The sequence below is a fragment of the Seleniivibrio sp. genome, assembly GCF_021209385.1.
Taxonomy (GTDB): domain Bacteria; phylum Chrysiogenota; class Deferribacteres; order Deferribacterales; family Geovibrionaceae; genus Seleniivibrio.
In genome coordinates this window covers 1-115343 of record NZ_JAJOIL010000035.1, presented here as the reverse complement: position 1 = coordinate 115343, position 115343 = coordinate 1, and the positions used below count along the sequence as shown (strand labels likewise).

Below are 115343 nucleotides of genomic sequence, written 5' to 3'. Positions count from 1 at the left end.
CCCCTTGTTCGCTATGCAAACGTGAACGGCGTTCCGGTTATGGAACAGCTTATCAAAAAATACGGTAGCGAAGCGAAAGCCAACGAAGTTATGACTGCAATGGTTGAGCGTACAAAAGCAGCAGGCGGCGAAGTTGTTGCTCTGCTTAAAAAAGGCTCTGCATTCTATTCACCCGCTTCTTCTGCTATCCAGATGGCAGAAGCTGTTCTGCGCGACCAGAAAAGAGTTCTTGCAGTTTGTGCGAAACTCAGCGGTCAGTACGGCGTTGACGGCTACTATGTGGGCGTTCCGGTTGTTCTTGGCAAAGGCGGCGTAGAGAGAATCATCGAAGTCGACCTTAACGCTGATGAGCAAAAAATGTTCGACGTTTCAGTTAACTCTGTTAAAGGTCTTGTTGAAGATCTTAAGAGACTGGGCTTCCTGAAATAAGCATAAGTCAAATAATTTTGACTTGTAATTAAAAGTAAAAAACATGGCTCGCCCTTTGCAGAAAAGGGTTGCAAAAAAGGTATTTATGAACGTAAATGCTAAAATTCTGAACCGTAATGACTACAGGAGGGTGAGCCATGTATTTGCATGAATTTCAAGCGAAGGGTCTTTTGAGATCCTACGGTGTTCCTGTTCCCGATGGCGGAGTGGCATCGACTGCCAGCGACGCTTTAAGGGTGGCTAAATCGCTTAAAGGCGAAAAATGGGTCATTAAGGCTCAGGTTCATGCCGGAGGCAGAGGCAAGGCGGGCGGCGTTAAGGTTGTCAGCGCATACGGCGACGTATACGACGAGGCGACCCAGATGCTCGGTATGAAACTCGTCACCAAGCAGACGGGGGAAGAGGGCAAGATTGTCCACAGAATACTGGTAGAGAAAGCGACGGATATCCGTCAGGAGATATATCTCAGCTTTCTTGTAGACCGCGACTCAGAGCAGCATATGATCATAGCAAGCTCCGAGGGCGGCGTTGAGATCGAAGAGGTTGCGAAGAGCAACCCTGCGGCGATTGTTAAAGAACATATCAGTCCCGTTCTGGGTCTTTCCCAGTTCACCGGACGCAAGATAGCGAAGAAGATAGGGCTTCCGTCAAACCTTCTGAACAAGTTCGCAGACATCGCAGAGAGACTCTATCAGTGTTTTGTAAACCACGACGCTATGATGCTTGAGATAAACCCTCTGGTTGTCACAGGCGAAAGCGAGATAGTGTGTCTGGATGCCAAAATGACCGTTGACGACAACGCTCTTTTCAGACATCCGAAAATTGAAGAGATGAAGGATTACGGCGAGCTTGAACCGCAGGAGGTCAGGGCGTCCATTTTCGACCTGTCTTATGTGAGTATGGAAGGAAATATCGGATGTATGGTCAACGGCGCGGGTCTTGCGATGGCAACCATGGACATCATAAAGTCTTTTGGCGGTCAGCCTGCGAATTTCCTTGATGTCGGCGGCGGCGCAGACGTCAATAAGGTTCGTGAAGCGTTTAAGATTATCCTCACCGACCCCAAGGTCAAGGTGATATTCGTAAATATATTCGGCGGCATAGTCCGCTGTGACCTCATAGCCGAGGGCGTTCTGAAAGCGTCTGACGAGGTGCCCGGAGACAGGCACATAGTTGTAAGACTGGATGGAACCCATGTGGCGGAAGGCAGAAAAATTCTGGAAGAGGGCGCATCCGCGAAAGGTATCAACATCGTAACGGGCGATACCATGGCTGACGCCGCACAGAAAGCTGTTGAACTTGCAAAATCAGAGCCGCACAAACGCTCTGTCAAGAAGTAAGGAGAGGTCGCATGAGCATACTTGTTAACAACAGAACCAAAGTGGTGGTGCAGGGTCTTTCCGGTTCGCAGGGCAGATTCCACGCGGCCAGAATGAAAGAATACGGAACCAACATTGTTGCGGGCGTTGTGCCGGGCAAGGGCGGAACCGAGGTGGACGGAACTCCGGTTTTCGACACAATGATGGAAGCTGTCAGAAAGACAGGCTGCAACGCTTCGATAGTTTACGTTCCGCCGGCATTCGCTGCCGACTCCGTTATGGAGGCTGTGGACGCTAACCTCGACCTCTGCGTGTGCATCACCGAGGGCATACCTGTTAAGGACATGCTCAAGGTCAAAAGAATGATGAAGACGGGTACATCCCGCACAATGCTTGTGGGTCCCAACTGCCCCGGCGTAATCACCCCCGGTGAATGTAAAATGGGCATCATGCCGGGCGAGATACACGCACCCGGAACAGTGGGAATAATAAGCAAATCGGGAACCCTTACATATGAAGCGGTTAAACAGGTAAGTTCGTTCGGGTTCGGTCAGTCAACGTGCATAGGCATAGGCGGCGACCCCATTATCGGACTTAAATATATAGACCTGCTTGAGATGTTTGAATACGACGCCCAGACCGAGTGTGTCGTGCTTATCGGAGAGATAGGCGGACAGGCGGAGGTTAAGGCGGGCGAGTGGATAAAACAGAATTTTTCCAAACCCGTCGTCAGCTTTATTGCGGGACAGACGGCGCCTAAGGGAAAGAGGATGGGACACGCGGGAGCCATTATTTCAGGCGGCGATGACACAGCCGCAGCGAAGATGGAAGCCCTTGAAAAGTGCGGCGTTCATGTTGTTCACTCACCTGCGGACATCGGCAGAAAGGTTGCCGAGGTTCTGGGGAAATAAAGGATTAAAAACCGTTTCAATTTACGGTTTTAAATAGAATGGGAATGTCTCAAATTCGATAAGGAGAGGTAAATGGCTAAGGCAGAAAAAATTGAAATTTACGTCAATCTCTGCAAAGGCTGCGAGATTTGCGTAGAACTTTGCCCTGTTGACGCCCTTGAAATGAAAGATTTCAAGGCCGCCGTTAAAGATCTCGACAAGTGTATCGCCTGCATGCAGTGCGAGCTTAGATGTCCTGATTTTGCTATCGAAGTTTATAAGAAATAATATTAGGAGGAATTTGTGGCTAAACAAGTAAAGTTCCTTCAGGGGAATGAGGCTGTATGTGAAGGTGCTCTTTATGCGGGCTGCCGTTTTTATGCCGGCTATCCTATCACACCTTCCACTGAAGTCGCAGAGATACTTGCTGCGAGACTGCCCAAACTGGGCGGAAGATTTATCCAAATGGAAGACGAGCTTGCTGCTATGGCGGCTACTCTTGGCGGCTCTATAGCCGGAAAAAAATCACTGACCGCTACATCCGGTCCCGGTATGAGCCTTAAAATGGAGAACCTTGGTTACGGTTACCTGACCGAGATTCCCTGCGTTATTGTTAACGTTATGAGAGGCGGACCCTCTACAGGTCTTCCCACAGGTCCCGGACAGTCTGATGTTATGCAGGCACGCTGGGGTACACACGGAGACCACCCCTGTATAGCTCTGACTCCCTCGACTGTACAGGAACAACTCAACGAAACCGTAAGAGCTTTCAACCTTGCTGAAAAATACCGTATGCCCGTTATCCTTCTTACAGATGAGATCATCGGTCACATGAGAGAAGCAGTTGAGATGCCCGAACCCGGCGATCTTACAGTTATTGACCGCAAGCGTCCTACTTGCGACCCCAAAGACTATCTGCCCTACAAACCCGAAGCTGACGGCGTAGCTCCTATGGCCGATTTCGGTTCAGGCTATCGCTATCACATAACAGGTCTTAACCACCTTCCCGACGGTTTCCCTTCAAACGACGGTAAACTGGCTCAGGCTGACGAAATCCGCCAGCAGAAGAAAGTGGACGACCATTACGACGAGATCGTTGTTGTTGACGAAATGATGTGCGACGATGCGGAAATCCTTATCTTTGCATTCGGTTCTACAGCACGTTCCGCAAAAGAAGCAGTTCAGATGGCAAGAGCGGAAGGCATTAAAGTCGGTCTTTTCAGACCTCTTACAATCTGGCCTTTCCCTGACAAACACCTTCTGAAATACAAAGGTAAAGTTAAAAGAGTTATCGTGCCCGAAATGAACCTCGGACAGACAGCTCTTGAAGTTGAAAGAGTGCTGAAAGGCTCCCCTGAAGTTGAAGGAATATTCCAGATTGACTCAGAACCTATCAACCCCATTACCATCCTCAACAAAATCAAGGGGGGTAAATAATGTCCTACGATTACAGCAAATACCTCAGAAAAGGTAAAATCCCTCATATCTGGTGCCCCGGCTGCGGCTATGGTATCATTATGAAATCTATGATAAGAGCAATCGACAGCATCGGCTGGGAAAAAGATGATGTTGTTATGACATCAGGTATCGGTTGCGCTTCACGTCTTCCCGGTTATGTGGATTTCAACACACTCCACACAACACACGGACGTTCACTTGCTTTCGCAACAGGCGTTAAAGTTGCAAACCCCAAACTCAATGTTATCGCTATGGGCGGTGACGGCGACATGACGGCTATCGGTGGTAACCACTTCATCCACGCTTGCCGTCGTAACATTAACATCACTTGTTTCGTGTTCAACAACTTCATCTATGGTATGACCGGCGGTCAGTATTCGCCCACAACGCCCAAAGGCTCACGTGCGACTACAGCTCCTTTCGGTAACTCCGACAACCAGTTCGATATTGCTCAGCTGGCTATCGGCGCAGGTGCTACATTTGTTGCAAGAACAACAACTTACCACGCTGTTCCTATGGAAAAACTGATGAAACAGGCTTTTGAGCACAAAGGTTTCTCTATTGTTGAGATCATCGCCGGATGCCCCACAGGCTACGGACGTAAAAACAAACTTGCGAGCCCCGCAGGTATGATCGAATGGCAGAAAGAGCACTCTGTGGCAATAGCACAGTGGGAAAAAATGTCTGAAGAAGAAAAAGCAGGCAAATTCCCGATAGGCGTTCTTCATGACGTTGAAAAGCCCGAATACGTTGAAGCATATGATGCTAACGTCGGGCTGAGCTAAGAGGTGATATAATGGCTAGACATCAAATCAGACTCAGCGGTTCAGGCGGTCAGGGTATGATCACGGCAGGTATCATCCTCGCAGCCGGCGCATCCGTTCTTGAGGGTAAAAAAGCTATCCAGTCTCAATCCTACGGACCTGAGGCGCGCGGTGGTGCTTCCAAGGCGGAAGTTATTATCAGTGACGAAGAAATCTACTATCCGAAAGTAATGGCTCCCGATGTTCTGGTTGCCCTTACTCAGGAAGCAGCAGACAAATATTCCAAAGACCTTGTGGACGGCGGTATCCTTATTCTGGACGACCTTATGGTCAAAACCGCGCCCAAAGGCAACTGGAAAGTTTACATGATGCCTATCATCCGCACAGCCGCTGAAAAAGTGGGTAAAGCGATGGTTGCAAACGTGGTAACTCTCGGCGCACTTAACGAAATCTGTGGTTTCGTTAAACCCGAAACCCTTGAAAAAGCGGTTCTTTCCAGAGTTCCCAAAGGCACAGAAGAACTTAATAAAAACGCTATTAACGCCGGTATCGAACTGGCGAAAGCTGCAAAAGCTCTGTAAGCGATTTTTAAAGCCTAAATTTAAAAAGCCCTGTGGTTTTCCGCAGGGCTTTTTTTATGATGAAGCATTTTATTGAGTTCCTATTACATATAAAAGTTAATGTTATTATTTTGTTAAGGCAGATACAGTATTTTGTTTAAAAATCTGTTGGTCAGATATATAATGTTTACATACAAAATATCTTTCAACAGGAAAAGATACTGATAGGAACTGATTGTTATGGCAAAGTATCGGCTGATGTCTTTTAATATGTTGCTCTTGTTTTTCTCCATGTCACTATTTTCTATTGTTGAATACAGCATAATAGCGATCTTCCCTGTATATATATCTGAAAATATGGATTATAGCAGGAGTTATATTGGTCTATTCATAGGTATTTTTTCAGTATCAGCATTGTTTATTAAGTTTTTTATTGGATACATAACGGACAGAATTGGGCGAAAAACAGTTTTTATTTTTGGTTTATTATTATGTATAGCGTGTACAGGTTTATATTATTTTGCCGCAGTTTTCATGCTCCTTTTGTTTGTCAGATTGCTTCATGGCGTTGGTTCCGGAGCGGTTCGGGCAATATATCCTGCACTGACAATAGATATTGTCAACAAGGAAAATGCAGGAAGAGGGTTAGGACTAATTGGCATGACATCCGTTTTTGGCATGTTGTTGGCATCATCATCTGTGTTTTATATAATTGATATAGAATCATATAGAACTCTTTTTGCTCTACTGACAATTACGGGGTTTATTCTCATTATTCCGGTATTATTTATAAAGATTGAACAAACACAGATTCCAAAACGCAAACTGTCTTTAGAATGCTTCATAGAATATAGAGTGCTTTCTCTGGCATTTCTCAGATTTGTAGCAAGTATGTGGCATGGGTTATTTATGTCGTATGCTGTTATCCACGCCAGAAACGAAGGTGTAATGAATGCCGGTGTTGTGATAATGGCATATGCTTTGGGGAATTTTATTATGCGCCCTCTTGCTGGCTATGTTCTGGATAAACGTGACCCGGGCTACATCGCATGGTTATCTTATGTACTTTATATTATAGGGTATTACATATTCGGTAACGCAACAGATTATTTCAGCATGATAAGCGGTGGGTTACTGATAGGATTCGGTGTGGGAGTTGAACACACTATGTTGCCGGTAATGGCATCAAAAATTGTCAGAAAAGAATCTATCGGTCGAGCAAATTCAACGCTTGAGTGTGCATATTCAATGGGTATTGTTGCTGGTGCGGTTTTTTGCGGAAAGATAACGGAATCAATGCCTTTGAATATTCTCTATACTTCCGTCGGTGTTATGAATATTATTCCTTTTATTATGTTTTATATGTTTGTGCTTAAAAGCTACAGAAATCATATTCTGAAATAAACCATATAAGTCTGTGGGGAAATGAGAGCAGACATTTTTAGATATATTTAAATAGCAGATGGTGTGAATTAAGCTGGGTACCTGTTGTCGAAAACAGGTACCCAGCACTGGAATAGACCACAACAGAGTACCTACAGCTCCGTTGTGTAAAATGACAGGAGGACGAGCTTATTTTGATTTCGACCCGAATTTAAAGCTAACGTAAAACCTTAAATCATTAATATCTTTGCCGTCTTTAATGTTGACCATTGCATATCTTGCTCTAATGCTGACACCTTCAAGAGCACCATGAAAAGAATATGTCGCGCTTAAATCTGTTTCAGAGGCATCAGACGAGGCGTTTGCACCGGAATCAGGAGTGTCAAAATTAGCATAAAAAATGTATGAACTGAGTCCTTTTATTCCGATTTTACTAAAATCATAGTTAAGCTTTAAGGCGTATGTGTCTTCCTCTGCTCTTTCAGAGTGATAAAGCTGCAGGATAACAATTTTTTCATCTCCCCAAGGAGCAAGAATGGCATCATCTCCTGTCTTTGCATAATAACCCGTCAGGTTAAATCCTAAAGCTTTTACTCCTGCATTAAGCCCGTATTGATATGTACTGAGATTACCGTTCAGTTCATCACCCTGAGATTTTTGCCATAAAACAGAAGGGGTTGTATAGATTGTAACGTTGTTGAGATTTTTAGATACTGAAGTTTTAAGATAGGTTTGATTAAACACGTCTGTCATAGTGTAATACCAACCCTGAACATTCGATTTAACAATATCAGTGGGAATATTGTATTCGGCACCTAGAATTACCATTGCTTTTTCATCCGGTATTGATGATGCACCGCCTGATTCTGCAGCCACAGCTTGCGACAGAGTAACAAAATCATCATCTGTCCAGCCTGCGGACTCCGTTATGTAATAAGCGGAAAGTTTCATGTTATCAATACTATTGTTTTTGATGGATAACCCTTTATAGGTTCTTGGTAAAAGACGTATATCGTGAGTATTCATGAACGGTGTTTCCAATTCCTGAGCGCCATACTTCAAAGTTGTTTTAAACCAGTCTCCCTGAATATAGAACTCCTGCAGTCTGGCAACATTTTCATGATCTGCGGCAAGCATTCCATATGTTGCTTTATCTCTGTCGCTGTCAATATCATTGGCTGAAGCAAATGCCGCTCCTGCACTGAGTCCATACATCGGTGCAGTGTGATAATACAAAGATGTACCTGCTGCAAAATCTTCTCGATCCTTTTTGTTACTATCTTCAAAATCTCTGCTGAAGAAGTTCGCTCTTAATTCTCCTCTGATAGTTCCTTGTGAAAATGCTTCCTGAAGCGTAGTTGCGGCATTTGCGTCTGAATAATAGGTTAAAAATACCAGACATAAAAAAAGTTTTAATGTTATGAATTTTTGCATCACATTTCTCCCGTTAAGATTAAAAAACCTGTCCGACAGAAATTTTGCTGTCGGACAGGAAACAACTATATAAATCAGCCTTTTGCGGCATACCTGCCAGCAAGTCGACCAAAAGTAGTGGCTCTTCCGACGCTTAAGCCTATAATTGGGAAAGGGTAATCATTTGCTCCTCCGAAAAATCCTCCTGACACATTACCGGCAGCATACAACCCATGTATAATGTGTTGTTCTTTATCGAGAACTTGCATTTTTGTATTGATATTGATCCCGCCAAGGATAGCAGATATGCAACATAATCTCGGTATTCCGTAGAACGGGGCTTTTTTGATAAATGAAAGGTCAACTGCTATTTTTCCGAAATCTTCATCAACACCTTTTTCGACAAGTTCATTGTATCTTGCAACAGTTTTTGAAAATGTTTCTGCCGGCAGATTCAGCTTGTTTGCCAGTTCTTCTATTTTATCCGCTTTAATAATTAACCCTCTGCTAAGAGCTTCGTCAAAAGATTGACGGTCTATTGCACCGGCAACGCGCGGAGGAAATTGTTTAAGGTTTTCCTCCCAGTCAGAGTCGAGAATGTTGTAATAAAGACCGTCAGGGTTTGTTGCATTCAGAGTCTGATTTGCCATCAAATAAAAAGGAATGTCTTCGTTACATAAGCGTTTTCCCTCTTTTTGGACAGCAAGCCACGGCATTCCGCGTCCGGGTGCGTCACTGTCTGCAAAGTCAGGCGTGGAGTGGACATGTGCCATTTTAGTATGGATGCCGTTTTCCATTTCGGCTCCAACCCAGATACCCATTAAATGCCCATCGCCTGTATTGTGGCGTGGTGTATAATAACTTTTGAGACCAACAGCAGCAGGGCAATATTTTTGTAGCATGTCTGGATTGTTGCCGTAATCACCAGTACACAGGATCACACCTTTTTTTGCATTGAATTGTATGTAGTCTCCTGTTATTTCGTGTTTAGCTATTACTCCGGTAATTCTGCCGCTTTTGTCCTGCACTAGTTGTTTGCCCGGAGTGTTGAAGCGGAATTCAACACCCGCTTTGACAGCTTCTTTAGCAACGAGATTTATTGCTACGATCATCCCGCCTTTCCATTTGTGCCCTGTACAGTAAGAATTGAACCAGTATTTTCCTCCACTTTCTCCGGATTCTGTCCCTGCATTAGGAATGAAAATACCTTTGACTCCGTGTTTGGTGGTCATATCATCAATCCAATTGAAAGTTTCCCCACTGTGTTCTGCCCAGAGTTTCAACAGTTCAAATTTCGGTTTGTTCAGGCTCTGATAGTTCAATTCTGTAATTGCATTCATTTTGTTGATTCTTATGTTTTTCTCAATCTGGATTTTTGAATCTATGCAGCCCATAGAAAAACCGTGGCACATTACGACAGGTCCTTTCTGAAGCACTATAACTTTTGCTCCATTTTCCTGTGCTGATTTTGCAGCCATAACGCCTGAGATTCCTCCGCCGACGACGATAACGTCAGCAGTTGCGAATTCCCTGATCATACGTGATGGAATCGGGCTTGGAGGAGTTTCAAAGCCATATTTACCGTTACTTTGTACTAGTGCTGTTTTTGCCTCAACTTCCGGAGCAACACCTGATATCAGACTTGCAGATGCAACTCCCAGTGCTGACATAGCACTTGTTTTCATGAAGCTTCTTCGTGACATATCCGTTGTTTTTTTATTTTTTGAATTCATCATTTCCCTCTTTGTTACAATTAATTTTCAGTTTTGAGCGGTGTATTCCAACGTTTGGGAAGAGTTTTCATCCATTTTTGGACATGGCATTTTGCACACATCAGATTGGATTTTCTGTGCATGCTGTGGCAGGTTGCGCAATGGATGTCGGCAACGTGTTGTGAGTGCGGGCGGACATCAGCACCTGATGGTCCCTGACCTTTATAAACAACTTTATTGTCAACCTCTTTAAGATCGTGACATTTTAGACATAATTCATCGCCTGAACTTTTGAGTTTTAAAACAGAGGTATCGCTTTTGCTGTTTCCTTTTGCAGTATAGTCACTGTGGCAGTCGATGCAGCTGAGCCCGGCATCACCGTGTACTTTTGCAAGATTATTCTCTGATTTTATGGAGTCGTAATAATGTTTAACAGTTTGAGAACTGTTGTCTTTTTCACCTGCGTCAACGTGTCCGCTCAATGAGAATATGACCAAAAACGTTGATAAAATGGCTGTCAGATACTTTGTAAATATCATCATATTTATTTCCTCTTTTAACTAATTTAAAACTGTTCAAAACCTTAAATAGCAACCGGAAACAGAAAATTCCCGGTTTTTTTACTTGTCTTTGCTACAAATAGTTAACCCATTAGAATCTCCTTTAAACCCGTCGGTTCATGTAAATTAGCTAGCTATTAATCGGACTATAAGGTATAAAGAAGCTTTAAGGTCAATGCTCATTTTGAAAAAACTTCATTAAGAATACTTAGTCGTTTGGAGACGGGGATGAGTTTGAAAATTGCTGAAGTTGCAAAGATGTTCAATTGCACCACAGAAGCACTACGGTTTTATGAAAATGAAAAAGTAGTCATACCTGAACGGGATTACAGAAACAGCTACAGGTATTACGAAGCTCAGCATCTTAAACAGCTTGTCAAGTGTGCTTTTTTCAGGTCTTGCGGATTTTCTGTGAAAGAAACTATAGATATTATGAAAAACGGAACTATCCTCGATATTGAAGATAAACTGAAAATGAAAGAGGAAGAACTTCAAAGAGAATCTAAAAGGTTACTTGAGGTTAGCAGAGTTCTTACAGATTATAGATCAAAAATTACTAATATTCCCAAGAAACTTGGTACATTTTCAATTTGCGAAAGCCCTGAAATATCTTATCTTATCAATTCATATGACAGAAAAATAGTATGCAACTCTGAATTAGTACAACTTATTGCCAAATGGCTGCATTATCTGCCTCTTGTTCATTTCTTTATGTTGGTTAAACAGGATGAATTACTTAAAGATTGTGTATGGAAAAGCTATCATGGTTATTCAATTGACTCTAAGTTTATTGATCAAAGCGATTTTGAACAACGCGGACTGACGAAACGTTTGGAAGCCCGAAAATGCCTGTATACTGTCCAGTCGCATGGTTCCACTCAAGAAAGCAGATTGGAATCTGTCAGATTGATAAATAAATATATTAAAGAAAACAATTATACTGTTAATGGTGATATGTTTGGTTGCCAATTGTTCATTGATAAAGAGAGACAACTTCATTCAAATATTAACGCTGGAAGAATTTATTATGAATATTGGATTCCTGTTGAATAAAAGAGACTGAATATTACATTAAAAAATTGATTTTCTCTGGTATTAAAAGCCCCACATGGAAACATGAGGGGCTTTTTTGTCACTGGTTCCCTCCCGTTCGTATATTTCTATAATTATTTATAAGTCTATTTCTATTTGATTGGTTTGGAACATAGGGTAAACTTATAAATATAAAAATATGACATCTATACTAAAAATAGTTACATACAAAAAAGGTATAATGATTGAACAAGGAGGAACTATGAAACTGTCATTCAAAATGAAGGTGCTTGTACCGGTCATTACAGCGGTGGTTGTTGCTTTTATAGCCGCTGACATTTTCATTTATAACGGATTGAAAGGCGATATCAGCTCCATTGCTTCCACAAGTGCAGACAATCTTGCAAACCGATATGGCAACGAACTGAAAGAGGACGTAGGTTCTGCTCTGTCAGTTGCCAGAACACTCTCTGACACTGCTTCCATGCTCTCAGCATCAGGAGCCACTGTTTCCAGAAAAGAGGTTTTGGACATGTTGGAGCGTGTTCTGGAAAAAAATCCGAATTTGTTTGACGTCTGGATAGTCTGGGAACCGAACCAGTATGACGGTAAAGATGCCGAACTTGCAGGCGGAAATGCTGATGGCACAAACGAAAAAGGACAGTTCTGCCCAATGCCTTATCGCGATAAAGGCGGCATAGCGAGGTCTTTTGCGAGTTCAATGTATGATACCGGTTCTGTGAGCGATTGGTATCAGAAACCTTTGAACAGTGGCAAGCCCTATGTAGCAGAGCCAGCCACTTATTCGTTTGACGGGAAAAATATTACTACTGTTACAGTAAGTTACCCTTTCACTGTTAACGGAAAAATCATAGGCGTTGCCGGAGTGGATGTTCTTCTTGACGACGTCAAAAGCATGATAAGCAGCATAAAAGTTTATGATACAGGTTTTGCCTTTCTGGCGACCAATAGCATGACGGTAATATCGCATAAAGATAAAACAAAAGAAGGGCAGAAACTCACCGAACCGGAAGCCGCTGAAGCGGCAGAAAAAGGTCTGCCTGTGAGCGTAGTCAGCAACGACGATTTTATTATCTATTGCCCTGTTAAAATAGACGGTGTTGATTATACATATCTTTTCGGGGTTGAGATACCTTACTCAGAGATATTCGCAGTTCTTGCAATCCTGAAAAACACTATTTTTATTATAGCGGTGATCGCAACGGCAATAATTGTCTTAATAGTGCTGGTGACCGTTAACAAGCTTGTCAGGAGGCTCGGCGGAGAGCCGGACGTTGTTATCGACGTTATGCAGAAGGTTGCAGGCGGCGATTTCACGGCGGATATGCATGTTAAAGCGGACGATTCTTCCAGTCTTGTCCATTCTGTCAAACTGATGACAAATAGCCTTGGCGATATGATAAAAGAGCTTCAGGAGACTGCAGACACCCTTAAAACATCAAGTGCTGATCTGTCATCCGGTGCAGTAGAGCTTTCCGCAGGCATGGCGGAACAGTCAGGCAGTACGGCTGTGATAGCAACTTCCGCAACAGAGATGACAAGCACTACCAATGACATAGCCAAAAATCTCAGTGATATTTCCGAGTTTGCCCGCCTCACATGGGAAAAGGTGCATACGGGCAAGGGTGCTGTGGAAGAATCTCTCACAGGAGTTATGCGTATAAAGGATACGGTTGATGAATCATCCATTCTTGTGACAGGGCTTGGCGAGAAGTCGGACGAGATAAGCAACATTGTCGGCGTGATAAGCGATATCGCAGACCAGACAAACCTGCTGGCACTCAATGCCGCTATTGAAGCAGCGCGTGCCGGTGAAAACGGCAGAGGTTTTGCCGTCGTTGCAGACGAGGTGCGCAAGCTGGCAGAGAGAACGCAGCAGGCAACTACAGAGATATCTTCACTGGTTTCAGGTACCCGCACAGAGGTCAGCAAGGTTACGACCTCCATGGGCGGCGTTACGAGACAGGTCAGCGCCGGAGTTGAATCTTCCGAGAGGATATCCGTTATTCTGAACGAGTTGGAACAGGAGGTTTCAAAGCTTCAGAACATGGTTGGCAACATCTCCTCGGCAACACACGAAATGGCGGCTACCAGCGACCAGATATATAACGATATTAAAAACGTTGCGGTGATTTCCTCTGAAGTAAAAAATACTGCTGACAGTATAGCAGAGAATTCTTCAGGTCTGGCAGAGATTTCCGACAGTCTTAAACGGAGTATGGAGAGGTTTAAAGTAAAATAGTTCTTGACTTATTGGCATATGCCCATATCATATAAATGGTAATTATACACAACGAGGTGGTACCATGAAGATATGTTTTCCTGTTGAACAGGACAAAGGACTTGAAAGTCCGATATACGGACATTTCGGTTCAGCGCCCGGTTTTGTGACATTCGATACTGACACAAAACAGGCTGGTTTTATAAACAACCGCGATGCGGTTCACGAACATGGCGCATGTAACCCAGCCGCTGCTCTTTCCGGCGCGGGTGTGGATGCTGTCGTGGTCGGCGGCATAGGTCAGGGGGCAATGACGAGACTTATGTCTGACGGTGTAAGTGTTTATCAGGCAAGGGACGGCAAAGTTAACGCCGATGTGGAAAATTTCATAAACAACAGGCTGACAAAGCTTGGCGGAAAGGAACAGCTCTGCGGCGGCGGAAGCCATTCCTGCAACCACTAACATTTCCAAACTTCTTGACAAACGACCCCCTTTGGGTAATTTTTAAGCTCAAAGGGGGTTCCTTATGAAAATATGTTTTCCTGTAGATTCTTTTCAGGGTATGAAAAGTGTGATTACTCATCATTTCGGTGCGGCTCCCTGTTTTATCACTTATGAAACGGATACCAAAGAGGCAGGGCTTATCTATGCCCAGGATCTCCAGACGACCGGTTCGTGCAATCCTTCCATAGAGCTTGCCAATCAGGGTGTGGAAGTTGTCATTACCGGCGGCATCGGTCCCGGAGCTTTGCAGAGACTCATGGACAACGGCGTTCATGTCATGCAGGCAAAGACGGGCATTGTTGAAGAAGACCTTGAGAACTATAAGAAAGGATGCCTCACCGTTTACGGTTATGACGAAGGCAACTGCGACTGTAACAGCTGATGTTTAAGCCTGAACTGAAAGATGTCCCCGAAAATCCCGGGGTTTACCTTTATATCGGAAAGAATGACGAAATTCTCTATGTTGGCAAAGCGAAGAACCTGAAAAACAGGGTCTCGTCGTATTTTACCGATATGGAGCATAAACCGCTGAAAACACTGAAAATGCTGGAGGCGGCGAGGGATTTCCGGTTTGTTGTGACAACAAGCGAAGCGGAAGCACTGCTCCTTGAAAATAATTTTATCAAAACCGAAAAGCCGAGATATAACGTCCGGCTTAAGGATTCCAAAAGCTACCCATATATTCGTATCACAGACGGGGACTATCCTAAACTGCTTATCACCCGCGAATCCGGACATGCCGGAGAATATTTCGGTCCTTACACCGATGTTACGGCTCTGCGCGGCATCACTGAGGAAATTCTCAGAGCGTTCCCTCTGCGCACCTGCACCGACACTAAGTTTAAAGAGGGCAGGGTGTGCCTGAAATATCAGATAAAGCAGTGTCTTGGTCCCTGCGAAAATCTCATTAGCCGCAACAGATATTCCGACATGGTTAAAGAGGTTCGCGACTTCTTCAACGGAGACTATGAGAGCATAAAGGAGCGTCTGACGTCCGAGATGATGCGCCTTTCCGACCGCATGGATTTTGAAGAGGCGGCGAAACTGCGCGACAGGATACGCAACATCGAAAGGCTGTTCATAAAGCAGACGGTTGTTCTGGCAGAAGACAGGCGGAGCATTGACGTTTTTGTTCCGCACACTATGGAGAACGTATCCGGCATCACGGTTCTTTTTGTCCGCGGCGGAAAGCTCGTCGGCAGCCGCACGGATATCTTTGAGGATGAGAATCCCGAAGAGGTTCTGGAATCGTATATTTTACAGCTTTATTCATCCGTGGTAAGTTTTCCGGATATGATATCGGTTTTCGGGCTGGAGGACACCGACACGCTTCACGATGCTGTGGAACGAAGCGCCGGACGCAAGGTAGTTCTGCGAAAGCGCGGTTTTGCACAGCTTTACGCTTTGGGGCTTGAGAACGGAAAGATACAGACGGAACTATATCTGAAAAAACTCAGCCGCAGGCGGGATATCAGCCTTCGTCTCAAAGAGATAACCGAATACGAAGGGGAGATCAAGCGAGTTGAATGTGTTGACATATCACACCTTGGCGGGAAAGGTACGGTGGGCGTGTCCGTTGTCACTGTGGACGGAGATTTCGCGCCTCCGCAGTACAGAAAATATAAGATAAAAACGGCGGAGAACGATGACTTCGTTTCCATATATGAGCTGTTCTCACGCAAGTTTGAAAATATTAAAGAGGGCAGCGAACCTCTGGCAGACCTGTATATTGTCGATGGCGGCATAGGTCAGCTTAACAGCGCAGTGAGAGCCATGCAGGAGCAGGGCGTCAGCGCCAATTTCATATCAATTTCCAAAGGTCGCTCTATAAAGTTTATGAAGGACAGGCAGGAGGATTCCATAGAGTCTATCCACCTCCCCGGCAGAAAAAATCCGCTGAACCTGAAAAAGAACAGTCCGGTTCTGCTGTTTGTGCAGAAGATAAGGGACGAGGCGCACCGCTTCGCCATAACTTACAGCCGTAAACTCGCGCTCAAAGACTTCAAAAAATCCCCTCTGCTTGATATAGCCGGAATGGGTGAAAAATCTTTGAAAAAAATACTGGAGGCATATCCGGATATTTATCGTGAAAAAGAACTTGCAGCCGAAGAGCTTGCTTCATTGTGCAAAATACCGCTGAATCTTGCTGAAAAAGTGGTTTCTTTTGTGAAATCCATTTAATATTAACTCCTTAATCATTCTCCTATCTCACATTGTCTCATTACCAATAATTTGAAAATTATAATTATTATGGTAAAATTGTGCAGAGTACTTTAAAGGAGGATTTATGAAGGTTAAAAGGTTATTGCTAACTGCCGCAGCAGCCGCGCTTCTGCTGCCATCATCGGCTTTTGCCGGTCTTTTCGACCTGACTGTCACGTCAGGCGGTGATTCTTATACCGAAAACTTCTCAAAAGTTGAGGATCTTTTCGACAACTTTGATGTTGAGGAGATATCATCTCACTTCACAAGCTTCGATGAAGATACGTCTGGTGCTGATCTTGTGATAGATTTCAGAGGTCTGCCGGCATATCTGACCATCGCGTCCAACTCTAACAAATATATTCTCAGTATACCGTCGGTTGGAGTATACGAAGAATTTGACGGCGCGACAAGGGACGAAAGTTCCGATAAGCTTGAAGACTGGTTCAAAAAGGATGGCGGGGATGCTATCACTAAAATAATGAAAAAACTGGCTTCCGATACGGGAACAGATCCGATTGCCGGTAACCCTTCGTCACTGATGAGCCGTATGTCGGCAATGGATTATGATATGGCTGTGAACCCCGAATCCAGCGTTATCGAGATCAACGGTCAGCAGAATCCGGATCTTAACGCTAACCTTATCTCCGTTTTCGCGAAATACAGCAACTACAAAGTTGACGGCGTTAAAAGCAAGGAATATGCGCTCCCCCTTGCGTATACAATCCGCTTCAACGGTTCTAAGAACACTCTGGCAATCAGGCTTCCTATGTCTCAGGTGACAGTTGAGGATTCAAAAGCTTATAACGTAGGGCTTGGACTTGCCCTTGGCTATCAGGCAACAGATAACTGGCGTATTATTCCCGCTGTCGGTTACGGTGCTGTGGGTTCAATTGACCTCGGGTCTGTCGGTCAGATAGTTTCCGGTTCTCTCACAAGTTCCTATATGTTCCATCCGGGGAAATATCTTCTCAACATGGGAAACATGGCTGGTTATTACAAAACGCTTCCCTTCAAAAGCGGTGATTATGATATCGACCCTGACATCCAGAATACTGTTGTCCGCAACGGTTTCAACTTCATAATACCTTTTGGCGAGGCTAAAACTAAATCTCTCGATCTGTTTGTGACTGACACAAGATACTTCGGTTCCGACCTGTACATTGATCAGTACAACGAGATAGGTTTTTCATACGGTTTCCTGAAAAACACTATTAAGGAAAAAGACGGCAAAACTAAGAGCTATCTGAACAATCTGCGCGCAGGTGTTACTTACATGACTGCTGATAATGCGGATGGATTTACGTTTAACTTCGGCTGGTCGTTCTGATACCATTGCATTATTGCTTATAACACTTCGCATTTTTGCGTTGCCGTATGAAAAAGTTGTTCTTATGTATTTAATATACACTGCGAACAATTGTTCCTCCGCCGCCTTAAACTGCTAGGTTCTAAGCAATAATTGGCTTGACACTTCGCATTTTTGCGCAAAATATGAAAAAGCCCGTCACAACGACGGGCTTTTCCTATTTTATGCGGCGCTTGAGCAGTATCGGATCAGGCAAGGCGTATGAGCAGGTCGCCCGCCTCGATCTTGTCCCCTTCCAATAACAGAATCTCTTCTGCAACGGAGTCGATGGCTGCCGCAATTTTGGTTTCCATCTTCATAGCTTCTGTGATGAGCAGAATATCGCCTTTCTTAACTTTATCGCCTTTTTTCACGTTCATTTTTGTTATCTTTCCTGGCATTGTCGCGCACACGTCCTTCGGGTCTGCTATATCCCCTTTGGCGTTGGATTTAATGACAGCTGCGAGGCTTTCATCTTTCACCATTACAGAGCGCGGCTGACCGTTCAGCTCGAAGTACACTTTTCTGCGTCCCTTTTCGTCCGGTTCGCTGATATTTACATATCTGATAATCAGGGTTTTTCCCTCTTCGATATCGACTTCTATCTCCTCTTCTCTGTGGAGCGGGTAGAAGTAGTCTTTAGTCTCGAAAACCGAAGCGTCACCGTATTCGTTTACGAATGTGACGTAATCTTTGAAAACGGCAGGGTACAGAGCGTTTGATATCTGTTCCTCCGGTGTGAAGCTGCGTCCGAATTTTGCCTTCAGCTCGCTGTGAGCCTTTTCAAAATCATAATCTTCAAGCAGTTCTCCGGGGCGGCAGTCCAGAGGTTTTTCACCTTTAAGCACTATGCGCTGGAGTTCTTTCGGGAACCCGCCGTAGGGTTGTCCCAGCATCCCTTTGAAGAATGAAACGACAGAGTCGGGGAAGTTGAGCGTTTCGCCCTTTGTATAGATGTCGTCAACTGTCAGGTTATTGCGCACGAGAAACAGTGCCAGATCACCCACAACTTTTGACGATGGAGTTACTTTTATGATGTCTCCAAGCTCTTCGTTAACGCTGGTATACATATGGCGAACCTCTTCCCATCTGTCGATGAGTCCCATCGCCTCCACCTGAACTATCAGGTTTGAATACTGCCCGCCGGGTATTTCGTGAATATATACTTCTGCTGTGGAAGCCTTAAGTCCCGATTCAAAGGGGAAGTAATATCTGCGTACGCGGTCGAAATAGTCAGAAACCTGCTGTGTTGTATGCTTATCAAGTGATGACGTCTTGGGCTGACCGTCCAGAGCCGCCATAATGGAGTTCATGTTCGGCTGGCTGGTGAGTCCGCTCATGGCGCTTACAGCCGCGTCGATTATGTCCGCGCCGGCTTCAAATGCCATCAGAGTTGCCGCTTCCGCATTTCCGCTGGTATTGTGGGTGTGGAAATGAACCGGAAGCCCTGTTTCTTCCTTGATTGCTTTGATTAGAGCCTTTGCAGCATAGGGCTTAAGCAGTCCTGCCATATCCTTTATGCCGATTATATCGGTTCCCGCCTCGGAAAGCTCTTTGGCAAGAGATGTGTAATATTTAAGTGAATACTTGGTGCGTTTCGGATCTGTTATATCTCCTGTGTAGCATATTGCCGCTTCCGCTATGCGCCCGTGTTTTTTCACCTCGGCTATGGCGGGTTTCATCTGGTCAACCCAGTTGAAGCAGTCGAATATCCGGAAAATATCCATTCCGTTTTCGCAGGCGAGGCGGATGAATTCTTTAACCACGTTGTCGGGATAGTTTGTGTAGCCCACTGCGTTTGATGCGCGCAGAAGCATCTGGAACAGAATGTTCGGGATACGTTCGCGCAGCTGTGCCAGCCTGTCCCATGGGGATTCTTTCAGAAATCTGTAGGAAACGTCGTATGTCGCGCCGCCCCACATCTCCATTGAGAAAAGTCCGCTCATGTTGTGAGCGTAAACATCCGCTATCTCAAGCATGTCCTTTGTGCGCAGACGTGTGGCCAGAAGAGACTGATGCGCATCGCGGAAGGTGGTGTCTGTGAACAGCGCCTCTTTCGATGTGCGCAGATGCTGTATGATGCCATCGACGCCTTTGCGGTTCAGTATGTCCTTGGTTCCGGTGGGCATCTCTGTGCCGAACGGAACTCTGGGAGGATTTATTGCCGGAAGCACCATGCCTTTGGTCAGCGTGGAACCCGACGGGTTATTCACGATGTTGTTTGCAAGAAATTTCAGGGATTTTGTGGCTCTGTCCATAGGTCTTTTGAATTCAAAAAGCTCTTTTGAACTGTCCACGAAGGTGGTTGATGCCGAACCGTCACGGAAACTGCGGTGGTTAAGCACATTCTGAAGGAACGGAATGTTGGTTTTTACACCTCTGATACGAAACTCACTGAGCGCTCTGACCATTTTCATTACTGACTGGTCGAAAGAGTGGGCGTGGGTGGACACCTTCACCAAGAGGGAGTCATAGTGAGGTGATATTTTGGCGTTTGCAAAACCATTACCGGCATCCAACCGCACGCCGAACCCTGTGGCAACTCTGTATGCTTCTATCTCCCCTGTGTCCGGGAAGAAGTTGTTTTCCGGATCTTCTGTTGTGACACGGCACTGTATGGCATATCCGTTCTTCCGTATGGTGTCCTGTGACGCCATGTCTATGTGTGACGAGCTTAATGGCTCGCCTGAACTTACAAAAATTTGGCTTTGAACAATGTCTATTCCGGTGATGTTTTCTGTTATAGTGTGTTCGACCTGAAGTCTGGGGTTGACCTCAAGGAAATAGAAATCCTGATTTTTATCAACCAGAAACTCTACAGTTGCCGCATTTACAAGTCCTGAACGTTTGCCGATTGCTATGGCGGCTTCATACATTTTGTCCAGTGTCGCCTGCGCCACGTTAACGGAGGGCGCTATCTCGATGAGTTTCTGGTGACGGCGCTGGATGGAGCAGTCGCGCTCGAACAGGTGTACTATGTTGCCGTGTTTGTCGGCAAGCAGCTGAACCTCTATATGTTTAGGCTGTTCAATGTATTTTTCGATTATCACATCGCCGTTGCCGAAAGCTTTCAGAGCTTCGCTTCTGGCGGATTCAAAGTTGTCTTCGACATCCTTACGGTTAAGGGCAACGCGTATGCCGCGTCCGCCGCCGCCTGCCACAGCCTTTATAAGTACGGGGTAGCCGATGGCTTCTGAGGTTTTGACAGCGTCGTTAAGGGTCGGCACAACACCAGCGGAACCTTCTATGACCGGAATTCCGCACTCTTTTGCAAGTATTTTTGCATTCTTTTTGTCACCGAACATATCTATTGTTTCCGGGTTGGGACCCACGAAAATGATGCCTGCGTCTCTGCATTTCTGTGCAAAGACGGCATTTTCCGAAAGGAAACCGTAGCCCGGGTGGATTGCGTCAATTTTTTTATGAATGGCGAGCTGAATCATCTCGTCCATGTTCAGGTACGCGGCAACAGGGTCAAGTCCTTTGCCGATGAGATATGCCTCGTCCGCCTTGTATCTGTGAAGAGAGTATTTATCTTCGTCCGAATACACAGCAACCGTTCTTATACCGAGTTCCGTGCAGGCTCTGAACGTACGGATGGCAATTTCACCTCTGTTGGCAGACATAAGCTTTTTAATTCTCATATTTACTCCCTGTTGTGTACTTCTGCTCGGATAATATAACAGCATATCTAAAATGTCAATAGTCTAAAATCCTATTATAATCAGGGGTTCTATAGTATATATACTGTAAACCGTGTTATATATGCATTTTTTATTTGGTATCAGTATTAAAATATTTTTTTAGATATTAAATTAGATAGAGTTGTTACTATCTATTGAATGTATTTATAATACACTGAAACATGTATTTTATCTCATTTATAATAATAGGTTTTTATATCAATGGCATATAAGTCTATTTATCTTTACAGAACAAACGTTTGGTTATATAGTCAATACTTATATATTGAGGTGTCAGATGAAGAAAATAATGCTGCTGCTTATGATAATGATATCCGTGACATGCTATGCGGAAACTGTTGAAAGCGTGATCGCCGCCCTTGATAAGATAAAGAGCTATTCGGCTGATTTCGTACAGAAGACCGAGCTTGAAGGGTTCGGAGCGGACACATATTCCGGCAAGCTGTATATCAAAAGCAGAAGCAAGGCTCTGTGGGATTATCAGAAACCCTACAGACAGTTCTATCTTTTCGATGCTAAAATGATGCAGTTTTATGACAGCGAAACGAAACAGCTCGTTAAGCAGAAGCTTGACCCCACGTCAAACGCTTTCATGAGACTGATGTATAACCCTGCCGACATGAGAAAGGATTTCACTGCGACTTTTAACGACGCAACCGACAGGCTTACGCTTACGCCTGTTAAAAAGGATTCCGGCATCGGCGCCATCACTTTTACAGTTAAGAACGGAGTCGTCACGGGTATCACAACCAAAGATCAGAACGGCAACAATACGAGCATATTGCTTACCAATATCAAAACAGATCCCGATATCGCGGACAGTATATTTAATCCCGCAGTCCCGAAGGATACGCAAATTTTCAATCAATGATATTAATGATGGTTATAAATCATATAGGAAGGATCTCGTAGCTTACTTCTGATTGTCTTAAGCGGTTCTAGTTCAGATAATCTGTGATGTTTGCTGTGGGTTTGCCGACATGGTAGCCCTGAATATAGTCGATGCCCATGTCTATGACCTTTCTGCGGACGCTTTCGGAATGTACAAACTCGGCGACTGTCTTGATATTGAGCTGATTAGCAAATTTGATTATCGTTTCAACGATTATCTGCGACTGCCTGTCGTGGTCGATGTTCTTTATGAGTGAGCCGTCTATCTTGATGATATCGACGTTCAGTTCGGACAGATAGACGAAGTTTGAATAACCGGAGCCGAAATCGTCAATAGCTACCATTGCGCCCGTTTTTTTCAGGTCTTTTATGAAATCGTTGACTACCGCGAAACTTTCGATACCTTCGGATTCAAGGAGTTCAAATATTACTCTGTTGGCTATTCCGCTGTTTTTCAGCATTTCCAGAATGAATCTGGATGTAGATTCGTCCATGATATCCTCAATGGACAGGTTTATTGTGAACATGAAGTTGTTATGGGAAAAGGTCTCGAACGATTTTGCCATCATACGCTTTGTAATGTGCTGGTATAGTTTGGTTTTCTTGATTATATCAAGAAACTGGAACGGAGTTATCACCTCGTCGTTGTCTATGATACGCACGAGGCACTCAAATTTTTCCACTATACCTGTTTTCGAGTTGGCGATAGGCTGGTAGTAGGGGACAAGGTTATTTTCGTTCAATGCCCGTTTAACGATTTTTGTCCAGCGGATATCTTTTTCATATTCATCCACCATGTCCATACTGGTGTCATATATGACGTATGGTTGTTTTTTCTTTTCGGCAAGGCGCATCGCCATGCCTGCCTTTTCAAATACGTTGCCCTTTTCGGCGGAAACACCGGCTGTTACAGAGATATCTATTTCTATTTCAAGTTCTTCATATTTTACGGCAAATTCAAGGTGATCACTGAGCTTTGACATCAGGGCATCAAGTTCCGACCGTTTCATTTCTGCGTCGGCAAGAAGTGCGTATTCATTGCCGTGGAATTTGTAGCACTCAAAAGTTATGTCGCATTGAAAAGAGTTTATGCGTTCGCCCACATCAATGAGGACAAAATCGCCTATTATGAATCCGTAAGTTTCGTTTATTTTTTTGAATGAGTCTATGTTCAGAAGTATCAGCAGGGGCATTTTTATACTGTTCAGGTCGCTTACCAGCTTGTTGCGGTTGGGCAGACCTGTAAGATGGTCTGTATAAAGCTGATTGGTAAGTTCGATGTTCAGTTCTTCAAGATCCTTGTTGCGGGTCTCGATATCTTTTTTGTATTTAGAGAATATTTTCTGAACGTGTCTTGAGAAATACCATGAGATGCCTGCAGCAAAAATGGCTGAAAACATAAACAGAATGAGAGAGTATTTTGTGTTTCTGTTCAGTTTTTCCTGAACGGCAGTATTTTTTTCTGCAACAATGGTAGAAAGATCGTCAATATTGACTGCGGCGCACATGAGCCATCCCCATTGTTCCATCATCCGGCAGTTTGCTATAACCTGTGCGGTCTGGTTCCAGTCTTTGTATTCCTGCTCATAGAAAACGTATGGATTACTCTCCTGCATGGAACCGGAGATAAGTTCCTTGAAATATTTAACTCCGCTGGAGTCTTTTATATCGGTAAGATTTGTTCCGATAAGCTGAGAGTTGCCGGGTATTGCTATGCCGGTTCCGTCGGTACTCAGCATGATATAATGTCCTTTTCCGTCGAATCGTACGGAATCCACGCGGGCAATGAGCTGTTTTGTTACATTCTCTTTAAGTTCTGCGCGGTTGAATGCTGAGCCGAGATACCAGTCGGTATTCGGTATATTGCGTATGTATGTTGTCTGCTGCAGGAAACGTGTACCTTTTGCCTCAGTGGGCATGGTGTTTTCCATAAATACGCCTTTGTCTTTTGCGGCTGTGATTTCGTCGCGTATGGGGAAAAGTCCGTAAGGCGATTTAAGGTTGAAAAGATTGGTTCCTTTCGGGAAAATAGGATGGTACACAACTGTTCCTTGTTTGTCGATGATGTAGATGTTTCCCGGAGAATTGTCTTTATCGTATTGGATGATGTATTTTTCAAATGCCGTTTTGTATGTGTAATGACTGAAATGTATGTTTTCAGTGAGAAATCTGGCTACGTCAATGGCGTGATCCACTCTGTCTTTAGCCGTTTCAGACATGGCAAGTTTGCTTCGTGAGGAGTAGTAGTCAACCATCCCGAACATTCTGTCCAATTCGTTGTTTAAGATAGTTTTTTTGTTCTCAATGAACGACTTGACGAGCTGGGAACGCTCGGCTTCGTATTCGTTTCTTGTTTGGTTGGCGATAAAAACAATCATGGCAATAGTAATTATGAGGATCACAATTACCATATTCATCAGACTTATACGCCCTATGTTATTCTCATTGAGATATTTGCCGAGCATGTTACTCCCTGATTAATAACGATATTCTCAATGATACCGTATGAAAGGTGTTATAAGCAACTGATATTATTAAACAGGGTAAAAATACGCTTCCTGAATGTCAAAATCTATACGTTCCGCCATGACTTCGATGGGGTCTGCCGCACGGTACATAACCCCTGTGCGCCTGCCCTTAACCAGTTCAGCTTTTTTGATGTACTGATACACGTCACCCTGAATAGATTCCAGTGTTACGGTGCCTTTCAGCATCAGTGTGGGCAGATAGACCGAAAGTCCGAAAGGACCGACGGATGTTATTATTGCCGCGAACGGCTCATCCATGTGTTTCATCAGATACTTGATTTTCTTGAAACGTTCAATGTCCCGTTCGGCATTTTCCGCGCGCTGTTCGTTCTCTGTAGACTTCTGACATGCCGTGTCTATGTCTGTTGCACTGTTGTAATGTGCTGAAAACAGCCTGTTGCATATCAATCTGTGCACCATTAGGTCTGGGTAGCGGCGGATGGGGCTGGTGAAGTGCGTGTATGATTCTGAAGCAAGTCCGAAGTGACCGATATTGTTAGAGTTATACTCCGCTTTCGCCATGGTTCTGACCAGTGCGGGACCGAGAATATCCCCGTAAGGGGATGCGGAAACTATGTCGCTTGCTTTCGCAACTTCTTTCGGCGTAACTTCTTTTATTACTACAGCCAATCCGAAGGATTCGGCGAGTGATGAAAAATCTTTCAGTTTAAGAGGGTCTGGTTTGTCGTGTATGCGGTAAACGGATTTATCGACGTTCTTTTCAAGAAATTCGGAAACAACCTCGTTCGCCTCTATCATGAAATGCTCAATGATACGGTGCGAAAGGTGCCTTTCGGAAGCACGGACAGCCGTCACCTCACCGTTTTTGTCGAGGTCGAACTCAGTTTCGGGGAAGTCGAAATCGAGCATCCCTTCCTTTTTCCTGCGCTTCATGATGAGAAGCGCCAGTCTTTCAGAATCTTTTATAAGCTGAAGAACGTCTTTGTTGTCTTCCGTCTCTTTTCCGTCTATTACACCCTGCACATAAGTATAGGTAAGTCTTTTGTTGCTTTTTATGATGGAGCGGTAAAGATCGGTGCGTTTTCTGTGTCCCTTTTCGTCGTAGGTTATCTTCGCGGTGAGCGTGAGCTTCTCTTCGTTGGGGCGCAGACTGCAAAGGTTGTTGGAGAGCATCTCCGGAAGCATAGGAACTGCGAATTCCGGGAAATAGAAGCTGGTGCCGCGTGCAAACGCCTCTTTGTCCACAGGGGTTTCGGGGTGAACGAAGTGGCTTACGTCTGCTATGTGAACATACAGAACGTATCCGCTGTCGGTAACGTCAACTGATATCGCATCGTCGAAGTCTTTTGCTGTCTCGCCGTCGATGGTGACTGTGGTCAGCTCGCGGAAATCCGTGCGTTTGCCCGGTTCCTTAAGGAGTTTCTGGGCAACGGATTCGACGTATTTTTCAACATCCTGCGGGTATTCACGCACTATGCCGTATCGGTTGAGGACTATCAGGTCTTCAATGCGAGGGTCTGTCAGTTTGCCCAGACGTTTTGTTATCTGTCCTCTGCCCGCTTTTTGTCCGTCGGGGTAAGAGGTGAGTTCCACCATTACCACGTCGTCATTTTCGATACCCTTGGCGGATGCCGCCGACACATATATGTAGGAATTGAATTTTTTGGTCATGGGGACGACACGCAGTATACCTGCGAGGTTTTCCGCCCTGCCGATTATCTGCTGAACGGAGCGTTCGGTTATCTCTATTACCTTGCCTTCGGGTTTGCCCCGGAAAGATTCCAGCGATACCTTTACGCGGTCGCCGTGCAGAGCGCCGCCCATCTTGTTTCTTGGGATGAAAAGATCGCGTCCGCCGCCGTCAACAGTGAGAAATCCGTAGCCGTCGGGGTGCAGATCCACCTTTCCGGAGAGAGTTTTTGTCTCTTCTTTCTCTCTTGTCTGGGGTGCGCTGTATGTACCGTTGCGATTAGCCTTTATGCGGCGTTTACGGGTAAGTTCCTTAAGCTCGGCTTTGAGCAGTTTCGGATCTTCCTGTGTCATTGATAGGAGCTGTTTGAATGTGAGGGGTTTGCCCGCACTTTTTATAGTTTTAAGAATCCTGCTCAAGGTCGTGTTCCCTCACTTTTTTTCTAAAGGTATTCCTGTTTATACCTAAGATTTTTGCGGAAATCGACTTATTATTTCCAGTCTTGTCAAGAACCGCTTTCATGAGAGGGAATTCCACTATTTTCATATATTCTTCATATGCATTGTTGCCGTCTGAAAGTGTTTCGGACTCGATTATGTCCAGCGCCAGTTTGTACAGGTCGTTGGAAGTGCTTTTCGACCCTGCCGCTGGGTTATGTTCAAATATCTTCGTCGGCAGATTCTCCGGCATTATAATGTCGGTTTCGGCATTGACTATCGCGTATTGGATGGTGTTCTCCAGTTCGCGGATATTGCCGGGCCATCTGTATGCAGTAAGTGCTTCAAGCGCCTCTTCGGAGCATGTCAGCACCCTGTCTTTGATGTTTTTGTGTTTGTGCAGAAAGTGGTTTGTAAGGTAAGCCGTATCCTCTTTGCGTTCGTAAAGGGGCGGAAGTTCGATGGATACTACATTCAGTCTGTAGTAAAGGTCTTCGCGGAATTTGCCCTGCGCAACGAGTTCTTCAAGGTTGCGGTTGGACGCGGCTATTATTCTGGTGTCCAGCTTCAGGGTGCGGCTTGAACCGACTTTTGTAACCTCTTTTTCCTGAATGACGCGAAGCAGTTTCGATTGAAGCCCCATGTCCATCTCGGAAATTTCGTCAAGGAATATCGTACCTGTGTGAGCTTCTTCAAACTTACCCTTTTTATCGGTTACGGCACCTGTGAACGAACCTTTTTCGTGACCGAAAAGCTCACTTTCGAGAAGTTCGTTTGGTATCGCCGCCATGTTAATGGGGATGAAGGGTTTGTCAAAACGGGCGGACTGGCGGTGTATCATCCTCGCCACGACCTCTTTTCCCGTTCCGGATTCACCGAGGATAAGCACGTTTATATTCGTCTTGGATATCTTGCCGATAAGCTTGTATATCTCAAGCATCTTTTTGTTTTTGGTTTCAAAGTCATATTCTTTTATGTCTGCTATTGGGTGCTGCTCAATTTTTCCGCAGAGAGCAATGACCTTGTTTTTGAGCTGGTTGAGGTCGAAAGGCTTCGGGAAGAAGTCCTTTGCACCTGATTTGATGGATTCTATGACGTTTGAACCTGTGTCCTGTGCCGTCATGATGATGAAATGGGTATCCTTATATATGGCTGCCCATTTTTCGGTCAGTCTTATACCGTTGTGTTCGCCGAGGAAGATGTCCACAAAACAGATGTCCACACCTTTTGAAAGGTAATTCTCTGCCATATAAGGATCTTCTGTGGTTAAAACATCAATCTTCTCGTCTGTAAGTCCTTCTTTTAAAAGCCATAAGATGTTTGTTTCATCGTCAACGGCAAGTACACGAATTTTTCTCATGGAGAGACTATACACCATGATGAAAAAATAATCAACAAAAGTAATGGTGAATAATCACAAAAATGACTATAAAATGTGCAGCTTTTAGAACAAGGACGAAAAAAAAGCACCCTTTTCAGGGTGCCTTTGAAAATTACAGTTTTTTAAAGTCTTATTTCCATTGGGCAAGTTTTTGTTTTGCCAGTCTCGCGGCATCGGAATCGGGATAGTCCGCGATGAGTTTTTGCAGGGTTGCGATGCTGTTGTCCTTGTCGGAAAGGCTGCCGTAGCTGTATGCCAGTTTAAGCATGGCATCGGGAACCTTGTTGCCGTTGGGATATTCGTCCAGCAGCTCTTTGAATTTCGCCGCCGCACCGTTGTAATCCTTCATTCCGTATCTTATTTCGCCAATCCAGTACATCGCGTTGTCTGAACGCTCATCATTGGGATATTTTTTAAGGAATTCGTTGAATTTCGCTTCACTTTCGGGGTATTTGCCATTTCTGTAAAGCTCATAAGCATATGTATAAAGGCTCAGCTTGTCCTGCATGTTGTCTTCGATGATTATAACATCGGATGGACCCTTGACAGATGCGCTCATAGACGGTTCAGAGTCTGCCGGAGAGGGCAGGGGAGCGTCTTTTGCTGATGTTGTTGTGCCTTTTTCAAGTGCGGTAACACGATCTTTCAGGTCGATGATGTCTGTGTTCATAACGGTCATCTCTTCGCGAAGCTGTGTCAGCGCATCGGAGTTCTTGTTGATGTTTTCGGAATTTATCCTGATGTTTTTGTCAAGATCCTGAATTTTGATCTGCATGTCGCCCATTGTGGACTGGATGCCCAGCATTTCATCCTTGATGTTGTTCATGCTTTTCTGGATAAGCAGTTCGTCGCTTCCGCAAGCTGACAGAGCCAGTCCGGCAAGAATAACTACGGCGGCCTTTTTCATTACTCCTCCTTTTGTTATAACAGGAAAGCGTCCACTTTCTGTATAAGTATGTCTGTGTCGGGTTTTCCTATGAAAAGGTTTGCTCCGACGCCCAGCACCTTTCTTTCGTTCTCCTCGGAAGCCAGAGAGGAGAATACGATAACAGGTATTGTCTTTGTTGCTTCCAGACTTCTGATGGTCTTAACAACGAATGCGCCGTCTGTGACGGGCATCTCAAGATCGGTAATCACCAGATCCGGTGTTTGTTTCATAACCTGATCAAGCAGAAGTTTTCCGTTTTCAAAAGCGAATATGGTGTATCCGGCCTGTTCAAGATGTGTCGAGAGGAAACGTCTTATGACCGATGAGTCCTCTGCAAGATAGACAACCTTTCCCTGTCTCTGTTCAGATTTTGAAAAGTCGATGTTAATGTCTTTAAGGGCGGTGTCAGGGTTAAGCTCCAGCACGATCTTTTCAAAGTCAAGAAGCTGGATAAGGTTTCCGCCTATGTCTATAACACCGAGAACGGTTTCCACAAGACTGAAATCAGTCATTGACGAATAATCTTTGATATCCGCCCATGTTATCCTGTGTATGCGTACAACCTCGTCAACTACAAATCCGTTGTATTCATGGTTGAAGAAGGTGACTATTATCTTTTTGTCTGTGTAGTCGTTTTCGTATTTAAGCCCCAGCCACTGCGCAAGGTCGATGATGGGGATAAGCTTTTGTCTGATGTTTGCAGTGCCGACAACAGAGGGGTGGGCATCGGGAACGCGCACTATCTGGGGAAACCTGATGACCTCCCGAACCTTAGCGACGTTGATGCAGAAATGATGTTCTTTTGTGTCTGTGCGGATTATAAATTCTACAATCTCAAATTCATTGGTACCTGTTTCAAGAAGTATACCGTGATCTAATGCCATATCCGACCTCTCATATTGTACTAGGGTAACACGATTATTCATCCGTTTCAATCTTTTTACTCAGTCTCCGGCGATATGCGTCGTTCTGCTGCGTCAGACGTTGTTCGCTCGCAACGCATACTACATCAGTATGCTTTTGCTCGTCTCGCTCCGTCTTTCTTGCATAACTCGCATCTCGCCGGAGACTTTTTGCTCACAGCCCGCTCGGAATAACTTCCTTGTTCTGCCCGCATCTCGCCGGAGCGATTCCGTTGAACGGTCAAAACTTAAGCACTGTTCTTGCTCTTGCCCTCTTTTGCTCTATGATGTAATATTAAAAAATGCGAAAATTGTTCGGTATATTTCTTATTTCATTGCTGTGTGCCGATGCCTGGGCTGCGGGTATATACCTGCGCAACAGAGGTCATTTCAGCGAGCTTGTCATTCCCGGCATAGCGGACAGGATATTGTCTGTGAGCAAGGGGAGCGATATGCTCGCCGTTGAATCGTCGGCGGTGCTTTCCGGTATGGACGGTTCACGCATCCATGACCCTTTCATCAGATCCATTGCCGTTAACGGTCGGATACTCACCATCTCTCTTTTTCCTGGCAACGACTACACTGTGAACACGTCGGGAAAAGATTTCAAGCTTGTGGTAGCCAAGAAGAAACAGACTGAAACCATAAAAACGGGATACGGCATAGAAAAGCCTGTCGCAACCAAAGATATGATAAGTGTTGAGAATACAGACCTCGACGCGGCTCTTGCCAGAGTGGACGGTCTGATAGCTTCAAAGAACTATACGGAAGCGATGAACCTTGCCGAGAGCATAGTGAAATCTCAGCCTGACGGATATTACAAACAGGAAGCCTACTTCCGTCAGGGTCTCATATATCTCTATACCGGCAAGGACAACTATAACAACTATGTATTTGCATCCCAGCTTTTCGATGATTTCCTGAAACAATATCCGGATTCGTTCCGTAAAAAGGACGCTATGATAAAATCCGCAGAGGCGAAGGAATCCGCACAGCTTTATAACGAAGCTATCTTTGCATATAATAATGTCATCAGAACCCTTCGGGCGCCGGATGTTATAAAAACGGCATACGAACGCATAGCAGACATAAATACCGAAATGGGCAAATTTAAAGAGGCGATAGACGTCCGCAACCAGATAGCAGCGAAGTTCAAGTCTGAGGCGGGACCCCAGAATGCCAAAATAGGCATGCTGCAATCGAGGATGAAAGATTATGACCTCGCATATTCGTCCTTCCTTACGGTTGTAAACAGCGGAACCGATCTGGACAAGCTCGGTCCCGAAGTGCTTTATACCATGGCTGACATATTCGAGAAGAAGTCACAGCCCGACACGGCAAGAGGGCTTTATGAACGGGTATATTCCAAATTTCCCACAAGTTCTCAGGCAGATATGGCGGCATACAGATCGGCGATGCTGCTTAAAAATACAAATCCGCAGGTACTCGACGCGCGCCTCCAATACTGTGCCAAAACATTCGGCAAGAAAAAAGGCGGCATGCTCTGTTCCGTTGCGTTTGCTGAAAGACACCTTACGAAAAGAACGTCTGACCAGTGGTCGGATTTCCTGAAAGGTCCGCTCACTTCGCAGGACATAGACCTCCGCTCGGAGGCGGAATTGCTCATAATCCGTTCTCTGTTCCGCGAGGGTCAATATGATGCGGCTGACAAAAAGGTTGCGGAGTTCATAAAGCGCAACTATACGTCGGATCACCTTCAGGAGATATATAATATCCGTCAGCGCATCCTGCTTACAAAGGCGAAGGATGCATATAAAAAATCAAACTACGCTCAGGCGAAAACAGTAACCGAAGGCATACTGAAAGAGTATCCGGACACTCCTTATAAGAAAGAGGCGCTTGAGATATTGCAGGATATCAGCTTCGGCGGCATAAGGGATATGTTCCTCGCCGGAAAATATAAGGACACCATCGACAGTCTTAATAAATATCTGGCGGATAATCCGGACATTGTAAGTCCCGCCAAATGGCTGGCAATGCTTGAAGACGCGAAATATAACTATACCAGACAGGTTTTCGCCGCCAAAAATTATAACGGAACCATTGCCGTTGCCGGTGAGTACCTTGTGTCTTTCCCTAATGGCAAGCATAAGGACGACGTTCGAAAGATGCTTGAGGCTTCAATAGCCGCCGTGATAACCGACGCTTATAAAAAACAGGCATACATACAGCTTGTCGGTACATATGACAAGAACCAGAACACCATCCTTACAAGCCGCAATGCGGATTTCAGGGACAGGATGAACAGCTATACGGCGTTTGCGCTTTATAAGCTCGGAATGTCCGCAAAAGCGGAAAAGATTCTCGACCGCAACAGGAACGGTAAAAACCCGTATTATATCCTTACCTCTCTGATGCTGGGACGTGCGGTTCCTGATGTTAACCCGAATATATTTACCAGAGGCATGATGGACTATCTTGTTCAGGAGCTTGAAAAAAAGAACCCTGATCTCCTTCTGCATCTGCTCTCTAAATACACCAAGGATCCCGCATATGCCGCACAGGAAACCTATGGCATCAGCAAGGGTGTTTTTGACGATATTAAACGGGAAAAAATGCTGTTCGACCTTTATATGAAAGTGGATTCCGACCCGAAATCGCGCTTTAAAGGTTATGACGAAATATATCTTGATACGGGCATTTCGTTCTTTAAACGGAATAATTTTGACAGCGCCGTAAAGGTTCTGGAACAGTTCAAGCTTGTTCATGCCGCCCGTGATGACAAACGCGCCGAAGGGCTGTATTATCTCGGTAAGGCATATCAGAAGCTCGGCAAGCCCGATCAGAGCAGAAACGCATATATGGAGCTGATGGAGAGCGTGCCGAAATCGGTCTACGCATCCGCGGCAAAATCCGAGCTGGAGGATACTAAGTGGCGGAACTCCCTGAAAAACTAGACAAAACAGGCGAAATGGAGATGCTGGCACAGGCTTTTGCGGCTTTCAGCGAAGCATCAACAAAGCTTGAACAGAAATACTCCATCATAGAAGAGGAAGCTAAAAAACTGCGCGAAGAGGTTGAGGAGAAGAACTCTGAACTTTCAAAACTAAGCGGGCTTCTCGAATCTGTGCTGAATAACTCGAACAGCTGTGTTCTTGCCTCAGACGATTCCGGAACGGTTCTTGTGAAAAATCCTGTGGCTGAGTGTTTCATCTCCGAACTGGGGGAAGAGGCTTTTACTTCTATGCTGAATCTCCATAGAGAACCGGGGGTGTTCGACCATGAAGAGGACGGAAGAACTTTCCGTATATCCGTGGGCAGACTGGAGAATCTGGAACTTAGAGGGTACGTTTATATTATAGACGATGTGAGCCATATCAAACAGCTTGAAGCGGAGCGCCAGAGAGACGAGAAACTCGTTCTTATGGGCGAAATGGCGGCGAACATAGCCCACGAGATACGCAACCCGCTGGGCAGTATAGAGCTTTTTGCGTCACTCCTTGAGCGCGATCTGAGAAACGACGAGTCGGGTACTAAGCTCACGAGGTCTATCGTTAAAGGGGTTCGCACAATAAATTCGATAATATCGAATATTCTGTTGTTCACCAAAGAGATAAAGCTTGAACCTCAGAACAGGTTCGTTGCTGATATCGTCGACGACGTAGTACTGTATCTGCAGCACCTGATGAAAGAAAAAAATATAAAATTCATCAATAAGATAAATGAAGACCATGTTGTCCGCTGCGACACAGAGCTTTGCAAGCAGATAGTGATGAACATTGTCCACAATGCCATCGAAGCCGTTCCCGAAGGCGGACAGATCGTGATAGAATCATTCAGCGAAGACGAAAGGTCGGGCTTCACCGTTACAGATAACGGCAGCGGCATAAGCGAATCTATGCGCAAAAAACTGTTCATTCCGTTCCAGACCACAAAAGCGAAAGGAACGGGGCTTGGACTGGCAATAGTTTATAAGATTCTGAAAGCCCACAGCGGGCAGATATCCGTTGACAGCGACGGAGCGACATATACCAGATTCATTGTTGAATTTCCTGTTTAAAAATAAGGGGTAGGTATGGATCTTTCATCTAAGAGATTACTTATTGTCGATGATGATGATAATATGCGCGAAGCGATGGTCGAGACCGTCCGCCGCATGGGCGTTTCCGTTGACCATGCATGTGACGGGCAGGAGGGCTTTGAAAAAGCTTCTAGAATCCCATATGATCTTGTGATCAGCGACATGCGTATGCCCGTTGTGGACGGCATGGGGATGCTGAATCTCATGATGAGTTCCGGTGTTACATCTCCGGTATGTTTCGTTACCGCTTTCGGAACGGTCAACAACGCTGTGGATGCTCTGAAAATGGGCGCCTTTGACTATATTCTTAAACCGTTTGCGCCGGAGGTTATCGAAGAACTGGTGCGCCGTGTTCTTGAACTTGAGGACGTTGCACCCGCTTCTAAACGCAAGAAGAACACTGCTATTTTCCGCAGTGCTTTCATGGCACAGCTCTTTTCACTTGCCCGTGATGTTGCCGCCAGTGAGGCAACCGTGCTTATCACAGGCGAATCCGGTACCGGTAAAGAGGTGTTCGCCAGATACATACATGAAAATTCAAACAGAAAGAACGGTCCGTTTGTTGCCGTCAACTGCGCGGCACTCCCTGACAACCTCATAGAATCAGAGCTTTTCGGTTACGAAAAGGGAGCCTTTACCGGAGCTGTCAACCGCAAGCCGGGTAAATTTGAGCTTGCGGAGGGCGGTACGATACTCCTTGATGAGTTGGGCGAGATACCTCTTCATTTGCAGGCGAAGCTGCTTCGGGTTCTGCAGGAAAAAGAGATTGAAAGGCTGGGCGGAACTAAACCCGTGCGTATAAACGTACGCATACTTGCCACAACCAACCGCGACCTTAAAAAAGAGGTCGAATCCGGCAATTTCCGTGAAGATTTGTTCTACCGCCTGAACGTGATTTCCATAGAGCTTCCGCCTCTGCGCGACAGAAAGGACGATATTTTTGAACTGGTATCTTTCTTTATTGAAAAGTATTGTCAGATAAACGGAAAAAATATTTGTAAACTGGGAGAGGATGCCAGGAACGCTCTTATGAATTACGACTGGCCTGGTAACGTCCGTGAGCTGGAACACACCATAGAGCGCGCTGTTGTTCTCTGCCGCGACGATATGATAAACGAGAAGAATCTTTTCCTGCACGGAATAACGATAAATCAGTTTCTGCTTGATAAACAGGAAATTTCTGCCGCATCCGGAGATTGCCCCGCAGCGGAACCGGCACCCGCAGTGGAGGAGAAAGCTAACGGTATTCCATTTGGCGGCACCATAGCCGACATGGAGAGGGAGCTTATACTTAATACCCTGAAGCAGACCGACGGCAACAGAACCCGCGCTGCCGAGATGCTCGGGATAACTGTGCGAACTCTGCGGAACAAGCTGAACGAATACCGCGAGATGGGGATAGATATTTCCGGCGACTGATAATAAGTATCTATTATAAAAGGCAAAAATGTTTTGTTGCGACCTTTGTCGCAACCCGTTCGTCAAAATCCATAAAATCTTTAGTAAAATTCCATATTTTCTACATTTTTCTTTAATTCAGGCATGAATATTGCTCTATCTTATGCACGGAGGAAAAAATGGACGGTTTATTCAGCAAAATGGGAATCGACAAACTGGGATACGCGCTGACAACATCTTCTGTCAGAAACGACGTTATCTCGCAAAACATTGCTAATGTTGATACTCCCGGATACAAGGCAAAAGACCTGAAATTTTTTGATGTTATGAACGAGTACCTTGGCGACGGGAAAAAATTACCCCTTACAAGGACGAATGAGAAGCATCTTCCTCCCGCAGATATGGTTATGGATCCTTCTTCTTTCGTTTATGACCAGAATAACCCCTCTGTGCGCAACGACGGAAACGATGTCAACGAGGATTATGAAATGAGCCAGTTGGCAGAAAACAGCGTTCGTTATCAGATGCTTTCGCAGATGACAGCGGGTAAGTTCACCAAGCTGAAAGAGATAATTCAGAGCAGATAGGGTAAGAGGCAGACATGAGCTATTTTGACATAATGGGCGTAGCCGCCACAGGAATGAGCGCACAGCGGATAAGAATTTCCGCTATTTCTTCAAACCTCGCAAACGCGCAGACCACAAAAACTGCCGAAGGCGGACCTTATAAACGCAAGGATGTCATTTTTCAGACGATAATGGAAGGAGAGAACAGCGGCGGAGTTAAGGTTGACAGGGTTGTCGCCGATGAAAAACCGCCCCTTCTTAAATACGAGCCTCAGCATCCTGATGCGAACGAGGAAGGATATGTTGCATATCCCAACATAAACCCCATCGAAGAGATGGTGAATATGCTGGAGGCATCCAGAAGCTATGAAGCGAACACAACTATGCTCAATACGGCGAAACAGCTTGCCATGAGAGCGCTTGAGATAGGCAAAGCTTAACATACGCGTGAAATGTCAGGAAGTTATTTTCTGATTTGATAAAAAGGTTGTAAAACAAGGGCCGAGTATATTATATTATAGGAGCAGGGGTCAGGTATGTCCGAAATAAATAAGTTGAATTTTTTACTGCCCAACAAGCTGGATACAAACACTCCTTCTCAGACTGCAAAATCTGAGAACACAGTGGATTTCTCCGCTCTGCTCAAAGACGCCCTTAAAGACGTTAACGATGCGCAGCTTACTGCCGATGATGCTGTGCAGAAAGTTCTCAGCGGAGAGAGCAAAGACATACATTCAACAATGATCGCCCTGCAAAAGGCCGACGTTTCTCTTAAAATGATGCTTGAAGTGCGTAACAAAATAATGGACGCATATCAGGAGATTCTGAGAACACAGGTCTAGTTTTTTTCGATAGCGTAACTTTAAAATAACAGAACGCTTTTAAGGAAAGTCTTAGGCGCAGCGAAACATAAATTTATGTTGTTTACGACAGAATTTATGTGTAGTGTGAGCGCACCACAGGTTAATCCTGTGTGAAGCGTTGCTTTAAAAGACAGGACGCTATTTTAAAGTAAGCCTAATTTGTGAGGGTGTATGGCTCTTGGGGACATAGTTTCCCAGTTTCAGGAAACTTTTAAAAAACTTACTCTTCTGCAGAAAGCTTCTGTTGTCGCTGCCGTTGCGGCCGTTGTTATTTCTGTTGTCGTTATTGTCTACTGGGCAAACCGCCCCGTCTATAAGATGCTTTTCGCAGGTCTCACACAGGAAGATGCGGCATCCGTTATCGAAAAACTGAAAGCGGAGAGAGTTCCGTATAAGCTTGAAGACAACGGCGGAAAGATCACCGTTCCCGAACAATATGTCTATGAAACAAGGCTCAGTCTCGCAAAAGAGGGCATCCCCACAGGCGGCGGAGCGGGTCTTGAACTCTTTGATAAATCATCATTCGGCATGACCGAGTTCATGCAGAACATAAACTATCAGCGCGCACTTCAGGGTGAACTTGCCCGCACCATCTCTTCAATCAAAGAAGTAGCTGAGGCGAGGGTACACCTTACACTTCCCAAGGACAGACTGTTCATTTCAGACGAAGAGGAGGCGAAGGCCTCCGTTGTTTTGCGTCTGAGAAACGGCGAGAACTTAGGTCGTGAAGAGGTCAAAGCGATAGCTGCACTGGTTTCAGGTGCTGTTAAGGGGCTTAAAAAAGAGAACGTTCAGATAGTTGATACGTCCGGCAGACTTTTAAGCGAATTCCTGACTGACGATGCGGAACCTCTTATGCTGACCCAGACCCAGCTTGAGTATCAGCGCAAGGTTGAAAAAGACCTTGAGAATAAGGTTAATGAGATTCTCGGAAGAACTCTCGGTCAGGGAAGCGCTGTGGCGAAAGTCACGGCGGACATTGACTTTGCCAAACGGGACATTACGAAAGAGGAATATGACCCCAACCCTGTACTGCGTTCACAGCAGTCACTCGAAATAAACAGTACAAACAGTCCCCAGACGCCGGAAGGCGTCCCGGGGGTACAAAGCAACCTCGCCGAACCTGATATTACCCCAACCGGACAAAATCAGGAGTATAATAAGAGTGAGGAGACACAGAACTTTGAGGTTGGCAAGACTGTAACGGTTGAGCAGAAACCTTACGGCACTATAAAGCGTGTTACCGTTGCCGTCGTTGTTGACGACAAGAAAGAGCCGGGCAAAGACGATAAGGGCAACGACATACTTGTTGGCAAACCCAGAACACAGGCTGAGATACAGTCCATCAAAAACCTTGTGTCCATGGCTGTCGGTTTTAACGCCGACCGCAAAGATCAGGTTGAGGTGACGAATATCTCATTTGACACAACGGCGAAAGATCAGGAGAACACCGAGCTCAAACGGGAGAAGACAATGGAACTTGTTACCATGTTGTCTAAATATGCTCTTGCAGTGGTCATTGTGCTTCTTTTCTATTTCCTCGTCATCCGCAGGATACTCAAAAAGATGGACAAACCCGTCACTGTTCACGAAGACGGTTCCATCACATACGGAGAGCTTGGTCGTGACGACGTAGGTCTTGACCTTAATATGAACGAGAGATATCCCAAATCTCTGGAAGAGCTTGAAAAAGAAATTGAAAACGAGCTTAACGAAGGTGCTCCGCTTGATGTTGAGACAGTGAAGTCAAAAGTTATGCTCAAGAAAATAGAAGAATTCGCTACTGAAGACCCTGAGGCAATGGCAAACCTTGTCAAAAGCCTTTTGAAAGGAGATTAACGGTTTATGCTGTCTGAAGACGGACTTAAGCGGGCGGCCGCTATAATGATAGCATTGGGCGAGGAGATAATCGCGCCCGTCATGGCTCATCTTGACGAGGATGAGGTTGCGGAACTTTCAAAAGAGATAGCAACCACAAGGATCGTTGCTCCTGAAAAAATGGACGAGTACATAGAAGATTTCTACAATATGATGCTCGCCAAAAAATTCATCGCCAAAGGCGGTCTTGAGTACGCGAAAAGCGTTCTTGTGAAATCACTGGGACCGGAACGCGCCAGAAAGATCATCGACAGACTTACAAAAATGCTGGAACAGTCTTCGGGCTTTGACTTCCTTGCGAAGATAGACCCGAAACAGCTTGCGAAATTTATACAGACCGAACACCCGCAGACGATAGCGCTTATCCTTGCGCACCTTGACCCTTCGCAGGCGGCTGAGTCTCTGGCACAGCTTCCCGAGGACATGAAGGCGGACATAACTCTTCGTATCTCGAACCTGCAGGATATTTCGCCATCGGTTGTAAAAACCCTTGCAAGGGTTCTTGAGGAAAGATTCGAGTCGCTGTCTTCCTACAATGTTGAAGTGGGCGGTGTTAAGTCCGTTGCCGAAATATTCAACCGTATGGACAGAACCACCAGCAAGAATACTTTGGAAAAACTGGAAAAGGAAAGCCCCGAACTTGTTGCGGCAATCAGAGATATGATGTTCGTTTTCGAGGATATCAAAGCTCTCAACGACGTCGCTCTTCAGGAGATACTGAAAAAGGCCGACAAAAAGGCTCTTACCATGGCGCTCAAAGGCACCGACGAGGAGATGCAGGAGCGTTTCTTCCGCAATATGTCCAAGCGTGCTGTTGAGACCATGAAGGAAGAGATGGAATACATGGGACCTGTCAAGCTGAAAGAGGTGGAAAAAGCTCAGCACGAGATCGTTTCCATCGTACGCGAGCTTGAGGAAGAGGGAATCGTCAGCATCGGCGGAGGCGACGAAGAGCAGTACGTTTAAAAGCGGGTGGGGGTAAAATATGTCTAAAATAATCAAAGACCAGAACCTGAACCCGAAAAAACTGCGCAGTTTCGACTTCACTGTGTATGAAGAGGTTGAACGCGGGCAGAGGGATTATAACTTCGCAAAAGTGGGTGAAATGGAATATACCCCCGGCGAAGTTGAGCTTCATGTCGCCAGTTTCGACGAGGAAGTTGAGCTGCACAGAGCCATAGTTGTTCAGGACGCTGTGGTCCGTTCAAAAAAATTCGTACCGGAATCATTCGATAATCACCCTAAAGAACTGGTAGTTCAGAAAGAACCCGAAGATGTGGTTTCGGAACCTGAACCGGAGCCGGAAAAGCCTTCCATAACAGAAGAAGAACTTGAAGAGATACGCCGCGAAGCATACCAGAGGGGTATGGCGGACGGGCTTGTCCGTGGACAGGCTGACGGAGAACAGAAAGCAAGAAAAGCATATGAGGCGGAACAGACGGACTATCTGGCGAAGCTTCAGGCAACATATAACGAGGTTATAAAAGAAGCGGGTGTTTTTAAAGATGCCGTGGGGCAGCTTGACAATCAGCTTCCTGATATTGTCTCTTCCATGGTAACTGACATTATCGGCGTGGAGAGAAAGATAAACGATCAGCTTGTTGTATCCATCGCGAAAAAGAGTATGGATGCTCTGAAAGAGATGGAGAAGATAATTTTTCTGGTGAATCCGCAAGATGTGGATGCCATGAACTCCGTTTTTCCTGATTATGAAACATTGCCCGACAGAAATGTCGTTAAGGGCAGTCTAAAAGTTCAAACCAACGTAGGCGAGCTTGATTTCGTGATTGAACGGATGCTTGCCGAATTCGTGGAAAGGATACATGAAGAATTTAGCACGCCTGAAGGCAGTTGATCATAAACCCACTGTACAGATAAAGGGCAAGGTTACGAAGATTGTCGGTCTCACAATAGAGGCGGACGGACCGCTGCTCGGCATAGGCACCAGATGCCGTATCGAAGGTCACGGCGGCAGTGAGATACTTGCAGAGATAGTTGGTTTCAAAGATGACAGAATCGTTCTTATGCCATACGGAGAGAGCGAGGGGATAGCCCCAGGCGCACCCGTTACAAACGAATCCTACGGCAACACTGTTAAGGTCAGCGACAATCTGCTCGGCAGAGTTCTGGACGGACTGGGAAACCCCATGGACGGCAAAGGACCCATCCGAGATTTCGAGCTGGTCAACGTTTACAACAGCCCGCCTCAGGCTCTTGACAGAGAGATAATCAAAGACCCGATAGCAACCGGGATAAAAACCATAGACAACCTGATAACCGTCGGAAGAGGTCAGAGGGTCGGCATTTTCGCCGGTTCGGGCGTCGGTAAGTCGGTGACTCTTGGTATGATAGCCAGAAACACCAGCGCAGATGTCAACGTTATCGCACTTATAGGTGAGCGCGGACGTGAAGTGCGCGAATTCATAGAGAGAGATCTGGGCGAAGAGGGCTTGAAACGGAGCGTTGTCGTCGTGGCGACGTCCGATCAGTCAGCGCTTGTACGAAAGCTGGGTGCGTTTGTTGGAACGGCGATTGCGGAGTATTTTCGCAGCAAAGGGCTCAATGTCATGCTTATGATGGACTCGGTCACCCGTTTTGCAATGGCGCAGCGGGAAATAGGGCTTACTGTGGGCGAACCGCCAACAACAAAGGGCTACACCCCTTCTGTTTTCGGACTTCTCCCGAAGCTTCTTGAGCGTGCAGGTACAAAGAAGGGGAAGGGTACCATAACAGGACTTTACACAGTACTGGTTGAGGCGGACGACATGAACGACCCCATAGGTGACACCGTCCGTTCTATCATAGACGGTCACATCGTGCTTTCAAGGGCGCTGGCAGGTAAGAACCATTACCCGGCCATAGACGTTCTCAACAGCGCAAGCAGACTTATGAAAGAGATAGTAACGGAGAAGCAGTACGACAATGCCGGACGCTTCCGCGACCTGCTCGCCACATACAACGAGGCGGAAGACCTTGTAAACATCGGCGCGTATGTCAAAGGCAGCAACCCGAAGATCGACGAATCCATGGCGAAGATAAACGACATGAACGGATTTCTGAAACAGAAGATAGACGAGTCGTTTACCCTTGAAGACAGCGCCGTTATGATAGATAAAATAGTCGGCACGGCATGAAAAAGCAGTTCAGATTGCAGAAGGTGCTGGAATACAGAGAGCGTATTGTCGAGGTTGAAAAGGGCAAGCTTTCCGTGCTTAACACCAGACTGCTGGAGAACCGCAACGCCATAATGGCGACACAGAAAGAGATAGACTTAAAGATTGAGGAGAGCGACACGGCACCCGCCGCCATGATGCTTCTTTTCGACAAATACATAAAAAAACTGAACGATCAGAAAGCTCAGCTTATCAAAACAAGAAAGCAGCTTGAAACCGCAGTGGAGATACAGAAAAAAAAGGTAATGGAATCCATTGAGCGGCACAAAGTTATGGAAAAACTGAAAGAAAAGCATATAGAAGATTTTAAGGCGTACCTTAACAAAGAGGAGATGAAGCTCATAGACGAGCTTGCCGTCTCAAGGAGCGGAAGAGGAAATGACTAAGATACTGACGGCGGTGCTTTTTACGGCGCTGGCATTCACATCCGTACATGCGGAAAATCTGGCTGATCTTCAGGCGATATCGAAACAGCTCGACGCCAGAAAAAAAGATCTGGACAACCGTGAAAAAAATATCAAAACCAGAGAGGAAAGGGTTAAAGCTCTTGAAGACAACCTTATCCAGAAAGAGATAGAGATACGCAAAATGCAGAGTGCCGTTACGGCGCGCCTGAAAGAGATAAAAGTTCAGGAGGACAAAAACCTCGATAAGCTGGCTAAGGACTACAGCTCCGCAAAGGCTAAGAACGCCGCACAGGTCATTGTTAAGATGGATCTGGACAAGGCTGTACAGCTTTTTCAGCGTCTGCCCTCCATGACAGCGGGTAAGATACTCTCCGCTATGGGAACCATAGATGCGGCATTTGCGGCAAAGATATCCGAAAGGCTTACACCGGACAAGGTTCAGGGCGTACAGCAGTAATGTATCCGTTTTTGCATGAAGAGGCGGTGAGGTTCCAGACGCCGTCCGTTGAACCGGACGTAGGTGAATTTCTGGAAACCTTCACCATGGCGCTGAGACCGAAGAGCATACTTGAGATAGGCTGCGGAATAGGTGTTTCAAGTTATTATATGGCGAAAGGATCTGGCGGTGCGAAGATGACCTGCATCGACCGCAACGAAATGCGGCTGGAACAGGCAAGGCGCATCTGCGGGGAATTTCCAGATGCAAATTTCATAAATGCCGACGGAGTGGAATTCATGAGGGACTGCAAAGAGAGTTTCGACATGATATTCATCGACTCCATGAAGAGGCAGTACCCCATAGCTTACTATTATGCAGAAAAACTGCTCAACGACGGCGGATTTATCGTTCTGGATGATATGTTCATGTACGGACACGTTTTTGATGCCGACTGCGAGATACCCAAACGCTACGCCGGGGCGACAACAGCCCTGCGCGAACTCATAGCGCATATAAAGAATACGACAGTTTGCAGCGTGCTCCCACTTACGGGCGGAGTTGTCGTTGCGGCGAAGAGGAAAGGATGAAAAAACCGGAACTGCTTGCTCCGGCAGGAAGTTTTGAAAAGATGCAGGCGGCTGTGCAGTACGGCGCCGACGCGGTTTATTTCGCGGGGAGCGGGTTCGGACTGAGGGCGAGAGCAGGCAACTTTGACCTTGATGAGATGGACAGGGCGTTCAGCTTTCTCCGCGCAAACGGGAAAAAAGGATATGTCACAGTAAACGCCTACCTTAAGAATAACGAATTCGACGGACTGAAAGAATACTTCGGTCAGCTTTCCGAAATAAAGCCTGATTCCGTAATAGTTTCAGACCCAGGAGTTTTCAGATATGCGAAGAAATACGCGCCTAAAGTGCCGATACACATCAGCACACAGGCGAATGTTACGAACCTTTCCGCTGTGGGGTTCTGGCACGAACTAGGAGCGGAGCGGGTGATTCTGGCGCGTGAGCTTTCAGGCGAAGAGATAAAATACATATGCAGGAATACAAAATGCGAAGTGGAGGTTTTCGTCCACGGCGCAATGTGCATATCAATGTCCGGCAGATGTCTCATCAGCAACTATATGACAGGCAGGGATGCAAACGCAGGCGACTGCGCCCAGTCATGCAGGTGGAACTATGCTCTGGTGGAGCAGAACCGAGACGGTCAGTATTATCCTGTTGAAGAGGACGAGCGCGGCACTTATTTCTATAACAGCAAGGATTTATGCCTTATCGACCGGATAGGCGAACTCGCCGATGCCGGCGTTACGAGCCTGAAAATAGAAGGGCGGATGAAGAGCGTCATGTACGTCTCCGTTGTTACAGGTGTGTACAGGCAGGCTATCGACAGAATTGGCGCAGGCGAATATGCCGCAGACAAAAAATGGTTCAATATGCTTTCCAGTGTGAGCCACAGAGAATACACGGAAGCTTTTTACGACGGTGACGCAGACCACAAAACCATGAACTACGGCACGTCCAGCTATATCAGAGGATGCGAATACCTCGGGCAGGTTCTTGAACCTGTTGAGGGCGGTACACTCATCGAGGCGAAAGCGAAATTCGCACCGAACGAGGCTGTCAGCGTGCTGACACCGGATATGGACGAAACTGATATTCTCACAGGTAAGATAACCGAACCGAACGGCAATCCGGTGGAGTTCACAAAACCCGGTATCAGATGCATTCTGAAAGGCATAACCCTGCCCGCCGGAAGTATAATAAGACGTTACGAGAAAGAATAGACTGCCGCGTCAGCCTTCGGCTTCCTCGCAGAGACGTCTTCGCGAGGAGCTTGCGACGAAGCGATCTCATAAATAATAAAGGACAATATGCATTACAGAGAACTGGTTGACCTATTAAATCTATACAGCAAAAAATACTATACGGAAGATAATCCGCTGGTTTCCGATGCGGAATACGACAGGCTTTACAACGAGCTTGTGCGCATGGAAACCGAAGACCCGTCAATAATTAAACCTGATTCACCAACACAGCGCGTCGGCGACAGACCCGTAAGCGAGCTTGAAAGCGTCACCCATGAGGTGAGGATGCTTTCCCTGTCAAACGTTTACAACGAGGACGAACTCAGACACTTTATAAACACCTGCCTTAAAGAGGCGGAGAGGGAGCTTGATTTCGTTGTTGAACCGAAGATAGACGGTCTCGCAGTGGTTTTGAGCTATGAAGACGGAAGACTTGTTCGCGCCGCGACAAGGGGCGACGGCGAGGTTGGCGAGGATGTCACCCACAACGCAAAAACCGTGCTGTCTTTACCTATGTCTATAGAATATAAGGAAAAACTCACCGTAAGGGGTGAGATATACATGCCTGTGAAGGCGTTTGAAAGGTTGAACCGCTCTCAGGCGGAGAAGGGGCTTAAACTCTTTGCCAATCCGCGCAACTGCGCCGCAGGTTCACTGCGCCAGCTCGACAGCAGAATAGCCGCAACCCGCGGGCTGGATATCTTCGTTTACGGCGTGGATATGGGCGGCAGCAAATTTCATCACGACGATCTCGAATTTCTGCGGAATCTGGGCTTTCCCGTGAACCCCCTAATAAAAAGATGCGTCGGTTTTGACGAGGTGTGGGAGCGTGTCGAGCATATCGGCGGTGTCCGCACGTCGCTGGAATACGATATTGACGGCGCTGTCATCAAAGTTGACTCAAAAGAGGCTCAGGATATTCTGGGCGTCACCATTAAAGCCCCGAAATGGGCGACAGCATACAAATACCCTTCGCAGGAGGCGACCACAACGCTTCTGGACGTGGATTTTCAGGTGGGCAGAACGGGGACAATTACCCCCGTTGCGAAACTTGAACCTGTTTTTCTTGCAGGTTCAACAATTTCAAACGCTACACTTCACAATTATGACGAGGTGGAACGTCTCGGACTTCTCATCGGCGACAGGGTCGTAATACGCAAGGGAGGGGATGTTATCCCCAAAGTTGTGATGGCTGTCACGGATGTGCGGAAAGGGGACGAACGCGCAATAGTTTATCCCACTATTTGCCCCGTCTGCTCCACAGAGCTGGTCAAGGATGAAGAGGACGTTTCGGCGAGATGCCCGAATATAGACTGTCCTGCCAGAGTAAAACTTTCCATACTGCATTTCGCATCCAGAAAGGCGATGGACATTCAGGGTTTCGGCGAAGCGTTGGTGGAACTGCTGGCGGATGGCGGACACATTCACGACGTAGCCGATATTTACGAAACAGATCTCGATTTTCTGAAAGAAAGGGACGGTTTTGGCGAGAAATCCGTTGAGAATATCAAGACAGCCATAAACGAATCCAAAAAGAAACCTTTCGACAGGGTGCTTTTCGGAATAGGGCTTAAACACGTCGGCGAGCGCACAGCGCAGGTGCTGGCTGAGCATTTCGGTAATGTGGAGGGGCTTATGTCCGCATCAGTTGAAGAGCTTGTTACCATCAACGACGTAGGCGAAGAGACTGCCAAAGCAATTTTTGACGCGTTTCGCAGTGAAAGAGTGATATCATTGGTGCAAAGGCTGAAAAATGCCGGACTTAATTTTGAATACGAAAAGAAAGAGACCGCATCCGACGTTCTCGGCGGTAAGAAGTTTCTGATAACAGGCACCTTGAGCAGGGGCAGAGACCATTTTGAACAGCTTATCAAGGACAACGGCGGTGCTGTGGCGACTTCTGTTTCAAAAAAACTCGACTACCTTATCGTAGGCGAAAACGCAGGGTCAAAACTGGAAAAGGCACAGACGCTCGGTGTGACGATCCTGACGGAAGAGCAGTTTATGGAGATGTTAAATGTCTGATAAAGTTTATATTATTTCCGACGGTACAGGGCAGAGCGCCGTAAACATCATGAAAGCGGCTCTGCTTCAGTTCAACGAACCTAACATAAAGCTTTCCGTCTATTCCATGGTGCATGATGAAACCCAGCTTCGTTCAATTCTGGAACACGCCAAGATAGACAACTCCATGATAGCCTGCACAATGGTCAGCCGCATAAACAGGGATATTGTGAAACAGTTTTGCGATGAGAACAACATAACACATGTGGATATTCTCGGTCCCCCTCTGGACACTCTGGCGGTGCATCTGAACAAAACTCCTCTTGAGACTCCCGGGGTTCTGCGCAAGGTTGACGAGAAATATTTTAAACGTATTGAGGCTATGGAGTTCTCTCTTACACACGATGACGGAAAGACGCTTAAAGGCATCGCGGAGGCGGATCTGGTTATTCTCGGACTCTCCAGAACTTCCAAAACTCCCACGTCTTTTTATCTTGCCCAGCAGGGGTTTAAGGTCATAAACGTTCCGCTGGTTCCGGAAGTTCCCATCAGCGAAGAGATATTTAAGATAGACCAGAATAGGATAGTTATACTTATGATGGATCCGGAAGTTCTGCAAAAAGTGCGCAGCGCCCGTCTCAGACATTACAGAACAACCAGTAATTACAATAATATAAATAAGATATTTGAAGAAGTGGAGTTCTGTTACGAACTTGTCCGTAAAAACCGCAAGTGGAATATGGTGAACACAACCAATAAATCCATTGAGGAAACTGCAAGAGAAATTATTCATTCGGTCTACGGACGCGACATGGAGCTTTAACTACATTTCTGTCATAAACTTAACACAAAGATGTTAAGTTATTAGCATAGTAATTAATTATATTGTTTAATTAATCTGTAAACTTTGTTGTTGATAAATCCTTTGCGATATAATAATGTTTTCTGACCGTTATTGTGGAGGATTTATGAAAAAAACTTTATTACTTTCGGCGCTGCTGATCACATCGGTATTTACTGCCTTTGCAGGACACGTCGATACATATGGTATCGGTTCAAAGGCGACCTCGATGGGCGGAGCAGTTGTTGCCGGTATCGACGATCCTTTCGCCGTATATTACAACCCTGCGGCAATGTCAAACATCAAACAGCCAATGCTTTCTGTGGGTACTCACCTTGTAGACCCGCACCTCACTATTAAACAATACAGAGTAAACACATCCGGCACTCTCGCAGACGATTCGTTCGGTGCAGACGGCATCAAAGACGAAGCCGACCTGCTTATCGTACCCCACATGGGTTACGTTTACCCTATCAACGACAAACTGACTTTCGGCGTGGCTTTTTACGTTCCCTACGGTCTCGACCTGAAATGGAACGCAGACGAGAACGAAAACCCCGCTGCTTACAACACATACCACTCATGGTATATGAGAGAGGTTGTAACACCTTCTCTGTCTTACAAAGTGAACGATAAACTCTCTATCGGTGCAGGCATCTCCATCGGCAAGGCGAAGGCAGGCAACGAAAGAAAAAGATACGTCCCCGAAAAGATGAAGAACTCAACTTATATGGCGGGCGTTGCACAGGCGAACGGTGTTTCTTCTGCGGATGCACCCGCTGTTGGTGCTGCTCTTGCGGCGGCATATACAGAGCTTGACGGCGCTGACATTGATATGGAATATGAGGACAACTTCAACTGGTCATATAACATCGGTGTTCTTTATAAATTCACAGATAAGCTTACTGGCGGTATAACTTACCGCAGTTATTCAAATATTGACCTTGAAGGGGATGCGGAAGTAACCCCCGAAATGGCATACTGGAAAAACGAGAATCTTGATTCCAATACGGCTGTGGACACTCCCGATTCTATCCAGTTCGGTCTTGAATACAAGGTCACTCCCAAGTTTAAAGTGGAAGCGGACATCGTGCGTACTTTCTGGAGCCGCATCGGTTCTTACACAGTGTATATGGACGACTATCTGCTCCAGTCCGAGCTTGACCCCACACTTATTCCAGGTGCGAACGAAGAGCATTTTGAGAGAAACTGGAAAGACACATGGCAGTACAGGGTAGGTGCAGAGTATCTGCTGAACGACACTGTTGCCCTTAGGGCCGGCTACTATTATGACCCCACTGTGGTTCCCGAGGACACATTCGATGTACTCTGGCCTGACTCTGACAAACACGTCTTCTCCGGCGGCGTTGGTCTTAACTTCGGTCAAGTGACAGTGGATACTGTTGTTCAGTACATCCTTGTAAAAGAGGTTACGATAGATTCCGGTTCCTCTGAAAACCTTGACGACAGCTATTCCAGACCCGGTATGCACGACGCGGATGTTTCCGCAGTTGCAGGCGGACACATCTGGAGTTTCGGTGTAACAGTTTCTTATAAATTTTAATTTAACAGGGCGCAGATTGAAGCTGCGCCCTTTCCTTTTCTCTTTTCTTTGGTAATCAAATCCAGTATCATAATTGCAAAAATGAACAGGGAGACATGTAGCTCTATGCTGTCAAGAAGGGATCTTTTAAGGATATCCTGCATCGCTGCACTTTCCGTTTCGCCTGCCGCGGCTTTCGGCGAGGTTCTGCATAAATTCAATGCCGAACCGGAGGTCAAAGACAGTCTGTTTTTCAGCAGGGATTACTTCCGCAAGATAAAGGATTTCGACCGCAGTTTTCCTGACGATTTCATGGCGTCCGCTGAAGAATTCGCACATATACGCTCCTGCCATGCCAAGATACGCTCTGTTATGAACTATGTCGGCTATGCCAACTTCAACATCATGAACTATGACGAAATGCTCAAAACGATGGGGCGGATATCAAGAATTCAGGGGCTTAACGCCAGAGAACAGAAATATGTTGAGGAGCTTTTTGCCAGAGATGCGGCAGTGTACGGTTTTTTCGGCGAAAAGGTGATGACCTCGCTCACTGACAACATAGACCGCAGCGAGATAGTCAAGATACCCAGAACCGGACATTATATATATAAGGAAGCGGTTTCCACCCACGACAAGATCATGAAGGATATGCGCAGTCTTACGCTGACATCCGGCATACGAGGTATTGTTAAGCAGCTTTATCTGTTTCTTAACAAAGCCGTTCAGACCAGAGGCAACCTTTCAATGGCTTCCCGCTCCCTTGCACCTGTGGGATATTCGTTCCATGGGGTTGGCGATTTCGATGTGGGTATCAGAAACTGGGGTGCGGACAATTTTACCGACCGCTTTGCCACCACAAAAGAATACGCAAGCCTTATACACGGCGGATATATGCGCATCCGCTATGACGAGAAGAACCCCTACGGTGTTCGCTTTGAGCCGTGGCATGTGAAAGTGGTCTGATGTCAGGATTTTACAGAACACTTGAAAGGCATGTGCTGTCGTTTTTTCAACGGCTTACACTCAGCTACAGCTATTATATAAGCAACGAACTGCGCAACCACGCGGCTGCTGCGGCATATTATATGCTTTTGTCACTTATCCCTCTGGTACTGTTCCTGTTTTATATATTTGACACCTTTCTGTCTAAATATCCGAATTTTTCTGAGGAACTGTTCTATCTCCTTTATACTTTCAATGAGAACATATCGCCTAAAATGTTTCGCGATCTTGGCATATCTGGCAGTGCAGGAAGCGCTTTGGGGATATTGGGACTTCTGAACCTTGTGTGGTCGAGCCGCCTGATACTGGTTTCCATCCAGCGGGCGTTCTTTGTGATTTTCCCCTCCGAGAACAAGCGCAATTTCGTTATGGAGAATTTTATTGCGTTTATAATACTGCCCGTTGTGTTTGCTCTGGTGCTTCTGCTTGCAGTCTTTAGTGGTCTGAAAGGGCTTATTATAGAGTATCTTACGTTTTTCAATATGACGGGAACTCTGGTTGTTCAGGGTATTTCCATAGCGTCAAGTGTCGTGGCAGTCATGATGAGTTTTATGCTGGTGTTTGCCAGCTTTAAATATATACCCGTTAAAAAACCGGACAACAAAAGCGCCGCAAAGGGCGCGGTGCTGTTCATTGTGCTTTACGGCGCGGTGAAATTCGCGGCTTTCGGGATGTTCCATCTGTTCAGCGTCAGCACGGCATACGGCATCGTCGGGTCAGTTATAGTAATACTTGTATGGGCATATTTTGTTTTCATGATATACCTCTACTGCGCTCAGTTTGTGTTCGTCTGCTACCGTGCGGATATCCTAATTCTGAATAAGCTTTTTTCCTATGAAAAACCGTCGCCTATGTTCATGCGGATGAACAGCCACCTGCTGTCAAAATTCACCAGAAAGCTGAAAGAGGGCGAAACGCTTTTTCATGAAGGGGATAAAAGTTACGACGTTTATTATATAAAGGAAGGGCGTATGCGCATCATCATCGACGGCAGGCTTGTCGGCACAGTCGGCGAAGGTGAGATATTCGGCGAGATGGCGCATATAACGCAGGAGGCGCGCAGTGCGACTTTGCAGGCGGACCGCGACACTGAACTGCTGGTGCTTTCGCCCTATGAGTTTGACGAAATAATGAAAGACAGCTACGTTCTTTCCCGCCGCGTGATGTCAACTCTTTGCGGACGGCTCAAACAGACCGATGCCGCTTTGAGCAGGCTGAATACGGAAGAATAATCATACATAAATGACCTTCCATAAGCAAAAATTCATTGACAGCGAGGGGTGTTTCACCTATAAACTTTAGTTCACCCTTATAACGTCCTAGAGGTGCGCTTAAAAATGTTTGCTACTTTGAACGACAAGCTCAACGGCGTATTCAAGAAGCTCAAGAAGCAGGTACGCCTTGATGAAAGCAATATACAGGAAGCACTTAAAATGGTGCGGATGGCTCTGCTGGAGGCGGATGTCAACTATAAAGTCGTAAAAAACTTTATAGGAAGCGTTCAGGCGAAGGCTCTGGGCGAAGAGGTTTTAAAGAGCCTCACACCGGATCAGGTCTTCATTAAGATAGTGCATGACGAGCTTGTTGAGATACTCGGCGGAAAGGACTATGATGAGGGCAAGATAAGACTGAACTCACAGCCGCCAACCGTTATCATGATGGCAGGTCTTCAGGGTTCGGGTAAAACTACGTCCGCGGGCAAGCTCGCCGGACTTCTTATGAAGCAGAAAAGAAACGTTCTGCTTGTTGCGGGCGATATTTACCGTCCAGCAGCGATAGACCAGCTTGAAACTCTGGGTAAACAGCTTAACTGCGACGTTTACTCCGACAAACAGAGCAAAGATGCCGTTAAAATTGCGTCAGACGCTCTTGCATATGCAAAAAAGACCGCGAAAGACGTGGTTATTATAGATACCGCCGGACGACTTCACATTGATGAAGAGCTGATGGCGGAACTTGTCCGTACAAAAGAGGCTGTAACCCCCGACGAAATACTCTTCGTTGCGGATGCCATGACAGGTCAGGATGCAGTAAACGTTGCCAAAAGCTTTAACGAAAGCCTTGAAGCGACAGGTATAATCCTTACCAAAATGGACGGTGATGCACGAGGCGGAGCCGCGCTTTCCATTAAGGAAGTGACAGGTAAACCTCTTAAATTCATCGGTACGGGCGAAAAAATGACTGAGTTCGAGGCGTTCTATCCCGACAGGATGGCGTCAAGAATACTCGGCATGGGCGATATCGTCACACTGGTTGAAAGAGCACAGGAATCCATTGAAGACGGCGATGCGGAAGACATGGCCGAAAAGATGGCGAAATACGGTCTCGACTTTGACGACATGCTCAAACAGTTCAAGATGATAAAGAAGATGGGCTCCCTTGAGAGCATCATGCGTATGATACCCGGACTGGGCAACGTTTCCATGGGCGACATGGACGAAAAACAGTTCAAAAAGATCGAGGCTATAATCTTCTCCATGACACGTCATGAGCGTAAGAATGCCAAGATACTCAACTCCGGCAGGAGAAAAAGGATAGCAAAGGGCAGCGGAACCTCCGTTGCCGATGTTAATAGACTGGTCAATCAGCTTAATCAGATGAACAAGATGATGAAGCAGATGAAAAAGAAACTGGGTGGCTCCAATAAGCTGAACCCTGCCATGATGAGAGATTTTCTCAAAATGAGATAACAATAATATAAGTACAAAAGTGAGGTACATTTAAGTGGCTACCAGAATCAGACTTGTAAGACTTGGACGTAAAAAAAGACCCTTCTACAGAATCGTTGTATGTGATGCTCAGGAGAGACGTAACGGTAACTTCATCGAGATCCTCGGCTATTACAACCCTATGCCCGCAGAGGCAGAAGTGAAAATAGACACCGAAAAAGCTCTGGATTGGCTGAGAAAAGGCGCACAGCCCTCTGACACAGTGAAAAACCTGCTGTCTAAACAAGGCGTTATCGCTGAGTACGCAGCATCCAAATAAGCACCGATAATTACGAGGTGAACCATGAAAGAGCTTGTTGAATTCATCGTAAAGTCTCTGGTCGATAAACCCGAGGCTGTGGAGCTTAAAGAGGTTGAAGGCGAAAAGGCCGCCATCCTCGAACTCAGGGTGGATTCCGCCGACCTCGGAAAGGTCATCGGCAAACAGGGACGCACGGCAAAGGCTATCAGAACGATAATCAATGCTTCGGGCGTTAAAAACGGAAAGAAAGTCATTCTGGAAATTCTGGACTGATTTTCCCATTTGCAGAGGAGATAAAGATTCCCTGCGGCGTGGTTCATGAAATTTATAAAGATAGGGAAACTTGTTAACACACACGGACTGGACGGGCTTCTTTTGATGCAGGTCACCACGGAAAGCCCCGAAGTTCTGGAAGAGATGCAGTACATGATGCTTTCAAAAGAGGGCAAAGTGAAAGCGTCTCTCGAAGTTGAGTATATGAAGGACTACAAGGGCATGCTCCTTGTGGGCTTCAAAGGGGTGGAGGATATAGACTCCGCTCTGAAATACAAGGGGATGGACGTTGTTCTCCCCGAAGAGATGCTCCCAGAGCTTGATGACGAAATATATTGGCACGAGCTTGAGGGGTGTACGGTGTTAGACACTGACGGAAATACGGTCGGAACGCTCATCGACTATATGGAGGCTGGAGCCGCTGAGGTTTTCAGAATTCAGGGCGACGGCGAAACCTACCTGATTTCCAATAATAAGGACCACGTTACAGAGATAAACGTGAAAGAGAAAAAACTGGTGATCAACAGAGAGGGCTTAATAAGTGAAAACGTTTAATATCCTTACGATATTTCCGGAGATGTTCACAACGCCCTTCTCGCAGGGTGTTCTGTCTAAGGCTGCGGATTCAGGCTTCTTTGCCATAAACCCCGTTGATATAAGAAGCTATACCACAGACAAACACAGGCTCACCGATGATTATCAGTACGGCGGCGGACAGGGACTTGTTATGAAGCCGGAACCTATCGTTTCCGCTGTCAGAGATCTGAAACAAAAGGATGGCGATACCCACGTCATACTCATGGACCCGAGGGGTAAGAAATTTACCCAGAAGGACGCCGAAAGGCTCCGCGAGTATGATAGCCTCACATTCATCTGCGGACGTTATGAAGGAGTGGATGAACGGGTAGTCGGTCTTTGTGTTGATGAGTCGCTCTCGCTGGGCGATTTTGTTCTGACAGGCGGCGAATTTGCCTCAATGGTTATGATAGATTCCATCGCAAGGCTTCTGCCGGGCGTTCTGGGTGATGAAAACTCGCCTCTGGAGGACTCTCACACCTCCGGAATGTTGGAGTATCCCCATTACACAAGGCCACAGGAGTTTGATGGTCAGTCGGTACCCGAAATCCTTCTATCGGGACACCACGCGGAAATTGAGAAATGGAGAAGACAGAAATCCATCGAAATAACCGCGAAGAACAGACCGGACATGCTCAAAAATGCAGATTTAAGTGCCGAAGATAAAAAATATCTTGACATGATCGCATTAAAAAAGAAAATATACGTCGCCCTTCTGCACTACCCGATGAAGGACAAGGAGAAGACAAACGTTGCAACGTCCATCACCAACATGGATCTGCACGACATCTCCAGAAGCTGCACAACGTATGACGTTAAAAAATACTTCGTTGTGACACCCCTTCAGGCTCAGCGTGAGATAGCTTCAAGAGTTATCGACCACTGGCTTAACGGTTACGGTGCAACTTACAATGTCAACCGCAAGGAGGCTTTTGAAAGGACCCGACTTTCGGAAGGACTTCTTGATGTTATAGCAGAAATCGAAAAGCTCGAAGGAGAGCGTCCGGTGGTTATCGCAACCACAGCGCGCGATTCCAGAGCAAATATCGATTTTGAAGAAACGGCGAGGCTCTCAGAAGAAAAACCGTGCCTGATTATTTTCGGCACAGGCTGGGGCTTCACCGAAGACGTTTTCAAAATGTCGGACAGGGTGCTTAAACCCATAAAGGGGGTCGGACCTTTCAACCACCTTTCGGTCAGAAGCGCCGTGGCCATAATACTTGACAGGATACATAGTTTTTAGGAGGCTCATCCATGAAAAATAAACTTATCGCTTCTGTTGAGGCGATGTTTAAAACTGAAAAAGAAACGCCTGCTTTCCGCGCCGGAGATACAGTAAGAGTTTACTTCCGTATCGTTGAGGGTAACAAAGAGCGTATTCAGGCATACGAAGGTCTTGTTATCAAGATCCACAGAAACAGCACCAACTCAACATTCACCGTCAGAAAGATGGTAGGCGACATAGGCGTTGAAAGAACTTTCCCCTATTGTTCACCCCGTATAGACAAGGTTGAACTCATCAGAACAGGTAAAGTCCGTCAGGCTAGACTGTTCTACATGAGAGACCTGCGCGGTAAAGCTGCGAGAATTAAAGAAAGAAGGAAAGGTCTTTAATTTAAAATCTGCTTGACAGTTTGTCACAGATTAAATAAATTAAAAGGCTCACATTTTTGACGAGGTTTACACATGAAAAGCTATTGGGCAAAACCCGACGAAATAGAAAAAAAATGGTACGTTCTCGACGCTAAAGGCAAAGTTCTTGGACGTATGGCTACTGAGATCGCAATGACTCTTATGGGCAAAAAGAAACCGATCTACACTCCCTCTATAGACACAGGCGACTTTGTTATCGTTATCAACGCTGACAAATTCATCGTCACAGGCGCTAAGATGGACGACAAAATGTACTACAGACACTCCGGTTACCTCGGCGGTCTTAAAGAGAGAACTCTTAAAGAACAACTTGAGAAAAAACCCGAAGATGTCATCCGTCTGGCTGTTAAGAACATGCTCCCCAAAACTAAAATGGGCAGAGCTATGATCAGCAAACTTAAAATCTATACCGGTTCCGAGCATCCTCATGCTGCTCAGAATCCCGAAGTATTCGAGATATAAGGAGACTATTGATGGCTGACTATACATACGGAACAGGCAGAAGAAAAACATCCTGTGCCAGAGTTTTCATCAAACCCGGCAAAGGTGTTGTCACTATCAACGGCAAAGAGCCCGAGGCTTACTTTGAGAGACCTACTCTTACAATGATCAGCCTCCAGCCCCTTTCCACCATCAGCGCTGAGGGCAAGTTCGACCTTTACATCACTGTTAAAGGCGGCGGCAAAAGCGGTCAGGCAGGCGCAGTTCGCCACGGTCTCGCAAGAGCACTTTGCGAATTCGATGCTACTAACCGTCCCGCACTGAAAAAAGAAGGTTTCCTTACCAGAGACTCAAGAGCAGTTGAACGTAAGAAACCCGGTAAACCGAAAGCGAGAAAATCTTCTCAGTTCTCAAAACGTTAAATTCAAGGGTCTGCTTTTGCAGACCCTTTTTTTTATCCTTTATATACATCGCATAACTTCGTTCTTTGCTCGAAAATTCTGCTCATATACGTTCGTGTGCACTTCGGGAATTTTATCACAAGCGCCTCTTTCTGCTCGTATCAAAAGACTAAAGATTGCTCCTATCTTTGGCAAAGATGGGCTGGGGCTGATTTTTACATTTTCTCCCGTCTCTGCGAGGGCTTCAGCCCGAAGCACAGTCTCATCCCTTCAGAATGTTATAACCTTTCCGCTGTTAATGACAAGTTCAGCCAATTCGTTCATTGTGCTTTTTACATCCGGTGAGAAATATGGTTCATTTTTGTGTATACCGCATCTTGCCTGACATGTGCCGCATACTTTGAGAACTAGTCCTTTGCTTATCAGTTCTTTAAGCATGGCTACAAGGTCTGTGTCATAATAGTCAGGTTTAACCGTTTTATCCCTTGCCAAATCAACCGAATCGTTCATCAGAAAAATGCAGACTTTGCACTCTTTCTGTAATAGAGTGTTTGCCAGACGGAGTGCGTTCCATGTTTTATCACTTCCGTCATAAGGGTTTCCGTTAAGAATCATGAGTATGTCCATACTGTTCCTCTAGTTGCATATTTAGCTAAATTGCTAAGTAATTTTACACTGACATATTATATTAGGCAAGGAGATTTATGAGCAATTCAGTCAGATACGCCAAGGTGTTTAAGGCTCTTGGGAATACAACGAGGCTTTCCATTATGCTGAAAGTTTTGAAATCGCCATATGTTTGCAATGCAGACACATCAGCAGAAAATACGGATATTATAAGTCAGGCGACATGCGTAGGTACGATAGCTGCAGAGTTTAATTACAGTTTGCCGACAATATCGAGACATCTGAAAGAACTCAAAGATTCAGGATTGATCAAAATGTATAAGTCAGGCAACCGGATATTTGTTGAACCGGATATGGATACTCTATGCGGAGTCAAAGAATTCATTAATACATTATAGCTGACCGGCTACTATTATGCATACGCAGACGATAAGAACGATGTTTATCAATGTTCTGAAGACTCTGTCAGGAAAAGCCGCTGAAAATCTTTTTCCTATCAAGCCGCCGGAAACAGCACCAATGCCTCCTGCGACACCGGATAGGAGAATATTACTGTTGATGATACCGAAAAAGACGTACCCTGATATTACAGTTACCAGAGATATCAGATTCAAGATATTAGATGCTGCTTTATCATCTGTAGCTGTAGCTGGCGGCAATGGGCTGATGCCGAAAAATCCGGTTACGAAATATGAGGGCAGACTGCCTCTGTTAAGTCTCACGCCAAGTGCCAGATGAGATATGTAGAACAACAGAAGAAGAACGGAATATATGAGTGCATCCGTTACAGAATATAGCCACACGCTCAGGAAAGCGCAGACAAAAACCTTAGCCAGCGATTTTTTGAGCTTTGTAGGATCAGCATTATGTAGGTGTCTCAGAGTGTTGAACATGTTGCTGAAGAACATTGCTATGACTGTAACAGGTGCCATTGTTTCCGCAGGCAGAAAGAGAAAAGACAAGGGCAGAAAGATAAGCGAACCGCTGCCGCCGGACAACACAGCCGTAAACCATGCAAAAACGCCTGTAAGAAATATCAGGAAAATATCCAGTTCCATAGCTTTCAGATATCAGAATAATAACGTATGAACAACGTTAATAATGAAAAGAAGGTTAAGGGTGATCAGAGATCGAATAGTTGCTCATTTCTAATGTTGAGGTATAATATATTTTGGGAGGAGAGAATGAACTCACCAAGTGAAAAGGCGGAAAGGCTTGTTAAACGTTTAAAGCGCAGACCCATTCTGCTCATTGGGCTTTTGGCTCTTACAGCCGTGATGGTGAACGTAGTTCTCTTCGTTTACATTCAGTATATCGCCGAAGTGAATTCGGCAAAGCATTTTATAGAGGCTCAGCGCAAAATAGTGTCATCCGATCTTGAAAAATATCTTGAGGATGACAATTCCTTCGGAATCTTTACACTTATCACCCGTCTGACCGATGCAGTACCCCATCTGGACAACATCGCCGTTTACAATTCTGACGGACTTTACATGGCGGACGGAAAGGTTGACAGAGACAGCCTGACACCGGATGTCAATAACATCGTTTTCCGTATACCTTTAACGGATAAACTCGGCAAGCATATAGGAACTATGGAGTTTTTTATCAGCAGAGTTTCCATCGTTAAAGTGATTGTTACGAACATCAGCAGTCTTATTCTCTTGAATCTGCTGATTATAGTTTCGGCTCTTCTCACCGGACTGTATCTCAGTCAGCGCATGACAAAACCCATCAGTGATTATTCCAAACTGCACGAAGAGAACAGGCAGAAGCACGAGACCCGTATGGAGAACCTTTCGTTCGGACTGGCGCAGGAACTTGCGGAACCGATAGACGAGATAAACCGTATCGTTGACAGCCTTGAGAGGCAGGGACACCGCCATGCGGACATCATGTCCATCCGTAATGAAACTTTTAAGCTCGGGGAGAGAATAGGGGAGTTTGTGGAATACTCTCTTCCCGTTAAAATAACGGCATCAAAAGTGACATTGGCAGAACTCGGCGACTACATCCGCCGTAAAGCATCCAGATACATACAGAAAAACCTTATAACTGCCGTGCATTATGCCGACGATGTAAAAGTGACTGTGGACAGGTCGAAGATAGGCAAGATAGTTACCGTTCTTTTGAGCAATTCCCTTGATGCGGGAGCAAAAAACGCAGTGATAAATCTGAACGTTGTGAAGAAGGGGATCGAACTGATTTACAACGACGACGGAAAGGGTTTCGGCGATGCCGATATGGATAAGATATTTCAGCCGTATTATACGACCAAAGCTGACGGTTCCGGTCTGGGGCTTGCCGTGTGCGCCGCGATAGCGGAGGCAATGTCCGCGGAGATAACGGCATCTGACGGAGAAGAGGGCGGCGCGAGATTCCGCATCGTGATCCCCTGTGAGGTCACCGACTTAGTTTGACCGCGTTTACGATATTCTCAAAATCCTGCTCTGTCAGGCATAGCGGTTTTTTAAACTCTATCCTGTTTTCGTCTATCTTGTAACGGATGCCTCTGTATCTGTCGCGCAGGAGGTTTTCCGCCCGCTCAACAGTGTCCATCCGTTCGGAATCTATAGGCAGTGTAAGCCTTGTCGCCTTGCATGATTCGTCGTGAAAATCTATGCCCAGAGCCTTTACTTTTTCCAGAGTAAAACTTTTTCCAAGTCCAAGATCGCGCAGAGGTGATACCACGCCTGTTTCTGCCAGCGCACGGAAGCCCGGTCTGTTTGCCGGGTCGTCGTCGATGTTCGTGCCGTCGAATATAACGGCTGTTCCTGCGTATTCAGCAATTTTTGCCAGCACCGCTTTCTTACAATGGTAGCATCTGTCAGGAGTGTTTTCGTAGAACACGGCAGGTATTACAGCGGGTGCTGTAATATGCTCGACACCAAGTTTCGCGGCTATCTCCGCCGCTTTTTGTATTTCATATTCAAAGACGTGTCCGCCGATGCATGTGAACGCTTTAACGTTCTTTGCACCCATGTTCTCTGCCGCCAGCATGAGAACCGCCGCACTGTCCGCGCCGCCGCTGAGAGCGACATAAGCCTGTTTGAACCTATTAAAATACGTTTCCAATCAATCCCCCGCCTATAACTACATCGTCTTTGTAAATGCACGCCACCTGTCCCGGTGTCGGTGCAAATTCCGGCGTGTCGAACAGGATGGTTGCCGTGTTCGATGGCTGTATTTCCACCATGCATCCAACCGGTTCCATTCTGTAGCGGATTTTGACCTCTGCGGAAAAAATCCTGTCGTGGTCGGCAGGGTATTCCATGTCGGTGAGCTTCACGCCTCTGCCTGTGACCTCTTCCTTGTCGGAAAGGATAATATCACCCGTTTTGGGGTCTATGGATTTAACGAAAAGCGGTTCGTGATAACCGATTTCCAGTCCGCGTCTCTGTCCGACTGTGTAGTAAATGATTCCTTTATGTTCTTTAAGTCTTTGTCCGTCTTTGATGAACCAGCCTTTTTTGATTGTGGAGGGGTCTATATGTTTTTCAAGATAATCGCCGTAATCGCCGCCCATGAGGAAGCAGATGTCCTGACTCTCCTTTTTCTCCGCAACAGAAAGCCCCAGCTCCGCCGCTTTCGCCTTAACGTCTGCTTTTGCCATTTCGCCCAGAGGGAACTCAACCACGTCTATCTGACACTGGCGGAGCAGTGAAAGATAATACGACTGGTCTTTTGACTGGTCGGCACCTTTCGCGATACGCAGGTTTTCGCCGTACATCACTTTTTTTGCATAGTGACCTGTGGCTATCTTTTCGGAGCAGGTGGATTTCATCTCACGGAACAGATAATTAAGTTTGGCGTTCCTGTTGCACCATGCGCAGGGGTTGGGAGTTTTGCCCAGCTTATAAGTTCTTATGAAATAGGAGATAACATCCTCTTTAAAGAACTGGGTATAGTCCGCCGCATACCACGGCACGCCGAGTTCTTTCGCCGCTTTTTCGCCGTCGGCAAGAGCCTGTTCCTGTCCTTCAAAAAACTTTATGGTGACGCCCTGAACATCGTATCCCTGTTCTTTCATGATGTGGGCTGTGAGGGTGCTGTCAACTCCGCCGCTCATTGCGACCAGAACTTTCGTTTTCAATTGATGCTCCGTTTTTGATGTATGGACTAACATAGTTCAGTAGCGGGCTTTTTTCAACAGCGGATGTTTGACTTATTTCTATTTTATAGTATGTTAATGAAATTGGGAGAGTTTATAATGATTAAAGTGGTTTTCTTTGATTTTGGCGGAGTTATAGCGGACGAGGGCTGGGTTCATGGTTTAACAGACATCGCCAATCACCATGGCTTTTCGCCGGATAAATTTTTTAATGATGCATGTGACGTTCTCTGGAGTACCGGATACATGTACGGACGTGCGGACGAGGCGACGTTCTGGCTTAAACTGGGCGAAAGGTACGAATTCAGAATGTCTGTGGACGAGATGCGCAATGTCATTTTCAGCAGGTTCACCATGCGCCCTAAGGTGCTGGAGCTTATAAAACGTGTTGGAGAGGCTGGATACCGCACGGCGATACTAAGCGATCAGACCAACTGGCTTGAGGAGTTTGACGACAGGTTCGACTTTTTCAAACTGTTCGAGCGGGTTTTTAATTCATATAACCTCGGAACGGGAAAGAAATTTCCGGAAGTTTTTCCGCTGGTATGCAGAGAGATGGGCATAGAGCCGCAGGAGGCTCTTTTCGTTGACGACAACGAAGGGCATATCGGGCGTGCAAAGGACTGCGGACTGAACACAGTGTTATTTACCGACCCCGACAGAGGAGTAGCGGAGATAGAAAAACTGATTAATGTTTAAGGAGGATATGCATGTTTAAACCGGATAAGCAGACTACGGCTTTGGTTGTCATCGACATTCAGGAAAGACTTGTTAAGGCTATGGACGAGGGTGTTCTCAGAAAAATAACCGACAATACCGCAAGGCTCATTAAGGGTGCGAATGTTCTCGGGATCAAAACGCTTGTCACCCAGCAGTACACCAAAGGGCTTGGAGCGACAATACCGGAGCTTGCGGAACATCTGAATTGCGAAGCCATAGAGAAGACCTCTTTCTCATGCTGCGGGGAACTGAGCTTCGTAGACCAGCTTAAAACGGCGGGCATAGATACGGTTGTCCTGTGCGGCATGGAAACCCACGTCTGTGTTTTGCAAACTGCTCTCGATCTGCTTCAGGCAGGTTACAAAGTGCATGTGGCAGCTGATGCCGTATGCTCACGGGCAAAATTCAACTGGAAGACCGCTCTTCGGTATATGGAGCAGGCTGGCGCTGTGATAACCGTTACAGAAACTGTTCTGTTCCAGCTTGTCGGCGGAGCAGGGCGGGACGGATTTAAAGAGATATCAGGGCTTGTAAAATAGATTTTGGGCGGGCAGAGGCACGGAAACCTCTGCCCTTTTTGCGTGCTTAGTTAGGTTGAACTTCCGTTTGTACGGGTTGTTGGGTTGTTTGTTCTGTCTTTGCGGAGTCAGCTTTTGCGTCGGGTTTAACTTCTGTTGTTGTTTCCTGTTTAACTGTTGTGTCGGACTTTTCTGAGTCGTCTGCTGCTAATGCAGAAACGGATGCAAGCATAAGAGCCGCTGCGAACACGAATGTGATAAGTTTTTTCATTGGTCTCTCTCCTTGTTGTTGATTGCTCGCTTCTATAAAGCAGATTGCGTGCCATATTGCTTGTTTCAGGTAAAATGCTTATAAATAAGTTTATTTTGTTTAATGCATATCAAGCTTGCATATACCCGTTTTGTATGGATTTTCATTCACTTTTTCGGGAGTCATTTGTTATCAATCGGTTAAAATGCAGGGATTTTCCTACACCTAAAACAGGATGAAAAAACGTAAATTGCTTTATCTATGTGATGCTTATTTTTTACATGTTGCGTATTGAATGTAGTTAATACAGGTGCTAAACTGCATTTATGAAACTGAACGGAATATTTGCGCGTCTTATAATTACAAATTTCATTCCGCTGGTCTTTCTTTCGATGTTCATGTCGTTTATTTTCTTTAATATACAGAAACTTGACCGCCTGATGAAACAGATTACGCTGGTTGAGATACCTGTTATTGAGAAAACGGACAGACTGAGCGGTATCATTCTGCGTCAGATAGAATTCAGAGAGAAATACATCATATCGGCGGATACTGACTTCCTGCGCCAGTATGAAGAATACACAGATTCTTTCCGCAAAGTGCTTGCGGAGCTCGACGCCGTTGCGGCAGGCGAACGTAAACTGCAGGCACTGGCGAAGCTCAGGACCGCTTATAATGAATATTTCCAGGCGGAGAAGGTGTATATAAGAAACGGCGGCAAAGGATCGTATGTGCCGTCAGTAAACAGTGTTTCTGCGGCGCTTGAAGATCTGAGGGGTGTTGCCGCCTCAAAACGTGAAAAGGCTCTGAAAACGTCAGGCAAGCTTGTTGAACAGGTAAGAACAGAGATATTCGTATTTATTGTAACCGGCGGAGTTCTCATAGTCTGCCTTGCTTATCTGAACACCAGAAGTATCGCGCTCCCCATCAGAAAACTGAGTGAAAATACCCGCAGGGTTGCCCAAGGCAAATACCCTGACCACATCGGCACGGGCGGTCCGTCAGAGATACGCAGGCTTTCGGAGGATTTCGGCACGATGGTGCGCCGGCTGAAAGAGAGCGACGAACTGCGGACAGAGTTTATAGGCAACGTTTCCCATGAACTGCGGACGCCGCTCACATCTATATACGAGGCTTCCTCAATGCTTAAAGAGGATTATTTTATTAACGACAGAGAGAGTTCCGAAAGACTGCTGAACATCATAGAAACCGAAAGCAAACGGATGATAAATTCCGTCAGCAATATATTGGAGATCACGAGGCTGGACATAGAGCAGGATTCATACAACATAGCACCTGTGGACATCGGGCGTGCAGCAGTTTCATCCATAGAGAAAACAGCGCCCATAGCGGCGGGGCGGGGTATTGCGGTGGTTTCGGACATTGCACCCGACCTGATGGTTTATGCGGATGAGGAGAAACTTTCGCTGGTGTTTGTGAATCTGATAGGAAACGCGCTGAAATATTCCGGCGACGGCTCTTTTGTTAAGGTTACGGCTGAGCGCAAAGACTCATTGCTGACCGTTTGCGTTTCCGACAACGGAACGGGGATAGATTCTGAAGAGCTTTCGCTGATATTTGAACGATACAGGCAGGGGAGCAACCGTTCCACTGAGTATAAAGGCACAGGACTGGGGCTTGCCATATGCAGGAAGATAATAGAAAAACACGGAGGCACTATATGGGCGGAAAGTCAGAAGGGCTGCGGAAGCAGATTTTTCTTTACACTGCGCTGTGTCTGACGTTTGTCTGCTGCGGATGCGCCTTCACAGGGACAGGGGACGGCGGCTTCGCGGAGCATTACGGCAAAGGGGAGTGCGGACGGGCATACGACGCTCTTGAAACATTAAAAAGAGCTTTGGACGACCGCGATCTGTTAGGCTATGTCATTCTGTTCTCGGACAAAAACTGCGGCTGTTTTGACGCCGAACTGGCGGCAGCTTATTACGGCAGGATGAAAAGCATCTATCCCGACAGTCAGTATACCGCATATGCCGGACACATCATGAGCCTCTTTGAAAATGGCGTGAACGAAGAAAAAAAAGAACGCCGAACTGATGGACGCTCTTGAGCTGGGACGGAAGAAGCTTCAGGAGACAGAAGCCCAGAATAAAAAACTGGCAGAATCTCTGAAAGCATCGGAAGAGGACAATAAAAAAATTTCTGAAGAAAATAAAGAACTAAACGAGCGTATAAAAGCTCTTAATAAAGAAAACGATAGCATCAGGCATCAGCTTGAGAAGATGAAAGAAGTCGATATGAAAATAGGCGGGAAGATAATTGGCAAATAGCAATCCGAAAGTGCTTATAGTTGACGACGACAGAAGCCTGCTCGAAATATTGCGGATGAGGTTCGGCAGCAGCGGATACACTCCTTTTGCCGCGGACAGCAGTGCCGAAGCGATAGAGCTGGTCAGAAACGATATATTCGACGCAGCCGTCTTTGACATGCGCATCGACGGAAGAACAGGACTGGAACTTATGCGCGAAATAAGAAATCTGGACTGGGGGCTGCCTGTTATTTTTCTCACCGCATACGGAACTATCGGCGACGCTGTTCAGGCTATGCAGGAGGGCGCGTTCAGCTATCTGACCAAGCCTTTCAATCATAAGGAACTGATGGTTAAGGTAGATAACGCCATAAGCCAGAACGCATCATCCCGAAGACTGCTCAGGGCGGGAGCGGGTGAAAACCATTCTGTAATGGCGGAAACCATCATCGGTGTTTCGGAAAAGACGAAAACCCTTCGCGAGCGTATTGCAATTGCCGCCGAGAGTGACGCAAGCGTATTTATATATGGCGAAAGCGGCACAGGAAAGGAACTTACCGCAAGGATGCTGCATGAATCCGGCAGCAGAAAAAATGCTCCTTTCGTGGCTGTCAACTCGTCAGCTATTCCCGAAACACTCATCGAAAGTGAGCTTTTCGGGTATGAAAAGGGTGCTTTTACCGGTGCCGACAGGAAAAAGAAAGGTTTTTTTGAACAGGCGCAGAACGGAACGATCTTCCTTGACGAGATATCCGAGATGCCTTTTGCCATGCAGACGAAACTTCTGCGGGTTCTTGAAAACAGAGAGATCTCGCCGCTCGGCAGCGAAAGAACGGTCAAACTTGATTTCAGACTGGTTTCGGCATCGAATAAGGATCTTCTGGCACTGATAGACAAAAAAGAGTTTCGCGCCGACCTGTTTTACAGGATACATGTGGTTCAGATAGAGCTTCCACCACTGCGAGACCGCAAAGAGGATATTCCTCTGCTCAGCGGACATTTCATAAAGAAATATGCCGGGCGGTATGGACGCGCCGTGCGCTCACTTTCGCAGGATGCTCTTGAAAAGCTTATGGATTATGACTGGGCGGGGAACATACGCGAGCTTGAAAACGTTATCGAGTGTGCGGTGGTGCTTGCACCGAAAGATATCATAAAGGCGGACATGATACGGTTTGCGCAGAATCCTGATAAACATGCACAGGTATACAGGGAAGCGAAAAAACAGTTTGAGGAAGTTTTTCTGCGTCAGCTCATGGGAAAAACAAAGGGAAATATCAGCAAGGCATCAAAACTTTCAGACATATACAGAGCCGATCTTTACGACCTTCTCAAAAAACATTCTATCAATCCTGCCGATTTCAGATAAAAAAAGCGGAGCTTTCGCTCCGCTTCAGACTGATGACAAAGTTGAAAAAGACGAGATCGCTTCGTCGCTAGGCTTCTCGCGAAGACGTAAGCTACTGTCATTGCGAGGAAGCCTCAGGCTGACGCGGCAATCTCATTGATTTTAACCAGTTTATCAATAACCTGAACGGAGCTTTCGCTCCGCTTTTTTTGTTATTTCTGCCAACCAGTGGGGTTGTTTTTGTAGTATTCTTTCATTTTTTCGGGGTCGGGAGTCATGGTGTCCTTTCCGGGTGTCCAGCCTGCGGGGCAAACTTCACCGTGTTTGCGTACGAACTGGAGAGCGTCAAGGTTTCTGAGAATCTCAGTAACGTTTCTGCCTATGCCGAGGTCGTGGATCAGTTCAAACTGAACGTTGCCTTCGGGGTCGATGATGAAAGTTGCACGCAGAGCCATGCCGCCTTCAAGAAGAACGCCGTAGTCTGTTGCAATTGATTTTGTAAAGTCAGCAACAAGGGGATATGCGATATCGCCGAGACCGCCCTCTGTTCTGGGAGTGTTTACCCATGCAAGGTGGCTGAACTTGCTGTCGGTGGAAACGCCGATAACCTGTGCATCTCTTTTTGCAAATTCTGCGTTTGCATCGGAAAGTGCAGTGATCTCAGTGGGGCATACGAATGTGAAGTCCATGGGATAGAAGAAAAGAACTACCCATTTGCCTTTGTAGTCTTCAAGGCTTACATTTTTGAATTCTTTGTTGAGAACTGCTGCTTCAGAAAAAGCGGGTGCTTGTTTTGTTACAAGGCTCATTGTGATTTCCTCCGTTAATTTTAAGTTAGTGATAATTTTTATTAACAGTATTCTTTTTTTTCGGAGTTGTCAATATAAAAATGAGATTAAAATTGTCTCTTTAATGTCAGATAATTATAGTTCTTTCTGATATGTCGTGATTTCCTCTTCATCGAAGAAGAACATGAATCTGTTTAAAGACGAACGTTTTATAAGTTTGCCATCGGGCAGCAGCCGATAAACGGACTGTACGTTTATGTTCATTGAATCGCTTCTTCCCCTCTCAAAGACCCAGTTTTTCAGAACGATGGAATCGCCCGCACGGGTGAGTGAACAGCTTCCGATATTATTGATATCTACGCAGGAATAACTGCCGTCGGTTTTTTGCATGAATCTGTAGGTGGTTGTTGTCTGCGCTCCGGCGTCGTCAACAGTGGTTTCCTGCATGAAGATTGCGCCGTTTTCAGAGTAAGCTTTAAGTGTTGATTTGAACGTGTATTTTGCATTGCCGAAGATATCCAGACGCATACCGTCTCCATTGTATACGCCGCTGAAAACCTTTTCAGGGGTTGCATATGCGCCCGGCTGCATCGTCCCTTCCGCTGTCAGTGCGGTGACACAGCCAGTGAGCAGAGACATCATTGCTATCAATATAATAATATACTTCATGAGGTGATTATATTACTGACGCGGCGGATGTCAAAAGGAAATTAAAAGATAATAGGCTTCTGTCTTGAGTTCCTGACCTCTTCGAGGTGGCTGTCCCAGACAAGCTTGCTGATTACATTTTCGTTGCGCAGGGAAAGTTTATGGAATTTAACGCCTGCGATGCTGTCAGTAACCCACATTACGACACCTTCAAGGGGCTGGAGTTCATGCTTTGAACTCATGAAATATACGTCCTCACAGGTGAGGCATACCTGTTTTGTGAGGCAGTTTTTTGTGCGCATCTCGATGATGTCGCCGACCTTCAATATATTTTTCTGACCGAAACAGATTCCGCCCGCACTGATATCCAGTGATTTTGTGCGGAAACAGATATTTGCTGTTTCAGATTCGAGAGCATTGGGTCTTCTTACGTTTGTAACGCAAAAATCTATAGTGACACTGACCCTCATATGCTCGCGTCTGTTAACTACTTTTTCTGGTAGGAATGTCATGTTATCTCCTCTACCATTATCATCGTCATTTCTGATGATAAATCAAGGGAAAAATAACTTGAAATTGTTATTATATATGAAGCTTTTTTACATAATCTTCAAGTATCTGTTTATGGTCAAATGCTATATTCGCTGGGAGTTCCGTAAGCTTAAAAAACACTGCATTTTTTGCATCGTCACCCGCTTTCGGTGTCTGTGTTGAATCGGTGTAATACACAGCGGTTGCGGTGTGTCCTCTCTTATCCCTTTTCGGATCGGAATAGATTCCGAGCAGCTCAATTTTGTCTGCTTTAATTCCTGTTTCCTCAAAAAGTTCGCGGACGGCAGCGTCTTCAACCTTTTCGCCGTAATCTACGAATCCGCCTGGGATTGCCCAGCCGAAAGGCTCATTTTTCCGCTCGATAAGCAGAACTGAATCGCCGTTTCGCACTATTACGTCAGCAGTAAGCTTTGGGGTATAAAGGTAGTGTCCGCCGTATTTGAACTGAACGCTTCTGAACACGGTTTCGCAGTAAGGTGCTGAAAGCCCGTGTTTTTCAAGTGTTCTGATGACGGGACCGAGTATGCCGTCTATCTCAGGATTTTTAAGCCTTTCTATGTCCTGCAGCATGCTGGTTTTGTATTTTTCAAGCTGATCGCTGTATTCTATCTTTCTGCGCCATTCCTGTTCGGTTATGGTGACGCCTTCAAGCTTTGCCGCCGCGACCGTCTCTTTCACCATCTTTTCGATAAGCTCGAAAATCAGCGGATTTCTCATCATAGGACCGCATGTGCTTTCAAGGAGTGCCGAAAGTGGGTTGTAAGCCACGTTCCAGACAAGTTTGCTCCAGAGAGTATGCTTTATGTCAGGAGATATGTTCGAGAATATTTCACTCCTGTCAAATATCTCTTTTATTGGCTTTTCAAAACGTTTCGCACCTTCCGACCATGCGCCGAAGACACATTCGCCTGTACTTGTGTGGTTAACAGTTCCCGCAGGTTCAATCCATAAACCGACGAAAAGGCTTGCTCCGACAGTTCTATCTGCTCCGAAATGTTCTGCCAGAATGTTGGGGTTTTCCACGCCGTTCTGGAAAGACACGATACATCCGTCATCCGCCAGATTGTCCTTGAGCTGCCGACAGGTCTCTTCAGTATCCTGTGATTTGACGCAGAGGATTATCATGCCGTATCTGCCGTTTGCTTTTGCCACTGCTTTCACAGGAATCACAGGTTCTCCGTGTTTCCAGCTTTTCATTTTCAGAACGCCCGTTTCCTGCATGGCTTTCAGGTGTTTGCCTCTAGCCATCAGTTCAACGTCGTAGCCTGCCTTTGACATCAGTCCGCCGTAAAAGCTGCCGATGGCTCCGGCTCCCGCAATGAGTATCCTTTTATTTGTGAACAATTTGAAACTCCGTAGATTAAAATGAGACCACAGCGCCGCAGAAATTTCTTCCTGCGGCGCTGAAAGTCGTTCGTTTATTTAAATACTATTTCGGCTTCCGAAAGTTTTGCTTTCAGGTTTTTCCGCCTGCCGAGTTTGCTGTTAAGCAGAAGTTCGCTCAGCGGATCTTCTATGAGCGACTGGAGCATCCTTCTTATGGGTCTTGCGCCGTATGTGAAATCATAGTCCGCGCTTAAGATATGCTCTTTAACTTCGTCGTCTATCTCGATGGACTTGCCAATGTCTGCAAGACGTCTGTTAAGCTCGTTAACCTGAAGGTCGATGATTCTGAACAGTTCCTGTTTGCCCAGCGGTTTGAACACGATCACATTGTCCACCCTGTTGATGAATTCAGGCGGAAACTGATCTTTCAGTTCGCGGTTTGCGTTTGAGCTGAAAGCGCCGTAGTCTATTGTGTTCAACCTTTCGGCAGTTTCAAAGCCCATTGATTTTTTATTGAGGCTCAGTTTTGTGCCGAGGTTGGACGTCATTATCACTATTGTATTCTTGAAGTTGACCTTATGTCCGAGGCTGTCGGATATATGTCCGTCGTCAAGTATTTGCAGAAGCACGTTGAGAACTTCAGGGTGCGCTTTTTCAATCTCGTCGAAAAGAACGACGCTGTATGGTTTTCTGCGTACCAGCTCCGTAAGTTTTCCGCCCTCTTCATACCCGACGTATCCGGGGGGCGCACCTATCAGCTTTGAAGCGTTGAACCGCTCCATATATTCGCTCATATCTATGCGGACAAGGGCTGATTCGGAACCGAACACGATTTCCGCCAGTTTCTTCGCAACCTCTGTTTTGCCGACTCCCGTGGGACCCATAAATATGAATGAGCCAAGGGGTCTGTTGGGGTTTGAAAGCCCTGCGAAGCTGCGTTTCACTGCTTTTGCCAGTGCGTTTACTGCCTCGTCCTGTCCTACAACATGTTTCTTTATCTCTGTGTCGATGTTGGATATCCGCGCCAGATCGTCCTGCTGGAGTTTCTGAACAGGGATGCCGGTCATATGTGCCACAACTTCGCTGACATGCTCCACATGAAGCGTTGGCCAGTTGTCGTCAAGCTCTTTTGTCCAGCTTTTTTCCATCTCTGCGGCTTTTTTGGAGAAACGTTCAACATCCTTTGAAAATCTCTGGATATCGTCGTAATCCGAAGCCTTGAGCTTTTCGTCGCGGGTGGTTCTCGCCTCGTTCAGCTTTGCTTTCAGCTTAAGCAGTGCCTCCGGCACCTGACGCACGGCGAGTTTCAGTCTTGAGCAGGCTTCGTCCAGAACGTCTATGCTCTTGTCCGGCTGGAACTTGTCCGTAATGTATCTGTCGGTGAGCCTTGCTATCTCTTCCAGAACCTCGTGGCTGATGAGAACCTTGTGGAAGTCCTCGTAATATCTCTTGATACCGGCGAGAATCTCAACCGTAGCGATAACTGATGGCTGTTCCACGGGTATTGTCTGGAATCTTCTGTTGAGTGCGCCGTCCTTTTCAAAGTTCTTGCGGAACTCGTTCAGGGTTGTTGCGCCGATACACTGGAAAACACCCCTTGCAAGGGCGGGTTTAAGCATGTTCGATGCGTCGATGGAACCCTCTGCGGCTCCTGCGCCCACCATGGTGTGTATCTCGTCAATGAAGATTATTATATTTCCGTCAACCTCTATCTCTTTGATGAGGTTTTTCATTCTCTCTTCAAACTGACCGCGGTACTTCGTACCTGCAACAACGTTGCCAAGCTCAAGAGAGATGAGTCTCTTGTTGCGCAGAAAGTCGGGTATGTCGTCGGAGACCATGCGCAGTGCAAGCCCTTCGACTATGGCTGTTTTACCAACGCCCGGTTCGCCGATGATAACGGCGTTGTTCTTGATGCGTCTTCCGAGAATCTGGATAAGTCTTTCAATCTCTTTTCCGCGTCCGATGACGGGGTCAAGTTTCCCCTCCCTCGCCTGTGCGGTCATGTCTCTGCCGAACTCGTCTATGGTGGGGGTTGCCGCCTGTCCCTGCTTTTTGCTGTAGGTGCGGATAAGTCCCGCTATCTCGTCGCGCAGGGGGAGCAGTTCAAAGCCCAGCTTTGAAAGGAGCATGGAAGCTTTTCCCTTCTTCTCTTTCAGAAGACCAAGAAGGATATGCTCTGTGTTGACATATTTTGTGTTAAGAATCTTCGCTTCGTCCACTGCATAGTCCAAGACATTCTTGCCGGCTGGGCTGAAAGGGAGGCTGCCTTTTATCATAAGGTTGTGTCCCTTTTCGCTGACGCTTTTCACATCGTTCATCAGCATTGTGACGTCTATGCCCCTTTTGGTGAATATTTCGGCTGCTATGCCGGAACGTTCGCGCAGAAGTCCCATAAGGATATGCTCTGTGTCGATTGACGACTGCATAAGCCTTTCGGAAGCTTCTCTTGCAAACAGGATCACGCGTCTGGCTCTGTCGGTAAATAATTCAAACATATAAGTATCCCTTAATAAGATAAATCTATTATATTGCCTGCGGGTATGGTTTATCAAGGACAATCTCAATAAACTTGAATATATAACCCGACAGAAATACTCGCAATAAGAATTGAGTTGACACAAGAGTGCGTAATCATAATAATATTTTAAGTAGCTCATATAAGGAGTGTTTTATGAATCAAAAAAACCTTTTCGCAGTTACGCTTATCGCGGCGGACAGACCCGGGATAGTCGCGGCGGTGTCTAAGATATTCTACGAAAACAGCTTTAACATAGAGGATTCCAGCTCCACTCTTTTACAGGGGTTTTTCTCTGCAATATTTATCGTCAGCAAGGAAGGAGTTGATGCGGACAGCGTTAAAAAGATATTCGCTCCCCTTGAAAAGACCATGAACATTGACTTTAATGTGCAGGCGATGAGCGAGGCAGGAGTGAAACCTATCGGAGAACATTTCATCATCTCCGTTTACGGTTCCGACAAACCCGGAATCGTTAACAAGGTTGCCGAATACCTCGCAAACAGAGAAATAAACATCCTCGACCTCCAGACGAAGGTCGCCGGATCGGAAAAAAGTCCCATATATCTTATGGTGCTTGAGGTTATCATCGATCCCAAAATGATGGGTACAGGCTGGGAAGACGACCTGAAAAAAATATCCAGAGATATGGGTACCGACGTAAATATCAGACAGATAGAAACATACGAGTTTTAATATATGGCAGTCAGAGAAGTATTGAAATATCCCGATCCCCGCTTGAAGGAGATCGCGGAAGATGTCGTTGAGATAAACGATTATATAAAACAGGTCATCACAGACCTTTCAGACACTATGGAGGCAGCCGGACACTCCACAGGCATAGCAGCAACGCAGATAGGCGAGAACGTGCGCATAGTTGTTGCGGACGCTTCAAAGAACTCAAAGTGCGAGGTTAACCACGGCAGACTTGTTCTTATAAATCCGGAGGTTATCCAGTGGGAGGGCATGATACAGTTCCGCGAAGGCTGTATGAGCGTGCCGGATTACACCGGAAACGTTAACCGCGCGAAGAAGATACTTCTGCGCTATCAGGATGAGAATCTTGAACAGAAGGTTATCGAGGCTGAGGATTTCGAGGCGGTTCTTTTACAGCACGAGACAGACCACCTTGACGGTACGCTGTTCCTCGACAGGGTCATATCAAAACGTACCGACCTTTTCCGCAGAAAGAAATTCAAGTAGGTCATTCAGCGCTCAGTTCATAAGCCACCTGTTGTTTTGCCTGCGGCTGAATGCCTTTCTGCCCGCCGTTCACAGCGAACAGCACCAGAAACCCGAAGAATATCACAGCGGTTATGTGTATCGCATATCTGTCCATTTCTTCCTCCTATGGGTCTAATATAAAACAGCCAAGCGACAACTGCTGTCGTTAAGTTGGGAAAAAATTATATGTTCCTGCTGGGAATGAAATGACGAAGCAGTCTAAATTCAATAGCGTCATTTTTTGTCGTCATGGTATACTTTCTCATGAATAAACTTTATGTCGCACTGAACCTCATCAGACTTCTGAACGAAAACCGCACAGTGACCTCAACTCTTGTGGCGGATGATATGGGTATCAGTCTGCGCACGGCACAGCGCTACCTTCTGGAAATGAGCCATCTGCCTGGCGTCTGCTACGACGATGCCCGCCACTGCTGGTATATGACGGAAAAATACGGGCTTTCCGAAAGCTATCTGAAACAGGATGAACTTGCCGTTCTTTCGGGGCTTTTCGATTATGCAGAGAACATTCTGAACAACGATTTCTCACCCATCCTGCGGAAGATAAAGAAGAAGGTTATCTCTGCGTCGAACAGGGAGAGAGTCGTTCGTTTTCTGAAACAGGATTCAATAGAGTTTGATAAGATAGCCGACATCTTCGCCGAGATTGAAATTTTTATCATGAACCGTCAGGAGATCTCTTTTCTGTACAGCAAAAACGGCAAAAGCTATATCATTCAGCCGTACAGGATAATTTACGGAGACGGGTTCTGGTATCTGGCGGGCGGAAAGGGCGGAGAACTGCGCAAATTCAGCCTCGACCTTATGACAGATATTAAACCAACCGGAAAACTTTACGACGAAGTACCGGATGGTCTGGACAGCGCCATTGACGAGGCGAAAAGCATATTTTTTGATTCAGGACAAAAGGTTACTGTCGAGTGCATAATGAAACAGCCAATGTCCGATTATCTGCGGCGCAAACGTTTCTTCCCGAATCAGCAGATACTTGAAGAGAACGACGATATGAGCCTCCGGTTCAGTTTTAAGGTGGGTTCTGCGCTTGAATGTACGAAACTGTGCCTCGACTGGCTCCCTCATATCAAAATATTGTCACCTGATTCAATGCGGAATTATCTCGTCGGAGTTTTAAAGGAATCACTCGATTCTTACCATGCTTAATACTGTAATTTTGTAAATTGATCAACTTTCAATATTGCTGAAACCCGCTTCCAGTCAGTAAAATTTATCTTAAACACTTTAATTTCTCAAAACAATCATAATAAAAAATAAAAAATATTAAGATTTTTTCTCTGTTTATTCAATAAGCCATTGTTCAATATCCAACTATGGTTTTATAAGATAAAATTTACCCTATTATCAGCTTGTTAGTTAAACAGTATATTCAAGAATATACTGTTTATTAATTATTAAAAAGCGTTATTATCAAACGGTTGTTATGAGATTTAAAGAGTCTTTTAATCTTGACGTGTGTATTATGAGTGGTACTCTTTGGGCATGTATTTCATGTTAATTTTGTTAACGGAGGTTTTTTAATGGACGCAATAGCTCTGTCAAGACTCCAGTTTGCACTTACGGCAGGTTTTCACTGGATTTTTGTCCCGCTCACTCTGGGACTGATAATCCTTACTGCTTTTATGGAAACAATGTATGTGCGAACCGGAAATCAGCTTTATCTCAGAATGACAAAATTCTGGGGAAAATTGTTTCTCATCAACTTCGCAATAGGAGTTGTGACCGGTATAACCATGGAATTTCAGTTCGGAATGAACTGGGCGGAATACTCGAAATATGTGGGCGACATATTCGGGGCGCCATTGGCGATTGAGGCGACGGTGGCATTTTTCCTTGAGTCCACTTTCCTTGGAATCTGGATTTTCGGATGGAAAAAGATAAGCAAAAAAGCCCACCTCTTTGCCGTATGGATGGTGGCTCTCGGTTCAAACCTTTCCGCACTCTGGATTCTCATTGCAAATGCCTGGATGCAGCATCCAGTGGGGTATGTTCTTAATAACGGCAGAGCCGAAATGGTTGATTTCGGTGCGCTCATCTTCTCATCTTCTGCATGGGTGAAATTCTTCCATTCAATTTCTTCCGGCTGGGTAGTGGCTGCGTTTTTTGTAATGGGTGTCTCCGCGTACCACATACTCAGGAAGAATGAAGTTGAATTCTTTAAAAAGAGCCTTAAGTTCGGAGCAGTGTTCGGACTTGCGGCAACAATTTTTCTTGCTGTTCTGGGCGACAGCAGCGGTATTGATGTTGCGAAACACCAGCCTTCAAAATTCGCAGCGATGGAATCACTCTGGGAAACCCAGAATGGTGCGCCTTCATATCTGTTTGCTGTCCCGGACAGCTCAAATGAGAAGAACTCCCTGGAGTTCATCCCTGTTCCGAAAATGGCAAGCTTCCTTGCGTTTCACGATGTCAACGCAGAGGTTAAAGGTCTGAAAGAGTTCTCTCCCGACCTCAGACCTCCGGTGGGTCTGACATTTTTCAGTTTCCGTTTTATGATCTATCTTGGCGTAATTTTCATAGTTTTGTCCTGCATGGCTCTTTACTACTCAAATAAGGACACTATTGAGAACAAAACACTGCTTTTGAAAATACTGCTTTATTCCATCCCGCTGCCGTATATTGCCGGACAGCTCGGCTGGATAGTTGCAGAGGTTGGCAGACAGCCATGGATAGTATACGGGCTTATGAAGACTTCTGATGCAGTGTCTGTAAACCTTACACCCGGTCACGTTATCCTTTCCCTTGTGGGATTCGTGGGCTTCTACACACTGCTTGGCGTAATAGATATTTTCCTGCTTGTGAAATATTCTAAAAAAGGACCCGAAAGGGCATAGGGAGGCGAAAATGGGACTTGAAACATTACAAATTATCTGGTTCGCCCTCTGGGGACTGCTCTGGGCAGTATATTTTATGCTGGACGGTTTTGACTTCGGCGCGGGTTATTTAATGCCGTTTCTTGCGAAATCCGATACGGATAAACGCATTATAATAAACACACTGGGACCCGTGTGGGATGGCAACGAGGTCTGGCTTATCACTGCTGGCGGCGCGACGTTTGCGGCGTTCCCCACAACATACGCTTATATGTTCAGCTGGCTTTATCTGCCCCTTTTGGCAATTCTTTTTTGTCTGATATTCAGAGGAGTCGCTTTTGAGTTCAGAGGCAAAAAGGATTCTTACGGCTGGCAGAACGGATGGGATAAAGTGATTGCAGTGAGCAGTTTCCTTGCAGCGTTTCTGTTTGGTGTGGCTTTCGGCAACATTTTCAGAGGCATTCCAATCAATATGGTTGACGGACAGTTCGTTTATGAAGGGAATTTTTTCCTTCTGCTGAACCCATATGCAATTCTGACAGGAATCCTCTTTGTTCTTGTTTTTGCTTATCACGGTGCGCTGTGGCTTAACTGCAAAACGGAAGGGGAGCTTTCAGTGCGTGCGGCTAAAATGGCAAAAAAACTGTTCATCCCGCTTGTTGTTGTTGCGGTTCTCTTCCTTGCGATGACTTATTTCTCAACGCATCTATATGATAACTTCTTTAAAATGCCTGCGTTTTTTGCTGTCATTGTTCTTTGCGTCATTGCTCTGCTGGTTTCCGGTCTGTTCAAAGGGGTAAAGGCGTTTGCGCTTTCCTGTCTTGTGATAGTGCTGACAGTTTTTACAGGTATCATAGGGCTTTTCCCAAGTCTGATACCTTCAAGCATATCACCGGAGTTTTCCCTTACAGCTTTCAACACTTCTTCCAGCCTCTACACACTTAAAATCATGACAATCGTTGTTGCCATGTTTGTGCCAGTAGTGCTGGTATATCAGATATGGTCGTATTATATCTTCAGACACCCCGTTAAACCTGAGGATATAGCCGACCCTGACGTTGAGACCTACTGATTTGGATTGGGGGAGGCTTTGCCTCCCCCTAAAATTTTATCGGTTGACTAATCTGACGTGGCGGTACTAGTATAACCTATGACGGTTATTTTGCTGCTTATTGTCGGTTTTGTTACGGGTATCATAGGGGCGCTTCTGGGTATCGGCGGCGGTTCCATCATCGTTCCCATTCTGGTTCTTTTCTTCAACGTACCCATGCATTACGCTGTTGCGGCAGGGCTTATGACCATTGTCTCAACCAGTACTTCCGTTGTTCCTGTCAACATTATGAAGGGGTTCGTAAACCTTCGTTTCAGCATATTTCTTGAGACTCTCACAGTGCTTGCGGCTTTTGTCGGCGGGCTTATCGGCAACCATACGCCGGAACATCTGCTTGAGATCAGCTTCGGTGTTATACTGTTTCTGATTGCTCTGCTCTATGTCCGCGAGAGTTTTAAAAAATCCGATGCAATAACATACGAAACATCATACACCAACCGCTTTTCCGACTCTTATTACGATACGGAGAGGGGCGAAAATATAAAATATACTCCTGTGAAACTTCCCGTTGTTGCGCTTGTTTCTTCTTTTGCCGGATTTGCATCAGGATCGTTGGGTATCGGCGGCGGAGTTATCAAGGTTCCTGTCATGAACCTTGTTTCCAGACTTCCCATAAAGGTGTCCATCGCCACCAGCAACTACATGATAGGGCTGACAGCGGCTGCCGGAAGCATACCTTATCTCATATACGGCAAATCATCCCCCGTTACATCAATTACGATGGTTCTGGGGGTTATCTTCGGTTCAAGACTGGGTGCGTCCAAATTCCAGAAGGTAACTGATAAAAGGCTCAGAATAATGTTCGCGGCTGTGCTTGCGATAATCGCGGTTCAGATGTTTTATAAGGGGATACAATGACGGACGAAGTTCTTAAACGACGTATAGCAAAGATATATTCGTTTACCACCAGATCCAGCATTATTCTTGCGTCCGCTGTGATAATTCTCTCGCTGGTAACGAAATACATCTTTAAAACCGACCTCCCGCTTGATCATTACACGGCGCTGTTTACAGTGTTCTTTCTTATAGCAACCCCGTTCACAGGTATTCTGATTGCTTTTCTGTTCTACCTCAGCGAAAAAAACAGAGCCATGACCTTCTATTCAATTGCCATCATCTTTGTTCTCGTTATCAGCGTAATCCTTAAAATATCCTGATATCAACGGGTTTCAGATAAGTCGAAAAAAAATGTTGTGAAATTACTAACTAGTAATATATTCACTCTCATAGGAGATAAAAATGAGAACGAAACACACATACGGAGCAAAAGTAGACAGGGCAATGCGCACATGGGTAGACATTGCCAGAGCTTTTACAGCCGTACGCGCAAAAGAGAATTCTTTCATAGAGTCAAAGGGGCTTACCATACAGCAGTTTGGAGTTCTGGAAGCGCTTTATCATATGGGAGAACTTACCGTTGGCGAATTGACCAAGCTGGTTCTCAGCACTCCGGGGAATATGACAGTGGTGCTTAGAAACCTTAAACAGAAAGGGCTTATAGATACAAAACACCCTGAGACCGACAGGCGCGTGACCGTTGCGGCGATAACAGATGCGGGCAGCGCAGTCATATCGAACATATTTCCCGTTCATGCGAAGAACATGGAAGGGTATTTCGACTGCCTGACGGAAGATGAGCAGGAAACGCTTTCCGTTATCTTAAGGAAACTCAGGAAGGCGAACAGAAGAGGAGATTGATATGTCAATGAAGATACATCGTGCAAAAGACAGAGGAGTTGCTGACCACGGCTGGTTGAAATCCGCTTTCAGCTATAGCTTTGCTGAATATTTTGATCCTTCCAGAATGGGATTCGGTGTCCTGCGGGTGGTAAATGACGATATCATAGCACCGTCAACAGGTTTCCCCATGCACCCGCATAATAATATGGAGATAGTAACCATTGTTACGGAAGGTTCAGTGGCGCATAAAGATACGATGGGCAACGGAACAGTTATAAAAGCGGGTGAAGTGCAGAGAATGAGCGCCGGAAAAGGGCTTATGCATTCGGAATATAATCCTTCTGCCACGGAAACTCTGAAACTTTTTCAGATATGGATACGCACGCGCGACAAGGGTATCGAACCGGAGTATGACCAGAGAGAGTTTGAACTCGGAAAAAACAGGCTTGTGACATTGGTTTCAGGCGATGCGGCGGATGGAGGGCTTGTGTTCCGTCAGGACGCATGGATACACAGAGGCGTGTTCAGTAAAGGTCAGGATTTTGAATATGAACTGCGTAAAAAAGGCAACGGCGTGTTTCTGATGCCTGTGGAAGGTGTTATCGCCGTAGCGGGTGAAACTCTGAACAGGCGGGACGAGGCAACTTTTACTGCTTATGACACTGTTAAGTTTAAGGCGGAGACGGATGCCGATGTACTTCTGATGGAGGTACCGGATAAATAATCTCAGACGGCTCTTTCGAGCCGTCTTTTTTCTATATATCCATGGCTGCAGGCGGCAGAAACTGTCTGGCATATTTTACATGTATGCCGGATTCCATCAACAGGTGGTAAAGGTTTTCGTCGATATGACCGTCGCGTACCATATATCCCATTATCTCAATTGCGCGGCTCAGTGTTCCGGGACCTTTATATGGTCTGTCCTCCGCAGTGAGCGCCTCGAAAATATCCGCGATTGCGATTATCCTTGCTTTCATGGGGATTTCGTCTCCCTTCATGTGATACGGATATCCGGTTCCGTTGAGCTTTTCGTGGTGCAGCCCTGCTATGTTTATGACATCGGACATATTTTCAGGAAATTTTATTTCACGCAGCATCATGACGGTTTTAACGACGTGATCCTCGATAATCTGTCTTTCTGCGGCTGTAAGGGTGCCTCTGGCTATGGAGAGTTTTTCAATTTCGTCGGCGTTTAGCAGCGGAATACTGCTTCTGTCGGCAAGTTTCACCTGAATACTGCCCAAATCCGACAGCCAGGCTTTTATGCTTGCGTCAAGATATTCGCCGCCTTTGTTGAGGCTTTCCAGCGTTTTCATATGTAATTCTGCTTTTTCAAGCCGCTCGGAAAGCTCCTTAGTGTCTTTCAGTTCACCCTTCTGCTGCCTGTATTCTTCCAGAATAAGGTTAAGTTTATACAGTTCCATTTTCAGCCTGATAATATCTATGCCGTTTATGATGCCTTCCAGTTTAAGAGATTTGTCCATCACCCATTCGGGGGTGCTGATCTTTCCGCAGTCGTGCAGAAGTGCCGCGACCCTAAGTTCGTTTATTTCGTCTTCCGTGACGTTGAAATCGGCAAAAATACCTTTCTGCATTTCGTTTGCAGCGCATAAAAGCTCACTGGCTATCCATGGGACGCGTTTACAGTGTCCCGCCGTGTATGGTGATTTTGCGTCGATGGCAGTAGCGATGGCGTTGAGGAACGAGTCGAAAAGCATCTTTTGCTCATCAAACATTATAGCGTTGTGCAGGGCTGTTGCAGCTGCGGGGCTGATGGTTTCCATCCTCTTTTTGTCGGACGACAAATAGAAATCGCCCTCCGGTGCGGCTGTCAGCATATACCCCATATAGGATGTGCCGTCTGTGAGCGGAACAACCATAACGGATTTGTAATAATAGTTTTTTCCACCGGCAGATATAAACAGTCCGAAGTCGTTGACAATCTGCACCTTTTCCATGTTGGCAAAGATCATACATGTGCCGGATTCTATAAAGGAACTGAATATTCTGTCGGAATCATCTCCTCTGCCGGCAAGAAGGCTGTATGTCCTGGAGTTCTTGTCAAATCCAAGGACTGCACCGACTTTTCCGCCCTCGTATGAAAGCCCTGTTTCGTCAAGAAGGACGGAGCCTATACCGGACGGTTTCAGTTCGCGGTTAAGCCTGTCTGCCGTGCGCTGGAGCATGGCAAGCTCTCTGTATGCGGAAAGGGTCTCAGTGGAGACAGCTCTTCGCGCGTGCTCGCTTTCAATCATTGAGCTGAGCGAACAGGCGAGTGCATCTGCCATATTTTCGCACAAAGATTCACTTTCTCTTCCGGAATAAACAAAGAGAGTGCCCAGACGGTCTCTGTTTATTTCTAAAGAGCGCATGACCGAAAATTCCCTTTCGGGGTTATCCGGATACTGACAAAGCACGCTGCTGCCTGAACTTATGCGAAACCCCAGAACGTTTCCCGTCGCCTTGGAAAAGGCGCAGAGCATGGATTTTGCCTGCTGAGAGCGCAGAAGTTTCTTCAGCAGGTTAAAGTTATCAGGCGAGCCCAAGGAGTTTTCCCGCGAGTTCAAGTACCTCGTCAGGGTCGAACGGTTTGGTCATAAAGTAGTCGGCGCCGTTGCCGACACCCTTTTCCCTATCTGTTTCCTGACCCTTGGCAGTGAGCATTATTATCAGCGTTTGCTGAAGCTCGCTGTTGGATTTTACAGCTTTACAGACTTCGTATCCGTTCATTTCGGGCATCATAACATCGAGAAAAACAAGATCCGGGCGTACGGAGGCGATCATGTTCAGTCCGTTTCTCCCGTCAGACGCCTGATGAATTTCAACCTCTATATTGTGGAGAAATTCAATGTCTTCAAGCGTTTGCTCAAGGAGTGAGCGGATGTGAACTTCATCGTCCACAATCAGAATACGTTTCATTTTCTAAACCTCACTGTTTGTGCGGCAGGATGAGCAGTTGAATACTTTCGTAAGTGCTTATCCTTTGCAGGTCAACGTAGTCCATCATATCGGCGGGAATCACCACCAGACCCTTATAACCGTTCTCCAGTTTTGCTGTGAGATCGTGCGGCTGGCACATCTCGGCATTTTTAGGAGAGATGGACGGAATTTCGACACTGCGTTCGCAGTCCTGCCTGCAAATAATCAGGCAGGCATGGCAATCTTTCAGTTTTTCTTTATTTATCAGCATAAAAACGCTGTCAATCAGTCTCTGTTCGTTTAACGGTTTATCAAAAACAACGTCCCCGTTGGCGGCAAAGCTGTCGTTGAATGCGGAAAGAACCACAATCGGGATATCTTTGAGCTTTTCGTCCTGTTTCATATAGTCAATTGCGGTTTTGCCGTCCATAACAGGCATCGCGATGTCCATTGTTATAAGGTCGGGATCGAACTTTTTCGCCATATCAATTGCGGTTTTTCCGTTGTCGGCGGTTGCCACACGGAAGCCGTATGATGTGAAGAACTGTGTCAGAAGCGAGCGTATCGCCATTTCATCGTCAACCACGAGAATCAGCTTGCCGTCGGCGTTTTCCGTGGTTTCAGCCATTCCGGTTTCCTGCACCATTGCGGGCAGGGTAAAGCTGAACGTGCTGCCCTGATTAAGGGCGGAACGTGCCCATATCTTTCCGCCGAAGCGGGTTATTATTTCATGTGAAATTGAAAGTCCGAGTCCTGTTCCTGTCGGCTTTTCCTCAAGGGTGTCGCCGTGGCAGACCTGACGAAACTTATCGAACACCGCTTCTGCTTCCTCCTGGGGGAAACCGCAACCTGTGTCTGTTACGTCCACCTGAACGAATCCGCTTCCGGTTTCAAAAGCGTGGACTGTTACGCTGCCCTTTTTGGTAAATTTCGATGCGTTGTTCAGCAGGTTGACTGTAACCTGCACAAAGCGGTCATAGTCACCGAAAACATAAGGCAGTGCTTCCGGTATGTCCGTAATAAGCTCTATCTCCGGTTTGTCATCAAACTGTCCCTTGGCGGCGTTGACAGCATGGCGGAGCATTTCGGACATATTTACCGCTTCCTCGCGCCAATGTGTTTTCTGTGATTCTATCTTTGAGAGGTCGAGAACGTCGTTTATCAGTCTTGTAAGCCTTTCGGTTTCGCTGAGAATTATGGACAGGTTTTCCTTTATTTTCTCTGATTTTGCCGCAAGTGCTGGGTTTTCTCCGGTGAGAGGAACGAAGTACCTCTCAAAGTCTTTGCCGATGAGTTTAGAGAACCCGCGTATGGAAGTCAGCGGTGTTCTTAACTCGTGGGAGACTGACGAAAGGAAATCGGATTTCAGTTTGTCCAGCTTCTGCAGCCTTTCGTTCGCTTCCGATATTTCTTTGTAAGCTCTCTGAAGCTCATTTTCTGCGTGCTTCAGTGTGGATATATCCATTGCCACCGACAGACAGCCGACGATATTTCCGTTCTCTTTTATGGGGGTTATGGCAAAGCTGACCGGGAATCGGCTGCCGTTTCTGCGGCAGAACACTCCTTCGTTTATCTGAGAGGATATCTGCGAAATGACCTCAGCGTGTTTTTCTCTGTCGGACATGAGCGTTTCGGTATTCGCCATGAGAGTTACGCAGTTGTTCAGCAGATCCTTGTTGTCGAAAATATCGAAAAAACTCATCTGGCGGGCTTCTTTTTCGGTATAGCCAAGCATAAACTCGGCACCGCGGTTAAATAGAATGATCTGTCCGTCAAGGTCTGTGGCGATGATGGATATCTGCATTGCGGCATCCATCACAGCTTTCAGAAAACCGCTTGCAGACTCGAATTTCTGCATGAGCGATTCCGCTTTTTCAAACTGTTCTATTACCAGTCTGGTGGTAATCTCCGCCGCCTCGTGTGAAACACGAACCTCAGAGCGCAGCAGGCTGTTTTCAGACATAAGTTTTTCGACTATTCTGCCGTCTATCATACTGTTTCTGATACTCTCCATATCCTGATATTCCATAAATGGCCGTCCCGGCTGATCTTTTCGTCAACCTGTTTTAGCATATGAATATCTTTTTCCCGCTGTCCAGCCTGTGTACGGCACAGACAAGGCAGGGGTCGAACGACCGTATAATGTGTCCTATCTCAATAGGATTATCGGTATCCGCAACTCTTATTCCCTCAAGCGCCTTTTCCCACGCTCCCGGCATACCCGCGTCGTCCCGCGGCGAACCGTTCCATGCTGTGGGGGTTATTATCTGATATTTCATAATTGTTTTGTCTTCAACAATTATCCAGTGACCCAAAGCGCCCCGTGCGGCATCGGTAAGCCCCATGCCACGTCCGTTTTTTATCTCACCGTAGGGGATGTAAAACTGCGAACTGCCTAGCAGTTTTGCCATTTCATCTATCCATGCCAAAGCTTTCGGGAAGAGTTTTGCCGGACGTGCCAGTCTTGCCATCTGCCTTGTGAGAGCTGATGAACCTTCGGTTTTTATCAGTTCTGTAAAGAGCGGGATGCCGTTTATTACCATCTGTGCCAGAGGTCCGGTTTCAACAGGTTTGTCGTTATACCTTGGCGCTTTGACCCATGAGTATTTTTTGCCGTCCTCTCCGCTCGCTTCCGGTTCCGTCATACCGTCGAAAGGATGTTTTGCCCCTTCATATCCGTTGAACCATGAGTGGGATATTGCCTCGGCAATGTAGCTCTGGTCGAACTCCGTGACGTTCGTTCCCTCTGCATATCCGCTGCGTATAAGCTTCTCGCGTCCATGGCGGGGACTGACATCAGAGTCGGAGGGTATGTCGAAAGCTCCGTATGAAAGGAAATTTCCGTAGCTGTTGCCGATAGTATCAAGACCGATGCTTCTGCCGAACCTGATTAAAAATCCCATATCGCTTTCGCTGTGCTCCTGCGATGATGAGAGCCATTCGTCAAGCTCCTGTTTGGTGCTTATATTATTGAAGCGTTCGACGCTGCATCCGAGTATCTGTTCCTCGTATGACTTCATGCATCTGACTATAAGGTGTCTGCATTGTACTATATCGTGGATTGTCGGGATGTTTGTTACGCCGCCCGGCACCATGAAAGAGGTGTGGGGCCACTGACCGCCTAGTATGGCGATTATCTCAACGATTGTTGCAGTGTTTTTAACGGCGGAAACGCATCTTGCACCGCGAAGGGGTGAGTATCGTTTCACAGCTTCAATATAGAGCGGGTTTGATGAATAAGCCTGATTAACAAAATCCGGCATGAACATCAGCACGGACTGGCGTATATCGCTCTGGATCATCTCCATCATACCTGTGATGTTCTTTATGCGCAGTGCGTTGTCGGGTGGTGTGGTTTTGCAGAGGTTGTCCAGTGCTGCTGATGCCGCCGCAAGGTGTGACAGACTGCATATCCCGCATATCCGCGGGGTTATGACAAGTCCGTCCAGAGCACCGCGTCCTCTCATTATCTTTTCAAAGCCTCTGTACAGGGTGCCGACACTGCGGGCTTGCGTAACTGTATCATTTTCAAAATCTATCTGCAAAGTGAGGTCGCCCTCGACTCTGTTGACGGGGAAACTGCAAGATATCTTTGCCATGGCAGACTCCTATATTCTTGTCTGACGTTTTTTGAGTCTTAAAGGTGCCGCCGCAGCCGCCATGCCTTTGTAAGCCATGTACTGTGCGCGGCTGATGCCGTTTGGCAGTGCTATCGGGATACCTTCGATATTTTTTGTGTCAAAGAAGGGGTATTCCTGAGGAAAGTCCGGATTGTTGCATCCGAAGCAGGGTACGCCGACTCTGGGTTTGGAAGAGCGTTTGCTCCAGAGAAGTTTATTGCATGAACCGCCTGTAAGCGGACCGTGACAGCCGAGGTGGAAAAACAGACAGCCCTTCTCACCGAAATCGTTCTCCTCAACGCGGTATTCGTGATATTCGTTTCGGGTGCAGCCCTGATGCACCATCATGCCGTACCATGCCAGCGGGCGGTTGTATTCGTCCAGTTCAATTTCTATGCCGCTGTTGAGCATCGCGAGTATGCTGGTGAATATTTCAGGGTGGCAGGGGCAGCCGGGCAGGTTGATGACCGGCAGACCGCCTCCGGAAACGTAGTCCGCACCGAGCAGACCGCCTTTTTCCTTGCGGGTGAACTGTATGCCTGTCGCCTGCGTTTCCGATCCGACGCCTATTCCGCCGAAAGACGCGCAGGTGCCGAGAGCTATTATATACTGTGCCCTCTTAGACAGGGCGACTAGAATATTCTTTTTCGGAACGCCGAATTTGAGATCGAACATACCCGTGCTGGCGGGTCCTTTCAGAATGTTGCCCTCAACCACCAGAATGTCCAGTGGGATTGTACCGTCCTGAAGGGATTCCAGCAGTTCGTGCTGTTCCTTATGCGACTTAATTGATAGGGAAGGGTGATAAAGAGGGTTGATTTCCAGATCAACGAAAATGTCAACCAGATTGGGCTTATCCAGGTTAAGCAGAGATACACTGTCGCCATCACAGCCGCCGCAATGCAGCCAGTAGACGTTTTTCATAGGTTTCTCCAATAAGAAAATAAACGAATAACAATATGCAGGTAAAAGAGCATATTTCATAAAGGATATCAAATATCGATATAAGGTGTCAATTATTCTTGCGTTAATACTCAGTTATTATTTGTGCTGTGTATCTCGTTTATAAATATGGAAAATATGTATTAATTCCGTACATATGTCATTTTAACTACCCGAAAGGGTAGGGTTATTTTTGACCTAAGCTCATTCGGGATCTTTGTATCGCTCTTTTATAAGCTTTATTTTTTCATAGGCGCTTAAAAGAGCGTCAACTGTTTTCGGGTCGAACATTTTTCCGCGGTTATCGTTTATGAATTTCAGAACGTCTTCCTCCTGCCAGGCTTCTTTATAGACGCGTTTGCTGCCGAGGGCGTCGTAAACGTCAGCGAGACAGACTATGCGAGCTGCCGGATGTATATTCTCTCCTTCTATGCCCCTTGGGTATCCGCTGCCGTCCCAGTATTCGTGGTGGTCGCGGGCTATCACCGCACTTGTCTGCAAAAGAGGGCGTGAGGAGTTTTTCAGCATGTTGTATCCTATCTCCGTGTGGGTGCGCATTATGCTCATTTCGTCGTGGGTGAGCCTGTCGGGTTTCAGAAGAATCGAATCCGAGATGCCTATCTTGCCTATGTCGTGCATAGGAGACGCCATCTTGAAAAGTTGGGCGTCCTCTTCTGAAAAACCCATTTCAAGTGCTATCGTAAAGGTGTATTCCGATACACGTTTGACGTGGTATGCCGTCTCTTTGGAGCGGCTCTCCACAACCTCTCCGAGGTGGTGGATGATGTCGATCTGGGTTTCCTGTATCTCTTTGTTGAGTATTACGTTATCAAAGGCTATGCCGGCGTTGTGGTTGAAAATTGTGAGCAGGTTCTCAATCTCCGGACCGAGATCTTTTGAGCAGTCTTCGATGAACAGCAGGTGTATCTTATCCTTCATGGTCGGAAAATAGCCGACGTAATGACTGTCTATAAATCCGCTTTTCTCTTTTGTAACAGCCTGTTTCAGGTAAGGCACTATTTCTGTAGGTATAGGGGTGCAGGTATCTACGGTTGCTCCCAGGCATTGGGTGAACCTTCCTGTGGCAGCGATAATGCGGAAATCGCTGTCTCCGGTGCGCGCGGCTGTGAAACCTGAAGTGCTGACATAATATGAATTTTCAAGTCCCAGAATAGACACAACCTGCGTAAGTACGCCCTGCGCGAGCTGTTCAACATTCTGGCGCTGGAAAAGGTTCGCTGTGGAGTTGATTATCTGTTTCAGACCCTCGCTGTTTCGGTTTATTATGCGCAGGTCGCGGTATGACCTGAGTGCTGAGAACATTGTTGTATAAAGCTGCTGGCTGGTGAGTTCCGCTTTGTTCTTGTAATCGTTGATGTCATATTCGGCTATAACCTTTTTTTCGGGTGCTTCGCCTGGCTGTCCTGTGCGCAGTATTATTCTGCTGAACCTGTTGCCCATTTCGCCCCGTATTATCTTCGCAAGATTAAGTCCCGCTATGTTGCTTTCCATCACCACGTCAAGGAGGATAACCGCGAAATCCTTGACCTGATTCATTATGTCTATGGCTTCTTTTGCGGAATACGCGCTGTAGAATTTAAGTTTTTTATCCTCGAAAACAAAATCGTCCAAAACCATCTTAGTTGTTGTATGGATGTCCGGTTCGTCATCAACGATAAGTACTTTCCAGAATTCTTCCGCGTGGCTTGTCATCGGGCTGTCAAAATCGTCTTCCGGTGCAAAAATAATGTTCTCGCCGCTGTCAGTCATTGCGTTCTCCCTTCACAGGCACGGTTATTTTGAATGTGGTTCCCTGCCCTGGTTTGCTCTGTATACTTATGGTTCCGTTCAGCTTTCTGCTGATCAGGTTATAAACTATGTTCATACCCAGACCAGACCCGCCTGCGTTCCGTTTTGTTGTGTAGAATGGTTCGTATATACGGGCAAGCTGTTCTTCGTTCATGCCGACCCCGTTGTCCGAATAGGTCAGTATCAGGTTTGTGCCTTCCATTTCCCCTTTGATTTCAATTATCCCGTTCTCAATTTCGTCAAATCCGTGCATGAGGCTGTTGATTATCAGATTGGAGAATATCTGCATCAGAGCGCCTGGGTATGATTCTATTATAAGATCTTCAGGTACATCAAGGTAGACATTATGTCCGCTATTTTTAAGTTTTGGACTTAAACTTTGCAAAATATCGTTCAGATAGTTTTTAACACTGAATTTTCTGGGGAGTTCGCTGGACTGATCCACTGCCACCTGTTTAAAACTGCGGACGAGGCTTCCCGCCCTGAGCAGGTTGGTGGAAATGTTGTGGAGAGACTGTTCCGCCGTTTCAAAAAATTTGTCCAGATCGCTCTTTTTCATCTGACCGGAGTTATATGCCATTATCAGTGCTTTCAGTTTGTCTTCAAGATACGTTGCTGTTGTTACGCCTATACCCACCGGAGTATTTATCTCGTGGGCAACTCCTGCCACCAGATTTCCCAACGATGCCATTTTTTCCGCCTCTATAAGCTGGTTCTGGGTGCGTTTCAGATTTTCCAGCGATTCTTGAAGGTCTTTCGTTCGTGCGGAAACCCTGTCTTCCAACTTGCTGTTAAGGTTTTCCAGTTCTTTTTCACGCATAAGAAGCGCTTCGTTCGTGTGAACGCCGGACATTATGGTGTAGCCTGAGAGGATGAGGATAAAGAAGAAAATTGAGATTGTATAAAAAATTAGCTTTGCAACCTGAGATGCCGCCTCACGTTTTATGTCGTCTATGTATATTCCCGTGCCGACGATCCATTGCCATTCAGGAAATGCTTTTACGTATGATATTTTCGGTATTATTGTGCCGGAATCGTCCTTCCATTGCCACATATAATCAACGAATCCTTCTCCGTCGGTTTTGACCGCATGAACCATTTCGTTGAAAACATGCTTCCCTTTCGGATCGGCAAAATCATCCAGCATCTTTCCGTCCAGATCTGTCCGGTAAGGGTGCATGACCATGCGCGGTTCGTAATTGGTTATCCAGAAATAATCCTTTCTTTCCGGTCCGAACTTCATAGCGCCGATTATTGCCGCCGCCTGTTTTTTCGCTTCTTTTTCAGTTATCTTACCCTGCTGAGAGAGCTTATACTGGTAGGATATGACATCAATAGCAGTCTGCGTCAGATCGTATATCTGGGATTTTTTTTGCTCAAGAAGACGTTTTTCGACGTCTGGAATGTGGATTCCGAAGATTATGAAAACAAACAGGGCTACTGAGATTCCTATAGGGAGTACGACTTTGACCCAGACGGGAATATTTGTTTTCATAATTGTCACCGCAACAGAATAAATAAAAGCGCATATGTCGATATGAGACAATGTGTTATTTTAGCACAGAAAAACAAAAATGAAAGTTAAAATATGTAAAGAAGCCCCCGATTTCATCAGGGGCTTTGATTGACTTAGCTTCTGTAATCGGCGTTGATAGCAATGTACTCCCTGCTAAGGTCGCAAGTGAATACCTGTGCAGTTCCAGAACCGCAGTTTAAATCCAGCGTTATACTTATTTCCGGCTGCTTCATTATTGCAGCTGCTTTAGGTTCCATCTTTTCGTCTATGATGAGCCCACCTTTTGCATAGAGCAGGTCTTCAAAGTAAAGGTCGGTCGTGCTTTCGTCAGCTTTAACGCCGCTTGCACCCACGCATGCCATCAGCCTGCCCCAGTTTGGGTCTTCGCCGTGGAACATGGTCTTAACAAGGGGAGAGTTGGCTATAAGGAACGCGCATTTTTTCGCATCCTCGTCGTTGTCTGCTCCTTTTACGTTAACGGTGATGAACTTGGTTGCGCCCTCGCCGTCTTTAACTATCATTTTGGCAAGCTCAAGGCACACCTGTGTCACAGCCTCTTTAAACTCGTCCATATCGGGGATTATGCCGCTCATGCCGTTCGCCATAAGAATTACTGTGTCGTTGGTACTCATATCGTTGTCTACTGTTATTGAGTTGAATGAGCCTTTAACGGCGTCGGAAAGCGCTGTCTGGAGATTTTTTTCATTAACCAGAGCATCTGTCGTGATATAGCAGAGCATGGTCGCCATGTTGGGGGCTATCATACCTGCGCCCTTTGCCGCACCCGCTACAACGTACGCGCCGTTTGCTGTTTCAACAAGAACGCCCGCCTGTTTCGGGAAGGTGTCCGTTGTCATGATGGCTTCCGCGAAGATATCGGAATTCCCGTCGTCCAGCTCGTCAACCAGAGCATCAATATGCTGAGCCATCCTTTCGACGGGAAGCTGAACGCCTATGGTGCCTGTGGAACCAGTCAGAACCTTTGCCGCGTCGATACCGAGACTTTCGGCGACGGCTTCGGCAAGGTTTTCGCAGTTCACGATACCCTGAGGACCTGTACATGCGTTTGCGTTTCCGCTGTTGACAAGAATTGCCTGAAAATCTTTTGATTTTTCCATGGCTTTAATGGCGTGTCTGAGGGGAGCTGCCTTGAATGTGTTCGCCGTGAACACAGCCGCTGTTTTGCACGGAACTTCTGAATAGAGGAGACAGAGGTCGTTTTTGTCTTTGCCCTTGCCTTTGACGTCCGCGTTGACCGCACTTGCGAGGAATCCGAGGGGTGCGCACACTCCCGCTTTGTTTATCTTCTGTATCATTGTAAATCTCCTGATTTTTTTTGAATAGATTGCCGCACCCGCTCTGCGGGTTCGCAATGACAGTGCCGTCTCTGCGAGGGTTTCAACCCGAAGCAGTCTGTGTTATTTTAAAGTATACCTGCCGTCTCGTCCAGACCGCACATGACATTGAGATTCTGTACGGCGGCGCCGCTTGAACCCTTTATCAGATTGTCTATACAGGACACTATTATCAGTTTTCCGTCCTTAAGGAAAAGAGAGATGTCGATGAAGTTTGTATCCACGACATCTTTGATGGACGGAACGTGTCCGTTGTCATAAATGCGCACGAAACGTCGGTCTTTGTAGAAAGCCTTCATGCAGGAGGCAAGCTCCGCAAGGCTTTTGTCGGTTTTTGCATAGATGGTGGTTTCTATCCCTTTGTTGACGGGGAGCAGGTGCGCCGTAAAGGTTACGTCCGCTTTGTTGCCTGTCCGCTCAAGGATATGGTTCATTTCGGGATTGTGTCTGTGCCCGAAGATGTTATATGGTCTGAAATCCTCGTTCACTTCGCTGAAAGAGAGTGACAGGTCTGCCTTTCTCCCTGCGCCCGTAACGCCGGATTTTGAATCTGCAATTATGTATGAAGCGTCTATCAGTCCCTTTTTGACAAGGGGGAACAGCGGCATGATCACAGTTGTTGGGTAGCATCCGGGGTTTGCCGCCATATTTGTTTTAGCAAGCTCTTCACCGAATATCTCAGGTATGCCGTAGACCGCCTTTTCAAGCAGTTCGGGGAAGAGGTGTTTTGTTTTGTAAACTTTCTCGTATAACTGTGCGTCTTTGATTCTGAAATCCGCGGACAGATCCACGACTTTCAATCCTTTTCCGTGGAAAAAATCCGCCGCCTGCTGTGCCGCCGCGTGGGGCAGGCAGAGAAATACCGCTTCGGATTCTGCGGCTACCTTTTCATAGTTCCGTCCGATGATAACCGTGTCGCACAGGTTCTTAAAGTAGGGGTAGACCTCGCTGAAAGCTTTGCCTTCATAGGTCTCGCTCACAAGTTGTCCGATAACAAAGCGCGGGTGTCTTACCAGAATTTTGATGAGTTCATATCCGGTGTAGCCCGTTGCTCCGATGACGGAAACTATCATTGCGCCCTCCATGTAAGGTTGATGGGGTACAAGATAGTGCAAAACGCTCTGAAAATCAAAGCAAATCTATGTCAGTAAATGTCAGTTTTTAAATATCTCAGAAAGATATTCAGTGAAGCGCTTCCATGATTTTTCATCGGCGTCTTTTCTGTATGACGGTGCGCCGAAAACAGTGAACGCGTGGGGTGCGCCGCTGTATGTGTGCATTTCATGCTTAATGCCTGCCTTTTCCAGTGCTTTTGCGAGTTCGGCGAATGATTCAATGCTGACAGCAGTGTCGGCAGTTCCATGGAAAATGACGACTTCTCCTTTTATCGTATTCCAGCTTTGTCCGAAAGGTTTGTCCAGCCCGCCGTGGAATGAGATGAATGATTTGAGCGGTGCGCCTGATCTGGCGTATTCAAGAGTTACATTGCCGCCGAAGCAGTAGCCTATCATAACAGCGGTTTCAACATTAGCGCCCAGCTCTTTTGCTGCTTCATAGCCTGCTGTGAGTAGTCTACGCATTTTTGTTCTGTCTGCGTAAAGGTCTCCGGTGAGTCGCTTTTTATCTTCAACAGCTTCAGGGCGCACACCCTTGCCGAACATATCAATGGCAAAGGCTGAATAGCCCAGTTTGTTCAGCATCGCCGCGCGCTGCATCTCGTATTCGTCCAGACCGTTCCAGTCGTGGATGATGAACACCAGCGGTGCGGTTTTAGATGCGGGTGCGTAATAGCCTTCGTATTCTTTTCCGTCTGATTTGTAGGTAACTGATTCGCCGGCGTATACCGTTCCTGCAACGAACAGGGAACAAATAAAAGATAGAAGAGTCTTCATATCGGCTCCTTTTAGCGGTATTTCAACTAAAATCAGCGGATGTTGGCAATTTGGCAATAGATTTCTGTCAGCAGCATTCCGATTCGCATTTTTCAAGGGCGTGGATGGCTTCTTCGTCTTCAACGTTGTCAAAGAGTTCGCCTATCATGGATGCGCAGGAGCAGACCAGATAAAGCAGTTCCTCTTTCGGGTCTTTCTGCGGATCGCGCAGGTAATACCCTTCGGGGATACGACCGACGAAGCGTTCCCAGTATACGTTGCCGTTCTGCGGGTCTTTCAGCAGACGCAGAAGGTGGTCAACGACCTGACACGCGTTTTCAAAGCAGTTTATGTTCTTAAAGCTCACATAGCTTTCATCAACTTTTATCTCTTTTTTGCAATCGCACATTTTCCGACACCTTATGATATTTTCTGCTGTTATACATAAATACACATATTATTTTAATGGTATTGTATGTATAATTACTGACATTTTACGAAAAAAGGTGATTTATGACCGAGGTGTCGGGCGTAACATTTCAGTATGTCGTGAAAGCTCTTGAGGCGAACACCGGCATACCTGCCGACGAGATGCTGGAGCATCTGGGACTTGACGGGTCGGTGTTTCAAAGCGGAAAGACCGACAGCGGCTTTCTTACCTCCGTTTTCCGCTATTGCATGGAAAAGACCGAAAATCCGCATCTGGCGCTGGATATCGGGCAGTCAATGCCTTATCAGTCGCTTGGACTTCTGGGTTATCTGCTTCTGAACACGGCAAACCTCAAGCAGATGATCGAGAAGTTCAGCAGGTATCAGCAGCTCGTCAGCAGACTGCTGAAATTTCATATTTCTGATGACGGCAAATATTATAAGTTTGCCGTATATATTAATGAGAACAGAAATATTCCCGTTCCCGCACATCATGCGGAGGTGCATCTCAGCGCAATTCTGAACGTTCTGTCCCAGATTCTGGGAAGGCAGGTTCTTCCTGCATATACCTATTTTTCACAGAAGAGGATGAAAGACTGCAAAAGACACCATGAGCTTTTCGGTGAGCATATCTTTTTTGAGAAGAGCGAAAACGCTCTTTTCTTTAAAAAAGACGAGTTGAATATCCCTGTCAGCAATGCCAACAGAACCATGCTGGAATATTTTGAGGCACAGGCGAACGCCATTTTGCAGGAGATGGGGAACAGCTCATGGTTCAGCCGCGTTGAGAAGGAGATTCTTAAGAATATCGGCGACAAGTCGGTAAGCATAGATTTTGTTGCGGACAGGCTGAACGTCAGTGTGCGGACATTGCAGAACTATCTGAAAGCGGAGAACAGGAGCTTTTCGGAGGCTCTGGCGAAGGTGCGCCGCAGTCTCGCGGAGCATTATATTCTTAACACAAAGCTGAACGATGCGGATATCTCCGCCATGCTGGGTTATTCAGAGGTCAGCGCCTTTTACAGGGCATATAAGAAGTGGAATCTCGCCACACCGAAAAGTTTCAGGAGAGAAAGAAATTATTAAGGGGCGGAGTTTCCGCCCCTGACAAATAATAGAAATCAGTATCAGTTAGTTACTGACTTGAGGCAATAAGTGGAGGTATCGAGAGCCGGCAGCACTTTGCCCGGCAGATTTTCAAAATATTGCACAAGCGGGATGTAGTAGAGTATGGACGTATCTTCATAAACGGAAGGGTCGGCATCACGGACTCTTTTGAAGGAAAGGTAGTTGTCTTTCCCCAGTGCAGTGAACGAGTTGGTTGCTACCGTGTACACGGTGTTTGCAGAAATAGTTGACCATGTTCCGCTTGTTCTGTCCTGAACCTCAACATTAGTTATAACATTTCCTTCGGCTCCGCTGAGATTTACGTCATATCTAAGCCCTGATGCATAAGGGAAAGCTCCTGATGAGCCGGAGTGGAGCGAGTAATACGCGGCTTCGTTGAGCACCTGAACGATATCAGACCCTTTCATGTTTATCATTGCCACAGTATTGGAGAACGGGAGAACTGCTATGATATCTCCCATTGTTATTGTCCCCTGATTGATGGTTGTGCGGACGCCGCCTGCGTTCTGTATTGCAATATCGATGGCGGGGTTCGTCTGCTTGAATGCATTGGTAACTATCTGGGCTGCATAGCTTCCTGTGGGTGTCGAACCCGCCGTGAACGCAGTCGGGATTCTGTCATACCCAAGCGTGGTTGTGACTGTTCCCACCACCTGTGACATGGCGGTTGTTATCTGGTCTCTGTAAGGTTTCAGAATGTTTTCTATGGCAGTGTTTACCTCTTTGGTTCTTAAAAGGCTTGTCTTGTTTATAGCTGTGATAAGCGAGTTTTTCACACTTTCTGAAACATCGACAAATGTTCCTGAACCGTCTTTCTGCTGGTATGGACCGCCGACAGGTATGACGAGTTTTCCTTTAGCCATTTGCGCGATGCCGTCAGCGGAAAAATCTACGTTCAGTATCCCCACCGCTCTTGCATAGCACCATGCTGTGACAACATGAACAGGGTTGCCGTCGGGAGCAGTGACTGTGGTCGGGTAAGAACCCAGATCTTCATCTTTAATTCCGTCATGTGTATATCCTTCAAAAGGTCCTGTCTGGTTGTCGTATGTTTGCGTTAATCCCACCTCTGCAAGTTGCGCAGGATTGCCGAGCAGGTCGTGGGTGTCGCCGCCGACTATAACGTCTATCCCTGATACGTTTTTCGCCAGAAGCAGGTCGTTATAATATCCAAGGTGGCTGACAAGGATTATCTTATTGATTCCCTGAGCGGTAAGTTCGGCAACGTATTTTTTCGCGGTAGCGATTTCGTCTGAAAATTCGACGTCATCGGATACCATTGACGAATTTTTAGTCTTTTCGACTTTGAGAATACCGAGAAGGGCTATCTTCTGCCCGTCTATTTCCTTGATTACATAAGGTTTTATCTTGTCCTTAACTCTGTAGAGAGGACTTGCAGGTTTGGGAGTTATGTTTGAAGAGAGGATTGGGAAGTTAGCTATCTCAATAAGTTTTGCAAGCCCTTCGTCCCCCTCGTCAAATTCGTGGTTGCCAAGAGTGTAGCCGTCGAGAGCAAGCTCATTAAACACTTTGAAGTCGGGTTCGCCTTTGAACATTGAGAAATACAGGGTTCCGTTCAGCTCGCCGCTGTTCACAACGATACTGTTCGATGTTCTTTCTTCCTGTATTACCTCTGCCAGCCTTGCAAAGCCGCCCATTTGAACGCGTGTGACCACACCGTCTATGGTGAGATCATATGCTGCACTGTCCAGATATGAGTGGTGGTCGTTTGTGTGAATCAGTTTAACACTTACAGCCGAGTTTTTCGGCGTATTGTCCTGTGATTCGTCGTTATTGTCGTCGTTGCCGCATGAAGACAGTGCTGCGGCTATACAGACAACCAGTGCGAAATGCAAAAGCATTTTTGTCCACTTTTTTAAATACATTTTTGAGATACCCCCTTTTAAATTAGTAAGCGTACTTTATAGTGTATTTTTCATGGATATATTATGCATAAGTCAGGGAAATGAGATTTAATTGAAGTTAATATCACTTAATTGGATATATGATTGTATGCAGAGAGGAATATGTGCCTGTCTGAGTGAATTTTTTAAATAGGGTAAGTTAACGGTTGAGGTGTGCTTCTTTATTTAGTATCATCGGCACAAATATATTTCGGGAGATGACGATGAATATCTTCGAGGAATCCAAAAAGTTTATTCCCGGCGGCGTAAACAGCCCCGTGCGCGCATACGGCTCCGTAGGCGGCGATCCTGTCATAGTTAAGAGCGCGAAAGGCTCCAAAATCTACAGTGAAGACGGCAAAGAATACATAGATTACATCGGTTCGTGGGGTCCCATGGTAACAGGTCATGCCGACGACGATATCATAAATGCGGTCAAACACGCCGCAGAACTTGGAACCAGCTTCGGCGCGCCCACAAAGGCGGAACTAGACATCGCAAAACTCATATGCGAAATGGTCCCTTCTGTCGAGATGGTTCGTCTGGTGAGCTCCGGCACGGAAGCGCTCATGAGCGCCATCCGCCTCGCACGCGCATACACCAAACGCGACAAGATAATCAAATTTGAAGGCTGCTATCACGGTCACTCCGACAGCCTTCTCGTGAAATCCGGTAGCGGACTTCTGACATTCAACGAACCCTCAAGCCCAGGCGTCCCGGAAGATTTCGCTAAACATACTCTCATAGCTCAATACAACGATATCGAATCCGTTAAAAAACTTATATCCGAGAACAAAGGGCAGATAGCATGTCTTCTCGTTGAACCTGTTGCGGGCAACATGGGACTTGTGCTTCCCAAAGACGGTTTCCTCGCAGACCTGCGCAAGGCTTGCGACAGCGACGGAATCCTTCTGCTTCTGGATGAGGTCATCACAGGTTTCCGCGTTGCGAAGGGCGGCGCTCAGGAATATTACGGAGTGATGCCCGATATCACCACAATGGGTAAGATAATCGGCGGCGGTCTTCCCGTGGGCGCATTCGGTGCCAGACGCGAACTGATGGAGATGATGTCCCCCGTAGGTCCCGTTTATCAGGCGGGAACACTCTCCGGTAACCCTCTTGCAACAGCTGCGGGCATAACCATGCTTAAAAAGCTTTCACAGCCCGATTTCTATAAAAATCTGAAAGCTAAGTCTGACATCCTTTACGATGCAATGACTGACAACTGCAAAAAGCTCGGTCTGAACTACGCGTTCAACCGAGTGGAATCCCTCGCGTGCCTGTTCTTTACAGAGGGGCGCGTAGAAAGCTTTCAGGATGCCATGAAATCAGACACTAAAAAATATGCAAAATTCTTCCACGAGATGCTGAACAGAGGGGTAAACCTCGCTCCCAGCCAGTTCGAGGCTATGTTCGTATCCGCGGCTCACACGGAAGAGGATCTGGAAAAAACTGCGAAAGCACATTACGAAAGCCTTAAGGCTCTGTAATAACATATGACTAAAAAAAGAGAAGTTGACCAGTTTGTAAAAAGAATGGCAAACGCCAGCTCGGTGGGAACATCGCTGGCGTTCTCCGTTATCATAGGCGGCGCCATGGGCTGGTGGCTGGACAAAACGTTCGGTACAAAGCCATGGCTTTTCCTGCTTTTTCTTATCTGCGGGATAATTGCCGGATTTAAAAACATGGTTTACTTTTTAAAGAAAACTGACCTGCTAGATGATGAAGATAGAAAATAAAATATTAATTCTATCGTTGATTTTTTGTGGAATATTGTATACAGTATCCACGTTTATATTTGAACCTGCGTTTTGTAATGGCATTTTGGCAGGTTTTGCGCTTGGCGCAGTGAACTTCCGCTATCTTTCAAAGGGTGTGCGGAGGGTTACGGAAGAGGGCAGAGCCGGTCTGATGATTCTCTGGGGAATGTTCAGACTTCTGGTCTCAGGTGTTTTTGCATGGTACTGCATTGTACCGCTTAAATTAAACGTTACAGGTATGCTGGTCGGGCTTACTATCCTGCCCGTGTGTGTGCCGATTGTTGCGATATATAACAACTTAAAGGGGAAGAATGATGGAACACCCGCTTAATGTATCCATGCTCTTCGGCATGGAATTTTCCCATACCTACTGGCACGTAGTCATGACATTTATTGTTGTGCTTCTCTGCCTTGCGCTTGGCGCTTTTGCGCTCCGCGCCAGAGCCGAGGTTCCCGGCAGAGGTCAGAACACCGTTGAACTGCTGGTCAAAGCAGTATACGGTATGTGCGACGATGTTATGGGACATCACGGAAGACCCTACATTCCCGTTATCTTCGGTATCGGTCTTTATGTAGCTTTTTCAAACGTGCTGGGTATCATACCCGGTTTCCTTGCTCCCACGTCAAACCTTAACTCCACAGCTGCACCCGCACTGGTTGTTTTTGTTCTGTACCAATACATTGGTATTAAGACGCATGGTTCTCACTATATCAAGCATTTCCTCGGACCGGTTTCATGGCTTGCACCTCTGATGCTTATCATTGAGCTTATCGGACACCTCGCAAGACCCCTTTCACTGTCTATGAGGCTTTTTGGTAACATCTTCGGTGAAGATCTTGTTATTATCATCCTTTTTATGCTTGTACCTTTCCTTGTTCCGCTGCCCATGTTTTTCCTTGGGCTTTTCACATCGCTGCTTCAGGCGTATGTGTTTATGATGCTTTCTATGATCTATATCAGTGGTGCACTTGAAGAAGCACACTAAGAGATATAACTAATACGGAGGACAAAATGTCTAAACTTGTAAGAATCGTTCTTTCTGTTGCTGCTCTTTTCGCAGTTGCAGGCGTAGCTTCCGCTGCTGAAGCAGGTGCTGTTGCAGATGCTTCATGGGCAAAATACATCGGTGCAGGTCTTGCTATCGGTGTTGCGGCTCTTGGTACCGGTATCGGTCAGGGTAACGCTATCAAAGGTGCTGTTGAAGGTATCTCCAGAAACCCCAGCGCAGCTGGTAAAATCTCTACAACAATGATCATCGGTCTTGCACTGATCGAATCACTTGCTATCTATGCACTTGTTGTAGCTCTTATCCTTCTTTTCGTTGCTTAATATCAAAAATAATGACGGGGCGGACATTTAACGGGTGTCCGCCCTTTCGGTTTTTTTATCTAGGGGGTTGCCATGTGGCAAAAGCTGAAAGAGTTTAGCAGGAAAGATCCTCTCATCTTTACCTTAATATTGGCGGTTATTATAGTGGTCGGCGGCTACGGCTCATTGCAGATGATGCATGCTACAAGCAAGCCTGAGTTCTGTAAAACCTGCCACCCGAAAGAGGCTGTTGAGGTTAGAGGCGAGTATTATTCCTACAGAATGGGTGTCCACAGCGAGGCCGGCGTCGGCTGTCTCGACTGTCACGGGGCTCCCGGCATTAAGGGCTATTTCGATGCTCACGTTGTTGCCGGTATGAGAAGCCTTTATCACGAGATTTTTACATCAGAAGAACAGGTTGTTAAAGACCTGACAGAGATGGCTACTGATCCCAAAGTTGCTGCACACATTGCATCTTCGGAATCCTGTATATTCTGCCACTCTGACGATTTCAACAGAAAACTGAGACGCGACAGAGTCATTAAGGTTCTTGGCGAGTTCAGACCTATCGACGAAGTTGTGAATCCTGAATATCGCGAGAAATTCGGAAGACCCGACATTATGAAAGAAGGTCCCATCGGTGTTAATCCCGATCACCTTAAACACTATCAGGCAGGCGTAAACTGTCTTGACTGCCACCTTGGCATTGGCCACGCAGGCGTTAAAAACCATAAACCTAAAATGGAAACCTGCTTCAAATGTCACGACGATAACAGAAACGTTGCAAAAGTTCCCGCAAACGACAACTGCGCTCAGTGTCACACTATGCAGAAGGGCGTTCAGCAGGGTACATATGCAAAAACCGTTAAAGGTGACAAATGGTACATGGCAGACCTTAACTGTTCAGACTGCCATACCGACGCATACACACTGCCTACACCTGAAACTTGCGCAGGATGCCACGATGCCAGCTACAGCGACATCATGAAAGAGACTCAGACTGCCTACAAACAGAAACTGGCTCAGGCAAAATCAACACGCGACAAATATGCTGCGCAGACAAAAGGTATGCCCGCGGGCAAACTGGCTATCTACAACGAAATGAAAAACATCCTCCGTATTCTGGAAAACGACGGATCTAAAGGCGTTCACAATCCCGAATACTTCGATATGATGTTTGACAAAGTTGCAGAACTTGCAACTGCCATCGACACATGGACCGCTCCTGCTGCAAAAGCAGAGGAACATGTTGAGCAGAAAAGACACGAGGAACCAAAAGCGGAAGCAAAACCCGCCGGTCCCGTGAACACTGCCGAAGATATGGCAATGCTTGAAGGTTCTGAAACCATAAATCTTGCAGAGCGTCACGTTCCTGCACCCACAAAACCGGCAGTTATCTTTGATCACAAAGGTCACGCTGAAAGGGTTGCATGTGCAGATTGCCACTCAGAACCCGGCGTTCTTAAGTTTGAAGTGAAAGAAGTTAAAGGTACCAAAAACGTCTTCCACGATGAACTTTGCATCAAGTGTCACAAAGAGAAGAAAGCAAAAACTTCCTGTAACACTTGCCATAAGAAATAATCAGCAAGGGGCGGCTTAAAACCGCCCCTTTTTTTGGCGCTTTTATACTTCACATAACTGCGTCATCTTCGCCTCGGAACTGCTCACATACTTATGTGTATGCTCGCAGCCCGCTCGGCTCAGTTTCCTTGTTCTGTTCGTATCAAAACACCAAATCAGAGATATCCGCCGCCTTGAACTGCTTGGTTCTAAAAATCAATTGAAAGAATGCTCAGTTTCATTCTCAGTCTGCTTGTTTCTGCGAGTGCAGCGAAACAGTCTCATTTTTCACGTCACTCTGGTTTTTAATCTTCTGTGATATGTATCTGAATATCATTTTGATTTTTTTCTTGAATTCTGATTTTTTACAAGCTACTATATAGACCGATTGCTATAATAACTGGAGAAGGAATGACGAAACCTGATACACGCCTGAAAATACTTAACACTGCTGCAGAACTGTTCCGCACTAAGGGGTACTACGCTGTAGGGCTTAATGAAATAATTAAGGCTAGCGGAGCTCCAAAAGGCAGTTTGTACTATTATTTCCCCAACGGCAAAGAACAGCTTGCCTCTGAGGCTGTCAGGCTTGTGGGTCAAAGAGTGAGACATGAAGTTGAGGATCAGCTCAACAAGATAGACGACGCTGCCGCTTCACTGCAACACCTATTAAAAAATATAGCTGAGGACTTTAATACCAGAAAAAGCAACTACTTTTCGGTAGCTCTCCTCGCTCTTGAAACCGTGGATAATAACGGAGATTTGAAAACTGCATGCAGAGAAGTTTTTGATGAGTGGGCAGAAATGTACAGGCTGAAACTTATCCGAAGCGGATTTTGTGATGAAAATGCCAATAGAATAAGCATCATGCTTCAGACTTTAATGGAGGGGATGTTTACCTTTGCAATAACCAAAAATGATCCTTCCGTCTTTTTATTATTTGCTGAAGTTATTCCCAAATTACTGGAATCCTAATTTTTTTAATAACAAATTATATAGACCGATATATATAATATGAGGTTTAAATGAAACAGAATTTACAGAACAAAGATATATCCGAGGGCAATTTTGCAATGATGTCCGTTCTTCTGATTTCTGCTTTTTTCGCAGTATTGAATGAAACTTACCTGAACGTAGCCCTTACCAAGTTTATGGAAATCTTTAATGTGACCATGTCGCAGGTGCAATGGCTTACAACCGGTTTTATGCTGGTAATGGCGATTGTCATACCGACAACGGCGTTTATAATGGAAAGGTTTTCTATCCGGCGGATTTATATAACAACTCTTTTGCTGATCATTTCAGGAACGCTTATCGGAGGTTTTTCGGTCTCTTTTGGGATGTTATTTGCCGGGAGGCTAATACAGGCTGCAGGTACATGTGTTCTTATGACTTTAATGACAAATACAATACTTATCATTACTCCTCACAGCAGAAGGGGTGCTGCAATGGGGCTTGTCGGTCTGGTAGTTTTATTTGCACCTGCCGTTGCACCGGCTTTTGCTGGAGTGGTGCTGAAAATGTTTGACTGGAGGTGGTTGTTTTATATTCTGGCATTTCCTTTGACGGTGACCCTGCTTTTAGGGCTGAAGTATATAAAAAACATTACTGAAACGCATCCTGTAAAAATTGATTTACTGTCAGTTATCCTTTCATCAGTAGGTTTGGGAGGAATCCTTTATGTGATAAGCGAATTGGAGAATTCAGGATCAGATATAAAGCTTGCTGTCGTATTCTTAATCGGGATATCATCAATTATATTTTTCGTATTGAGGCAGTTCAGACTGGAAAGACCGCTGCTCGATCTTCGTGTTTTTAAAAAGCCGATGTACTGCATAGGCGTTTCAATTCTGACAATGTGTATGATGATAATTTTTGCATTCACTCTTCTGTCGCCAATTTTCATGCAGGGTGCGATGAATCTTTCATTTTACGCTATAGGGCTGGCGATGCTTCCAGGCGGGATAATGAACGGTTTTGCATCGCCTGTGGCAGGTAAAATATTTGACAGAACAGGACCCAAAATACCTGTTGTTACAGGTTTGATTATAATGGCTGCCGTTACTCTTTTCCTGACATCTTTTGACAAAAACACGTCTGTAGAAACATTTATAACAGCACACTGCGTGCTTATGCTTGCAGTTGCTTTGGTTGCAACATCTATTCAGACATTAACTCTCAACCAGCTGGATAAAAACGAATATGCTCACGGCACAGCGATACTAATGACTTTCCAGCAGCTTGGAGGCGGCTTGGGAACAGCCGTTTTTGTGGGGATCATGTCATTTGGGAAAAATATGGCACTTGATAAAAATGCAGACAGCGTATCTGCAATCACGTCAGGATTCCACCTTGCATTTATTTCAGCATTCATTCTGATTATCTTTGCTTTAGTTTTGTCATTGTTTATAAGGAGACGCTGACGCAATTTTGTATTCCTGCTTTTATTGTTTAAGTAGCTTTTCCATGCGCGATTTATTATAACTATAGAACATTAATTACACAGGGGAGAACCTATGAGCGCTCAGGAAAAGAACGTAAAAAAGATACTCATCCGCAGTCTGGCATCAATCGTAATAGTCTTTGTTGCCGCATGGAGCTTCAGCCTCCTTTACGAAGGCAATAAACTACGTTTGCTTGACAAGTTCGACAAACAGGCTGAAGAGAACAGTTCTCTCAAACCGTTCCATAAACTCCACTTTCAGGCAAAACTGGATTGCAGTGCCTGCCACGAGGGCGGTGTTAAAGAGAATCAGCCCATTGCGAAGTCAAAAGAGGGTGATTGCTTTATATGCCATGAAAAAATGAAAGAAAAAGTAAAAGTTCCTGATAATACTGACTGCAAAGCCTGCCATACAAAACCCGTAACATGGTAACAGGAGGCAAATATGATAGACGCCAGAGGGATGGCATGTCCCCAGCCCGTTCTGCTGATGAAAGCCGAACTTGATAAAACAACAGAGGGCGTTGTGTCCATAACTGTGGATAACAAAGGCTCATGCATAAACGTGAAAAACTTCTGCGAAGCGAACGGATGCACAGTGTCTGTTAAAGAACTTGCGGACGGCTGTTTTCAGATAGATGCTGCGAAAGGTTACGACTGCGCCATTGTTGAAAAACAGCCTGAAAGCGCTGCCAACGTCGTTGTGTTCGTCACAGGCGAATGTGTCGGAAACGAAGAGCCGGAACTCGGCAAAATGCTCATGAAAGGTTTCATCGGAAATCTGAAACATGTAAGTCCTTTGCCCAAAACGGTTATATTTGTTAACAACAGTGTGCGCATGGTAACTCTTAACCTTGAAGTGGCAGAAACTGTTAAAGAGCTTGAGGCTCTTGGTGTGGAAGTCCTTGCGTGCGGTGCCTGTCTTAACTATTTTAATCTGGTGGACGAGCTTAAGGTCGGCAAAGTATCAGATGCTCTGACGGTTGCAAACAAGCTTTTCGGCGCAGATAAAGTAATAAGACTGTAAAAGGTGCAAGGCACATGGATGTGCCTCACGGAATTATGATTTTGTGATTTATTAAAAAATCATAATAGAGTGTAAGCATTGTGCAGGCTTTTCAGCTAGCTTTGTGCAGAAACATTTTGCAATCCTAATGCAAAATGTTTTGCCTGTGCTGTGCGTTGCGAAAACATTTGCCTGATAATGCAAATGTTTCTGTTCCTGACTTGTCGTAAAAAATAACAGGAAGTTATTTTTGAGGTGACAATTGTTCCCACTTTCGGATTCGTTCAAAACAGGGATATACCCGATTGTAACATGGGTAATCATACTGATAAACGTGGTTGTCTTCTGGATGATGTACATGGGGCAGAATCCGCACCCTGATCAGTTCATCATGGAATACGGACTCATAGCCCGCAATCTGTTCATGCCTGACGAGGTTTTACCCCTGTCAGAGAAGATAACCCCCCGTCATAGCTCATATGTTCATGCATGGCGGGTTTATGCATATTCTGGGAAACATGTATTTCCTGTTCATCTTCGGCGACAATGTTGAAGAGAGGATTGGGCATGTCGGGTTTGCGATAATGTATTTTGTTTTCGGTCTCTGTGCGGCTGCTGCACAGGTGCTTTCAGATGTTAGCTCTCAGATGCCTATGGTGGGCGCAAGCGGCGCTCTGGCGGGCGTCATGGGAGCTTATATGATATATTTCCCGCAGTCTCAGGTGCGAACGCTGTTCCTTCTGCCTTTTTTCATCCGCATAGTGGAGATTCCGGCATTGATATACATGCTTTTCTGGCTTGCCATGCAGTTCATGGGTGTGCTTGGGAGCGGTTCCGGCGTTGCTTTTCTGGCGCATATAGGCGGATTTGCGTCTGGAGTTGTTTTTGCGTTGATACACAGAGGCTTGAGCGGTACGCCGCATAGAAGATATTACAGAATATGATATGGGACTGCGCGGCAGTCTGATTATTAGGAGGGGACGATGTGTCTTGGATTTCCCGGTAAGATAATTAAAATGGATGAATATTCCGCAGTTGTGGATATAGCAGGAACAAAACGCGAGGTTTCCACCATGATGCTGCCAGATGAAGTAGTTATCGGCGACTGGGTCATGGTTCACGCAGGGATGGCGCTTGCGAAGATGGATGAGGAAGAGGCTATAAAAACCCTTGAGGCGCTTTCAGACCTTGCGGACGAAATGGACAGGATGGAAACGGATGAAGCTCGTTGAGGGATTCAGAGACAAGGAGCTTTGCGCTGCTCTCATAAAACAGATAAATAAGGAAGCTACGGGCAGTTACAGATTCATGGAAGTTTGCGGAAGTCACACCGTGGCGATAGCCCGCTTCGGTATACGCAGTGTTCTGCCGAAAAACATAGAGCTGGTTTCAGGACCCGGATGTCCCGTCTGTGTTACACCCCAGTGCGAGATAGACGGTATATTCAAGCTGGTTGAAAAGGGCGCTGTAATTACAACGTTCGGAGACATGATGAAGGTGCCTGGCAGCAAAGGTCAGAATCTGCAGGAACTTAAAAGCGCGGGAGCTGACATCCGCATAGTGTTTTCGCCGCTGGACGCCATAAAGATTGCAAAAGATACGGGCAAAGAGACGGTCTTCATAGGTATCGGTTTCGAGACCACAGCACCTGCCGTTGCATCGGTTGCGCTGGTTGCGAAACAGCAGGGAGTGAAAAACGTATCTGTCACTCCTTATAATAAGACGATGCCCGAAGTGCTGGACATTCTTCTCAACGACGAGAATCTGAACATTCATGGTTTCGTATGTCCCGGACACGTTACTATCGTGACGGGAACAGCTCTTTATGAACCGATGGTTGCTCATAATATGGCGGCTGTTATAACAGGGTTCGAGCCGGTGGACGTGCTTTCCTCAATCCTTGAGATGGTTCGTCAGGTCAATACGGGCAAATTTGAAATAAAAAACATGTACGGTCGGGTTGTCTCTGATAAAGGAAACGAAAAGGCTCAGAGCATCCTGAAAACCGTATATCAGAAACAGGGGTGCTGGTGGCGCGGCATCGGCTGGATAGATGACAGCGGTCTGGCTTTCAGACCGGAATACAAAGAATATGACGCATTTGAGAAGTTCGACGTCAGTCTTGAAGGGGAGAAGGAAACCCCCGGATGCAGATGTGGTGAAGTTCTGAAAGGCTACATAAAGGCGAGCGACTGCCCGCTTTTCGGCACAGCCTGCACACCCGACAGCCCAGTGGGACCCTGTATGGTCTCTTCTGAGGGTGCGTGTGCAGCGGTTTATAAATACGGAGAGTAAAAAAAATATTACACGGAAATATCATAGGGCTTAAGCCCCAACAGATAAAAAGGCTCGAAAATCTTTACGGACGCAAAGCAGGCTCGCGCGAGGTTATCCAACCGGAGCTTGCGAAAGCGCTTTGTTCCATATCCATGGAGATAAACAGGCAGGTCGGCGTTCTTGCCGACAGAAAGGGCGCAGTGGAATTTGTCATAGTAGGCGATTCCCGCGGACTGTTTATTCCGTCGCTGTCGCGCTTCCGTCTCGTTCCCGGTAACCTGCGGGGGATAAGGCTTCTGCACACTCACCTTTACAGGGAGAATATCACGGAGGACGATATAACCGACCTTGCGCTTCTGCGTCTGGACAGTGTTACCGCAGTGTATTTTGACCCGCAGGGTAACCCCAACGGTCTGAAAACAGCGCACCTTCTGCCGCCTGATGCTGAGAGCATGTATGCATATCTGCCCGACACAGACGTTTACAGGCAGAAGACCGACTATGAGCATTTCATATCGGAACTGGACAGCGAGATCGCATCCAAAACAAAGAAACTGCACAAGGTGCAGGACAAGCCGTATGCTCTTCTTGTGGGCTGTTACAAGTCAAAAAGTTTCGGCGATGACAACATGGCGGAGCTTAAAGAGCTTGCCAGAAGCGCAGAGATGGAGATAACCGACACTGTTATTCAGGTGAAAGACCAGATACACCCTAAATATGTCATAGGTTCAGGCAAACTGAAAGATATCGTAATAAAGGCTATGCAGACAGGTGCGGAGTTTCTTGTGTTCGACAACCCGCTGACACCTGCGCAGTCCCGCTCAATTGCGAATTTCACCGACATGAAGATCATCGACCGTCCGCAACTGATTCTGGATATATTCGCGAAGCGCGCGAAGACGGGCGAGGGTAAGATAAGGGTTGAGCTGGCACAGATGAAATACCTTCTGCCGAGGCTTACCGCTAAGGATGATGCCCTTTCAAGGCTCACCGGAGGAATCGGCGGACGCGGACCGGGAAACACCAAGCTTGAGATAGATAAAAGACGCGTAAACGAGAGGATAGCTTTTCTTTCAGGGAAGCTGAAACAGATAGAGAAGAACCGCGAGACCATGCGTTCCCGCAGAAACCGCAACGAACTGCCGGTGGTGTCTATAATCGGCTACACCAACGCGGGCAAATCCACACTTCTGAACAGCCTTACCCAGAGCGAAGTGTATGCGGACAATCTTATGTTCGCGACGCTCGACACCAGCTCCAAAAGGATACGCTTTCCGGAGGAGAAGGACGTCATTATAACCGACACGGTAGGTTTCATACGGGATTTGCCGGAGAACCTTAAAGGAGCTTTCAAATCCACCCTTGAGGAACTTGCAGAGGCTGATCTGCTTGTGCATGTGCTGGATATCGCATCCGAAGGATTCAATGCCCGTGCAAGATCCGTTGAACTTATCCTTGCGGAGCTTGGTCTTTCAGACAGGGACAAGATTCTGGTGCTGAACAAGATTGACATGCTCGAGGATTTCGAGCGGGAATATCTTGCAACAGGTATAGTCCCCGACGGCGAACAGCCGGAAAAATATTCACGAATTTTCGATGTTGAAAATATGATTCAACGTTATAATAAAGTATGTCTCGTGAGCGCTACGGACAGAAGAACCTTCCGCGAGCTGCTTGAGACCATACGGCTGTCCCTCTTTTCCGGCGGTAAAGAGGTGGATATTGATATCGAAGGCTATTTCGGGCTGAGGGCATATGACGGAGACATTGACACCATCTGAGATTATTCAGTTCCGTGCTGAATGTTACAGAAACCTTGACGGAAGAGGCGTTTTCAGTCTCTATTCCGAGCGGAGCGACCTTTGCCGGTTTTTCAGCGAAGACTCGTTTTCCGATCATTTTTCTAAACAGACCGCAGGATGTACTCATGCGGGTGTGAAGATAGTTGCCGAGCATACAAAAGGAGGTCTCGCTGAAGTGAAGTATATAGAATACATTCACGAAGGCGTAAGCCTTGTTTCATATTATTCCAAAACGGCTCTGGTTACGGAAGACGGTCAGTGGAAGATCCTGCGCGAATCCAGAGAAGTGCGGAAAAACGCCATAACCGCTTGATAAAAAAAATTTACTTTTATGTCAAATAGTGCTTGAAAAATTGACGGGAATATTTTATAAGTAATCCCTGCTTACACGGAGGAGTGTCCGAGTCTGGTTTAAGGAGGCGGTCTTGAAAACCGTTGAGCGTGTGAGCGCTCCGTGGGTTCGAATCCTACCTCCTCCGTTTTATATTTTCTCTTGGGAGTGGTGGCCGAGCTAGGCCGAAGGCGCTCGCCTGCTAAGCGAGTATACGGCTTTTAAACCGTATCGAGGGTTCGAATCCCTCCCACTCCGTATCGACTTCTATAATAAGAGGATGTCATGAAAAAAATAATCACAATGTTTATCGCTTCTGTGTTTGCTTTCTCCTGTTCTCAGGGTGTTGTTGACAAAGACAAAGCCAAAGAACAGCAGGCTCCCGCAGCTGAATCTGCTCAACCCGCCGATCCTCATGCCGGCAATATGAATGCAGATCCCCACGCCGGAATGGATGCTCCGAAAGAGAGAAAGGTCAATGTCCCCAAGGAAGTGGCTGACAAATACAAAAGCCTTATCCTTGAAGTGAAAAACACTGCGGACAACTCAACTGTTCAGGCTGACGTCCTTATCGGTCAGAAGGCCGAAGTTCAGGGAACTCCTTTTACTGTTGAAGTTGAATACTATATGCCCGATTTCGTTATCGAGGCTGACGGTACTATCACAACAAGAAGCGCGGAAGAGAAAAACCCTGTTGCGAAAATTAAAGTTTACAAGATGGGCGAAGCTTTCTTTGACGGATGGCTTTTCAAAAACCACCCCACAGAGCACGGGAACTTTAACGACCCGAGCTACAGCATTACCATCGTAAAATCACAGACTAAGTAAATAGTAAGCGGCTCATTTGAGCCGCTTTTTTTTGCCGTTTTTTGCCGTTTATAACCATCGCATTTCTTCGTTGTCATCCAAAAAATGTTTATCACGTACCTTTATGTACGCTCAAAACATTTTTTCTCTGACGCCTTGAACTGCTCGATTCTTAACAGCAATTTAAGAACCTAATCTTTGTCTCTGCGAGCCGATGCAATCGGCGCGGCAGTCCGAGCGGTTTAGATCGCGTCGGGCGTTGCCCTCGCGAAGACGGAGGAAATTTCAGGATGAAACCGGCAGAACAAAAAGCGCCGGATATCAGATTATTTCACACAGACAGGCGAGTGTTTCGCCATCGAAGATCGAAACTATGCGGCTTTTTTCTTCATCGGCAATCTTGACTTCGACAGATTTTGTTTCAGGTTTTATCTCGTGGTTATAGAAAAGTCCAACTGTTTTTCCTGTGAAATCCATATCTCCGGATGCAAGGCTCAGTATTTCGCCGTAACGAATATTGTTCATGTGGGCGTTGATATCGAAGTCCGCAGGACGCAGCTGCACATGTATAGATCTGTCGTAGCTGTCCGCACCTTTTCTGTCCCAGCCGTCGATGATACTGCACATGTTGCACACGTTTTCGCTCTGATAGTCTTCATACATCTGCTGGGTGACACGAACAGGACGTTTCTTTTCAATGTCGATGTAAAGCCATATGCCGGAGCCTCTTACGCATACTTCGCCGTCCGCCTTTATCTCATAGTTCCTGAACCCTTTGAATCTGTCCAGCCCACGCGACCATGTGCGCACTGTAAGTTCTTTTGAGAATTCAGGGAAGAAATCGGCGTGTATCATCAGCCTGTTCAGTATCCATATGTTGCCTTTGCCCATATAGCTGTCAGCAGAGAATCCCACACTTGCGGAATGTGCCACTGCCGCCTCCTGAAAAATCTTCAGAATGGCGTCGAAACGGAGCCTTTTGTCTGCTCCGTAATCTGATATGTCTTTTATTCTGGTGTAATCGTAAAACATTTGTAATGTTAACCCCTAAATTCGTCAAAGGTCAATCTTTTACTATGCAAATGAATTTAATAAAAGATATAATAAGTGCTAGTGTGTATTTATTTTCTTTTAGATAAATAAAGGCGGTTGCTATGAACGATGGTAAGTTTTTCCAAGCTAAAGTTATAAGTAATGCGTACTCCTTGGAACTTCAGAATGCAATTAAAGAAGCTTGTTTGTTTTGCATGGAATCTATTTCTGTTGACGGAGAACATAGTGCACAGCCTTTAATGTTATTAGGTAAAATTCAAAGCGGAAAGACAAGGGCATTTACTGGTTTGATGGCACTCGCTTTTGATAACAAATTTGATATGGTCATAATCCTGACTAAAAATAGTTCCGCTTTAGTAAAGCAAACTTACAAAAGAATGAGACAAGAGTTTAAACAAGAGATTTCTGGTAATGAAGTTGAGGTCTTTGACATTATGAAAGTCCTAGACCAAGGGTTAACTGAATATGAGTTAGATAAAAAGTTGGTATTAGTTGCCAAAAAGCAACATAAAAATTTAGACAGAATAAGTAAATTTATTACCAATTATACACTTAATTTGAAGAAAAATTGTCTCATTATAGATGATGAAGCAGATACAACGGGAATTGGATTCTGTAAAATTAAAGATACAGAGGATGAATTTGATTTAAGGAAGGTTGCTTCAAAGGTCAACGATTTGCGAGGAACATTAAATGGATGTGCTTTTGTTCAAGTTACAGCTACTCCTTATGCCTTGTATTTACAGCCTGATTTTGATCCTGCAATAATCAAGCCTATAAAACCAATTAAAACAGTTTTGATTCCATCTGGAATTGGATATATTGGTGGGGATTATTATTTTATTGAATCTCAGAAAGAAGACCACCCTGCTAGATTAATTTTTCAACCAGTTTCAGAAGATGAAAACGAACTTGTTTCTAATCAGAAGAGGAAAAATAAGAAATCAAAAATAATGATAGACGAACATTCAAAATAGAAGAAATTCTTAGTTTTGATAGTAAACTAGAGGTTTTTAAAAAAGGACTTATGAATTTTGTTGTTGGAGGCTGTGTCCTTCGGCATGTTAATAATAATACGCATTATTCTTATGTTATACACACTGCGACGCAAAAAACATCACATATCAGTTTGGAAAATGTTACGCGGGAATTTTTTAGTCAGATTAAAAATCTAATAAATTCCAATATGTCAAAAATAGATGAAATGCTTCAGTATTCATATGAAGATATTAAGAAATCCTATTCTGAGTATAATTTCAATATGCCGTCATTCGAAGATATAAAAAAATCTTTTATTCATGCAATAACTAAAGATTATATAAGTGTTACTACTGTCAATAGTGATAAAGATATTGATACTATTCTTGATGAAGATTCAGGTGAATTGAAGCTTAGGTCGCCATTTTCGGTTTTTGTTGGTGGGCAAGTATTGGATAGAGGGGTGACAATTCCAAGAATGATTGGGTTTTACTATGGGAGAAACCCTAAAACCATGCAACAAGATACTGTAATGCAACACTCAAGGATGTTTGGCTATAGAAGTGAAGAATTACTTTCTGTAACACGCTTTTATACGACAAGGCATATTTTTGAAAATATGACCCGCATTACGGAAATAGATAAGGCGTTGAGAGATGATATTGAGAATAAAACATTTGGAGATGGGATTTACTTTATACGTAAACATATTGGTAGTCGGGTGAACGAATTAGGGGAACAAGTTAAAAATAATATTGTCCCATGTTCACCATTAAAAATTGCACTTTCTAGCACTGTTATAATTAAATCACATAGTCGCATTTTGCCAATCGGCTTTAACACTATAGCCAAATCATATGCTAGTAAAATTAGTAAAGAAATTAAAAAATTACTGGAAAAACTGGGAGGTGATAGAAAGTCAGAAGAAATCGAAATTTCACCGGATGCTATTGAAATTGTGATTGATAAAGTATTTTCAATGATAGAAGGAGATGATGAGTCGTCAAGATTTATTACTAAAGAACATTTTATGTCAACAATCCAGTATCTTGCAAAAGAGTCTGGTAAACTAATTCTATATACTCGTAGAAATGGTACATTATCAAAATATAAAAATAATGGCATAGTATATCAAGATGCACCTGATACTGGTTATGAGTTGCAGAAGCTTAGGGCAATAGCAGTTAATAACCCAGTCCTGATGCTAATACATCAAGATGGTTCAGCAGACGGTTGGAATGGAAGTGAATTTTGGTGGCCAGTACTCATTGCTCAAAAAAATGTTCAAACGACTATGTTTGCGTTGTCTGAAACCTCTGGAAAGCTTGTATAGTTTAAATAAGTTTGCTAATGTGCATTTCGTAGCGCAAAACTTAGTCGTTGTAATCTATTTATTGACGGAGGATTCTATGGAAGTTACAATTCAGAAGTTTGAAAATATTAAAACAGCGAGTGTGCGCCACGTAGGTGCATATGATCAGTGTACACCAGCATGGATGACACTGATGATGCATCCTTCCGTGATGCCACTTGTTACAGATAAATCCACGTTCATCGGCATTAGTTATGACGACCCCTCAAAAACAGAAGAGTGCCGTTATGATGCCTGCATAACCTGCCCTGAAGATTTTCAGGCATCTGCCCCGATTGCGGTCACTGTTATCGAAGGCGGAGACTATGCCGTTTACAGACACATCGGAAGCTATTACGGTCTGAAAGAGGTCTATAAACAGCTTTTTGAAGAATGGCTCCCAGCAAGCGGCAGAGCTTACAGAAAAGAACAGCCTACAATACAGATATACAGAAACCTGCCCATCAATACGCCGGAGGAGCAGCTTATTACTGACGTTTGCGTTCCGCTTGTATAAAAGATAAAGGCGGTCAACTGACCGCCTTCTTTTTATGATATGTCTGTTAAAGAACAGATCTTTCCGTCTCTGAACTTGTAGATTGATTTTCCGCTGAGCCTTATCTCGTCCCCCTGTTTCAGCCCGTTAGGAAGGTTATCCGCTATCCTGCCGTAATAATCAATCTCGACGACATAGCTGTCGTTTTCTATCTTTATACTCTTTATGGTTTGCTGTCTTTCGCTGAAAATGTTCAGAGAAATACCTGCGATCTGCTCAAGTTCCGCTATGTTCGTTGTTTTAACGTCTGTTTCACCGTTCATTATGTTTTCAAAACACACGTCGTCCGTCATGAGTCCGAGCATTCCGTCAAGATTGAACTCATTGTAGTGCTTAACATATTCTCTTATTATCTTTTCATTTTCCATTTTATCCTCTATTTCGCAATCATACCCAGAATGTAGGGCACTGCATATTCTGTAGTCAGAATCCTTTCGCCTATGGAAAACTGCCGGAATCCTTGTTTTCCAAACGTATCCAGTTCTTTCTGTATGAACCCGCCTTCGCAGCCCACAGCGAGACAGAGCGGTTTTTCAAATTCTTTTATCTCATTACCTGACGGGTGGGCTATGTATCTGTTTTCAGTCATTCCGGCAAGACCATTTTCTATGAATCCCATAAAATATCTGTGGAATGTAACCTTTGGAGGCATTGTGTCCTTTGACTGCTGCAAAGCCTCAAAGACGTATTCATCAGTGCGTTCAAGGTACGGACTTTCCCAATAGCTTTTGTCAACCCGCCATGAGTTTATTATGTGAATGTCCTTAACTCCTGCGCAGACCAGACCGAAGAAGATGCGCCTGAACACCTTCGGGCGGGGCAGAGCGAGAACAATGCTGACAGGCATGCGGGCAGGTTGCTCCTGATTACATTCAAACCGCAGAACGGCGCTCTCTGTCCGCATTTCCGTTATCACTGCCGTGCCGAGCTTTCCGCCGAGTATGCCGACCTTAAGGCTGTCTCCGACACCAAGTTTCAGAACCCGCCTGATATGCTCAAACCTTTCGCCCGTGATATGTGCTGTGTTGCCGTTTGTTTCTTCGGGTCTTATGAGGATTATGTTCATGAAAAGACTATAGAAAAGATGCGGAGGAAAGTAAAGGGGCGGTCATCAGACCGCCCCTTGAAAACATGTTGGGTGTGTGTACTATTCAGCTTCCGGTTCAGCCTGAACACAGCCGCACTTTCTGAATTTTATAAAGAAAGCGGCGGTGGAGGCGGCGGAAACGAGTATACCTATGTAAGTTGAAACCTGCATGTCAAGCCCGAAGCCGATGGGCTGGTTCGCAAGATATGTAGTAACGACCACTGTCATGAATATCGCGGGGATAGTGGCTATCCAGTGTATTTTTCCGTTCTGGATGAGGTAAGCGGCGGCTGCCCACAGAACCACTGTGGCAAGTGTCTGGTTTGCCCAGCCGAAGTATCTTATAGTGGACCTATTGTCAAGACATCAGTTTACTATTTCTTAGTAAATATTATGCCGCCATCTTCATCTGATTCATGTGCACTTCCATAGGTCTCTTATATCCCAAAGCTGAATGCAGCCTTCTGT

Annotated in this window: 114 protein-coding genes, 2 tRNA genes and 1 pseudogene (1 of these 117 running past the window's edge); 81 read left to right on the top strand and 36 right to left on the bottom strand. The window is 45.9% G+C overall.

Annotated features, from left to right (window positions below):
- From mdh to LRY47_RS11845, 8 genes are all read left to right on the top strand, one after another.
- Positions 1-429 carry the final stretch of a malate dehydrogenase gene (gene mdh / locus LRY47_RS11880; protein ID WP_295225701.1) on the top strand. 552 nt of this gene lie to the left of the window's left edge, so only the last 429 of its 981 coding nucleotides appear in the window; its start codon lies off the left edge, out of view; it ends in the stop codon at positions 427-429.
- Positions 430-566: 137 nt separating this feature from the next.
- Positions 567-1769 carry an ADP-forming succinate--CoA ligase subunit beta gene (gene sucC, locus LRY47_RS11875; RefSeq protein WP_295225699.1) on the top strand — a complete coding sequence of 401 codons (1203 nt, stop codon included), beginning with the start codon at positions 567-569 and terminating at the stop codon, positions 1767-1769.
- 11 nt (positions 1770-1780) lie between these two features.
- Positions 1781-2659, top strand: coding sequence for a succinate--CoA ligase subunit alpha (sucD, locus tag LRY47_RS11870; protein WP_295225697.1), 879 nt, complete (start codon positions 1781-1783; stop codon positions 2657-2659).
- A 72-nt stretch (positions 2660-2731) separates the two neighbouring features.
- Complete coding sequence (locus LRY47_RS11865; protein ID WP_132874186.1) at positions 2732-2926, top strand: 4Fe-4S binding protein; 195 nt, start codon at positions 2732-2734, stop codon at positions 2924-2926.
- Between the two features lie 15 nt (positions 2927-2941).
- Positions 2942-4075: a 2-oxoacid:acceptor oxidoreductase subunit alpha gene (locus tag LRY47_RS11860; RefSeq protein ID WP_295225694.1), complete on the top strand. Its 1134-nt coding sequence runs from the start codon at positions 2942-2944 to the stop codon at positions 4073-4075.
- Positions 4075-4881, top strand: a complete 807-nt coding sequence (locus LRY47_RS11855) for a 2-oxoacid:ferredoxin oxidoreductase subunit beta (protein ID WP_295225692.1) — start codon at positions 4075-4077, stop codon at positions 4879-4881. Before LRY47_RS11860 ends, LRY47_RS11855 begins: the two co-directional genes overlap by 1 nt.
- Positions 4882-4892: 11 nt before the next feature.
- Positions 4893-5441, top strand: coding sequence for a 2-oxoacid:acceptor oxidoreductase family protein (locus LRY47_RS11850; protein WP_295225690.1), 549 nt, complete (start codon positions 4893-4895; stop codon positions 5439-5441).
- A 219-nt stretch (positions 5442-5660) separates the two neighbouring features.
- Complete coding sequence (locus tag LRY47_RS11845) at positions 5661-6824, top strand: MFS transporter (RefSeq protein ID WP_295225688.1); 1164 nt, start codon at positions 5661-5663, stop codon at positions 6822-6824.
- A 168-nt stretch (positions 6825-6992) separates the two neighbouring features.
- Here the strand turns inward: LRY47_RS11845 and LRY47_RS11840 are convergent, their stop codons facing one another.
- The 3 genes from LRY47_RS11840 to LRY47_RS11830 all read right to left on the bottom strand — a co-directional run bounded on the left by LRY47_RS11840 (position 6993) and on the right by LRY47_RS11830 (position 10470).
- A complete protein-coding gene (locus LRY47_RS11840) occupies positions 6993-8237 on the bottom strand; it encodes an OprD family outer membrane porin (RefSeq protein WP_295225687.1) in 1245 nt (414 codons plus the stop codon).
- Between the two features lie 74 nt (positions 8238-8311).
- Positions 8312-9949 (bottom strand): FAD-dependent oxidoreductase, encoded by a 1638-nt coding sequence (locus tag LRY47_RS11835; protein WP_295225685.1) that lies wholly within the window; start codon positions 9947-9949, stop codon positions 8312-8314.
- 20 nt (positions 9950-9969) lie between these two features.
- On the bottom strand, positions 9970-10470 hold the full coding sequence (locus LRY47_RS11830; protein ID WP_295225684.1) for a cytochrome c3 family protein: 501 nt from the start codon (positions 10468-10470) through the stop codon (positions 9970-9972).
- A 252-nt stretch (positions 10471-10722) separates the two neighbouring features.
- On the opposite strand from LRY47_RS11830, the gene LRY47_RS11825 reads away from it, so the two are divergent.
- The 6 genes from LRY47_RS11825 to LRY47_RS11800 all read left to right on the top strand — a co-directional run bounded on the left by LRY47_RS11825 (position 10723) and on the right by LRY47_RS11800 (position 17799).
- On the top strand, positions 10723-11541 hold the full coding sequence (locus LRY47_RS11825; protein WP_295225682.1) for a MerR family transcriptional regulator: 819 nt from the start codon (positions 10723-10725) through the stop codon (positions 11539-11541).
- Positions 11542-11782: 241 nt separating this feature from the next.
- Positions 11783-13783 (top strand): methyl-accepting chemotaxis protein, encoded by a 2001-nt coding sequence (locus LRY47_RS11820; protein WP_295225680.1) that lies wholly within the window; start codon positions 11783-11785, stop codon positions 13781-13783.
- Between the two features lie 64 nt (positions 13784-13847).
- Positions 13848-14225 (top strand): NifB/NifX family molybdenum-iron cluster-binding protein, encoded by a 378-nt coding sequence (locus LRY47_RS11815; protein WP_295225678.1) that lies wholly within the window; start codon positions 13848-13850, stop codon positions 14223-14225.
- Positions 14226-14289: 64 nt separating this feature from the next.
- Positions 14290-14649: a NifB/NifX family molybdenum-iron cluster-binding protein gene (locus LRY47_RS11810; protein WP_295225677.1), complete on the top strand. Its 360-nt coding sequence runs from the start codon at positions 14290-14292 to the stop codon at positions 14647-14649.
- Positions 14649-16448 (top strand): excinuclease ABC subunit UvrC, encoded by a 1800-nt coding sequence (gene uvrC, locus LRY47_RS11805; protein WP_295225676.1) that lies wholly within the window; start codon positions 14649-14651, stop codon positions 16446-16448. The genes LRY47_RS11810 and uvrC overlap by 1 nt, the downstream gene beginning before the upstream one ends.
- 106 nt (positions 16449-16554) lie before the next feature.
- Positions 16555-17799, top strand: a complete 1245-nt coding sequence (locus LRY47_RS11800; RefSeq protein ID WP_295225675.1) for a hypothetical protein — start codon at positions 16555-16557, stop codon at positions 17797-17799.
- Positions 17800-18026: 227 nt separating this feature from the next.
- Here the strand turns inward: LRY47_RS11800 and LRY47_RS11795 are convergent, their stop codons facing one another.
- Positions 18027-21461, bottom strand: coding sequence for a pyruvate carboxylase (locus LRY47_RS11795; RefSeq protein WP_295225673.1), 3435 nt, complete (start codon positions 21459-21461; stop codon positions 18027-18029).
- Positions 21462-21798: 337 nt separating this feature from the next.
- Here LRY47_RS11795 and lolA point away from each other — a divergent pair, with 337 nt between their 5' ends.
- Positions 21799-22392 carry an outer membrane lipoprotein chaperone LolA gene (gene lolA, locus LRY47_RS11790; protein WP_295225671.1) on the top strand — a complete coding sequence of 198 codons (594 nt, stop codon included), beginning with the start codon at positions 21799-21801 and terminating at the stop codon, positions 22390-22392.
- A 67-nt stretch (positions 22393-22459) separates the two neighbouring features.
- Here lolA and LRY47_RS11785 read toward each other — a convergent pair whose 3' ends face one another.
- The 5 genes from LRY47_RS11785 to LRY47_RS11765 all read right to left on the bottom strand — a co-directional run bounded on the left by LRY47_RS11785 (position 22460) and on the right by LRY47_RS11765 (position 30221).
- Positions 22460-24823, bottom strand: coding sequence for an EAL domain-containing protein (locus tag LRY47_RS11785; protein ID WP_295225669.1), 2364 nt, complete (start codon positions 24821-24823; stop codon positions 22460-22462).
- A 123-nt stretch (positions 24824-24946) separates the two neighbouring features.
- Complete coding sequence (gene rnr / locus LRY47_RS11780) at positions 24947-26944, bottom strand: ribonuclease R (RefSeq protein ID WP_295225667.1); 1998 nt, start codon at positions 26942-26944, stop codon at positions 24947-24949.
- Positions 26945-26993: 49 nt separating this feature from the next.
- On the bottom strand, positions 26994-28388 hold the full coding sequence (locus tag LRY47_RS11775; RefSeq protein ID WP_295225665.1) for a sigma-54 dependent transcriptional regulator: 1395 nt from the start codon (positions 28386-28388) through the stop codon (positions 26994-26996).
- Between the two features lie 151 nt (positions 28389-28539).
- Entirely contained in the window at positions 28540-29316 is a 777-nt protein-coding gene (ybgF, locus tag LRY47_RS11770; RefSeq protein WP_295225663.1) for a tol-pal system protein YbgF, read from the bottom strand.
- Positions 29317-29330: 14 nt separating this feature from the next.
- Positions 29331-30221, bottom strand: a complete 891-nt coding sequence (locus tag LRY47_RS11765) for a chemotaxis protein (RefSeq protein WP_295225661.1) — start codon at positions 30219-30221, stop codon at positions 29331-29333.
- A gap of 320 nt (positions 30222-30541) precedes the next feature.
- Here LRY47_RS11765 and LRY47_RS11760 point away from each other — a divergent pair, with 320 nt between their 5' ends.
- The 27 genes from LRY47_RS11760 to rpsI all read left to right on the top strand — a co-directional run bounded on the left by LRY47_RS11760 (position 30542) and on the right by rpsI (position 56543).
- Complete coding sequence (locus tag LRY47_RS11760; protein WP_295225659.1) at positions 30542-33157, top strand: tetratricopeptide repeat protein; 2616 nt, start codon at positions 30542-30544, stop codon at positions 33155-33157.
- Entirely contained in the window at positions 33133-34260 is a 1128-nt protein-coding gene (locus LRY47_RS11755; protein ID WP_295225657.1) for an ATP-binding protein, read from the top strand. Before LRY47_RS11760 ends, LRY47_RS11755 begins: the two co-directional genes overlap by 25 nt.
- Before the next feature lie 15 nt (positions 34261-34275).
- The gene (locus LRY47_RS11750) at positions 34276-35700 is read left to right on the top strand and encodes a sigma-54 dependent transcriptional regulator (protein WP_295225655.1); all 1425 of its coding nucleotides are present in this window, start codon (positions 34276-34278) and stop codon (positions 35698-35700) included.
- A 158-nt stretch (positions 35701-35858) separates the two neighbouring features.
- On the top strand, positions 35859-36266 hold the full coding sequence (flgB, locus tag LRY47_RS11745; RefSeq protein ID WP_295225653.1) for a flagellar basal body rod protein FlgB: 408 nt from the start codon (positions 35859-35861) through the stop codon (positions 36264-36266).
- A gap of 14 nt (positions 36267-36280) precedes the next feature.
- Positions 36281-36685, top strand: coding sequence for a flagellar basal body rod protein FlgC (gene flgC, locus LRY47_RS11740; RefSeq protein WP_295225651.1), 405 nt, complete (start codon positions 36281-36283; stop codon positions 36683-36685).
- Between the two features lie 96 nt (positions 36686-36781).
- Positions 36782-37087 carry a flagellar hook-basal body complex protein FliE gene (gene fliE / locus LRY47_RS11735; protein WP_295225649.1) on the top strand — a complete coding sequence of 102 codons (306 nt, stop codon included), beginning with the start codon at positions 36782-36784 and terminating at the stop codon, positions 37085-37087.
- A 192-nt stretch (positions 37088-37279) separates the two neighbouring features.
- On the top strand, positions 37280-38947 hold the full coding sequence (fliF, locus tag LRY47_RS11730; RefSeq protein WP_295225647.1) for a flagellar basal-body MS-ring/collar protein FliF: 1668 nt from the start codon (positions 37280-37282) through the stop codon (positions 38945-38947).
- A 6-nt stretch (positions 38948-38953) separates the two neighbouring features.
- The gene (fliG, locus tag LRY47_RS11725) at positions 38954-39952 is read left to right on the top strand and encodes a flagellar motor switch protein FliG (RefSeq protein WP_295225645.1); all 999 of its coding nucleotides are present in this window, start codon (positions 38954-38956) and stop codon (positions 39950-39952) included.
- Positions 39953-39971: 19 nt separating this feature from the next.
- Positions 39972-40841 carry a FliH/SctL family protein gene (locus LRY47_RS11720; RefSeq protein WP_295225643.1) on the top strand — a complete coding sequence of 290 codons (870 nt, stop codon included), beginning with the start codon at positions 39972-39974 and terminating at the stop codon, positions 40839-40841.
- On the top strand, positions 40810-42120 hold the full coding sequence (gene fliI / locus LRY47_RS11715; protein ID WP_295225641.1) for a flagellar protein export ATPase FliI: 1311 nt from the start codon (positions 40810-40812) through the stop codon (positions 42118-42120). Before LRY47_RS11720 ends, fliI begins: the two co-directional genes overlap by 32 nt.
- A complete protein-coding gene (locus LRY47_RS11710; RefSeq protein ID WP_295225639.1) occupies positions 42117-42545 on the top strand; it encodes a flagellar export protein FliJ in 429 nt (142 codons plus the stop codon). The genes fliI and LRY47_RS11710 overlap by 4 nt, the downstream gene beginning before the upstream one ends.
- Positions 42538-43023, top strand: coding sequence for a hypothetical protein (locus LRY47_RS11705; RefSeq protein WP_295225637.1), 486 nt, complete (start codon positions 42538-42540; stop codon positions 43021-43023). Before LRY47_RS11710 ends, LRY47_RS11705 begins: the two co-directional genes overlap by 8 nt.
- Positions 43023-43592: a methyltransferase domain-containing protein gene (locus LRY47_RS11700; RefSeq protein WP_295225635.1), complete on the top strand. Its 570-nt coding sequence runs from the start codon at positions 43023-43025 to the stop codon at positions 43590-43592. Before LRY47_RS11705 ends, LRY47_RS11700 begins: the two co-directional genes overlap by 1 nt.
- Positions 43589-44794, top strand: coding sequence for a U32 family peptidase (locus LRY47_RS11695; RefSeq protein WP_295225633.1), 1206 nt, complete (start codon positions 43589-43591; stop codon positions 44792-44794). The genes LRY47_RS11700 and LRY47_RS11695 overlap by 4 nt, the downstream gene beginning before the upstream one ends.
- An 87-nt stretch (positions 44795-44881) precedes the next feature.
- Entirely contained in the window at positions 44882-46840 is a 1959-nt protein-coding gene (gene ligA / locus LRY47_RS11690) for an NAD-dependent DNA ligase LigA (protein ID WP_295225631.1), read from the top strand.
- Positions 46833-47642, top strand: coding sequence for a pyruvate, water dikinase regulatory protein (locus LRY47_RS11685; protein ID WP_295225629.1), 810 nt, complete (start codon positions 46833-46835; stop codon positions 47640-47642). Before ligA ends, LRY47_RS11685 begins: the two co-directional genes overlap by 8 nt.
- Before the next feature lie 145 nt (positions 47643-47787).
- Positions 47788-49224, top strand: coding sequence for an OmpP1/FadL family transporter (locus LRY47_RS11680; RefSeq protein WP_295225627.1), 1437 nt, complete (start codon positions 47788-47790; stop codon positions 49222-49224).
- 105 nt (positions 49225-49329) lie between these two features.
- Positions 49330-50169 (top strand): M15 family metallopeptidase, encoded by an 840-nt coding sequence (locus LRY47_RS11675; protein WP_295225626.1) that lies wholly within the window; start codon positions 49330-49332, stop codon positions 50167-50169.
- Complete coding sequence (locus LRY47_RS11670; protein WP_295225624.1) at positions 50169-51440, top strand: YhjD/YihY/BrkB family envelope integrity protein; 1272 nt, start codon at positions 50169-50171, stop codon at positions 51438-51440. Before LRY47_RS11675 ends, LRY47_RS11670 begins: the two co-directional genes overlap by 1 nt.
- A 105-nt stretch (positions 51441-51545) precedes the next feature.
- Positions 51546-52898, top strand: a complete 1353-nt coding sequence (ffh, locus tag LRY47_RS11665) for a signal recognition particle protein (protein ID WP_295225622.1) — start codon at positions 51546-51548, stop codon at positions 52896-52898.
- Between the two features lie 34 nt (positions 52899-52932).
- A complete protein-coding gene (gene rpsP / locus LRY47_RS11660) occupies positions 52933-53196 on the top strand; it encodes a 30S ribosomal protein S16 (protein WP_295225620.1) in 264 nt (87 codons plus the stop codon).
- A 24-nt stretch (positions 53197-53220) separates the two neighbouring features.
- A complete protein-coding gene (locus LRY47_RS11655; RefSeq protein WP_295225618.1) occupies positions 53221-53451 on the top strand; it encodes a KH domain-containing protein in 231 nt (76 codons plus the stop codon).
- A 45-nt stretch (positions 53452-53496) separates the two neighbouring features.
- On the top strand, positions 53497-54006 hold the full coding sequence (gene rimM / locus LRY47_RS11650; protein ID WP_295225616.1) for a ribosome maturation factor RimM: 510 nt from the start codon (positions 53497-53499) through the stop codon (positions 54004-54006).
- A complete protein-coding gene (gene trmD, locus LRY47_RS11645; protein WP_295225614.1) occupies positions 53993-55270 on the top strand; it encodes a tRNA (guanosine(37)-N1)-methyltransferase TrmD in 1278 nt (425 codons plus the stop codon). Before rimM ends, trmD begins: the two co-directional genes overlap by 14 nt.
- An 11-nt stretch (positions 55271-55281) precedes the next feature.
- On the top strand, positions 55282-55641 hold the full coding sequence (gene rplS / locus LRY47_RS11640; RefSeq protein WP_295225612.1) for a 50S ribosomal protein L19: 360 nt from the start codon (positions 55282-55284) through the stop codon (positions 55639-55641).
- Positions 55642-55713: 72 nt separating this feature from the next.
- Complete coding sequence (gene rplM / locus LRY47_RS11635; RefSeq protein ID WP_295225610.1) at positions 55714-56142, top strand: 50S ribosomal protein L13; 429 nt, start codon at positions 55714-55716, stop codon at positions 56140-56142.
- Between the two features lie 11 nt (positions 56143-56153).
- Positions 56154-56543, top strand: a complete 390-nt coding sequence (gene rpsI, locus LRY47_RS11630; RefSeq protein ID WP_295225608.1) for a 30S ribosomal protein S9 — start codon at positions 56154-56156, stop codon at positions 56541-56543.
- 249 nt (positions 56544-56792) lie between these two features.
- On the opposite strand, the gene LRY47_RS11625 is transcribed toward rpsI, so the two are convergent.
- Positions 56793-57149, bottom strand: a complete 357-nt coding sequence (locus LRY47_RS11625; protein ID WP_295225606.1) for a DsrE family protein — start codon at positions 57147-57149, stop codon at positions 56793-56795.
- Positions 57150-57226: 77 nt separating this feature from the next.
- Between LRY47_RS11625 and LRY47_RS11620 the strand changes: the two genes are divergently transcribed.
- The gene (locus LRY47_RS11620; protein WP_295225603.1) at positions 57227-57547 is read left to right on the top strand and encodes a metalloregulator ArsR/SmtB family transcription factor; all 321 of its coding nucleotides are present in this window, start codon (positions 57227-57229) and stop codon (positions 57545-57547) included.
- Here LRY47_RS11620 and LRY47_RS11615 read toward each other — a convergent pair.
- The gene (locus tag LRY47_RS11615) at positions 57542-58207 is read right to left on the bottom strand and encodes a sulfite exporter TauE/SafE family protein (protein WP_295225600.1); all 666 of its coding nucleotides are present in this window, start codon (positions 58205-58207) and stop codon (positions 57542-57544) included. The two genes, LRY47_RS11620 and LRY47_RS11615, sit on opposite strands and share 6 nt — an antisense overlap.
- A 126-nt stretch (positions 58208-58333) precedes the next feature.
- Between LRY47_RS11615 and LRY47_RS11610 the strand changes: the two genes are divergently transcribed.
- The gene (locus tag LRY47_RS11610) at positions 58334-59569 is read left to right on the top strand and encodes a HAMP domain-containing sensor histidine kinase (RefSeq protein ID WP_295225598.1); all 1236 of its coding nucleotides are present in this window, start codon (positions 58334-58336) and stop codon (positions 59567-59569) included.
- Here the strand turns inward: LRY47_RS11610 and LRY47_RS11605 are convergent.
- Positions 59553-60224 carry an asparagine synthase-related protein gene (locus LRY47_RS11605; protein ID WP_295225596.1) on the bottom strand — a complete coding sequence of 224 codons (672 nt, stop codon included), beginning with the start codon at positions 60222-60224 and terminating at the stop codon, positions 59553-59555. The two genes, LRY47_RS11610 and LRY47_RS11605, sit on opposite strands and share 17 nt — an antisense overlap.
- On the bottom strand, positions 60208-61242 hold the full coding sequence (gene mnmA / locus LRY47_RS11600; RefSeq protein ID WP_295225593.1) for a tRNA 2-thiouridine(34) synthase MnmA: 1035 nt from the start codon (positions 61240-61242) through the stop codon (positions 60208-60210). Before mnmA ends, LRY47_RS11605 begins: the two co-directional genes overlap by 17 nt.
- Positions 61243-61359: 117 nt before the next feature.
- Here mnmA and LRY47_RS11595 point away from each other — a divergent pair, with 117 nt between their 5' ends.
- Positions 61360-61959 (top strand): HAD family phosphatase, encoded by a 600-nt coding sequence (locus tag LRY47_RS11595; protein WP_295225590.1) that lies wholly within the window; start codon positions 61360-61362, stop codon positions 61957-61959.
- 11 nt (positions 61960-61970) lie between these two features.
- Positions 61971-62519: a hydrolase gene (locus LRY47_RS11590; RefSeq protein ID WP_295225588.1), complete on the top strand. Its 549-nt coding sequence runs from the start codon at positions 61971-61973 to the stop codon at positions 62517-62519.
- A 46-nt stretch (positions 62520-62565) separates the two neighbouring features.
- Here the strand turns inward: LRY47_RS11590 and LRY47_RS11585 are convergent, their stop codons facing one another.
- Complete coding sequence (locus tag LRY47_RS11585; protein WP_295225585.1) at positions 62566-62769, bottom strand: hypothetical protein; 204 nt, start codon at positions 62767-62769, stop codon at positions 62566-62568.
- Between the two features lie 305 nt (positions 62770-63074).
- Here LRY47_RS11585 and LRY47_RS11580 point away from each other — a divergent pair, with 305 nt between their 5' ends.
- From LRY47_RS11580 to LRY47_RS11565, 4 genes are read left to right on the top strand one after another with little or no spacing between them, the layout of a single operon-like run.
- Complete coding sequence (locus LRY47_RS11580; protein WP_295225584.1) at positions 63075-64490, top strand: ATP-binding protein; 1416 nt, start codon at positions 63075-63077, stop codon at positions 64488-64490.
- A complete protein-coding gene (locus LRY47_RS11575) occupies positions 64430-64819 on the top strand; it encodes a hypothetical protein (protein WP_295225582.1) in 390 nt (129 codons plus the stop codon). Before LRY47_RS11580 ends, LRY47_RS11575 begins: the two co-directional genes overlap by 61 nt.
- A complete protein-coding gene (locus LRY47_RS11570; RefSeq protein ID WP_295225579.1) occupies positions 64806-65039 on the top strand; it encodes a hypothetical protein in 234 nt (77 codons plus the stop codon). Before LRY47_RS11575 ends, LRY47_RS11570 begins: the two co-directional genes overlap by 14 nt.
- On the top strand, positions 65029-66387 hold the full coding sequence (locus LRY47_RS11565; protein WP_295225577.1) for a sigma-54 dependent transcriptional regulator: 1359 nt from the start codon (positions 65029-65031) through the stop codon (positions 66385-66387). The genes LRY47_RS11570 and LRY47_RS11565 overlap by 11 nt, the downstream gene beginning before the upstream one ends.
- A gap of 191 nt (positions 66388-66578) precedes the next feature.
- Here LRY47_RS11565 and LRY47_RS11560 read toward each other — a convergent pair whose 3' ends face one another.
- From LRY47_RS11560 to LRY47_RS11540, 5 genes are all read right to left on the bottom strand, one after another.
- Positions 66579-67175, bottom strand: a complete 597-nt coding sequence (locus tag LRY47_RS11560) for a peroxiredoxin (protein ID WP_295225574.1) — start codon at positions 67173-67175, stop codon at positions 66579-66581.
- 114 nt (positions 67176-67289) lie between these two features.
- Positions 67290-67823, bottom strand: a complete 534-nt coding sequence (locus LRY47_RS11555; protein ID WP_295225572.1) for a DUF3833 family protein — start codon at positions 67821-67823, stop codon at positions 67290-67292.
- Positions 67824-67864: 41 nt separating this feature from the next.
- On the bottom strand, positions 67865-68314 hold the full coding sequence (locus tag LRY47_RS11550) for a PilZ domain-containing protein (protein WP_295225569.1): 450 nt from the start codon (positions 68312-68314) through the stop codon (positions 67865-67867).
- Positions 68315-68384: 70 nt separating this feature from the next.
- Entirely contained in the window at positions 68385-69698 is a 1314-nt protein-coding gene (locus LRY47_RS11545; protein ID WP_295225567.1) for a 2-dehydropantoate 2-reductase, read from the bottom strand.
- Positions 69699-69772: 74 nt separating this feature from the next.
- The gene (locus tag LRY47_RS11540; RefSeq protein ID WP_295225565.1) at positions 69773-72178 is read right to left on the bottom strand and encodes an ATP-dependent Clp protease ATP-binding subunit; all 2406 of its coding nucleotides are present in this window, start codon (positions 72176-72178) and stop codon (positions 69773-69775) included.
- A gap of 176 nt (positions 72179-72354) precedes the next feature.
- Between LRY47_RS11540 and LRY47_RS11535 the strand changes: the two genes are divergently transcribed.
- Both LRY47_RS11535 and def read left to right on the top strand, forming a co-directional pair.
- Positions 72355-72894 (top strand): ACT domain-containing protein, encoded by a 540-nt coding sequence (locus LRY47_RS11535; RefSeq protein ID WP_295225563.1) that lies wholly within the window; start codon positions 72355-72357, stop codon positions 72892-72894.
- 3 nt (positions 72895-72897) lie between these two features.
- Positions 72898-73401 carry a peptide deformylase gene (gene def, locus LRY47_RS11530; protein ID WP_295225561.1) on the top strand — a complete coding sequence of 168 codons (504 nt, stop codon included), beginning with the start codon at positions 72898-72900 and terminating at the stop codon, positions 73399-73401.
- A gap of 1 nt (position 73402) precedes the next feature.
- Here the strand turns inward: def and LRY47_RS11525 are convergent, their stop codons facing one another.
- Positions 73403-73537 carry a hypothetical protein gene (locus LRY47_RS11525; protein ID WP_295225559.1) on the bottom strand — a complete coding sequence of 45 codons (135 nt, stop codon included), beginning with the start codon at positions 73535-73537 and terminating at the stop codon, positions 73403-73405.
- 149 nt (positions 73538-73686) lie between these two features.
- On the opposite strand from LRY47_RS11525, the gene LRY47_RS11520 reads away from it, so the two are divergent.
- The 7 genes from LRY47_RS11520 (at position 73687) to LRY47_RS11490 (ending at position 79786) form a co-directional block, all read left to right on the top strand.
- Positions 73687-74604: a WYL domain-containing protein gene (locus tag LRY47_RS11520; RefSeq protein ID WP_295225556.1), complete on the top strand. Its 918-nt coding sequence runs from the start codon at positions 73687-73689 to the stop codon at positions 74602-74604.
- A 374-nt stretch (positions 74605-74978) separates the two neighbouring features.
- A complete protein-coding gene (locus LRY47_RS11515; protein ID WP_295225553.1) occupies positions 74979-76292 on the top strand; it encodes a cytochrome ubiquinol oxidase subunit I in 1314 nt (437 codons plus the stop codon).
- A 10-nt stretch (positions 76293-76302) separates the two neighbouring features.
- Positions 76303-77343 (top strand): cytochrome d ubiquinol oxidase subunit II, encoded by a 1041-nt coding sequence (gene cydB / locus LRY47_RS11510; RefSeq protein ID WP_295225551.1) that lies wholly within the window; start codon positions 76303-76305, stop codon positions 77341-77343.
- A 78-nt stretch (positions 77344-77421) separates the two neighbouring features.
- Positions 77422-78240 carry a sulfite exporter TauE/SafE family protein gene (locus LRY47_RS11505; protein WP_295225549.1) on the top strand — a complete coding sequence of 273 codons (819 nt, stop codon included), beginning with the start codon at positions 77422-77424 and terminating at the stop codon, positions 78238-78240.
- Positions 78237-78539: a hypothetical protein gene (locus tag LRY47_RS11500; RefSeq protein WP_295225548.1), complete on the top strand. Its 303-nt coding sequence runs from the start codon at positions 78237-78239 to the stop codon at positions 78537-78539. Before LRY47_RS11505 ends, LRY47_RS11500 begins: the two co-directional genes overlap by 4 nt.
- An 82-nt stretch (positions 78540-78621) precedes the next feature.
- Complete coding sequence (locus tag LRY47_RS11495) at positions 78622-79080, top strand: MarR family winged helix-turn-helix transcriptional regulator (RefSeq protein ID WP_295225546.1); 459 nt, start codon at positions 78622-78624, stop codon at positions 79078-79080.
- Between the two features lies 1 nt (position 79081).
- A complete protein-coding gene (locus LRY47_RS11490; RefSeq protein ID WP_295225543.1) occupies positions 79082-79786 on the top strand; it encodes a pirin family protein in 705 nt (234 codons plus the stop codon).
- Between the two features lie 31 nt (positions 79787-79817).
- Here LRY47_RS11490 and LRY47_RS11485 read toward each other — a convergent pair whose 3' ends face one another.
- The 11 genes from LRY47_RS11485 to cowN all read right to left on the bottom strand — a co-directional run bounded on the left by LRY47_RS11485 (position 79818) and on the right by cowN (position 93503).
- Positions 79818-81608 (bottom strand): HD domain-containing phosphohydrolase, encoded by a 1791-nt coding sequence (locus LRY47_RS11485; RefSeq protein ID WP_295225540.1) that lies wholly within the window; start codon positions 81606-81608, stop codon positions 79818-79820.
- The gene (locus LRY47_RS11480; protein ID WP_295225538.1) at positions 81595-81981 is read right to left on the bottom strand and encodes a response regulator; all 387 of its coding nucleotides are present in this window, start codon (positions 81979-81981) and stop codon (positions 81595-81597) included. Before LRY47_RS11480 ends, LRY47_RS11485 begins: the two co-directional genes overlap by 14 nt.
- Before the next feature lie 10 nt (positions 81982-81991).
- Positions 81992-84010 (bottom strand): ATP-binding protein, encoded by a 2019-nt coding sequence (locus LRY47_RS11475; protein WP_295225536.1) that lies wholly within the window; start codon positions 84008-84010, stop codon positions 81992-81994.
- 37 nt (positions 84011-84047) lie between these two features.
- Positions 84048-85580 (bottom strand): nickel-dependent hydrogenase large subunit, encoded by a 1533-nt coding sequence (locus LRY47_RS11470; protein WP_295225534.1) that lies wholly within the window; start codon positions 85578-85580, stop codon positions 84048-84050.
- 9 nt (positions 85581-85589) lie between these two features.
- Positions 85590-86525 carry a hypothetical protein gene (locus tag LRY47_RS11465; protein ID WP_295225532.1) on the bottom strand — a complete coding sequence of 312 codons (936 nt, stop codon included), beginning with the start codon at positions 86523-86525 and terminating at the stop codon, positions 85590-85592.
- A gap of 222 nt (positions 86526-86747) precedes the next feature.
- Entirely contained in the window at positions 86748-88313 is a 1566-nt protein-coding gene (locus LRY47_RS11460; RefSeq protein ID WP_295225530.1) for a response regulator, read from the bottom strand.
- Positions 88306-89847, bottom strand: coding sequence for a cache domain-containing protein (locus LRY47_RS11455; protein WP_295225528.1), 1542 nt, complete (start codon positions 89845-89847; stop codon positions 88306-88308). Before LRY47_RS11455 ends, LRY47_RS11460 begins: the two co-directional genes overlap by 8 nt.
- A gap of 134 nt (positions 89848-89981) precedes the next feature.
- Positions 89982-91184, bottom strand: coding sequence for a bifunctional glutamate N-acetyltransferase/amino-acid acetyltransferase ArgJ (gene argJ / locus LRY47_RS11450; protein WP_295225525.1), 1203 nt, complete (start codon positions 91182-91184; stop codon positions 89982-89984).
- A 107-nt stretch (positions 91185-91291) separates the two neighbouring features.
- Positions 91292-92296, bottom strand: a complete 1005-nt coding sequence (gene argC, locus LRY47_RS11445) for an N-acetyl-gamma-glutamyl-phosphate reductase (RefSeq protein ID WP_295225523.1) — start codon at positions 92294-92296, stop codon at positions 91292-91294.
- An 81-nt stretch (positions 92297-92377) separates the two neighbouring features.
- Positions 92378-93115, bottom strand: a complete 738-nt coding sequence (locus LRY47_RS11440) for a dienelactone hydrolase family protein (protein WP_295225520.1) — start codon at positions 93113-93115, stop codon at positions 92378-92380.
- Positions 93116-93182: 67 nt separating this feature from the next.
- The gene (gene cowN, locus LRY47_RS11435) at positions 93183-93503 is read right to left on the bottom strand and encodes a N(2)-fixation sustaining protein CowN (RefSeq protein ID WP_295225517.1); all 321 of its coding nucleotides are present in this window, start codon (positions 93501-93503) and stop codon (positions 93183-93185) included.
- A gap of 104 nt (positions 93504-93607) precedes the next feature.
- On the opposite strand from cowN, the gene LRY47_RS11430 reads away from it, so the two are divergent.
- A complete protein-coding gene (locus LRY47_RS11430) occupies positions 93608-94609 on the top strand; it encodes an AraC family transcriptional regulator (RefSeq protein ID WP_295225515.1) in 1002 nt (333 codons plus the stop codon).
- A 41-nt stretch (positions 94610-94650) separates the two neighbouring features.
- Here LRY47_RS11430 and LRY47_RS11425 read toward each other — a convergent pair whose 3' ends face one another.
- Positions 94651-96513, bottom strand: a complete 1863-nt coding sequence (locus LRY47_RS11425) for a 5'-nucleotidase C-terminal domain-containing protein (protein WP_295225513.1) — start codon at positions 96511-96513, stop codon at positions 94651-94653.
- A gap of 260 nt (positions 96514-96773) precedes the next feature.
- Here LRY47_RS11425 and hemL point away from each other — a divergent pair, with 260 nt between their 5' ends.
- The 18 genes from hemL (at position 96774) to LRY47_RS11335 (ending at position 109871) form a co-directional block, all read left to right on the top strand.
- The gene (hemL, locus tag LRY47_RS11420; protein WP_366043703.1) at positions 96774-98045 is read left to right on the top strand and encodes a glutamate-1-semialdehyde 2,1-aminomutase; all 1272 of its coding nucleotides are present in this window, start codon (positions 96774-96776) and stop codon (positions 98043-98045) included.
- Between the two features lie 6 nt (positions 98046-98051).
- The gene (locus LRY47_RS11415) at positions 98052-98294 is read left to right on the top strand and encodes an AtpZ/AtpI family protein (protein ID WP_295225507.1); all 243 of its coding nucleotides are present in this window, start codon (positions 98052-98054) and stop codon (positions 98292-98294) included.
- Entirely contained in the window at positions 98275-98646 is a 372-nt protein-coding gene (locus LRY47_RS11410; protein WP_366043701.1) for an ATP synthase subunit I, read from the top strand. The genes LRY47_RS11415 and LRY47_RS11410 overlap by 20 nt, the downstream gene beginning before the upstream one ends.
- On the top strand, positions 98630-99301 hold the full coding sequence (gene atpB / locus LRY47_RS11405; RefSeq protein WP_295225502.1) for a F0F1 ATP synthase subunit A: 672 nt from the start codon (positions 98630-98632) through the stop codon (positions 99299-99301). The genes LRY47_RS11410 and atpB overlap by 17 nt, the downstream gene beginning before the upstream one ends.
- A 26-nt stretch (positions 99302-99327) precedes the next feature.
- Complete coding sequence (gene atpE / locus LRY47_RS11400) at positions 99328-99645, top strand: ATP synthase F0 subunit C (RefSeq protein WP_295225500.1); 318 nt, start codon at positions 99328-99330, stop codon at positions 99643-99645.
- A gap of 72 nt (positions 99646-99717) precedes the next feature.
- On the top strand, positions 99718-101205 hold the full coding sequence (locus LRY47_RS11395; RefSeq protein ID WP_295225499.1) for a cytochrome c3 family protein: 1488 nt from the start codon (positions 99718-99720) through the stop codon (positions 101203-101205).
- Between the two features lie 390 nt (positions 101206-101595).
- Positions 101596-102159: a TetR/AcrR family transcriptional regulator gene (locus LRY47_RS11390; protein ID WP_295225497.1), complete on the top strand. Its 564-nt coding sequence runs from the start codon at positions 101596-101598 to the stop codon at positions 102157-102159.
- A 50-nt stretch (positions 102160-102209) separates the two neighbouring features.
- Positions 102210-103607: a DHA2 family efflux MFS transporter permease subunit gene (locus LRY47_RS11385; RefSeq protein WP_295225495.1), complete on the top strand. Its 1398-nt coding sequence runs from the start codon at positions 102210-102212 to the stop codon at positions 103605-103607.
- Positions 103608-103700: 93 nt separating this feature from the next.
- A complete protein-coding gene (locus LRY47_RS11380) occupies positions 103701-104060 on the top strand; it encodes a cytochrome c3 family protein (RefSeq protein ID WP_295225493.1) in 360 nt (119 codons plus the stop codon).
- Between the two features lie 12 nt (positions 104061-104072).
- The gene (gene yedF, locus LRY47_RS11375) at positions 104073-104654 is read left to right on the top strand and encodes a sulfurtransferase-like selenium metabolism protein YedF (RefSeq protein WP_295225490.1); all 582 of its coding nucleotides are present in this window, start codon (positions 104073-104075) and stop codon (positions 104652-104654) included.
- 479 nt (positions 104655-105133) lie between these two features.
- Positions 105134-105577, top strand: a complete 444-nt coding sequence (locus LRY47_RS11370) for a rhomboid family intramembrane serine protease (RefSeq protein WP_295225487.1) — start codon at positions 105134-105136, stop codon at positions 105575-105577.
- Between the two features lie 39 nt (positions 105578-105616).
- Positions 105617-105865 carry a HypC/HybG/HupF family hydrogenase formation chaperone gene (locus LRY47_RS11365; protein ID WP_295225485.1) on the top strand — a complete coding sequence of 83 codons (249 nt, stop codon included), beginning with the start codon at positions 105617-105619 and terminating at the stop codon, positions 105863-105865.
- Entirely contained in the window at positions 105852-106928 is a 1077-nt protein-coding gene (hypD, locus tag LRY47_RS11360) for a hydrogenase formation protein HypD (RefSeq protein ID WP_295225483.1), read from the top strand. Before LRY47_RS11365 ends, hypD begins: the two co-directional genes overlap by 14 nt.
- A gap of 134 nt (positions 106929-107062) precedes the next feature.
- On the top strand, positions 107063-108691 hold the full coding sequence (gene hflX / locus LRY47_RS11355) for a GTPase HflX (RefSeq protein ID WP_295225481.1): 1629 nt from the start codon (positions 107063-107065) through the stop codon (positions 108689-108691).
- Entirely contained in the window at positions 108666-109025 is a 360-nt protein-coding gene (locus LRY47_RS11350; RefSeq protein ID WP_295225479.1) for a hypothetical protein, read from the top strand. Before hflX ends, LRY47_RS11350 begins: the two co-directional genes overlap by 26 nt.
- A 77-nt stretch (positions 109026-109102) precedes the next feature.
- A tRNA-Ser gene (locus LRY47_RS11345) sits at positions 109103-109191 on the top strand.
- A gap of 17 nt (positions 109192-109208) precedes the next feature.
- Positions 109209-109301: transfer RNA gene (locus tag LRY47_RS11340), tRNA-Ser, on the top strand.
- A gap of 27 nt (positions 109302-109328) precedes the next feature.
- Positions 109329-109871, top strand: coding sequence for a hypothetical protein (locus LRY47_RS11335; protein WP_295225477.1), 543 nt, complete (start codon positions 109329-109331; stop codon positions 109869-109871).
- Between the two features lie 300 nt (positions 109872-110171).
- Here LRY47_RS11335 and LRY47_RS11330 read toward each other — a convergent pair whose 3' ends face one another.
- Positions 110172-110882, bottom strand: coding sequence for an acyl-ACP thioesterase domain-containing protein (locus LRY47_RS11330; protein WP_295225475.1), 711 nt, complete (start codon positions 110880-110882; stop codon positions 110172-110174).
- A gap of 122 nt (positions 110883-111004) precedes the next feature.
- Between LRY47_RS11330 and LRY47_RS11325 the strand changes: the two genes are divergently transcribed.
- The 3 genes from LRY47_RS11325 to LRY47_RS11315 all read left to right on the top strand — a co-directional run bounded on the left by LRY47_RS11325 (position 111005) and on the right by LRY47_RS11315 (position 113749).
- On the top strand, positions 111005-111880 hold the full coding sequence (locus LRY47_RS11325; protein WP_295225473.1) for a DEAD/DEAH box helicase family protein: 876 nt from the start codon (positions 111005-111007) through the stop codon (positions 111878-111880).
- Positions 111881-111930: 50 nt separating this feature from the next.
- Complete coding sequence (locus tag LRY47_RS11320) at positions 111931-113214, top strand: Z1 domain-containing protein (RefSeq protein WP_295225472.1); 1284 nt, start codon at positions 111931-111933, stop codon at positions 113212-113214.
- Between the two features lie 76 nt (positions 113215-113290).
- A complete protein-coding gene (locus LRY47_RS11315) occupies positions 113291-113749 on the top strand; it encodes a GyrI-like domain-containing protein (protein ID WP_295225470.1) in 459 nt (152 codons plus the stop codon).
- Positions 113750-113781: 32 nt separating this feature from the next.
- Here LRY47_RS11315 and LRY47_RS11310 read toward each other — a convergent pair whose 3' ends face one another.
- The 3 genes and pseudogenes from LRY47_RS11310 to LRY47_RS11300 all read right to left on the bottom strand — a co-directional run.
- A complete protein-coding gene (locus LRY47_RS11310) occupies positions 113782-114156 on the bottom strand; it encodes a nuclear transport factor 2 family protein (protein ID WP_295225468.1) in 375 nt (124 codons plus the stop codon).
- An 8-nt stretch (positions 114157-114164) separates the two neighbouring features.
- A complete protein-coding gene (locus LRY47_RS11305) occupies positions 114165-114854 on the bottom strand; it encodes an RsmE family RNA methyltransferase (RefSeq protein ID WP_295225466.1) in 690 nt (229 codons plus the stop codon).
- A gap of 81 nt (positions 114855-114935) precedes the next feature.
- A pseudogene (locus tag LRY47_RS11300) lies at positions 114936-115217 on the bottom strand (carbon starvation CstA 5TM domain-containing protein); the annotation flags it as partial.
- Positions 115218-115343 lie beyond the last annotated feature (126 nt).

Bases quoted from the DNA above. Each gene is read 5' to 3' on its own strand.
- sucC (WP_295225699.1), top strand. From the start codon at position 567: ATGTATTTGCATGAATTTCAAGCGAAGGGTCTTTTGAGATCCTACGGT.
- sucD (WP_295225697.1), top strand. From the start codon at position 1,781: ATGAGCATACTTGTTAACAACAGAACCAAAGTGGTGGTGCAGGGTCTT.
- LRY47_RS11865 (WP_132874186.1), top strand. From the start codon at position 2,732: ATGGCTAAGGCAGAAAAAATTGAAATTTACGTCAATCTCTGCAAAGGC.
- LRY47_RS11855 (WP_295225692.1), top strand. From the start codon at position 4,075: ATGTCCTACGATTACAGCAAATACCTCAGAAAAGGTAAAATCCCTCAT.
- LRY47_RS11850 (WP_295225690.1), top strand. From the start codon at position 4,893: ATGGCTAGACATCAAATCAGACTCAGCGGTTCAGGCGGTCAGGGTATG.
- LRY47_RS11845 (WP_295225688.1), top strand. From the start codon at position 5,661: ATGGCAAAGTATCGGCTGATGTCTTTTAATATGTTGCTCTTGTTTTTC.
- LRY47_RS11840 (WP_295225687.1), bottom strand. From the start codon at position 8,237: ATGCAAAAATTCATAACATTAAAACTTTTTTTATGTCTGGTATTTTTA.
- LRY47_RS11835 (WP_295225685.1), bottom strand. From the start codon at position 9,949: ATGAATTCAAAAAATAAAAAAACAACGGATATGTCACGAAGAAGCTTC.
- LRY47_RS11830 (WP_295225684.1), bottom strand. From the start codon at position 10,470: ATGATGATATTTACAAAGTATCTGACAGCCATTTTATCAACGTTTTTG.
- LRY47_RS11820 (WP_295225680.1), top strand. From the start codon at position 11,783: ATGAAACTGTCATTCAAAATGAAGGTGCTTGTACCGGTCATTACAGCG.
- LRY47_RS11815 (WP_295225678.1), top strand. From the start codon at position 13,848: ATGAAGATATGTTTTCCTGTTGAACAGGACAAAGGACTTGAAAGTCCG.
- LRY47_RS11810 (WP_295225677.1), top strand. From the start codon at position 14,290: ATGAAAATATGTTTTCCTGTAGATTCTTTTCAGGGTATGAAAAGTGTG.
- uvrC (WP_295225676.1), top strand. From the start codon at position 14,649: ATGTTTAAGCCTGAACTGAAAGATGTCCCCGAAAATCCCGGGGTTTAC.
- LRY47_RS11800 (WP_295225675.1), top strand. From the start codon at position 16,555: ATGAAGGTTAAAAGGTTATTGCTAACTGCCGCAGCAGCCGCGCTTCTG.
- LRY47_RS11795 (WP_295225673.1), bottom strand. From the start codon at position 21,461: ATGAGAATTAAAAAGCTTATGTCTGCCAACAGAGGTGAAATTGCCATC.
- lolA (WP_295225671.1), top strand. From the start codon at position 21,799: ATGAAGAAAATAATGCTGCTGCTTATGATAATGATATCCGTGACATGC.
- LRY47_RS11785 (WP_295225669.1), bottom strand. From the start codon at position 24,823: ATGGTAATTGTGATCCTCATAATTACTATTGCCATGATTGTTTTTATC.
- rnr (WP_295225667.1), bottom strand. From the start codon at position 26,944: ATGACACAGGAAGATCCGAAACTGCTCAAAGCCGAGCTTAAGGAACTT.
- LRY47_RS11775 (WP_295225665.1), bottom strand. From the start codon at position 28,388: ATGAGAAAAATTCGTGTACTTGCCGTTGACGATGAAACAAACATCTTA.
- ybgF (WP_295225663.1), bottom strand. From the start codon at position 29,316: ATGAAAAAGGCCGCCGTAGTTATTCTTGCCGGACTGGCTCTGTCAGCT.
- LRY47_RS11765 (WP_295225661.1), bottom strand. From the start codon at position 30,221: ATGGCATTAGATCACGGTATACTTCTTGAAACAGGTACCAATGAATTT.
- LRY47_RS11760 (WP_295225659.1), top strand. From the start codon at position 30,542: ATGCGAAAATTGTTCGGTATATTTCTTATTTCATTGCTGTGTGCCGAT.
- LRY47_RS11750 (WP_295225655.1), top strand. From the start codon at position 34,276: ATGGATCTTTCATCTAAGAGATTACTTATTGTCGATGATGATGATAAT.
- flgB (WP_295225653.1), top strand. From the start codon at position 35,859: ATGGACGGTTTATTCAGCAAAATGGGAATCGACAAACTGGGATACGCG.
- flgC (WP_295225651.1), top strand. From the start codon at position 36,281: ATGAGCTATTTTGACATAATGGGCGTAGCCGCCACAGGAATGAGCGCA.
- fliE (WP_295225649.1), top strand. From the start codon at position 36,782: ATGTCCGAAATAAATAAGTTGAATTTTTTACTGCCCAACAAGCTGGAT.
- fliF (WP_295225647.1), top strand. From the start codon at position 37,280: ATGGCTCTTGGGGACATAGTTTCCCAGTTTCAGGAAACTTTTAAAAAA.
- fliG (WP_295225645.1), top strand. From the start codon at position 38,954: ATGCTGTCTGAAGACGGACTTAAGCGGGCGGCCGCTATAATGATAGCA.
- LRY47_RS11720 (WP_295225643.1), top strand. From the start codon at position 39,972: ATGTCTAAAATAATCAAAGACCAGAACCTGAACCCGAAAAAACTGCGC.
- fliI (WP_295225641.1), top strand. From the start codon at position 40,810: ATGAAGAATTTAGCACGCCTGAAGGCAGTTGATCATAAACCCACTGTA.
- LRY47_RS11710 (WP_295225639.1), top strand. From the start codon at position 42,117: ATGAAAAAGCAGTTCAGATTGCAGAAGGTGCTGGAATACAGAGAGCGT.
- LRY47_RS11705 (WP_295225637.1), top strand. From the start codon at position 42,538: ATGACTAAGATACTGACGGCGGTGCTTTTTACGGCGCTGGCATTCACA.
- LRY47_RS11700 (WP_295225635.1), top strand. From the start codon at position 43,023: ATGTATCCGTTTTTGCATGAAGAGGCGGTGAGGTTCCAGACGCCGTCC.
- LRY47_RS11695 (WP_295225633.1), top strand. From the start codon at position 43,589: ATGAAAAAACCGGAACTGCTTGCTCCGGCAGGAAGTTTTGAAAAGATG.
- ligA (WP_295225631.1), top strand. From the start codon at position 44,882: ATGCATTACAGAGAACTGGTTGACCTATTAAATCTATACAGCAAAAAA.
- LRY47_RS11685 (WP_295225629.1), top strand. From the start codon at position 46,833: ATGTCTGATAAAGTTTATATTATTTCCGACGGTACAGGGCAGAGCGCC.
- LRY47_RS11680 (WP_295225627.1), top strand. From the start codon at position 47,788: ATGAAAAAAACTTTATTACTTTCGGCGCTGCTGATCACATCGGTATTT.
- LRY47_RS11675 (WP_295225626.1), top strand. From the start codon at position 49,330: ATGCTGTCAAGAAGGGATCTTTTAAGGATATCCTGCATCGCTGCACTT.
- LRY47_RS11670 (WP_295225624.1), top strand. From the start codon at position 50,169: ATGTCAGGATTTTACAGAACACTTGAAAGGCATGTGCTGTCGTTTTTT.
- ffh (WP_295225622.1), top strand. From the start codon at position 51,546: ATGTTTGCTACTTTGAACGACAAGCTCAACGGCGTATTCAAGAAGCTC.
- LRY47_RS11655 (WP_295225618.1), top strand. From the start codon at position 53,221: ATGAAAGAGCTTGTTGAATTCATCGTAAAGTCTCTGGTCGATAAACCC.
- rimM (WP_295225616.1), top strand. From the start codon at position 53,497: ATGAAATTTATAAAGATAGGGAAACTTGTTAACACACACGGACTGGAC.
- rplS (WP_295225612.1), top strand. From the start codon at position 55,282: ATGAAAAATAAACTTATCGCTTCTGTTGAGGCGATGTTTAAAACTGAA.
- rplM (WP_295225610.1), top strand. From the start codon at position 55,714: ATGAAAAGCTATTGGGCAAAACCCGACGAAATAGAAAAAAAATGGTAC.
- rpsI (WP_295225608.1), top strand. From the start codon at position 56,154: ATGGCTGACTATACATACGGAACAGGCAGAAGAAAAACATCCTGTGCC.
- LRY47_RS11625 (WP_295225606.1), bottom strand. From the start codon at position 57,149: ATGGACATACTCATGATTCTTAACGGAAACCCTTATGACGGAAGTGAT.
- LRY47_RS11620 (WP_295225603.1), top strand. From the start codon at position 57,227: ATGAGCAATTCAGTCAGATACGCCAAGGTGTTTAAGGCTCTTGGGAAT.
- LRY47_RS11615 (WP_295225600.1), bottom strand. From the start codon at position 58,207: ATGGAACTGGATATTTTCCTGATATTTCTTACAGGCGTTTTTGCATGG.
- LRY47_RS11610 (WP_295225598.1), top strand. From the start codon at position 58,334: ATGAACTCACCAAGTGAAAAGGCGGAAAGGCTTGTTAAACGTTTAAAG.
- LRY47_RS11595 (WP_295225590.1), top strand. From the start codon at position 61,360: ATGATTAAAGTGGTTTTCTTTGATTTTGGCGGAGTTATAGCGGACGAG.
- LRY47_RS11590 (WP_295225588.1), top strand. From the start codon at position 61,971: ATGTTTAAACCGGATAAGCAGACTACGGCTTTGGTTGTCATCGACATT.
- LRY47_RS11585 (WP_295225585.1), bottom strand. From the start codon at position 62,769: ATGAAAAAACTTATCACATTCGTGTTCGCAGCGGCTCTTATGCTTGCA.
- LRY47_RS11580 (WP_295225584.1), top strand. From the start codon at position 63,075: ATGAAACTGAACGGAATATTTGCGCGTCTTATAATTACAAATTTCATT.
- LRY47_RS11575 (WP_295225582.1), top strand. From the start codon at position 64,430: ATGGGCGGAAAGTCAGAAGGGCTGCGGAAGCAGATTTTTCTTTACACT.
- LRY47_RS11570 (WP_295225579.1), top strand. From the start codon at position 64,806: ATGGACGCTCTTGAGCTGGGACGGAAGAAGCTTCAGGAGACAGAAGCC.
- LRY47_RS11560 (WP_295225574.1), bottom strand. From the start codon at position 67,175: ATGAGCCTTGTAACAAAACAAGCACCCGCTTTTTCTGAAGCAGCAGTT.
- LRY47_RS11555 (WP_295225572.1), bottom strand. From the start codon at position 67,823: ATGAAGTATATTATTATATTGATAGCAATGATGTCTCTGCTCACTGGC.
- LRY47_RS11550 (WP_295225569.1), bottom strand. From the start codon at position 68,314: ATGACATTCCTACCAGAAAAAGTAGTTAACAGACGCGAGCATATGAGG.
- LRY47_RS11540 (WP_295225565.1), bottom strand. From the start codon at position 72,178: ATGTTTGAATTATTTACCGACAGAGCCAGACGCGTGATCCTGTTTGCA.
- LRY47_RS11535 (WP_295225563.1), top strand. From the start codon at position 72,355: ATGAATCAAAAAAACCTTTTCGCAGTTACGCTTATCGCGGCGGACAGA.
- def (WP_295225561.1), top strand. From the start codon at position 72,898: ATGGCAGTCAGAGAAGTATTGAAATATCCCGATCCCCGCTTGAAGGAG.
- LRY47_RS11525 (WP_295225559.1), bottom strand. From the start codon at position 73,537: ATGGACAGATATGCGATACACATAACCGCTGTGATATTCTTCGGGTTT.
- LRY47_RS11520 (WP_295225556.1), top strand. From the start codon at position 73,687: ATGAATAAACTTTATGTCGCACTGAACCTCATCAGACTTCTGAACGAA.
- LRY47_RS11515 (WP_295225553.1), top strand. From the start codon at position 74,979: ATGGACGCAATAGCTCTGTCAAGACTCCAGTTTGCACTTACGGCAGGT.
- cydB (WP_295225551.1), top strand. From the start codon at position 76,303: ATGGGACTTGAAACATTACAAATTATCTGGTTCGCCCTCTGGGGACTG.
- LRY47_RS11505 (WP_295225549.1), top strand. From the start codon at position 77,422: ATGACGGTTATTTTGCTGCTTATTGTCGGTTTTGTTACGGGTATCATA.
- LRY47_RS11500 (WP_295225548.1), top strand. From the start codon at position 78,237: ATGACGGACGAAGTTCTTAAACGACGTATAGCAAAGATATATTCGTTT.
- LRY47_RS11495 (WP_295225546.1), top strand. From the start codon at position 78,622: ATGAGAACGAAACACACATACGGAGCAAAAGTAGACAGGGCAATGCGC.
- LRY47_RS11490 (WP_295225543.1), top strand. From the start codon at position 79,082: ATGTCAATGAAGATACATCGTGCAAAAGACAGAGGAGTTGCTGACCAC.
- LRY47_RS11480 (WP_295225538.1), bottom strand. From the start codon at position 81,981: ATGAAACGTATTCTGATTGTGGACGATGAAGTTCACATCCGCTCACTC.
- LRY47_RS11475 (WP_295225536.1), bottom strand. From the start codon at position 84,010: ATGGAATATCAGGATATGGAGAGTATCAGAAACAGTATGATAGACGGC.
- LRY47_RS11470 (WP_295225534.1), bottom strand. From the start codon at position 85,580: ATGGCAAAGATATCTTGCAGTTTCCCCGTCAACAGAGTCGAGGGCGAC.
- LRY47_RS11465 (WP_295225532.1), bottom strand. From the start codon at position 86,525: ATGAAAAACGTCTACTGGCTGCATTGCGGCGGCTGTGATGGCGACAGT.
- LRY47_RS11460 (WP_295225530.1), bottom strand. From the start codon at position 88,313: ATGACTGACAGCGGCGAGAACATTATTTTTGCACCGGAAGACGATTTT.
- LRY47_RS11455 (WP_295225528.1), bottom strand. From the start codon at position 89,847: ATGAAAACAAATATTCCCGTCTGGGTCAAAGTCGTACTCCCTATAGGA.
- argJ (WP_295225525.1), bottom strand. From the start codon at position 91,184: ATGATACAGAAGATAAACAAAGCGGGAGTGTGCGCACCCCTCGGATTC.
- argC (WP_295225523.1), bottom strand. From the start codon at position 92,296: ATGATAGTTTCCGTCATCGGAGCAACGGGCTACACCGGATATGAACTC.
- LRY47_RS11440 (WP_295225520.1), bottom strand. From the start codon at position 93,115: ATGAAGACTCTTCTATCTTTTATTTGTTCCCTGTTCGTTGCAGGAACG.
- cowN (WP_295225517.1), bottom strand. From the start codon at position 93,503: ATGTGCGATTGCAAAAAAGAGATAAAAGTTGATGAAAGCTATGTGAGC.
- LRY47_RS11430 (WP_295225515.1), top strand. From the start codon at position 93,608: ATGACCGAGGTGTCGGGCGTAACATTTCAGTATGTCGTGAAAGCTCTT.
- LRY47_RS11425 (WP_295225513.1), bottom strand. From the start codon at position 96,513: ATGCTTTTGCATTTCGCACTGGTTGTCTGTATAGCCGCAGCACTGTCT.
- hemL (WP_366043703.1), top strand. From the start codon at position 96,774: ATGACGATGAATATCTTCGAGGAATCCAAAAAGTTTATTCCCGGCGGC.
- LRY47_RS11415 (WP_295225507.1), top strand. From the start codon at position 98,052: ATGACTAAAAAAAGAGAAGTTGACCAGTTTGTAAAAAGAATGGCAAAC.
- LRY47_RS11410 (WP_366043701.1), top strand. From the start codon at position 98,275: ATGATGAAGATAGAAAATAAAATATTAATTCTATCGTTGATTTTTTGT.
- atpB (WP_295225502.1), top strand. From the start codon at position 98,630: ATGGAACACCCGCTTAATGTATCCATGCTCTTCGGCATGGAATTTTCC.
- atpE (WP_295225500.1), top strand. From the start codon at position 99,328: ATGTCTAAACTTGTAAGAATCGTTCTTTCTGTTGCTGCTCTTTTCGCA.
- LRY47_RS11395 (WP_295225499.1), top strand. From the start codon at position 99,718: ATGTGGCAAAAGCTGAAAGAGTTTAGCAGGAAAGATCCTCTCATCTTT.
- LRY47_RS11390 (WP_295225497.1), top strand. From the start codon at position 101,596: ATGACGAAACCTGATACACGCCTGAAAATACTTAACACTGCTGCAGAA.
- LRY47_RS11385 (WP_295225495.1), top strand. From the start codon at position 102,210: ATGAAACAGAATTTACAGAACAAAGATATATCCGAGGGCAATTTTGCA.
- LRY47_RS11380 (WP_295225493.1), top strand. From the start codon at position 103,701: ATGAGCGCTCAGGAAAAGAACGTAAAAAAGATACTCATCCGCAGTCTG.
- yedF (WP_295225490.1), top strand. From the start codon at position 104,073: ATGATAGACGCCAGAGGGATGGCATGTCCCCAGCCCGTTCTGCTGATG.
- LRY47_RS11370 (WP_295225487.1), top strand. From the start codon at position 105,134: ATGCATATTCTGGGAAACATGTATTTCCTGTTCATCTTCGGCGACAAT.
- LRY47_RS11365 (WP_295225485.1), top strand. From the start codon at position 105,617: ATGTGTCTTGGATTTCCCGGTAAGATAATTAAAATGGATGAATATTCC.
- hypD (WP_295225483.1), top strand. From the start codon at position 105,852: ATGAAGCTCGTTGAGGGATTCAGAGACAAGGAGCTTTGCGCTGCTCTC.
- hflX (WP_295225481.1), top strand. From the start codon at position 107,063: ATGGAGATAAACAGGCAGGTCGGCGTTCTTGCCGACAGAAAGGGCGCA.
- LRY47_RS11350 (WP_295225479.1), top strand. From the start codon at position 108,666: ATGACGGAGACATTGACACCATCTGAGATTATTCAGTTCCGTGCTGAA.
- LRY47_RS11335 (WP_295225477.1), top strand. From the start codon at position 109,329: ATGAAAAAAATAATCACAATGTTTATCGCTTCTGTGTTTGCTTTCTCC.
- LRY47_RS11330 (WP_295225475.1), bottom strand. From the start codon at position 110,882: ATGTTTTACGATTACACCAGAATAAAAGACATATCAGATTACGGAGCA.
- LRY47_RS11325 (WP_295225473.1), top strand. From the start codon at position 111,005: ATGAACGATGGTAAGTTTTTCCAAGCTAAAGTTATAAGTAATGCGTAC.
- LRY47_RS11320 (WP_295225472.1), top strand. From the start codon at position 111,931: ATGAATTTTGTTGTTGGAGGCTGTGTCCTTCGGCATGTTAATAATAAT.
- LRY47_RS11315 (WP_295225470.1), top strand. From the start codon at position 113,291: ATGGAAGTTACAATTCAGAAGTTTGAAAATATTAAAACAGCGAGTGTG.
- LRY47_RS11310 (WP_295225468.1), bottom strand. From the start codon at position 114,156: ATGGAAAATGAAAAGATAATAAGAGAATATGTTAAGCACTACAATGAG.
- LRY47_RS11305 (WP_295225466.1), bottom strand. From the start codon at position 114,854: ATGAACATAATCCTCATAAGACCCGAAGAAACAAACGGCAACACAGCA.